This window comes from Paraburkholderia sp. BR10141, assembly GCF_056155635.1.
Map to the genome: position 1 here is coordinate 170328 of NZ_JBMIQH010000006.1, position 112467 is coordinate 282794.

General features: G+C 63.0%; 109 protein-coding genes and 5 tRNA genes (2 of these 114 running past the window's edge). 79 read left to right on the plus strand and 35 right to left on the minus strand.

Annotated elements, in window-relative coordinates:
- From ACOJB8_RS11050 to earP, 4 genes are all read right to left on the minus strand, one after another.
- Positions 1-54: the 5' end (the start) of a sigma-54-dependent transcriptional regulator gene (locus tag ACOJB8_RS11050; RefSeq protein WP_069262561.1), read on the minus strand. Its footprint begins 1332 nt before the window's first position; only the first 54 of its 1386 coding nucleotides appear in the window; the start codon lies at positions 52-54; the stop codon falls past the left edge of the window.
- 335 nt (positions 55-389) lie between these two features.
- Positions 390-599 (minus strand): CsbD family protein, encoded by a 210-nt coding sequence (locus ACOJB8_RS11055; RefSeq protein ID WP_028206671.1) that lies wholly within the window; start codon positions 597-599, stop codon positions 390-392.
- A gap of 305 nt (positions 600-904) precedes the next feature.
- Positions 905-1462: an elongation factor P gene (gene efp / locus ACOJB8_RS11060; RefSeq protein WP_069262560.1), complete on the minus strand. Its 558-nt coding sequence runs from the start codon at positions 1460-1462 to the stop codon at positions 905-907.
- A gap of 171 nt (positions 1463-1633) precedes the next feature.
- Positions 1634-2818 (minus strand): elongation factor P maturation arginine rhamnosyltransferase EarP, encoded by a 1185-nt coding sequence (earP, locus tag ACOJB8_RS11065; protein ID WP_475012520.1) that lies wholly within the window; start codon positions 2816-2818, stop codon positions 1634-1636.
- A 200-nt stretch (positions 2819-3018) separates the two neighbouring features.
- On the opposite strand from earP, the gene uvrC reads away from it, so the two are divergent.
- The 7 genes from uvrC to ACOJB8_RS11100 all read left to right on the plus strand — a co-directional run bounded on the left by uvrC (position 3019) and on the right by ACOJB8_RS11100 (position 9192).
- A complete protein-coding gene (uvrC, locus tag ACOJB8_RS11070) occupies positions 3019-5250 on the plus strand; it encodes an excinuclease ABC subunit UvrC (RefSeq protein WP_475012521.1) in 2232 nt (743 codons plus the stop codon).
- 122 nt (positions 5251-5372) lie between these two features.
- Entirely contained in the window at positions 5373-5963 is a 591-nt protein-coding gene (gene pgsA, locus ACOJB8_RS11075) for a CDP-diacylglycerol--glycerol-3-phosphate 3-phosphatidyltransferase (protein WP_042261239.1), read from the plus strand.
- 187 nt (positions 5964-6150) lie between these two features.
- Positions 6151-6226 (plus strand) — tRNA-Gly (locus ACOJB8_RS11080).
- Positions 6227-6305: 79 nt separating this feature from the next.
- Positions 6306-6381, plus strand: a tRNA-Gly gene (locus tag ACOJB8_RS11085).
- A 126-nt stretch (positions 6382-6507) separates the two neighbouring features.
- A tRNA-Cys gene (locus ACOJB8_RS11090) sits at positions 6508-6581 on the plus strand.
- 176 nt (positions 6582-6757) lie between these two features.
- Positions 6758-7948 carry a site-specific integrase gene (locus tag ACOJB8_RS11095; protein WP_475012523.1) on the plus strand — a complete coding sequence of 397 codons (1191 nt, stop codon included), beginning with the start codon at positions 6758-6760 and terminating at the stop codon, positions 7946-7948.
- Between the two features lie 50 nt (positions 7949-7998).
- On the plus strand, positions 7999-9192 hold the full coding sequence (locus ACOJB8_RS11100) for a tetratricopeptide repeat protein (RefSeq protein WP_475012525.1): 1194 nt from the start codon (positions 7999-8001) through the stop codon (positions 9190-9192).
- A 389-nt stretch (positions 9193-9581) separates the two neighbouring features.
- Here the strand turns inward: ACOJB8_RS11100 and ACOJB8_RS11105 are convergent, their stop codons facing one another.
- Together ACOJB8_RS11105 and ACOJB8_RS11110 are read right to left on the minus strand one after the other, a co-directional pair.
- Positions 9582-9899 (minus strand): helix-turn-helix domain-containing protein, encoded by a 318-nt coding sequence (locus tag ACOJB8_RS11105; RefSeq protein ID WP_475012526.1) that lies wholly within the window; start codon positions 9897-9899, stop codon positions 9582-9584.
- On the minus strand, positions 9896-10255 hold the full coding sequence (locus ACOJB8_RS11110; protein ID WP_475012528.1) for a hypothetical protein: 360 nt from the start codon (positions 10253-10255) through the stop codon (positions 9896-9898). Before ACOJB8_RS11110 ends, ACOJB8_RS11105 begins: the two co-directional genes overlap by 4 nt.
- Between ACOJB8_RS11110 and ACOJB8_RS11115 the strand changes: the two genes are divergently transcribed.
- Positions 10254-10658 carry a hypothetical protein gene (locus tag ACOJB8_RS11115; RefSeq protein ID WP_475012529.1) on the plus strand — a complete coding sequence of 135 codons (405 nt, stop codon included), beginning with the start codon at positions 10254-10256 and terminating at the stop codon, positions 10656-10658. The genes ACOJB8_RS11110 and ACOJB8_RS11115 overlap by 2 nt on opposite strands.
- Positions 10659-10690: 32 nt before the next feature.
- Here the strand turns inward: ACOJB8_RS11115 and ACOJB8_RS11120 are convergent, their stop codons facing one another.
- From ACOJB8_RS11120 to ACOJB8_RS11160, 9 genes are all read right to left on the minus strand, one after another.
- Complete coding sequence (locus tag ACOJB8_RS11120; RefSeq protein WP_475012531.1) at positions 10691-11806, minus strand: hypothetical protein; 1116 nt, start codon at positions 11804-11806, stop codon at positions 10691-10693.
- 2 nt (positions 11807-11808) lie between these two features.
- Positions 11809-12225 (minus strand): hypothetical protein, encoded by a 417-nt coding sequence (locus ACOJB8_RS11125; RefSeq protein WP_475012532.1) that lies wholly within the window; start codon positions 12223-12225, stop codon positions 11809-11811.
- Positions 12222-13523 carry a pyridoxal phosphate biosynthetic protein PdxJ gene (locus ACOJB8_RS11130; RefSeq protein ID WP_475012533.1) on the minus strand — a complete coding sequence of 434 codons (1302 nt, stop codon included), beginning with the start codon at positions 13521-13523 and terminating at the stop codon, positions 12222-12224. Before ACOJB8_RS11130 ends, ACOJB8_RS11125 begins: the two co-directional genes overlap by 4 nt.
- Positions 13520-13771 carry a hypothetical protein gene (locus ACOJB8_RS11135; RefSeq protein ID WP_475012535.1) on the minus strand — a complete coding sequence of 84 codons (252 nt, stop codon included), beginning with the start codon at positions 13769-13771 and terminating at the stop codon, positions 13520-13522. The genes ACOJB8_RS11130 and ACOJB8_RS11135 overlap by 4 nt, the downstream gene beginning before the upstream one ends.
- Positions 13768-14091: a beta-hexosaminidase gene (locus tag ACOJB8_RS11140; RefSeq protein WP_475012536.1), complete on the minus strand. Its 324-nt coding sequence runs from the start codon at positions 14089-14091 to the stop codon at positions 13768-13770. Before ACOJB8_RS11140 ends, ACOJB8_RS11135 begins: the two co-directional genes overlap by 4 nt.
- A 247-nt stretch (positions 14092-14338) precedes the next feature.
- A complete protein-coding gene (locus ACOJB8_RS11145; protein ID WP_475012539.1) occupies positions 14339-14746 on the minus strand; it encodes a hypothetical protein in 408 nt (135 codons plus the stop codon).
- Between the two features lie 9 nt (positions 14747-14755).
- The gene (locus ACOJB8_RS11150) at positions 14756-14980 is read right to left on the minus strand and encodes a hypothetical protein (RefSeq protein ID WP_475012541.1); all 225 of its coding nucleotides are present in this window, start codon (positions 14978-14980) and stop codon (positions 14756-14758) included.
- 131 nt (positions 14981-15111) lie between these two features.
- Positions 15112-15360, minus strand: coding sequence for a hypothetical protein (locus tag ACOJB8_RS11155; protein ID WP_475012542.1), 249 nt, complete (start codon positions 15358-15360; stop codon positions 15112-15114).
- A gap of 187 nt (positions 15361-15547) precedes the next feature.
- Positions 15548-16165 carry a helix-turn-helix domain-containing protein gene (locus ACOJB8_RS11160; RefSeq protein ID WP_475012544.1) on the minus strand — a complete coding sequence of 206 codons (618 nt, stop codon included), beginning with the start codon at positions 16163-16165 and terminating at the stop codon, positions 15548-15550.
- Positions 16166-16180: 15 nt separating this feature from the next.
- Between ACOJB8_RS11160 and ACOJB8_RS11165 the strand changes: the two genes are divergently transcribed.
- From ACOJB8_RS11165 to ACOJB8_RS11315, 31 genes are all read left to right on the plus strand, one after another.
- On the plus strand, positions 16181-16411 hold the full coding sequence (locus ACOJB8_RS11165; protein ID WP_475012546.1) for a hypothetical protein: 231 nt from the start codon (positions 16181-16183) through the stop codon (positions 16409-16411).
- An 87-nt stretch (positions 16412-16498) separates the two neighbouring features.
- Positions 16499-17044 carry a phage regulatory CII family protein gene (locus tag ACOJB8_RS11170; protein WP_475012548.1) on the plus strand — a complete coding sequence of 182 codons (546 nt, stop codon included), beginning with the start codon at positions 16499-16501 and terminating at the stop codon, positions 17042-17044.
- Positions 17045-17070: 26 nt separating this feature from the next.
- A complete protein-coding gene (locus ACOJB8_RS11175) occupies positions 17071-17427 on the plus strand; it encodes a hypothetical protein (protein WP_475012549.1) in 357 nt (118 codons plus the stop codon).
- Between the two features lie 324 nt (positions 17428-17751).
- Positions 17752-20490, plus strand: coding sequence for a VapE domain-containing protein (locus ACOJB8_RS11180; protein WP_475012550.1), 2739 nt, complete (start codon positions 17752-17754; stop codon positions 20488-20490).
- A 249-nt stretch (positions 20491-20739) separates the two neighbouring features.
- Positions 20740-21528, plus strand: a complete 789-nt coding sequence (locus ACOJB8_RS11185; protein WP_475012552.1) for a DnaJ-like cysteine-rich domain-containing protein — start codon at positions 20740-20742, stop codon at positions 21526-21528.
- Positions 21529-21784: 256 nt separating this feature from the next.
- Entirely contained in the window at positions 21785-22432 is a 648-nt protein-coding gene (locus ACOJB8_RS11190) for a hypothetical protein (protein ID WP_475012554.1), read from the plus strand.
- A gap of 185 nt (positions 22433-22617) precedes the next feature.
- The gene (locus ACOJB8_RS11195; RefSeq protein ID WP_475012555.1) at positions 22618-23307 is read left to right on the plus strand and encodes a hypothetical protein; all 690 of its coding nucleotides are present in this window, start codon (positions 22618-22620) and stop codon (positions 23305-23307) included.
- Between the two features lie 557 nt (positions 23308-23864).
- Complete coding sequence (locus tag ACOJB8_RS11200) at positions 23865-24458, plus strand: hypothetical protein (protein ID WP_475012557.1); 594 nt, start codon at positions 23865-23867, stop codon at positions 24456-24458.
- A complete protein-coding gene (locus tag ACOJB8_RS11205; protein ID WP_475012559.1) occupies positions 24406-26454 on the plus strand; it encodes a phage terminase large subunit family protein in 2049 nt (682 codons plus the stop codon). The genes ACOJB8_RS11200 and ACOJB8_RS11205 overlap by 53 nt, the downstream gene beginning before the upstream one ends.
- A gap of 2 nt (positions 26455-26456) precedes the next feature.
- Entirely contained in the window at positions 26457-26660 is a 204-nt protein-coding gene (locus tag ACOJB8_RS11210) for a phage head-tail joining protein (RefSeq protein ID WP_475012560.1), read from the plus strand.
- A 74-nt stretch (positions 26661-26734) separates the two neighbouring features.
- Positions 26735-28069, plus strand: coding sequence for a phage portal protein (locus ACOJB8_RS11215; RefSeq protein ID WP_475012562.1), 1335 nt, complete (start codon positions 26735-26737; stop codon positions 28067-28069).
- Between the two features lie 13 nt (positions 28070-28082).
- On the plus strand, positions 28083-28346 hold the full coding sequence (locus tag ACOJB8_RS11220) for a hypothetical protein (protein WP_475012564.1): 264 nt from the start codon (positions 28083-28085) through the stop codon (positions 28344-28346).
- A gap of 154 nt (positions 28347-28500) precedes the next feature.
- Positions 28501-30528 (plus strand): prohead protease/major capsid protein fusion protein, encoded by a 2028-nt coding sequence (locus ACOJB8_RS11225; RefSeq protein WP_475012565.1) that lies wholly within the window; start codon positions 28501-28503, stop codon positions 30526-30528.
- Between the two features lie 74 nt (positions 30529-30602).
- Positions 30603-30932 (plus strand): capsid cement protein, encoded by a 330-nt coding sequence (locus ACOJB8_RS11230; protein WP_368690932.1) that lies wholly within the window; start codon positions 30603-30605, stop codon positions 30930-30932.
- Between the two features lies 1 nt (position 30933).
- Entirely contained in the window at positions 30934-31230 is a 297-nt protein-coding gene (locus tag ACOJB8_RS11235; protein WP_475012568.1) for a head-tail joining protein, read from the plus strand.
- Positions 31227-31646 (plus strand): hypothetical protein, encoded by a 420-nt coding sequence (locus tag ACOJB8_RS11240; RefSeq protein ID WP_475012570.1) that lies wholly within the window; start codon positions 31227-31229, stop codon positions 31644-31646. Before ACOJB8_RS11235 ends, ACOJB8_RS11240 begins: the two co-directional genes overlap by 4 nt.
- Before the next feature lie 33 nt (positions 31647-31679).
- Positions 31680-32612, plus strand: a complete 933-nt coding sequence (locus tag ACOJB8_RS11245; protein ID WP_475012571.1) for a phage tail tube protein — start codon at positions 31680-31682, stop codon at positions 32610-32612.
- 59 nt (positions 32613-32671) lie between these two features.
- Positions 32672-33010, plus strand: a complete 339-nt coding sequence (locus tag ACOJB8_RS11250) for a hypothetical protein (protein WP_475012668.1) — start codon at positions 32672-32674, stop codon at positions 33008-33010.
- A 47-nt stretch (positions 33011-33057) separates the two neighbouring features.
- The gene (locus tag ACOJB8_RS11255; protein ID WP_475012660.1) at positions 33058-33387 is read left to right on the plus strand and encodes a DUF1799 domain-containing protein; all 330 of its coding nucleotides are present in this window, start codon (positions 33058-33060) and stop codon (positions 33385-33387) included.
- 6 nt (positions 33388-33393) lie between these two features.
- Complete coding sequence (locus tag ACOJB8_RS11260) at positions 33394-36255, plus strand: phage tail length tape measure family protein (RefSeq protein ID WP_475012573.1); 2862 nt, start codon at positions 33394-33396, stop codon at positions 36253-36255.
- Positions 36255-36749: a hypothetical protein gene (locus tag ACOJB8_RS11265; RefSeq protein WP_475012575.1), complete on the plus strand. Its 495-nt coding sequence runs from the start codon at positions 36255-36257 to the stop codon at positions 36747-36749. Before ACOJB8_RS11260 ends, ACOJB8_RS11265 begins: the two co-directional genes overlap by 1 nt.
- Complete coding sequence (locus ACOJB8_RS11270) at positions 36750-37289, plus strand: DUF1833 family protein (protein ID WP_475012576.1); 540 nt, start codon at positions 36750-36752, stop codon at positions 37287-37289. It abuts the gene before it with no gap.
- The gene (locus tag ACOJB8_RS11275; protein WP_475012578.1) at positions 37286-37699 is read left to right on the plus strand and encodes an NlpC/P60 family protein; all 414 of its coding nucleotides are present in this window, start codon (positions 37286-37288) and stop codon (positions 37697-37699) included. Before ACOJB8_RS11270 ends, ACOJB8_RS11275 begins: the two co-directional genes overlap by 4 nt.
- Before the next feature lie 49 nt (positions 37700-37748).
- On the plus strand, positions 37749-40808 hold the full coding sequence (locus tag ACOJB8_RS11280; protein ID WP_475012580.1) for a host specificity factor TipJ family phage tail protein: 3060 nt from the start codon (positions 37749-37751) through the stop codon (positions 40806-40808).
- 77 nt (positions 40809-40885) lie between these two features.
- Complete coding sequence (locus tag ACOJB8_RS11285) at positions 40886-43321, plus strand: hypothetical protein (RefSeq protein ID WP_475012582.1); 2436 nt, start codon at positions 40886-40888, stop codon at positions 43319-43321.
- A gap of 9 nt (positions 43322-43330) precedes the next feature.
- Positions 43331-44104, plus strand: coding sequence for a hypothetical protein (locus ACOJB8_RS11290; RefSeq protein ID WP_475012584.1), 774 nt, complete (start codon positions 43331-43333; stop codon positions 44102-44104).
- A gap of 14 nt (positions 44105-44118) precedes the next feature.
- On the plus strand, positions 44119-44412 hold the full coding sequence (locus ACOJB8_RS11295; protein WP_475012586.1) for a hypothetical protein: 294 nt from the start codon (positions 44119-44121) through the stop codon (positions 44410-44412).
- Positions 44413-44475: 63 nt separating this feature from the next.
- Entirely contained in the window at positions 44476-44760 is a 285-nt protein-coding gene (locus tag ACOJB8_RS11300) for a phage holin family protein (protein ID WP_368690919.1), read from the plus strand.
- Complete coding sequence (locus ACOJB8_RS11305; protein ID WP_475012588.1) at positions 44757-45002, plus strand: DUF7940 domain-containing protein; 246 nt, start codon at positions 44757-44759, stop codon at positions 45000-45002. Before ACOJB8_RS11300 ends, ACOJB8_RS11305 begins: the two co-directional genes overlap by 4 nt.
- Positions 44995-45492, plus strand: coding sequence for a lysozyme (locus ACOJB8_RS11310; RefSeq protein WP_475012590.1), 498 nt, complete (start codon positions 44995-44997; stop codon positions 45490-45492). The genes ACOJB8_RS11305 and ACOJB8_RS11310 overlap by 8 nt, the downstream gene beginning before the upstream one ends.
- On the plus strand, positions 45492-46064 hold the full coding sequence (locus tag ACOJB8_RS11315; protein WP_475012591.1) for a lysis system i-spanin subunit Rz: 573 nt from the start codon (positions 45492-45494) through the stop codon (positions 46062-46064). The genes ACOJB8_RS11310 and ACOJB8_RS11315 overlap by 1 nt, the downstream gene beginning before the upstream one ends.
- A 279-nt stretch (positions 46065-46343) precedes the next feature.
- Here ACOJB8_RS11315 and ACOJB8_RS11320 read toward each other — a convergent pair whose 3' ends face one another.
- Both ACOJB8_RS11320 and ACOJB8_RS11325 read right to left on the minus strand, forming a co-directional pair.
- On the minus strand, positions 46344-46733 hold the full coding sequence (locus tag ACOJB8_RS11320) for a hypothetical protein (protein ID WP_475012593.1): 390 nt from the start codon (positions 46731-46733) through the stop codon (positions 46344-46346).
- Between the two features lie 233 nt (positions 46734-46966).
- Complete coding sequence (locus ACOJB8_RS11325) at positions 46967-47482, minus strand: hypothetical protein (protein ID WP_475012595.1); 516 nt, start codon at positions 47480-47482, stop codon at positions 46967-46969.
- 603 nt (positions 47483-48085) lie between these two features.
- Here ACOJB8_RS11325 and ACOJB8_RS11330 point away from each other — a divergent pair.
- Positions 48086-48877 carry a DNA adenine methylase gene (locus ACOJB8_RS11330; protein WP_475012597.1) on the plus strand — a complete coding sequence of 264 codons (792 nt, stop codon included), beginning with the start codon at positions 48086-48088 and terminating at the stop codon, positions 48875-48877.
- A 73-nt stretch (positions 48878-48950) separates the two neighbouring features.
- Here the strand turns inward: ACOJB8_RS11330 and ACOJB8_RS11335 are convergent, their stop codons facing one another.
- Positions 48951-49862: an AbiTii domain-containing protein gene (locus ACOJB8_RS11335; RefSeq protein WP_475012599.1), complete on the minus strand. Its 912-nt coding sequence runs from the start codon at positions 49860-49862 to the stop codon at positions 48951-48953.
- A gap of 310 nt (positions 49863-50172) precedes the next feature.
- On the opposite strand from ACOJB8_RS11335, the gene ACOJB8_RS11340 reads away from it, so the two are divergent.
- Positions 50173-50445: a DUF2164 domain-containing protein gene (locus ACOJB8_RS11340; RefSeq protein ID WP_475012601.1), complete on the plus strand. Its 273-nt coding sequence runs from the start codon at positions 50173-50175 to the stop codon at positions 50443-50445.
- Between the two features lie 86 nt (positions 50446-50531).
- A complete protein-coding gene (locus tag ACOJB8_RS11345; protein ID WP_069262556.1) occupies positions 50532-51020 on the plus strand; it encodes a GNAT family N-acetyltransferase in 489 nt (162 codons plus the stop codon).
- A gap of 39 nt (positions 51021-51059) precedes the next feature.
- Here the strand turns inward: ACOJB8_RS11345 and ACOJB8_RS11350 are convergent, their stop codons facing one another.
- The 3 genes from ACOJB8_RS11350 to ACOJB8_RS11360 all read right to left on the minus strand — a co-directional run bounded on the left by ACOJB8_RS11350 (position 51060) and on the right by ACOJB8_RS11360 (position 53158).
- The gene (locus ACOJB8_RS11350) at positions 51060-51944 is read right to left on the minus strand and encodes a cytochrome c oxidase assembly protein (RefSeq protein WP_475012662.1); all 885 of its coding nucleotides are present in this window, start codon (positions 51942-51944) and stop codon (positions 51060-51062) included.
- Positions 51945-52033: 89 nt separating this feature from the next.
- A complete protein-coding gene (locus tag ACOJB8_RS11355; RefSeq protein ID WP_368604857.1) occupies positions 52034-52498 on the minus strand; it encodes a copper chaperone PCu(A)C in 465 nt (154 codons plus the stop codon).
- A 66-nt stretch (positions 52499-52564) separates the two neighbouring features.
- Positions 52565-53158 carry an SCO family protein gene (locus ACOJB8_RS11360; protein WP_475012664.1) on the minus strand — a complete coding sequence of 198 codons (594 nt, stop codon included), beginning with the start codon at positions 53156-53158 and terminating at the stop codon, positions 52565-52567.
- A gap of 360 nt (positions 53159-53518) precedes the next feature.
- On the opposite strand from ACOJB8_RS11360, the gene otsB reads away from it, so the two are divergent.
- Together otsB and otsA are read left to right on the plus strand one after the other, a co-directional pair.
- Positions 53519-54271 (plus strand): trehalose-phosphatase, encoded by a 753-nt coding sequence (otsB, locus tag ACOJB8_RS11365; RefSeq protein ID WP_342945458.1) that lies wholly within the window; start codon positions 53519-53521, stop codon positions 54269-54271.
- 112 nt (positions 54272-54383) lie between these two features.
- The gene (gene otsA, locus ACOJB8_RS11370; protein ID WP_368727299.1) at positions 54384-55814 is read left to right on the plus strand and encodes an alpha,alpha-trehalose-phosphate synthase (UDP-forming); all 1431 of its coding nucleotides are present in this window, start codon (positions 54384-54386) and stop codon (positions 55812-55814) included.
- Positions 55815-55941: 127 nt separating this feature from the next.
- On the opposite strand, the gene ACOJB8_RS11375 is transcribed toward otsA, so the two are convergent.
- Entirely contained in the window at positions 55942-57777 is a 1836-nt protein-coding gene (locus ACOJB8_RS11375; protein WP_342945460.1) for an ABC transporter ATP-binding protein, read from the minus strand.
- Between the two features lie 779 nt (positions 57778-58556).
- Between ACOJB8_RS11375 and ACOJB8_RS11380 the strand changes: the two genes are divergently transcribed.
- The 3 genes from ACOJB8_RS11380 to ACOJB8_RS11390 all read left to right on the plus strand — a co-directional run bounded on the left by ACOJB8_RS11380 (position 58557) and on the right by ACOJB8_RS11390 (position 61493).
- On the plus strand, positions 58557-59621 hold the full coding sequence (locus tag ACOJB8_RS11380) for a glycosyltransferase family 4 protein (RefSeq protein WP_069262552.1): 1065 nt from the start codon (positions 58557-58559) through the stop codon (positions 59619-59621).
- 335 nt (positions 59622-59956) lie between these two features.
- A complete protein-coding gene (locus tag ACOJB8_RS11385; RefSeq protein WP_342945461.1) occupies positions 59957-60937 on the plus strand; it encodes a hypothetical protein in 981 nt (326 codons plus the stop codon).
- 91 nt (positions 60938-61028) lie between these two features.
- Positions 61029-61493 (plus strand): DUF2214 family protein, encoded by a 465-nt coding sequence (locus tag ACOJB8_RS11390; RefSeq protein ID WP_069262550.1) that lies wholly within the window; start codon positions 61029-61031, stop codon positions 61491-61493.
- Positions 61494-61625: 132 nt separating this feature from the next.
- Here ACOJB8_RS11390 and ACOJB8_RS11395 read toward each other — a convergent pair.
- The 4 genes from ACOJB8_RS11395 to ACOJB8_RS11410 all read right to left on the minus strand — a co-directional run bounded on the left by ACOJB8_RS11395 (position 61626) and on the right by ACOJB8_RS11410 (position 63893).
- Positions 61626-61700 (minus strand) — tRNA-Val (locus tag ACOJB8_RS11395).
- 48 nt (positions 61701-61748) lie between these two features.
- On the minus strand, positions 61749-62495 hold the full coding sequence (gene dnaQ, locus ACOJB8_RS11400; RefSeq protein ID WP_342945462.1) for a DNA polymerase III subunit epsilon: 747 nt from the start codon (positions 62493-62495) through the stop codon (positions 61749-61751).
- Positions 62496-62553: 58 nt separating this feature from the next.
- Positions 62554-63003 carry a ribonuclease HI gene (rnhA, locus tag ACOJB8_RS11405; protein ID WP_069262548.1) on the minus strand — a complete coding sequence of 150 codons (450 nt, stop codon included), beginning with the start codon at positions 63001-63003 and terminating at the stop codon, positions 62554-62556.
- Positions 63000-63893, minus strand: coding sequence for a class I SAM-dependent methyltransferase (locus ACOJB8_RS11410; protein WP_069262547.1), 894 nt, complete (start codon positions 63891-63893; stop codon positions 63000-63002). Before ACOJB8_RS11410 ends, rnhA begins: the two co-directional genes overlap by 4 nt.
- Before the next feature lie 20 nt (positions 63894-63913).
- Between ACOJB8_RS11410 and gloB the strand changes: the two genes are divergently transcribed.
- The 6 genes from gloB to ACOJB8_RS11440 all read left to right on the plus strand — a co-directional run bounded on the left by gloB (position 63914) and on the right by ACOJB8_RS11440 (position 72919).
- Complete coding sequence (gene gloB, locus ACOJB8_RS11415; RefSeq protein ID WP_069262546.1) at positions 63914-64750, plus strand: hydroxyacylglutathione hydrolase; 837 nt, start codon at positions 63914-63916, stop codon at positions 64748-64750.
- 154 nt (positions 64751-64904) lie between these two features.
- Positions 64905-66548, plus strand: coding sequence for a transglycosylase SLT domain-containing protein (locus tag ACOJB8_RS11420; RefSeq protein WP_069262545.1), 1644 nt, complete (start codon positions 64905-64907; stop codon positions 66546-66548).
- A 589-nt stretch (positions 66549-67137) separates the two neighbouring features.
- On the plus strand, positions 67138-68277 hold the full coding sequence (gene carA / locus ACOJB8_RS11425) for a glutamine-hydrolyzing carbamoyl-phosphate synthase small subunit (RefSeq protein WP_069262544.1): 1140 nt from the start codon (positions 67138-67140) through the stop codon (positions 68275-68277).
- A gap of 144 nt (positions 68278-68421) precedes the next feature.
- A complete protein-coding gene (gene carB / locus ACOJB8_RS11430) occupies positions 68422-71676 on the plus strand; it encodes a carbamoyl-phosphate synthase large subunit (protein ID WP_406952720.1) in 3255 nt (1084 codons plus the stop codon).
- A gap of 217 nt (positions 71677-71893) precedes the next feature.
- The gene (gene greA, locus ACOJB8_RS11435) at positions 71894-72370 is read left to right on the plus strand and encodes a transcription elongation factor GreA (RefSeq protein WP_042261359.1); all 477 of its coding nucleotides are present in this window, start codon (positions 71894-71896) and stop codon (positions 72368-72370) included.
- A gap of 87 nt (positions 72371-72457) precedes the next feature.
- A complete protein-coding gene (locus ACOJB8_RS11440) occupies positions 72458-72919 on the plus strand; it encodes a DUF4149 domain-containing protein (protein WP_368682280.1) in 462 nt (153 codons plus the stop codon).
- A gap of 56 nt (positions 72920-72975) precedes the next feature.
- Here ACOJB8_RS11440 and ACOJB8_RS11445 read toward each other — a convergent pair whose 3' ends face one another.
- A complete protein-coding gene (locus ACOJB8_RS11445) occupies positions 72976-73521 on the minus strand; it encodes a YhbY family RNA-binding protein (protein WP_069262542.1) in 546 nt (181 codons plus the stop codon).
- Positions 73522-73795: 274 nt separating this feature from the next.
- Between ACOJB8_RS11445 and ACOJB8_RS11450 the strand changes: the two genes are divergently transcribed.
- The 11 genes from ACOJB8_RS11450 (at position 73796) to phoR (ending at position 86349) form a co-directional block, all read left to right on the plus strand.
- On the plus strand, positions 73796-74458 hold the full coding sequence (locus tag ACOJB8_RS11450; protein ID WP_475012665.1) for an RlmE family RNA methyltransferase: 663 nt from the start codon (positions 73796-73798) through the stop codon (positions 74456-74458).
- Between the two features lie 198 nt (positions 74459-74656).
- Positions 74657-76543, plus strand: coding sequence for an ATP-dependent zinc metalloprotease FtsH (gene ftsH / locus ACOJB8_RS11455; RefSeq protein ID WP_069262540.1), 1887 nt, complete (start codon positions 74657-74659; stop codon positions 76541-76543).
- Positions 76544-76662: 119 nt separating this feature from the next.
- Positions 76663-77568 (plus strand): dihydropteroate synthase, encoded by a 906-nt coding sequence (gene folP, locus ACOJB8_RS11460; RefSeq protein WP_141710609.1) that lies wholly within the window; start codon positions 76663-76665, stop codon positions 77566-77568.
- A gap of 99 nt (positions 77569-77667) precedes the next feature.
- A complete protein-coding gene (gene glmM / locus ACOJB8_RS11465) occupies positions 77668-79020 on the plus strand; it encodes a phosphoglucosamine mutase (RefSeq protein WP_069262539.1) in 1353 nt (450 codons plus the stop codon).
- A gap of 421 nt (positions 79021-79441) precedes the next feature.
- Positions 79442-80473: a phosphate ABC transporter substrate-binding protein PstS gene (pstS, locus tag ACOJB8_RS11470; protein WP_475012610.1), complete on the plus strand. Its 1032-nt coding sequence runs from the start codon at positions 79442-79444 to the stop codon at positions 80471-80473.
- A gap of 211 nt (positions 80474-80684) precedes the next feature.
- The gene (pstC, locus tag ACOJB8_RS11475) at positions 80685-81671 is read left to right on the plus strand and encodes a phosphate ABC transporter permease PstC (protein ID WP_069262537.1); all 987 of its coding nucleotides are present in this window, start codon (positions 80685-80687) and stop codon (positions 81669-81671) included.
- An 8-nt stretch (positions 81672-81679) separates the two neighbouring features.
- On the plus strand, positions 81680-82564 hold the full coding sequence (gene pstA, locus ACOJB8_RS11480; RefSeq protein ID WP_406952761.1) for a phosphate ABC transporter permease PstA: 885 nt from the start codon (positions 81680-81682) through the stop codon (positions 82562-82564).
- A 24-nt stretch (positions 82565-82588) separates the two neighbouring features.
- Positions 82589-83443, plus strand: a complete 855-nt coding sequence (gene pstB, locus ACOJB8_RS11485; protein WP_406952760.1) for a phosphate ABC transporter ATP-binding protein PstB — start codon at positions 82589-82591, stop codon at positions 83441-83443.
- 19 nt (positions 83444-83462) lie between these two features.
- On the plus strand, positions 83463-84167 hold the full coding sequence (phoU, locus tag ACOJB8_RS11490; RefSeq protein ID WP_069262534.1) for a phosphate signaling complex protein PhoU: 705 nt from the start codon (positions 83463-83465) through the stop codon (positions 84165-84167).
- A gap of 34 nt (positions 84168-84201) precedes the next feature.
- Positions 84202-84903 (plus strand): phosphate regulon transcriptional regulator PhoB, encoded by a 702-nt coding sequence (phoB, locus tag ACOJB8_RS11495; RefSeq protein WP_042261377.1) that lies wholly within the window; start codon positions 84202-84204, stop codon positions 84901-84903.
- Between the two features lie 132 nt (positions 84904-85035).
- Positions 85036-86349 carry a phosphate regulon sensor histidine kinase PhoR gene (phoR, locus tag ACOJB8_RS11500; RefSeq protein WP_069262533.1) on the plus strand — a complete coding sequence of 438 codons (1314 nt, stop codon included), beginning with the start codon at positions 85036-85038 and terminating at the stop codon, positions 86347-86349.
- Between the two features lie 79 nt (positions 86350-86428).
- Here phoR and ppk1 read toward each other — a convergent pair whose 3' ends face one another.
- Positions 86429-88492, minus strand: a complete 2064-nt coding sequence (gene ppk1, locus ACOJB8_RS11505) for a polyphosphate kinase 1 (protein WP_069262532.1) — start codon at positions 88490-88492, stop codon at positions 86429-86431.
- 214 nt (positions 88493-88706) lie between these two features.
- Between ppk1 and ppx the strand changes: the two genes are divergently transcribed.
- Positions 88707-90308, plus strand: a complete 1602-nt coding sequence (gene ppx, locus ACOJB8_RS11510) for an exopolyphosphatase (protein ID WP_368604865.1) — start codon at positions 88707-88709, stop codon at positions 90306-90308.
- Between the two features lie 109 nt (positions 90309-90417).
- On the opposite strand, the gene ACOJB8_RS11515 is transcribed toward ppx, so the two are convergent.
- Positions 90418-91236 (minus strand): GNAT family N-acetyltransferase, encoded by an 819-nt coding sequence (locus ACOJB8_RS11515; protein ID WP_069262530.1) that lies wholly within the window; start codon positions 91234-91236, stop codon positions 90418-90420.
- Positions 91237-91476: 240 nt separating this feature from the next.
- A complete protein-coding gene (gene sixA, locus ACOJB8_RS11520; protein WP_342945467.1) occupies positions 91477-91941 on the minus strand; it encodes a phosphohistidine phosphatase SixA in 465 nt (154 codons plus the stop codon).
- Positions 91942-92104: 163 nt separating this feature from the next.
- On the opposite strand from sixA, the gene ACOJB8_RS11525 reads away from it, so the two are divergent.
- The 5 genes from ACOJB8_RS11525 (at position 92105) to ACOJB8_RS11545 (ending at position 100130) form a co-directional block, all read left to right on the plus strand.
- Positions 92105-92181 (plus strand) — tRNA-Pro (locus tag ACOJB8_RS11525).
- A 172-nt stretch (positions 92182-92353) separates the two neighbouring features.
- The gene (locus tag ACOJB8_RS11530) at positions 92354-93976 is read left to right on the plus strand and encodes an NAD(P)/FAD-dependent oxidoreductase (protein ID WP_342945468.1); all 1623 of its coding nucleotides are present in this window, start codon (positions 92354-92356) and stop codon (positions 93974-93976) included.
- Between the two features lie 272 nt (positions 93977-94248).
- Positions 94249-95106 carry a translesion DNA synthesis-associated protein ImuA gene (imuA, locus tag ACOJB8_RS11535; protein WP_083245112.1) on the plus strand — a complete coding sequence of 286 codons (858 nt, stop codon included), beginning with the start codon at positions 94249-94251 and terminating at the stop codon, positions 95104-95106.
- Positions 95015-96613 (plus strand): Y-family DNA polymerase, encoded by a 1599-nt coding sequence (locus ACOJB8_RS11540; RefSeq protein WP_342945469.1) that lies wholly within the window; start codon positions 95015-95017, stop codon positions 96611-96613. The genes imuA and ACOJB8_RS11540 overlap by 92 nt, the downstream gene beginning before the upstream one ends.
- Positions 96614-96647: 34 nt before the next feature.
- Positions 96648-100130, plus strand: coding sequence for an error-prone DNA polymerase (locus tag ACOJB8_RS11545; RefSeq protein WP_475012614.1), 3483 nt, complete (start codon positions 96648-96650; stop codon positions 100128-100130).
- Positions 100131-100134: 4 nt separating this feature from the next.
- On the opposite strand, the gene ACOJB8_RS11550 is transcribed toward ACOJB8_RS11545, so the two are convergent.
- A complete protein-coding gene (locus tag ACOJB8_RS11550; protein WP_342945471.1) occupies positions 100135-101061 on the minus strand; it encodes a dTDP-4-dehydrorhamnose reductase family protein in 927 nt (308 codons plus the stop codon).
- Positions 101062-101072: 11 nt separating this feature from the next.
- Positions 101073-101276, minus strand: a complete 204-nt coding sequence (locus ACOJB8_RS11555; protein ID WP_069262524.1) for a heavy-metal-associated domain-containing protein — start codon at positions 101274-101276, stop codon at positions 101073-101075.
- 161 nt (positions 101277-101437) lie between these two features.
- Between ACOJB8_RS11555 and cueR the strand changes: the two genes are divergently transcribed.
- The 3 genes from cueR (at position 101438) to ACOJB8_RS11570 (ending at position 102883) form a co-directional block, all read left to right on the plus strand.
- Positions 101438-101863, plus strand: a complete 426-nt coding sequence (cueR, locus tag ACOJB8_RS11560; RefSeq protein ID WP_069262523.1) for a Cu(I)-responsive transcriptional regulator — start codon at positions 101438-101440, stop codon at positions 101861-101863.
- A 297-nt stretch (positions 101864-102160) separates the two neighbouring features.
- On the plus strand, positions 102161-102310 hold the full coding sequence (locus ACOJB8_RS11565; protein WP_083245111.1) for a DUF3563 family protein: 150 nt from the start codon (positions 102161-102163) through the stop codon (positions 102308-102310).
- 183 nt (positions 102311-102493) lie between these two features.
- Entirely contained in the window at positions 102494-102883 is a 390-nt protein-coding gene (locus tag ACOJB8_RS11570; protein ID WP_342945472.1) for a hypothetical protein, read from the plus strand.
- Between the two features lie 29 nt (positions 102884-102912).
- Here ACOJB8_RS11570 and ACOJB8_RS11575 read toward each other — a convergent pair whose 3' ends face one another.
- Together ACOJB8_RS11575 and ACOJB8_RS11580 are read right to left on the minus strand one after the other, a co-directional pair.
- Positions 102913-103758 carry a 23S rRNA (adenine(2030)-N(6))-methyltransferase RlmJ gene (locus ACOJB8_RS11575; RefSeq protein ID WP_069262521.1) on the minus strand — a complete coding sequence of 282 codons (846 nt, stop codon included), beginning with the start codon at positions 103756-103758 and terminating at the stop codon, positions 102913-102915.
- A gap of 195 nt (positions 103759-103953) precedes the next feature.
- Positions 103954-104925, minus strand: a complete 972-nt coding sequence (locus tag ACOJB8_RS11580) for a potassium channel beta subunit family protein (protein ID WP_342945473.1) — start codon at positions 104923-104925, stop codon at positions 103954-103956.
- Positions 104926-105187: 262 nt separating this feature from the next.
- Between ACOJB8_RS11580 and ACOJB8_RS11585 the strand changes: the two genes are divergently transcribed.
- Positions 105188-105991, plus strand: coding sequence for a 3-hydroxybutyrate dehydrogenase (locus ACOJB8_RS11585; RefSeq protein ID WP_069262520.1), 804 nt, complete (start codon positions 105188-105190; stop codon positions 105989-105991).
- Between the two features lie 29 nt (positions 105992-106020).
- A complete protein-coding gene (locus ACOJB8_RS11590; RefSeq protein WP_342945474.1) occupies positions 106021-107301 on the plus strand; it encodes a patatin-like phospholipase family protein in 1281 nt (426 codons plus the stop codon).
- A gap of 123 nt (positions 107302-107424) precedes the next feature.
- Here ACOJB8_RS11590 and ACOJB8_RS11595 read toward each other — a convergent pair whose 3' ends face one another.
- Positions 107425-108624, minus strand: coding sequence for an amino acid aminotransferase (locus ACOJB8_RS11595; RefSeq protein ID WP_069262518.1), 1200 nt, complete (start codon positions 108622-108624; stop codon positions 107425-107427).
- A 323-nt stretch (positions 108625-108947) separates the two neighbouring features.
- Here ACOJB8_RS11595 and uvrB point away from each other — a divergent pair, with 323 nt between their 5' ends.
- From uvrB to ACOJB8_RS11615, 4 genes are all read left to right on the plus strand, one after another.
- Complete coding sequence (uvrB, locus tag ACOJB8_RS11600) at positions 108948-111029, plus strand: excinuclease ABC subunit UvrB (RefSeq protein WP_069262517.1); 2082 nt, start codon at positions 108948-108950, stop codon at positions 111027-111029.
- Between the two features lie 318 nt (positions 111030-111347).
- The gene (locus tag ACOJB8_RS11605; RefSeq protein WP_069262516.1) at positions 111348-111896 is read left to right on the plus strand and encodes an iron transporter; all 549 of its coding nucleotides are present in this window, start codon (positions 111348-111350) and stop codon (positions 111894-111896) included.
- Between the two features lie 91 nt (positions 111897-111987).
- Entirely contained in the window at positions 111988-112332 is a 345-nt protein-coding gene (locus tag ACOJB8_RS11610) for a cupredoxin domain-containing protein (RefSeq protein ID WP_141710608.1), read from the plus strand.
- A 66-nt stretch (positions 112333-112398) separates the two neighbouring features.
- Positions 112399-112467, plus strand: the 5' end (the start) of a protein-coding gene (locus ACOJB8_RS11615) for an FTR1 family protein (protein WP_368682084.1). The gene runs 777 nt beyond the window's last position; the window shows 69 of its 846 coding nt (coding positions 1-69); it begins with the start codon at positions 112399-112401; the stop codon falls past the right edge of the window.

The following is a 112467-nucleotide window of genomic DNA, read 5'->3' on the forward strand; positions in this document are numbered from 1 at the left end:
AGACAGACCTGACAGGCTATTGGGATCGTCTTCGACAATCAGGGCGTGTGGCATGGCGGTAGCGGCTTACGGATGAGCGCAGTCGCGCCGGTGCTGCGCGCGCGGGTAGCGCGTGCGCCCCGGCAGGCAGCCGCGCGGCGCGCGGGAGCGCGGCACGATGCGAAAGATTTCACCGAGATCACGGAGATGTCTCGTAGCAGGGTGTTCAGTTCCGGTCCTCCCAGTTGTGCTGCGCCAGAACGGGGGCGCGACGGCGTTGCCGGGCAGTGAACTGCCGGCGGGGCCGAGCAGCAGCGCAAGCCGAAGCGCCAGGCGCTTTGGCATGCGTGCAACCCCCTGTTTGCCTGCAAGTGGGCGACGTCCGTACCGGCCATGCCGTGGACGGTGCGTCAGTCGCGTGGCCGGTGCGCGTCGAACCAGCGGCGCACTTCCAGTTCCGCCTCGTCACGCGTCTTGCCGTAACGTTCCTGGATAAGCCCGGCGAGCCGATCCGCACGGCCTTCGGCTTTGGCGAGTTCGTCGTCCGTCAGCTCGCCCCATGCCGCTTTGGCCTTGCCGATCAACTGCTTCCACTTGCCTTCGGCAATGTCGTTGTTCATTGTGTTTCTCCTGATAAGGGGAAAGAGCGTGGTACGCATGCTCTCCCACCCCACAGCAGAAATCGTGCCGCGGGAGTCACTTTGACCGGTGCGCGCTGCCCTTGCTCGCCGCTTGCCTGCTAAAGGCGGCAAGCACGTAATCCATTGCGCATAACCGGTAAGGTTTTCCGTAGCACTCTCAAACATACACGTTCGGCAAAAAAAGAAAAAGCGCCCCGGGGGGCGCTTTCATAGCGGTGTCCGCCTTTTGCCGCTGGGGCAGCGGGCGGGCGCCTTTTCGGCCTGAGGCTGTCGTCAGCCCGCCGTTAGGCGCGGCTGCGGTACTCGTTCGTACGCGTGTCGATTTCGATCTTGTCGCCGATGTTGCAGAAGAGCGGCACTTGCAGCTCGAAACCGGTGTTCAGCTTGGCGGTCTTCAGGACCTTGCCCGACGACGTGTCGCCCTTGACGGCCGGTTCGGTGTAGATGATCTCGCGCACCAGCACGGTCGGCAGTTCGACCGAGATGGCCTTCTCGTTGTAGAACACGACTTCGCAAGCCATGCCGTCTTCGAGGTAGTTCAGGGCGTCGCCCATCATTTCGCCTTCGACTTCGAACTGGTTGTAGTCGGCGTCCATGAACACGTACATCGGGTCGGCGAAGTACGAGTACGTCACTTCCTTGCGATCCAGCACGACGACGTCGAACTTGTCGTCCGCCTTGTACACGGTTTCCATGCCCGCGCCGGTCAGCAGGTTCTTGAACTTCATCTTGACGACGGCGGCGTTGCGGCCCGACTTGTTGTATTCGGCCTTCTGCACGACCATCGCGTCGTTACCGATCATCACGACGTTGCCGACGCGGAGTTCCTGTGCGGTCTTCATAGTAAAAAACTGTCCTGTCCAGATTAAGTAGCTTCGAGTGTGCTCGACGGCAAACGTCGCAAGCGGATTCGGTTGCTGCAGCAGGTGCAGTTGCTGCGACCCTCTTTCATGCGTGCACGATGGGGGCCGCGGAACTCGAAGCGCTTGAGACGGCTGCCGTCGGATAACCGCTTATTTTAACTGACTTTTTGCGAACTCGGCGAGATTTCCGGCGAGATCGCCAACCTGCCCGAGTTCGGCCGCCCAGGCGTTGGCGCGCGCCGCGTAGGCGGGCAGATGCTGCGCAAAATCGGTCCAGTCCGGCGTGCCGCGGCCATTCCACGCATGCCAGAAGCGTTCGAGCGCGGCGCGCGGTGCCTTCGGCAGCGTGCGGCCGTAGTGCGCGAGCGCGGCGTCGAGCTTCGGCAGATGGGCGTCGTCGGCTTGCGGGTAGATGTGCCACACGAACGGTCGCGCGGCCCATTGGGCGCGCACGAACGAGTCCTCGCCGCGCACGAAGTTGAGGTCGCTCGCCCAGAGCAGGGGGTCGTAACCGCGCTGCTCGGTGAACGCCAGCGCGTGCGCGCGAAGCGCGCCGCGCGTGGCCTGCGAACCTGCACCGAACGCCGGCTCTCCGAAAAAGCGCGCGAGCGCGCCAGAGATGCGGCCCTCCGGCACGAGCAGGACCACCGGCTTCGCGCCGTCGCGCCATTGCTCGAGCAGCGCGTCGACGGCGGGATTCTCATAGGCGAAGAGCGAGATCACGGTGGCTTCCGGCCCGGGCGGTGGGCCGCCCGTGGCGCGCTGCCACCATGCGGCGCGCTCGTCCGGTGAGCGCTCGAAGTCCGCGCGCGCCGCATCGAGCGTGCGCTCCTTGAGCACGCCCCCCGTGCCGGGTCCGAGGCCGGGAAAGAAGAAGTGCTTGGCGAGCGCGTAACGCGGGTGCGGCGACGGCCGCAGATGAAAGTCGGCGACCCAGTCCTCGCCGCTCAGATATTCGAGGTTGAGCCAGACGGGCTTGCGCGCACGCTCGGCCATCGCCGCGACGTAGACGCCCGGCAGCTCGCACGCGAACGCCTCGATCACGACATCGGCGATCTGCAGCGTGTCGCCCGCATGCTCCGGCGCGTGCCAGTGCTCGACGAGCACGCCTTCGACCGATTGCGTGGCGCGGCTCGGGTCGAGCGCGGGGCAGAGCTTGCGAAACGCGTGCAAGTCGTCGACGAAGAGGCGCACCTGCCAGCCGTGCTCGTGCGCGAGCTGGCGTGCGAGCCGCCAGCACACGCCGATGTCGCCGAAATTGTCGATGACGGCGCAAAAGAGGTCGCAGGCAATGGCGCTAGCGCTGACGGTGGTGGGTGTGGGGGCTTCTGTCATGGGTAGCGGGCGACGCTGAGAATCGGGACCGCCATGCAGCAAGCGGGTGCAGAACGCCCGGCCGGCAAGTTCGGCGCAGGTTCCGTGCGGCATGGAATGATCTAAAATTGCGATTCTAGGACACAGCCATGAATGCGTCGCGACGGCGGCGCTGGGCCAGGTCTCATCTCTCTCGACGCACCGCCCGTCCCCGAAACTGGATGACCGACACCGACGTTTTCGACCCGAAAAAGGCGCTCGCGCAGTTGCCGCATCTGCCGGGCGTGTATCGCTACTACGACGCGCAAGGCGCGGTCCTCTACGTCGGCAAGGCGCGCGACCTGAAAAAGCGCGTGTCGAGCTACTTCACCAAGACGCAGCTTTCGCCGCGCATCGCGATGATGATCACGCGTATCGCGCGCATCGAAACCACGGTCACGCGTTCCGAGGCCGAGGCGCTGCTGCTCGAGAACAACCTCATCAAGGCGCTCACACCGCGCTACAACATCCTTTTTCGCGACGACAAGTCGTATCCGTTTCTCAAGATCACCGGGCACAAGTTCCCGCGCATGGCGTACTACCGCGGCGCGGTGGATCGCAACAACCAGTACTTCGGGCCGTTTCCGAGTGCGTCGGCGGTGCGCGAGAGCATCCAGATCCTGCAGCGCGTATTCCAGTTGCGCACCTGCGAGGACTCGGTGTTCAACAACCGCACGCGGCCCTGCCTGCTGCATCAGATCGGTCGCTGCACGGCGCCTTGCGTGGGCGCCATCAGCGAAGAGGATTACGCGCGCGACGTGAACAACGCATCGCGTTTTTTGCTGGGCCGTCAGAACGAGGTGATGAAGGAACTCGAGACGAAGATGCACGCGTTCGCCTCGGAGCTTAAGTTCGAGCAGGCGGCCTCCGTGCGCAACCAGATGAGTTCGCTTTCGACGGTGCTGCATCAACAGGCCATCGAAACGGGCAGCGAGAGCGACGTCGACATTCTTGCCGTGGTGGCGCTGGGCGGGCGCGTTTGCGTGAATCTCGCGATGGTGCGCGGCGGCCGGCATCTGGGCGACAAGGCTTATTTCCCCGCGCACGTGGAGCGTGCGCTGACCGACGAGGAGGGCGGCGTCGCCGAGGAAATCGACAGCGAGACCGTGGTCGCGGCAAGCGCGCTGAAGTCGCTGCCCACGCTCGCGCGCAAGACGGTGGAGGACTACGTCGAGGAAGCGCAGGCGGACGACGCACAAGACGATGCGGCGCTCGAAGCGGACCCGCTCGCCATCGCGGCCGATCTCGCCGACGATGACGACGATGACGACGCGGCAAGCGATGCCGAAACCGCCACGCCCGCGCTCGAGCCGCAGGCGGATGCGCGCAGAAAGCGCGAGATCGGCATCGAATCCGAAGTGCTCGACGCCTTCATCGCGCAGCATTACTTCGGCAACCGTGTGCCGCCCGTGCTGGTGGTGAGCCATCCGCCCGCGAACCGCGAACTCGTGGACGTGCTGAGCGAGCAGGCCGGGCACAAGGTCACGGTGCTGCGTCAGCCGCAAGGTCAGAAGCGCGCATGGCTTGCCATGGCCGAACAGAATGCGCGGCTCGCGCTCGCGCGTCTGCTCTCCGAGCAGGGCTCGCAGCAGGCCCGCACGCGCACGCTCGCGCAACTGCTCGGGCTCGAGCTGGACGACCTCGCGCACCTGCGCATCGAGTGCTTCGACATCAGCCACACGATGGGCGAGGCGACCCAGGCCTCATGCGTGGTGTATCACCATCACAAGATGCAGTCGGCCGAATACCGGCGCTACAACATCACCGGCATCACGCCCGGCGACGACTACGCCGCCATGCGCCAGGTGCTCACGCGGCGCTACGAAAAGATGGTCGCGCAAGCGGCGCGCGCCGAAGCCGACGAGGCGCCTGGGCTGTCCGTGCCTGCGCCCGATCCGGCCGACCCGGATGCCGCGTCGCAAGCCATGGAGGCCAGCGAGTCAGTCGAAGCCCCGCCGCCCGGCGGCACGCTGCCCAATATCGTGCTGATCGACGGCGGCAAGGGGCAGGTCGAGATTGCGCGCCAGGTGTTCACCGAACTGGGTCTCGATCCGGCGATGCTGGTGGGCGTGGCGAAGGGCGAGGGCCGCAAGGTCGGCCTCGAAACGCTCGTGTTCGCCGACGGCCGTGCGCCGCTCGAACTCGGCAAGGAGAGCGCCGCACTCATGCTCGTCGCGCAGATCCGCGACGAAGCGCACCGCTTCGCCATCACGGGCATGCGCGCGAAGCGCGGCAAAACGCGCCAGACTTCGCGTCTCGAAGAACTGGAGGGCGTGGGGGCGAAGCGTCGCCAGCGCCTGCTCGCGCGCTTTGGCGGCCTGCGCGGCGTGATGGCGGCGAGCGTGGAGGATCTGGCGAGCGTGGAGGGCATCTCGCGCTCGCTCGCCGAGCAGATCTACCAGCAGCTTCACTGATGCGGCGGCGTCGCTGGCCGGGTCCGGCCCGGCCATTCCTTACGGTTGCTTGTGGCACGTGCGGCGACGCGGCACAATTGCATCTCCCATCATTGCATCTCCCCGACAGATAGCGCCAGCCGATGCCGTTCAATATCCCGATTCTCCTGACCTGGCTGCGGATCCTGGCGATTCCGCTCGTGGTTGGCGTGTTCTATCTGCCGCAGACGATGCTTTCCCCGATGCAGCAGAACGTGCTGGCGATGCTGCTCTTCGTGCTGGCGGCGCTCACCGACTGGTTCGACGGTTTTCTCGCGCGCAAGTGGAATCAGACCTCGTCGTTCGGCGCATTCCTCGATCCCGTCGCGGACAAGCTCATGGTGACCGCGGCTCTGCTCGTGCTCGTGCATCTGCAGCGTCTCGACGCCGTGATCGCGCTCGTGATCGTCGGGCGCGAAATCGCCATCTCGGCGCTGCGTGAGTGGATGGCGCAAATCGGCGCGTCGAAGAGCGTGGCCGTGAATTCGCTCGGCAAGTTCAAGACCGCGTGCCAGATGGTCGCGATTCCCATGCTGCTGTTCTACGCGCCGCTCACGCTCGGTGGCGTAACGCTGTTCGACTCGCGCGTGTGGGGTGCGTGGCTCATCTACGTGGCAGCGTTCCTCACGATCTGGTCGATGCTTTACTACATGAAGCTCGCGTGGCCCCAGATCCGCGAACGGGGGAGCTTGTGACCCCTGTGCTGTGAATCCCTTATGTCTTTTCCAAAAAGATCATGCGAAGGGGTTGACACGATTCTGCGGGTTATACATAATCTCACTTCTCCGCTGCACGACGCAGTAGCAAGTAAGAAGATGCGGTGGAGATAGCAGAAGATAGGCCGATGTTAGTTGAAAATTCGGCGAAATCTGAAGCCAATATGCGGGAGTAGCTCAGTTGGTAGAGCGCAACCTTGCCAAGGTTGAGGTCGCGAGTTCGAGACTCGTCTCCCGCTCCAGAATTTCAGGTGCGGCGTTTTTGCAGTAACGAAAAACGAAGTGCCGAAGCAGTAAAAGTCGCAGTAAAGCAGGATATTTGCGGGAGTAGCTCAGTTGGTAGAGCGCAACCTTGCCAAGGTTGAGGTCGCGAGTTCGAGACTCGTCTCCCGCTCCAAATGCCAAGGGGAAGCAGCGCTTCCCTTTTTGTTTGGCAGGTTTTGGTCAGCGTATCAAGCCATCAAACAAATCTGTCCGGTCGTTGCGAGCGTAAGCAGTTTCGCACCCCGGTCAGTCCGCTTCTGGCGCGATAGCAAAGCGGTTATGCAGCGGCCTGCAAAGCCGTGTAGGCCGGTTCGACTCCGGCTCGCGCCTCCAAGTAGTACAAAGAAAAGCCCTGATTTTTCAGGGCTTTTCTTTTTCCCTCACCATTTCCATCGATGGAAATGCGTCCTGTAAAGTGGTAAAAAGCCCTCTGTAACCACTCTGAAAACACGCTCAACCACGCGTCGAACGGCTCATTGGCCGTCGAGGCGAGTTGCGGATACGGGGCTATGTCGACAAAAAGAAAGCGTCCGTCCGGGACGTGGGAATACATCATTCGGCGCAAGGGCGTCCTGCCAAAGCCACTTTCTCTGACCTTCCAGACCGAAGAAGAAGGCGATCAATACGTCGCCCGCCTTGAGCAACTTCTCGACGCGGGGATCTTGCCCGAAGATCTCGTTGCGCAAAAAGACCAGATCGTGACAGTGGAGGACGCGATACGTGCTTACATGCGCAAGGTGTCTTTGCCTGCGTCTGATCTCGATCTTCTCAACACGATGATCGGTAGATGGAAGGGCGAGCCTCTAACAAAGGTCAACTTCCAGTGGGCAGATGCTTGGGTGACAAGCATGAAGCGAGCGGACAATCTCGCGCCGTCGACGATACGACACAGGGTAGGTGCGTTGGCGAGGTGCTTCGACTGGGTCGTGAAGACTGGGACGCCTGCGCTAGCGGTCAATCCACTGCGGCTGCTCCCTAAACGATATGCAGCCTATACGGAGGAAGACGGTGTCGCAGTGATCTCGCAGGATCTCGCGCCGAAGGAGGATGTGTACCGTGACCGTAGACCTAGCCAGTCTGAAGAGCGAGAGATCCGCCGAATCATAGACGGCGGAAAGCCGAATGGTCGCGAGCGGAGCTTTGAACTTCAATACCAGCCCGCCCTTGCTTTTCTTTTTGAGCTTGCGATTGAATCGGCTATGCGACTGCGAGAGATGTTCACGCTCGAGACGGGGCAATTTGACATCGCCAAACGGACGGCGTTTTTGGATCGCACGAAGAATGGCAGCAAGAGAGCAGTGCCTCTCACGAGCGTAGCGTTGGCCGCGTACGAGCGTTACGTTGATGCCGTGAGCGACCAGTCGGACGATATGCGGGGATTCAGTTTCGAAACCGGCTACCTCTTTCCGTGGGTGCCGGAAGCTTTGCAGAACTCCGCAGGCGGAGCCCAATTACCGCTGCGCAAAGTACTTAACAAGGTGACGTCACGGATGTCCGGCCAGTTTGGGCGCATCTTCGATGCAGCAGGTTGTCCCGATTTGACGTTTCACGATTTGCGTCATGAGGCGACGTCGCGACTCTACGAGCGCACGACGTTAAGTGACATCCAGATAGCCAAAATCACAGGTCATACAGACCCCAAGGTTTTGATGCGCTATGCGAATCTGCGGGGTAGCGATTTAGCGGATCGCCTCTGGTAATATCTGCCGTGTTTCGAGACGCAGTACGAATAAAAAGAAAGCGAGAGATCATGAATACGCCATCAAATCCGCCGCCGGCCGGCGGCACGCAGCCCAACACAACGGCAGGTACGCAAACCCCTGTTAGTGGTCAAAATAGCCCAGGCGCGGCAACATCTTCGCCCGCTGCGGCCGCGAGTTCGCCGTCCACCCCGCCGGCTGCCTCAAGCGCAGTTCAGTCTGCGCCGCCTATGCGTAAGCCAGGGAAGTTGTCCAACGCATTCACCACGGTTTTGCCGCTCTGGATCATCGTAATTACTGTTTGCTTGATTGCTCTTCCGCATAGCATGACAGCGAATTGGTTTGGGCTGGAGAAGGCTCCGAACGCGAACCTTCCGGTGGCGGCGCCTGCGGTACCTGGCACCAGCGGCGCAGCGGCCACGCTCGATGCTAGGTCCGTCTCTGACATCGCTAAGTTCGCGATCGATTCGTCAAAGGATCGCGCTGATGCGATGAAGGAGACGTATGACAAGCTGTTCTCTCTGTTTGCTGCGCTTGGTGCACTGCTTGCCTTCCTCGGATTCAAGGGCTTGGATACTTTCATGGTAGCCAAGCAACGCTCTGAGGAGATCGTGCAGACGGCGAACGCCGCAGTTGAGCGGGCGAACGCAGCCTATGAGCGTGCCGAGCGAGCGACGAAGGATCACGAAGAATTCATCAGGGTCCGCTATGCCGCGGACAACAGTGCCGAAATCAACACCGCGCATGGCATCGTGATGCGGGAGATTGCCGAGTTGTACGCGGTGCTTTTCTTGCTACATGACCCCGCTGCGGATATCTCGAAGAATGCGAAGTATCGAGACTATCTTGACCTTGGGCGTCTTTACTTGGACAAGGTCACAGATAAGCCCGAAAACCTGAATGTGAAGGTGGTTTGTCGCGCATTCATCACGCGGGGCAATATCTTGCGCCGGCAGGGGGACTATCAGGGCGCACTCAAGATGGTCCAGATCGTACTTGACAGATACGACGAGAAGGATTTAGCAGCGCTGTTCAATGCCGGCTGTTATTGCTCCCTACTCGCCAAGGCCGAGGAAGATTTAGGGAACAAAAAGCGCTGCCGGGAGCATCGACAAGCCGCACTTGGCTATCTCAAGCGCGCTGTTGAACTTGACCCCAATTTGAAGGAAGACGCAGAGAATGACGAGGACTTCCAATGGCTGAGGACGAGCGACCCCACGCGTTTCAATGAACTAGTGAAATGATCCAAACAAAAAGCCCGCGAATCGCGGGCTTTTTGCTAAGAAACGGCGGAAAACGTGCAGAAATGTCGGCTTATGCCCGGGGACGGATATCTTGGCGGACAGCTTGATTCTTCATAGTTGGCTCCTTGCCTTGCGTGATTAAGAAAAATATGTCAAGAATTCAATAGCTTCGACAGTTTCATCGCACGTTCGTTTCGTGCAAACGGACGATTGTAGCGCGGCAATCGACCCCCGTAAACCGAAAGCATTTTGATCGCCGCACGACCAATGTAGCAACGACAAATTAGCTTTGCAACCCTTGGTTGAACAAGGTTTCTAAAAAAGTCAAGCCTCCAGAACTTCCTCGACTTTATAGCATCTCGTGTGCCTAGGCTTTCTTGTGGCCTATGTCAAGCAGGTATCGCGTCCGGTAGGCTAGGGAGCGCACGCGCCCGGCGTCCAGGGCGCCGTTGGTCCGGTGTCGGAACCTGTCGCGCAATTGCGCGGGCGACCTTCGCGTCTGTTTCTGGTTCGGGAAAACCCTGGAGTCGCGCAGCCGTTTGCTCCTGGATCCGCTTGCGGAGATACGTGACCACGTCGTCCTCGAGGAACACCCACGCTCGCCCGATTTTTGCGCCCCTCAGCTCGCCACTACCGGCGAGCGTCAAGACCTTATTGCGATCCACTTTCAGGAAGTCCGCGCACTCGAGAAGATCGAACGTTCTCATGATGTGATTTCCTGTTGAAGTTCTGTGGCGGCCCTCTGAAAAGCGGCAAGAATCTCCGCGCCCCGAAACCTGTACTTCTGCCGATCCGGGGCAGTGCCGGCTATGCACCAGAATTCATCCATGCGGCCGCGCGAACTCCGCATGAGGAAGTACTCCAGCTCGCCCGCACGCTCGGCCTCTGCCAATGCGGCATCAATGGTTCTCTGAGCAGTGCGTAACGTATTCATGATGCGTCGCTTCGGCAGCGGTCCCGTAGTCTTGAGCAGTGCAACTGCATCGACGCGCAAAGTTGCTTTGGCTCGAACTCGCCGCGTGACACCATTTGTCGTCATCCTCGCGTAGCGGCTCTCACTCATGGTTGCCGCCTATGGGAACGTGGTTACCTCCGTCGGTCAGCAGGTGGACGTTGGCAAACCAAGAATCTTGGACTCGGCGGTGTTTGGTCCACAGCTCGGTGTCAAACGCCTTAAAGGTCGCGCTGACCACGCCGATATAAGGATGATGGAGAACGAATACAGCCCGTTTCCGAACGAGGAAACTAAGTGGGCCATGGCCCGCAACATCGAAGATACGGTCCGCGCAGTGCGGCGTGCGCAAGGAAAGAAGAACCCGGAAGATTTTCCTTGGGGCTCGCCAGAGGAGGAGGCCACGACGGCCGAATTTTTCGACGACGTCATGCGCGCGATTGATCGCATTGGCGAGGTGTATGGGCGCAAGTCCGGCGACGATGAGCCGCACGGCGTCGGCGCTGCAGGGTAGACGGCCGCGCACATAGTCTCGGATCACGCACATCATTGATCCCCATCCTGCTGCGCCACCGCCGACGGGGCGCTTTCTGGCGCCGGTGTAGACTCGTTCTGCTCGACAGGTGCTGCTCCGACAACGGGGGTGTTTGCAGTATCCTGGGCGTGTTTATGCACGTCTGATAAGGACGGCAATCTGTCGGGCCCGGCTTGTTTCGCATCTGCGGCTACGAGGTCGCCATGCCTCTGCCGGAGCAGCGCCACGTCGTCTGCGCCGCAATGGCGAATGACTTGGCGCCACGTGTCGTCGAGCGCGCGGCGGTGCAAGTTGACGAGAGGCCGATTACGCACCTCGGCGTTCCAGCGCTCGGTGGCCCACTTCGCGAGACCGTGGCGGATGCGGTCGCAGTCTGCGCGAGCGTCGTCGCGCTCATTGATGAGGTCGCTCACAATTTCGGTGGGCGACTCATTCCACGCATAGTCGGGGCACATCGACGCGACGCGCTCCAGTAGCGCTTTGCCAATGTTCGCCATGTCGTGGATCGAATGCTGCTCGTCGGGCGTGAAATCCAGATCGTCGGCATTCACGGCTAGTTGCTGCGCTACCGCAGCAAGGGCGACGGGAGCGGCGTAGAGCTTTGTGCCGTACGGGATCTTGCTCAGGTCTGCGCGCGCAACCAGTTCGCGCTCTCCGAACGCCTCCGGGTCGCCATAAGCGGAAACCACTTCGGCAATCGGCGCTTGGTCCGCGTCGGAAAGGCTGGCCGGGCCTGAAAAGCCACGCTCTCGAGCGAGAAGCGCCAAGCCGAACGCCACGCCCGCTGCGAGCGGGTTGCCCTGCTCAATGGCTTGGTGGAGCGTTTCCGAACAGGTCACGAGAGCTTGTGCTGCATTGGGCGTGGCGACGGGGCCTGTGTAGAGCGCGTGGCGGCCAGGTTGCACGTCACCGTGCGCCTTCCACATACGGATTGCGAGGTTGCCGCGGACTTTGTCGCGGACTAGCTCAATATCCGGTACGGGTGTGTGCGTCGCGTCTACCGCAGCGAGAACCGCATTCAAGTACAAAGGCCAGAACCGATCGTCGATGGGTGAGAGTGTGCGATTGATACGAGCAACGGCGGCGCATGCCTGCGCGTGAATGGTTCGGAGTTGTTGGGGGTTCATGATCATCCTCGTGCGATATCGGGGCGCATTGCGCGCTCCAGTTGCATCAGTCCAGTCTCAATCGACAAACGCGCCTGTTCGGCCCATGTGCGCGCGTCCTGCGCTGCTTTGTGCCGGCTATAGCTGCCTACTTCATCGCGCATGAGGTCGAGTAACTCGATGTCGGCGCCAAGCGCGATTGCTTCGACCAGCGAGCGGATCTCGATGCCAAGGGCTTCGATACGCGAGAGGTGGTCACGTCGGGTTTTCGACGTGACTTCGTTCGTCTGGATTGCGGGCGAGAGCCCGCTGCCGTTGACGTTGCCGTCCAAAGGCTGCGCCGGCACGGCGCTAGCGAGCGCGAGCCTCGGGCGTTGTTCGGCGCCTTTCCGCTGACGCGGCAGCGGACGCGGGGTAGAAGAAGCCGCGAGCAGAGTCATTTGAGCCCCGCCGCGTTGCCGGACAGCTTTTCCGTCCAGTCAGGGTCCGGCGCGAGAAAGAGTTTGTCGAGCCACGCATGCACGGTTCGAAGCTCTTTCGCATTGCGGAAGTTCGGATGTTCGAGCGCCCGCGTCAGGTTCTGTACGGCTGCGCGGATGGCTTCGCCGCGCGTCGGATAAGTGGGACCGCCTGGGTGCATCTTGCAGGGGCTATGTGAGACCCCATTGCCTAGCGAAAGGGACGTCGAACAGATCCATTGTTCTTCGGACACTCTCGCCACATAAATCTGTGCGGGTGCTACGCCGAACCTGTTGCCCTTTGGCGCTGAGAGCGTTTCGTGTGAGTAGACGCCGTGCTCATTGGGCATATCGATTGGCCGTAACTTGCTTGCCTTGGCGGGCACTGAGTCGAGCAAATCGGTCAACGGTTGAAGCGCACGATGTACGCCATCGATCGTGCCAGGCGAGAGCTTGCCGAACATCGGATCGTGCAAGACGGATTGCAGCGCCTGCAAAAGTTGCTTTGCCTGCGGATCGCCGATCTTCTTCGGTGTGGACGCCGGGGCTGTATCGGGCTTCACCAGATGCTTCTTCGTCACCTTTGCTTTGCCTGCCGCCTTGGCCTCAGCTGCGCCTTTCTGTAGGCGCTCCAATGCCTTCGCGGCGCCGTTTCTACGGATCTCTTCGATCGCGAGCGTGCCAGCTACCGTGCCTTCGCGGACGAGCTTGTGCAGGGCCGCCGGCGCCGTCTCGAGGAGCGCCACGTCACGGATCGTCTGGTCGGTGATCTGCAGACGTTCGCTGATCGTCTTGTTGTCGATGCCGTGGACATCGCGCAACTCGGCAATCTTCTCGGCGAGCTCGAGCGGCGAAGTACGCTTGCTCTCATTACTCGTCAGGCCCCCGAAAATCAGGTTCACGCGGTTGACCGATTTCGCGTCGATGATCACGACGGGAATCAGACCGACATCGGCGCCGGCATCAATCGCAAAGCCGACTCCGTGGTAGCGGTGCTGACCCTTCCAGACGTAAACGCGGTCTTCGCCGTCGAGCTTGCGCACGTAACAGTGCAGGGGCTGGCTCTTGTCGTAGCCATCCGTCGCAATGAGCTTGCCGAGTCGCTCTGCCCAGGCGATGTCGAGCGGGCGAACGTTGTCGCGCGGATCGTAGTGGATTTGGTCGTACGGCAGCATCCATAGGTCGGCGGATTTGCCGCCGGCCGCTTTCACCGCAGCTTTCGTGTTACCGGTGACGATTGGCTCGTCTATCTGAAGCGGGCTGGTGCGTTTGTCGTTCATGCTGCACCTCCGCGCTTGCTCCCGAAAAAGCTCACCGAACGGTTACGCAAAAACACGCGTGCAAAGCACAGCGCACAGAATGCCGCGACGAGGATCACGGCAGTTTTTCCGGCGGTAATGCCCGCGATCAGCCAGAGGATGGCGTCGATCAAGCCGAAGAGCGCTCCGAGCGTCCGATTCGGCTGTGGCGTGGTGAACAGCCAGACCGTGGCGCAGGTGGCAATGGCGACGAGAAGTGCGAGTGTCATGCGACCTCCGCATGCGCTTGCGCGTGACGGTTCTTCACCTTGGCAATCGTTTCGTCGGCCATCGATGCGGCCTGCGAGCGGCGGTGACGTAATACAGCAGACGCGCAGTCGCCTTCGGATGGGTAGGAGATCTGACGTTGCACGACCGTCGCACCGTCGAGGATCAGATATTCCGTATAGATGCTGTCGGCGAGCGGGCGTCGCGCGACAACATACTGACCGACCACGATGGGCGTTGTGGGGCGCGGTGCCATCGGGTCGTACTTGACGATCGTGCGCAGTCCGATTGTGTCGCGGCGCGTGTCAGGATCGGGTTGCATAAAGGGTTTGATTCGCGGCATGTGGAGTTACTCCGAATCGCCAGCGGCACGGCGCTTGTTGTCGACGAGCTGGCCGCTCGGCGGTATCTCGCGCTGTTTTCTCAGTCCTGCGAGGACGGCGAGGCAAGTGCGCATGGCGGGGTTGGTAAGTGCGTCTGTGGCGGAGCCGGGAAAGCGGCGGAGGCGGTGTTCCCGCACGATCTCTGCATCCGTGACGGGGATTCGCTCGGCCATGTCCGGCTTACCTCTACACGGACACGTGACGACCGAACGGCCGGTACTTCAAAAAGTGTTGCAGGATGCCGCCCGGTGAGGGCGGTGGCGTGCGTGGTGCGGTGGCGATGTAGTGACTGGTCGTAGGTACAGCAGGCATGAGTGCTTGCAGCGCCAGATCTCCGCGGTGCACCGTTACGACGTAGTCGAACTGTGCTTGTACTGTGGCCGGCGCCGCGAGGTCGACGCTGATAACGACCGGATCAGCAATGTGCTCGACAAAAGAGACGTCGATATCGGCGGCAGTCGCCACTGCGATGCACACGAACGCACACTCATTGCCGGTCGAGCGCAAACGGTCTGCGATTGCGACGGCAACAGTCTCTGCGGAATGCGTGCGCTCGGTCGGCTGAACGAGGTTCTGAACAAGGATCTTTCGCATGTCGATCTCTCAGACCATCGACCGGACATGCGCCGCGTTAGCTGCGGCGGGGTCAATCGACGCGGGTTCAGGCGAAAACGCCTGGATGCCGATCACGATCAACGCCACGCAGAAGCAAAAGTGCCAATACGGGGACTGCTCAAAGTTGCTTTGCGGTGCGCTTTCCATGTCGGCTCGCATCTGCTGCTGGAGCCACGTGCGGCGCTCATCCGCATAAATGTCGACTGATTCCATCTGGATCTCCTGCGCGCAACTTGCGCGTGGATGCCAGAATAGCCACTAATGGAATTAATGTAAAGCCAGAAATGGTTATTCACAGGTACGGCGAGACGCCCAAAATGCGGGCGTGGCTACTGTGCGGTCAGCTAAGAGGAGCGTCTTGCGAGGGCTGCGGCAGTCAGCTGTGCCCCGATAGACAGCACGGCGTCGAGCCATGCGATGTCGTTGATGTAGGTGGCGGCAACGAAGCTGATGGTGCTAAGGATTGCGATTGTCGCGGCGCCGCGTTGGTGCGTGCCGTCGCGGAGATGCGACCTTCGGCGGGAATGTTTTGCGGCGTGCGCGTCGAGCGTATTGGCGAGGGAGCGCAATTCGTGGGCGAGGGCGGCGGCCATCTCCGGCTCAATTCCAGCCGCGACATGGCCGATGCTTCCATTGGTATCAATGAAGGCTGCGGCAACTGCTACGGCCGGAGAGTCGGCTTGCGTGAGGCGGGAAGTTACCCTGCTATTTACTAGATCGATGCGTTTTGCATACGCATCGGCAATGTCTGGGGTTGGGGGAGAATCCGGGGCTCGGAATCTATCGAGTCGATGTACGTTTGCGTACGCGCGCGGTGTGTTTGTTCTCGTGTTCACGTTCATGGCTAGTATTCAGCGTGTCATCATTAAGCTCACGCTGAATCGCCTGCACTAGGCGTTCTGTTAGCCCGCGGTTTGCTTCGCGTACTCCTTCGGTGTTCAGGGTCGTCGAGGGCGCTTCGTGCTGGTGCCGCGCCGCGAGGAACGCGACGAAATCGGAAACCTGCTTCTTTTCCTCTTCTGAGAGGTGGGTGTAGGTCTGCTGCCACTCCGGAGTGATTCCGCGTGCGTGGTCGACGTTCTCATCAAGAAGCGCAGCAACATCGACCTTGAAGGCCTCGGCTAAGGCTTCCACTTGGGAGAGCTGGGCATAGACTTCCCCCCGCAAGAGTCGACCGACAGTGCTCTGGGCGATGCCAGCGCGCTGTGCGACCTTAATCTGCGTATCCAATATTTCACTGTGGTCCATTAAGCGTCGAAGGTTCTTGGCCAGGATCGCTTTCGTATTTTGTCGGCTCATGGCAGCGAGCGTGCCACTAATGGATAGCCACTTGCGGGTATCTGCAAGGTCTCTTAGTTTGCAAAAATAACCATTTGTGGCTAATATGGCGCTGTTCATTTCAAGGGGCTCCGTATGGAAAACCACAGCGACACGCTGCTGGATCGGGTGTTGGCCCGGCTAAGCCGTGAGAAGGGCAATTTACGGGCCATCGCGAGCAAAGCTGGTGTGCCGTACTCAACGCTTACGAAGATCAGCGCGCGCAGCGTCACTGACCCTCGGTTCTCGACTGTTCAAGCGCTTCACGACTATTTCGAATCACATCCCGACGCTGCCGACTCCGGTGTTTCCGGACGTGTTCATTGATGTGCATTCGCGTAATGCGATTTCTCGCACCCAGCAGCCGAAGCGCGCGAGTTTGAATCGTAGGTCGCGAGGCGTCGTGCAAACAGCATGAAACAACAGGTCCACCAAGAGAACGAGGCAAGCATGACCTGCAGATACAGCAACACGGATTGGCTTGACGTTCTGTACACGTCGATTCGCGGTACGCCCGGCGGACTGCCCGAAGCGGCAGCGTTCCTGACGAATCGCCGGGGCCGCAACATCACCACAGAGAGCCTTCGTCTGCGTTTGCGCGGGCAGGGCGAGAATCGCCTCTCCATGGAGATGTTCGAACTGCTGCTCGAGTGGATGGAGGAGCGCCGTCAGCCTCAGTACCGCGACGCATTGATTGCGCTTAACGAGCGGTTCAATCTCAGCGTAGTGCCAAACGATATCGTGCAAGTGGGTAGCACGCCGCACGATATCGCCATGCAGACATTCGATCTCGCACAGCACGCCGGCATCGTCGCCGAGTGCGTGCGCGAGGCGCTCGAAGATCGCATCGTCACGCCAGCGGAAGCCGACAATATCATCGGTGCGGCGAGAGACAGCAAGCGCCTGCTGGACCGCATCATTGCGACCGTGCGTCGCGTCAGCGCCAAGCCTGCGCGCTAAACATGGCGTGCTGCAATCCGCAACGTGTGAAGGCCGAACTGCATTGCGACATCGGGCAGCAGCTGGTCTGCGCCGAGTCGCGTCTTAGGTGGCACGCGGAGTACAAGCCGGAGGCGGTGCCTCGCCTTCTCGTGCAGGCAATCTCTGGTTTCCCTGATCACCTTACCCATTTGCGCGTCGTCGCCCAGCGCGTTGATGCGCTCGAGCATTTTGTCGATTGCGTTGCACGTCAATGCGCGCAACTCCCGACCAAAACGGACCGCCGCGAATTTCGTGCTCGTCTCGAGCCGGAAATGAGCGTCGCTGAACTCGAGCATTTCGACCGCGTGCTCGGGGCCGAATGGCACCACCTGCGCGGGCGCACGCCGGAGAGCAACAAGTGACTTTGAACGGATACAGCACCGCCCTGCGACGCAGTTACTCCCTGAAAACGCGTTCGCCTCTCGGCACGCACAGCTATGCCGCCGGACGCGCCTGTTGGCGCAGTCATGCCTGCGCGAGTGCACGTAAGCGCCTCAGCGCACTCTGCGCGCGTGGTGCGGATCACCGCCTCGTTCCCGTTCGTGGTCGCTCGTAGACGTGCCACGCATCGCAAAGTGACTTTGGCGTACCCACCTCGCGGTGAATACGCGGTATCCCTGTGCTCCTTGTGTACTGCGCGACTTGTGCGCAGTGGGGGCGCTCAACCCAAAAGGGGCAATTGACCGATGGCGACACTCGACCAGATCCGTGCGCAATTGATAGCAGCGGATCATCCTGAGCTTCCTGCGGGCCATCCGCACATCCGGGAGGATGGAAGACCGGTGCGATACGGTCCTGGAAAGAAGTACTGGTACTCGATTCACGCAGTTGAGAAAGACGGTCAGATCATCGGCTATATCGGCGCGTTCGGATGTTGGGCGGGCAATGACAGTGGCGCGCAAAAATTCCAGTGGCAAGGCAAAGCTCTTGCGGCCGAAGATCTGGCAGCGGCCAAGGCCCGTCAGGAGAGTGTCGCTGTCGAGGAAGAGCGCAAGCGCCAACATACCGCCAAGCTCGCCGCAAACCGGGCGCGTGACCAGTGGCAGCGCGCGCAGGACGAGGGAGCGTCAGCGTATCTGGAGCGAAAGCAGATCACGCCCGAGGGCGCGCGCTTCGCAACTGACGGTGACGTGCTCGTGCCGATGTTTCGTTACGACGACGGTTACCGGCTCGTCGGCTTGCAGAAGATCACGCCTACGGGCGCGAAGCGCTTCAACAAGGGTATGGAAAAGAAGGGGGCGCTGTTCCTCCTAGGCGACCTGAGCGCGGAGAGCAAGGTCGTTCAGATCGCCGAAGGCTATGCGACGGCCCGGTCGATCCGTATGGCTACCGAAGGTGCTGTGCCGGTCGTGGTGTGCTTCGATGCCGGCGGCATCATGGACGCGGCGTGCTACCTGCGCGCGACGTATCCGGAAGTCCACGTCATGGTTTGCGCGGACGATGACTGGATGATCGAGCGGCGTCTGTACGATCACCTTGCCGACGAGTTTGGTTACAGAGATGCGTTCGAGATTGGCGGCGAGCCCATCCTCGTCCAGGCACGCAAGACGTGGTATCGAGTGCGGGCCGCGCGCGAGACTAGCGCACATGGCGTCGAATCGATCGTGCTGACGTTTGGCAATGACGTGATGCCTGAGCGCGCGCGTCGCTTCGAGAATGCTGGTCTGAAATACGCGTTCGAGGCTGTCGTGACCATCGGCAACGCGAGCGTAGTGTTTCCGCGTTTTACGGGCCGGGGCGAGCGCAAACTGACCGACTTCAATGATCTGCACGTTGAAGAGGGCTTGCACGTCGTCAAGTCACAGATTACGACTGCGCTGCTGATTGAGATGGCAGCCCCCGGTAGCGATGGCACTCGCAGCCCGCAGCTGGCCGTCGTCGCAGAGGCGGTTGATCCGCTCTATGAACAGGCCGTCGAGTTTGTGTCCAAGTCGCACGCTGCTTCAGCGTCGAAGGTTCAGCGCCATCTGAGAATCGGATACAACCGCGCTGCCCGACTGCTGGAAGCGATGGAGCGGGCGGGCGTCGTTTCGCCGGAGGGCGACAGCGGCAAGCGCTCTGTCTTGCGCCCGGCCGCGACGTCCGCTGGCGCCGGTAACAACGACGGCGGGGGCGACTGGCCCGGTGTCGAAACGGAAAACGGCGCGTACACGTGGGAGCAACGCCTGCGCCGCACGGATCGTTTCGCGCTGAAGCCCGACCTCGATAACGTGGTCGACATTCTCACGCACTCCGACCAGTGGCGTGGTGTGCTTGGCTATGAGGCGTTCTCGCAGAAGGTGCGCAAGCTTGAGCGCCCCCCATACGAGGGCGGCGAAGTCGGGGAGTGGATCGAGCACGACGACGTGCTGCTCACGGACTGGTTCGGGCGAACGTGGTCGATCACGCCACGCCGTGACGTGATCTGTGATGCCGTGGCTACCGTCGCGCGACGCAACACCTACCACGTCGTGCTCGACTACCTGCGCGGGCTTGTATGGGACCAGAAGCCGCGCGTGCGCACATGGCTCGTCGACTACCTCGGTGTCCAGGATACGCCGTACGCCCGCGCGGTCGGCTACAAGTGGTTGCTCGGCGCCGTTGGTCGGGTCATGGAGCCGGGCTGCAAGATGGACAACGTACTGATCCTTGAGGGGCCGCAGGATGCTGGCAAGTCGCGCTCAATCAAGATGCTGTTCGGTGAGGAATGGTCGATGGAGGCCAACATCAACCTCAACGACTCGGATGCGGTCGAGGTGCTAGGCGGCAAGTGGGCGATCGAACTGGCCGAACTCGATGCGCTCAACAAATCAGATTCGGCGGCAGCCAAGCGCTGGCTCACGACACAGGCCGATGTCTACCGGCCCAAGTATGCGCGCCGTGCCGTGCGCGTGCCTCGCCAGTTTGTGGTCGTCGGTACGGTGAATCTGGACGCTTACCTGAAGGACGAAACGGGCAACCGGCGTTACTGGCCGGTGCGCGTCATGCCGTGGATCGCGCTTGCTTCGCTGCGCTCCGACCGCGACCAGATCTGGGCTGAGGCGTTCTCGATGTATCAGGAATGGGCCGCGGAGAACGCGGAAGCGGGTGGCGAGTTGCCGACGCCCTGGCAGGTGCTCGGCGACGAAAAACCGATGTTCGAGATCGAGCAGGCTGCGCGCTACGAAGGCGATATGTACGAGTCGCTAATTGCTGAATTCGTTCAGGGTCGTGAGAGCGTGACTATGGAGGATATCGCACTCGACTGCATCAAGCTCGAAACATCGAAGGTCACGAAGGCTGAACAGCGTCGCATTGGCGCCGCAATGAAAGCTCTCGGATGGGAGCGCAAGCGGGAAACGAAGGGCGCACGACGCTGGTATTACGTGCCAGCCCCTGCGCCAGCTTCAACCGGTTCAACTGCTCGCATTCAATCGACTGGAAGTGATGACGATGCACCGCTCTGACTTCGCGCCAGCTGCATCGCGTCGCACGTGCGCCATGTCGCGCCGTTTGGCGCGCCACGGCTACCATTTTGGCGCGCCAAGTGCGAGCGGTTCGCGTCCCGCGTCCCACTCGGCGACGCGCTTTCCGTAGTCCCGTGTGTGCGAGCGCGACGTGCGCGACGTGAGGGTGCGCATGTCGCACGTCGCGCGGGCACTCACACATTTTCTTTTCATCGATATTGAAGTGGGACGAAGGACGGATAGGGGGTTATGGTGATTGTCGACCTGAAAGAGCAAGCCGGGATTGCGATGAATGCACGCGGTCAGCTATCGGAGCCGATTGCCGACCCCAAAGTTACTTTGGGTGCGCTCGCATTCGCAAACGAACTCGGTCGCCTGTTGTGGCGAATGAAATACGGGCAGGACGTTCGGCGCTCGGGCCTGCATCGCGCTACGTTGCTTCTCGCAAAGCGCTTGCGTGAACCCGGCCGGTTCGATCGTTCGAAATTTACCGGTGTGACGCGTGCGGCAGAAAAGGCCGCCGCAAAGACGGGCAAAAAGGTCGAGCGACAAATATCGGACATCATCGAGCGATTCGCACGGCAGGCGATCATCGAATGGGTTGCGGACCTTTGCGCCGCGTGTGATGGTCGCGGCGTAACCGGACGTGGTAAGGCGTTGGTGGTGGAGCGTATCGGTTGCCCGACGTGTGGTGGCCAAGGTCGGGTCTGTGTCGACGAATATTCCATCCCGTTTGCAGCGAGCCGTAACGGGCGCGGCCCGATGATCTTTCGCGAGTACGAGCGCTGTCCGCAATGCCACGGCGCCGGCAATATCGTGGTCGAGATTTCGGCGAAAGGCGCTGGTCGGCAGATCTGCGGTGTATGTGATGGGACCGGTCGTCAGCCGGAGGATCACGCAGCACGCGCACGTGCGCTAGGTGTTCCGATGGCGCAATACCGCTCGCATTGGGAGCCGTACTTTCACGCGGTGCATGCGTTGCTCGATGCACTTGACGGCGCGGCCAATGACACCGTGCGACGGAGAATGCAACGATGAAAACTCTTGCATTTCAAGAAAAACCCTGCTTACAATTCGCGCCATGCATCCTTTACCGTGGCACTGGATGCTGTGAGCCCCGCACACTCGTGGAGCAACCCTCTCCCGGCAGTCGTACAGTATCGCGCGAGCGGCGCGACGAATAACATGCCAACAGCCTGCCGGGAATTGTTCGGCGGGCGCTCGCCCGTACGAGACACGAATATCCGAAGCCCTGAGCGCGAAAGACTCGGGGCTTTTCTATTGGAGCATCGTGATGAGTGACGTACCCGAAGGGGAAGTTGACACCAACGGCGATGAAGATGCGCTGCTGGATTGGGTGGAAGCGCAAGCAGCGGAAAATATGCGGTTCCACGTTGAAAGCTTGGCCGTCATATCGAAGGAAGCGAACACAACGCTAACGGTGTTGCTCGCCGGGGTCGGGGCCGCGTCGGCCTACACGGTGAAGCTATTCGACACCCATGGTGCTGGTTGGCTGCTAGCCGCCACCGTCACATTCGGTGTCTGTCTCTTGCTATTGAGCGCCTGGCTAATTCTGGGCTGTTTGAAGATCGGTGAATTGCCGACGCCGACGAACGAGCCCGAGAATCTGTATCAGCCAGAATATTCGCTGTCTGCGATCCGCGCAGTGGAAATTGCGAATGCACAGACGCGCATACGTCAAGTGGTTCAGCGCAACAACACCACGGCGGACCGGCTTAACCGGATCCGCCTGTTGGCATTGTTGACCCCAGTTATCGCTTCGGTTGTGGCCGGGGTTGTGGCTGCGGTTGGCGCGGAGAATCACGTGTCGGAATGCTCGCCTGGTCGCGGCGTGCCGGCTGCGGCTGTGGGATTGTTGGCTTATCCTGACTCATCGGTTGGTCTCCGTACGGTCTTCGCCGTATCAGGCGAAGCTGGCTGATTGTAGCCTGGACGGCGCGCCGTCCGATAACTCCCAAGCCCTGAGAGCGCGAGCCTCGGGGCTTTTTGCGTTGGGGTGTTGCCATGGCAAGCTCGACATTCAGCGTACGCGTCGACACGAGCAAGTTTGATTCTGCTGTTGACGATCATGTCCGCAATCGCGTGCCGCGCATTATGGCGAAAGCCTTGAACGCTACGGCGCGCGAGGCGCAGGCCGCACTGAAAACTGCGATGCCGCAGTACTTCGACCGACCGACGCCGTGGACGTTGAACAGCACGCGTGTCGTTACTGCATCGCCGACAAAGCTGGTGGCAACGGTCGGCTTCAAGGACGAGGCGTTCAAAGGCACGCCAGCGACGAAATATCTGTTGCCGCAAGTGGAGGGCGGTGGCCGCAACGTGAAGCGCATGGAGTCGGCATTGCGTCGCATCGGCCTTTTGCGCAGCAATGAGTTTGCGGTTCCGGGTCGGGGCGCGACGCTCGATGCCTACGGAAACGTCGCCCGTTCGCAGATCGTCCAGGTGATGTCGTATTTGCAGGCGTTCGGCGAACAGGGCTACCGGGCGAACATGACACAGAAGCGCCGCGATGCATTGGGTCGTGGTCGCAAGGGCTCGCGTGGCTTCAGCTATTTCGCACTGGTGAATCGCGAGGGCAAGCTACCACCTGGCATCTACCTTCGCACGCACTACGGTGCGGACTCGCGCCTTGCGCATTTGCAATACGGTGGCGCGAAGCCGGTCTTTGTCTTCACGCGTGCGCCGCAGTACCGCCCGCGTTTCCCGTTCGAGCAGCTGGTGACAGACAGCGTGAATGCGACGATGTCAATCAATATCGCGGGCGCGTTCCAGCTTGCGTATGGGAGTCAGCGCTAGAGGCGATAGCCGATCAGGATAAGGCCGAGGATGCAAAGCGACGCACTCAGCAGTGCAGAGCTAACGATAACGACGGGCAGCGGGATCATGGTCTGTATGCATTTGAGTTATCCACGAATGGTATTCATTTGGAATCTTTCCGACTGTTAGGGATTGTCAATCTCGATGTAAGAAAGGCAGCGCATGCAAGGCGCCGTTCAGCTCGCACATCGGAATCGGCACTAAAAGCTGCTTCGCGGCGCAATCTGGGTTTTGCGCCATAAAAGTTAAAAGTCGATTTCATCGCGCGGGCTCTGGCGCACGGCTTTGGTGCGCGCCTGCCGCATTCCCGGCGAAGCCCCGCGATGTGTGCGGATTCGTAAGGGTAGGCCCCTATACCCAGCCCGCAATCGCACGGGTCCTTCCGGCGGCCCTGCACGTGGGGGTAATTCGAACCGCGTTGCTCGCACGGTCTCAGGTCTTTTTCAGGGTGGTCACATGGGTGGTCAGGTGGTCATTCGTGGTGGTCAAAGGGTGGTCAGATGGGCGAAATGAGTCAAAGGGGCTTTGCCCGCCACATGGGCGTGGCGCTCAATGCCGTGCAGAAAGCCCTGAAGTCTGGACGCATCGCATTGAACGCCAACGGCAAGATCGACGCCGTCGCGGCCGAATCCGCATGGCGCCGCAACACCGACGAGAGCCGCCGCTCGTTCGCCGACCTTTCGCGTGATACGAAGGCGCTGGAGGCCGATACACCGTTGCCTCCGGCTGACGGCGATGAAGCGTTTCCCGCTGCCGCGTCGACAAACGATCCGCATATGGCCGTGTATCGCGCGGCGCGGGCGGAGCGCGAGACTACGCGGGCGAAGCGCGAGTCCATGGAGCTGGAGCGTGATCTCGGAAACCTGCTCGACCTCGCTGACGCAAACCGCCTCGCTTTCACTGCGTTCCGCACGCTGCGCGATAGCGTCATGAATGTGCCCGTGCGTATAAAGGATCTGCTTGCAGCAGAGAGCGACCCTCATCGGATCGAGTCGATGCTCGAAGACGAACTGGCGCGGGCGCTGTCGTCGATCGACGTCAACAGGCTCATGCACGAAGAAGAAACGGACGAAGACGATGGGAGCGATCGACAGCTTTCTGAAGACGATCGGGGAGGCGATCCGGCCTGACAAACGTATCGGTATCGCTGAGTGGTCTGAGGATCACCGTATCCTGCCCGAGAGCAGCCCCGAGCCGGGGAAGTGGCGAAATTCACGCACGCCGTATCTCGTCGGGATCATGGATGCTCTGTCCGGTCAGGCGAGCACGGTCACGCGATACGACCACGACGATACGCGTCCATTCGATAACAGTTGGGTCACGGTTGTCGGACTGCAGAAAGGGCACCAGCTTGGTGGCTCGGCGCTCGGCGAGAACTTTATCGGGCGCAGCATCACGAGTGCGGCCGGCAACATCCTTGCCGTGTTCGCGACGAAGGACGATGCCGAGAAGTGGGAGCTGGACCGCTTCGAGCCGATGCGGTTATCGACGAAGGCGTTGCGCCGGCGCGTAAAGGACGCCAATCGTAAGGGCAGCGCCAATACGAAACTGCGCAAGCGGTTCCCGGGCGGGATCATGAATCTCGTCAGCGCGACGCGTGCGGGGCGCCTGAAGTCGACCACCGTGCGCTATGTGCTGCTCGAGGAAGTCGACGAGTACGAACTCAACGTCGACGGGCAGGGCAACCCGATCGACCTCGCGAAGAATCGTACAAGCAACTTTGGACGACGCGCGAAGATCTTCGCGAACAGCACGCCGACGATCAAGCGGCGCTCGCAGATCGAGAAGCTATACGAGGCTGGCGATCAGCGCCGCTACTTCGTGCCGTGTCCCGAATGCGGCGTAGCGCAGTATTTCGAGTGGGCGAATTTCAAGCGCGTCGAGTCGGAACCGAACACGATTCTTTGCTATTGCAAAGCGCCGGGTTGCGGCGTCGGCAGCCCGGAGCACGCGTGGAAATCGCAGTATCCGAACGCGTGCTGGATGCCCACGGCGAAGGGCGACGGACGTACGGCGAGTTTCCACCTGAGTGCGTTGTATGCGCCGCTGGGTTGGCGGCCGTGGTCGGAATTGATGTCCGATTACGAGGCGGGCGAAAACGACGTCGAGAAGCGCATCGCCTTTACGAACAACGCGCTTGCGGAATGCTGGGAGGACAAGAGCGCGGAGATGAAGTGGGAGACGATCAAGCGTCGAGCGGAGCCGTACCGGCTGCGCACGATTCCGCTGGGCGTGCTCCTGCTTACGGCTTCCGTCGACACGCAGGGTGATCGTCTCGAGGTTGAGATATCGGGATGGGGGCGTGGCATGCGGAACTGGACGATCGATCACATCGTGATACGGGGTGATCCAGCGACGCCTGAACCGTGGGCCGCGCTCGATCGCATCCTAGACACGCCGATCGAGAACAGCTTCGGCGTGCCGATGCGCATCGAGCTGTGTGCGGTCGACACCGGCGGTAACAGAACGCAGGACGCTTACGACTACTGTCGCACTCGTGCGCATCGCGGCGTGTTCGGCGTCAAGGGCGCTTCGACGAAACATCGTCCGATTGTCGGCAGGCCGTCCGATCAGGACGTGACGAAGAATGGCAAGACGATCAAAAACGGCGTCAAGGTGTGGCCAGTCGGCACGGACACTGCAAAGGATCGGATCTTCGGCACGCTTGCTGCCGATGAAGAGCGCGAGACCGTCGACCGGCGCATGCACTTTTCGGAGGATCTCGAAGACGAGTACTACGAGCAGCTATGCGCCGAGGCGTACAACCCTTCGAAAGATCGATGGGACAAACTGCGCAAGCGCAATGAAGCGCTTGACCTCAAGGTCTACAACTTCGCATGCGCGTATCACCCGAGACTGCGGCTCAACACGTATCAGGATGCGGACTGGACGGCGCTGGAGCTTGTCGTCCAGCCGCGCGTACGCGATCTCTTCTCGCAACCTGTAGACGCCCCTCAGGCGGCTTCTGTCGATGCCGCGCAGCCTCACCCCTCACCGGGCGGGAACGAGCCCGCTGCGGCGGCGGTGGACGTTGCTGAGGCAACCATCGAACAACCTACGGCGCAGCCGCAGAGGCCAGCGGCCGATGCATGGTTGCCGCGCCGGGACAACTGGCTAAGGCGATAGCTATGGCATTTACACAGCAGGACCTCAACGCCGTCGAGCGCGCAATCGCGAGCGGCACGCTCACGGTCGAATACAGCGGGAAAAAAGTAACTTTCCGGCAGGTGAGCGAGCTTCTCGCAGCGCGCGACACGATCAAGACCGATCTGGCCGCGCAGAATCCTACGGCGCGGCCACGATCGAGCATCGCGATCATGGAGCGCTTTTGATGAAACGGAATCTGCTCGACAGGCTGGTCGAGGCGATCTCGCCGGAGGCCGGCGCCCGCCGTATGCGAGCGCGCATGATGCTCGATCTGGCGCGTGGTTTCGACGGCGCGAAGCGGGGGCCGCGCGCGATTGGGTGGAAGGCAACAGGCACGAGCGCGAATGCTGAGCTGGGTCCTGCGCTCGCGACCTTGCGCAACCGTTCGCGGGACCTGATTCGTAACAATCCATACCTCTCGCACGCGCTCAACGTGAAGGTGGCGAACCTCGTCGGAACCGGCATCCGCGCGAAGTTCAAAGATAAGGCCCTGCAATCGTTGTGGAAGCAATGGGTGAGGGAATGCGATTCCGGAGGGCTGCTCGACTTCTACGGCATCCAGGCGCAGACCTATCGAGCAATGGATGAGTCGGGCGAGTGCTTCATCCGCTTTCGTTCCCGGCTACCTCAAGACGGACTGAGCGTGCCGTTGCAGTTGCAGGTACTGGAGTCTGACTTTCTCGACAGCACGAAGACCGGCCCTGTTCCCGGCGGCTTTGTGATCCTCGGCGTGCAGTTCAACATGATCGGCCAGCGTACGGGTTACTGGTTCTTCGACCAGCACCCCGGCGAGATCGCGACGGTGCCGCGCAACATGGTCAGCAGCTTCGTGCCGGCCGCCGACGTGATCCACCTGTTCGACGCCATCAAGCGACCCGGCTCTGTTCGGGGCCTGCCGGAGTTCGCCACGACGATCTGGAAAGCGCGCGATCTCGACGAGTATCAGGATGCGGAGCTGATCCGTAAGAAGATCGAGGCGTGCTTTGCGGCTTTCGTCACGACAAGCGACGACTCTTTCCAGGCGGGGCGTCCGGTATCGACTGGAGCGGTGAACGGTCCGCGCGTCGAATCGCTATCGCCGGGGCTCGTGGAGTATCTCAGGCAGGGCGAGACAGTCAGCTTTGCCGCGCCTGCTGCGAGCGACGGCTACAAGGATCACGTTTCGATCGAGTTGCAGGCACTTGCGGCGGGCACCAACACGACGTACGAGCAACTGACGGGCGACTATTCGCGCGTGAATTTCACTAGCGGGCGCATGGGCAAGATGGAATTCAAGCGGATCATGGAGCAGCGGCAGTGGCTTCTGGTGATTCCCATGCTTTGCGAGCGGGTGGCCGCCCGATTCGTAACGACGGCTTATCTGGCGGGTCACACGCCTAAGCCCGTAGCCGACGTGAGCTGGACGCCCGAGCGCATCGAGTTTATCGACCCGGTGCGTGAAGCCAACGGATTGATCTCGCTCATTGAAGCGCATCTCAAGAGTCGCAGGCAGGGCATTCGGGAGCTTGGTGAGGATCCGGACGAAGTCGATAGCGAGATCGAGGCGGATCCGTTCAAGAAGGACGCCACGAATTTTAAGACGACTGTGAACTAGGGGTGATTCGACGATGCTCACTGGAAACACACGCTATCGGCTCGGGTGGCGAAAGAAGATCGTCCTTCAGGCGGAGTACTGGTATTGGCCGCCATTGCCGGTGCCTGGACGGGGCTTCTTGCCCATTGGCGGCCGGCAGTATCTCCGCGCATGGCGAGACGCGACGTTCGCCGACGTGGTCGCGATTGAGCGGGGTGAGGTGCAGCGCGATCGGCCCGAAACATTGGACCGCCTGCCGCCGCCGCCGAAGCGTAATCCGGGCGACAAGCCTGTGTAATCCCTCAGCCTCAGCCGATGGCCTATCCGTGACAGCCTTGATAGGTCAGCAGCACAACACATAACACGCCCGCACCTGCGGGCGTTTTTTATTGGAGCAAACGATGCCCCAAACAGCAAATTCGCCGGGTGGCGCCCAGCCGCGAGGCTCATCGATGCCGATCCTCGGTCGCGAGATGCCGGTCTCTTCGGTGAACGCCGATGCGCGCACCGTCGACGTGACCTGGACGACCGGCGCGCAGGTGCTGCGCTACGACTGGATGCGCGACCGCAACTATCTCGAGGAGTTGAGCACGCAGCCCGGCGCCGTGCGTATGCAGCGCCTCGAATCGGGCAGCGCTCCGCTTCTCAACAACCACAGCCGCTGGGCCGGGCTCGATGGTGTGCTCGGCGTTGTTTCGTCGGCCTCGCTCAACAGCGCATCGGGAACCGGCCAAGCAACTTTGCGCTTTTCAAAGCGCGACATCGCCGAGCCGTATTTCCAGGACGTGCAGGACGGCATCCTGCGCAACGTCTCGGTCGGCTATCGGACCTATCGGGTCGAAATGATCCCTCCCGGCCAGGAGGGCAACGATCAGTGGATTTACCGCGCGACGGATTGGGAGCCTTACGAGGTCTCGCTCGTCGCGATCCCGGCTGACGCGGGCTCGACCACGCGCGGCGACGATCCTGACGGCCATCAACGTTTCTTTCCCTGCGAATTCGTCGAGCGAGGCGCAGGCAATCAACCCAACGGGGCGAACGCCTCTCAGCAAAACGAAGGAGCAACTATGCCGACGACCCAAAATGAAAACAGCCAAGCCCGCACCGCACCCAACGCGAATGCTTCGGTCACCTCGCCGGTACAGCCGGGAAATCCGCCGGCCGAAGGCGCCGAAGCCGCTCGTTCTCAAGCTCAGTCGGAGGAGCGCCAGCGCGTGCAGGAGATTCGCGTAGCAGTGCGCTCCAGCACGCTCGAGGATCCGCAGGTGCTGATCGATCGCTTCGTCGACAACGGCACCACGGTCGATGCGGTGCGCGCCGAGCTGCTGCGTATGCTCGCTGAGCGCTCGAATGCGGCGCAGACGCGCTCGCAATCGGGCGTGCAAACCGTGACCGACGAAACCGAAGTGCGGCAGGAGGCGATGTCCAATGCGCTCATGCACCGCATCGACCCGCGCCATTCCCTTACCGATGCAGGCCGTCAGTATCGCGGCATGACGCTCGGCGAGTTCTGCCGCGTTGGTCTTGAAGCAGCGGGTGTCGATACGCGTGGCCTCGATCGCCGTCAGATCGCCGGTATTGCGCTCGGCATGGGCGAGCGCGGCTACAACACGACCTCGGATCTTCCGGTCGTGTTTGGCAACGTGATCAACCGCACGCTTCGGGAAGCGTACACGGCAGCGCCGCGTTCGTTCTCGCAATGGGCACGTCAAGGCGTGCTGACCGACTTTCGCGCTGCGACGCGCGTGATGGTCGATGGTGCGCTGAAGCTCGAACAGGTCAACGAGGCTGGGGAGTACAAGTACGGCAAGCTGGTCGACGGCGGCGAGACGATCCAGCTTGGTACGTTCGGCAAGATCGTTTCGTTCACGCGCCAGATGATCATCAACGACGATCTCTCGGCGCTGGAGCGCGTGCCGTTGTATTTCGGGCGTGCGGCTGCGAACCTCGAACTCGACATGGTGTACGGCGCACTGCTCGGCAACACGCCGATGTCCGATGGCAAGGCACTGTTCCACGCAACGCACAACAATCTCGGGCAGGCGGCGGCTATCGGCATCGCGTCGCTGTCGGCAGGCCGAGCAGCGATGCGCGTGCAAAAGGCGCCGGGCGACGGCACGGCGCTTAACCTCGCGCCGAGCTACCTGCTGGTGCCAGCCGCACTCGAAACGGTCGCGGGCCAGTTCACGAGCAACCAGTACACGCCCAATCAGGCCACCGAGCAGAACCCGTTCTTCGCAACGCTCACGCCGATCGTCGAGGCGCGACTCGATGCCGTCAGCACGACCGGCTGGTATCTCGCTGCTGACCCGGCCGTGATTGACACCGTCGAGTACTGCTATCTCGACGGGGAGCAGGGCCTCTACACCGAACAATCGCTCGACTTCGACGTCGACGGGTTGAAGGTGAAGGCTCGTCTCGACTTCGCGGCCAAGGCAATCGATTTCCGCGGGCTCTACAAGAACCCCGGCGCCGCATAAGGCACGTTGCCGGGCGCATATGCGCGCCCGGTGTGATCACAGTTCAAGCAAACCATTTCCGACAGGAACCCCATATGAACAACTTCATTCAGCACGGCAAGACCCTGACGGCGACGCTCGCCGCTGCTGTCATTTCCGGCCAGCCCGTGACGCTTGGCAATTCGAAGCTGCCGGCGGTCGCGAGTGGCGCGTACGCAGCGAACACGTCTGGCGAATACGCGATCGTCGGTGTCTTCGAGCTGCCGGCGGATGCGGCAGCGGCCGGGGCCGTAGGCGATGCAGCCTACCTGACCGCCGCCGGCACGATTGCAACCGTCGCCGAGGGCAACACTGCTTATGGTGTGCTCGCGGCGCCTGTGGTCGCGAACAGCGCCACGGCGCGGGTGCGATTGCCCGGAGCCTGACGTGTTCGATCCCGGCATATTCTGGGACGCCTTTGCCGCTGTCGGGATGCTCAAGACGGCTTACGTCGACGGCATGCCCGGCAGCGTGCAGGTCGGATTCGTTGCGCCCGATCATCTCGAGCTGGGCAATCAGACAACGGCCGCTGAGTACCAGATTGAATATCAGGCTCACGACCTTCCCGATCTTGCTCGCGGCTCGTTGCTGTCGATCGATGATGTCCGGTATCGCGTACTGCGGCCCCCACGCCGACAGCACGATGGCTTCTTCATGGTGGCCGATCTGGGAGTTGCGAAATGACGACGCGACGCGAGTCGTATGTTGAATCGCTCATGCAGGCGCTATCGGGCGATGCGCAGTTGCAGGCGCTCGGTGTGCTGGTCGAGCGCTCAGTATTCGAGGCGGTGAGCAGCAGCGAGCCACGCGTGCTCGTGGTCCATCGTGGTCGCGACGTGCCGACGACAGACATCGGCGTTACCGCGCGCGAGTGCATTTTCAATCTGACCGCCGTGGTGCGCGACGCTGCACCTGATCGTGCCGCCGACGACATCTTCGAACTCGCGCATCCGATCGTCATGGCGTTCGATGCGCCGGGTTTGATGGGCATCGTGGAAGGGCCAACTGAAGAGCCTAGCGTCGCCGATGCGGAGGGCGGCATCGGCGTTGTGACAATCCAGTATCTGTTTCAGTACCAGACGCCGACCGAGGCCCTGTAGCGCTGGCGTCGTATACATTTAGAGGGAACCTCGATGGCGAAATCCACAAAGAAAACAGTCATTCTCGCGAAGCTGCAGGATGCTATCGGCACGCCAGCCGTGCCGACCGGCGCAGACGATGCGATGCTGGTGACGAATCCGAGCCATACGCCGCTTGCGGCGACGATGGTCAGCCGCGACCTTATCCGCCCGTTTTATGGCAACAATCAGCAACTGACGGCAGGCGTCCACACGGAACTGAGTTTCGATGTCGAGATCGCTGGCTCAGGTGCCGCTGGCACGGCGCCGGCATGGGGTCGACTGCTCGTGGCCTGCTATTTCGCCGAAACCATTACGGCTGGCTCAGACGTGAAATATGCGCCGGTGAGCCTCAAGCCGGACACGCCGCTGACGATCTACTATCACCTCGACGGTCTGCTGCACCAGTTGACGGACGCGTACGGTTCGGTCTCATTCGACATCACCTCGGCGGGGATTCCGAAGATGTCGTTCAAGTTCATGGGGACCTACAACCCCGTAACTGATTCGCCACTCCCGGCGGGTGTGGACTTCTCGAAGTTCCTCACTCCCAGGATCGCGAATACGGCGAATACCACGTGGTCGATGTTCGGATACAGCGGGCCGCTCCAGTCGCTGTCTCTGGATATCGCGAATTCACTCATCTGGTTCCAGATGATCGGCGACGAGGGCGCCGAGGTCGACGATCGGGCGCCGACCGGCAAGATCGTCATGGAGCTTTCCAAAGTCTCCGACAAAGACTGGTGGACTGCTGCGCGGGATGCGACGCTTGGGGCGCTGACGATCCAGCAGGGGCAGGCAGCGGGAAACATTGTTCTGCTCGAGGCGCCGCAAGCGCAAATCAGCAACCTCTCGTACTCCGATCAAAACAACAAGGCGCTGCTCAATGGGGATCTTGGAGTCAACCCGCTCAACGGCAACGATGAGCTGATCATCACCGTAAAGTAACTTTGCTTGTTCATCACGTACGGGCCGCCATAGCGCGGCCCGTTTTCATTGGGGTTTAAATGGCCTACGTACTCAGCAAATCGCCCACGCTTACTGCCAAGGTAGAAGTCACGGAGCCCGGCAATGCGCCGGATGGTGCGGTTGAAAATTTCACGTTTGTTGCCGTGTTTCGGCGGCTTGACAGCGACGAGCTTGACGCGCTGTTGAAGTCCAATAAGCCCATCCGAACGGTCTTGGCTGACCTGCTTGCCGGATGGTCCGATTTGCGCGACGCGACAGGCCAGGAATTGCCCTTTACCACGGAATACCGCGATTCGCTGCTGAAAATTCCGCATGCAGTTGTCGGACTCTGGGGGGCTTTCCTCGAGGCGCATTCGGGAGCCGCAAGAAAAAACTGATTGGGGCGGCGCGTAAGTGGGCTGGGGTCGCGCCTGACGACGGCGGGATAGACGATGGCGTCGCCTCCGCGTTAGCTGCCTTCGGTGCGCGTCAGGTTGATGTCGATTCTGCGCGCGAGTGTGCCAGGGAATCTGATTTCGAGGTCTATCCGGATAACTGGGAGACCGTTCAAGTTTTCCTCGCGCTCGGGACGCAGTGGCGCGCAATTGCTGTATCGACGATGGCGTCCGCACGCGTTCTGCAGACCGGTATCGACTACTGCGCGATTGATCCGGTATTTCGCCTGCTTGGCGTCGCCAGAAAGCGCCGCGCGGCTGTTTTCGAGAAGCTGCGCGTAATGGAGGAGGCCGCGCTCGACGTGATGCACTCGTCCTGAATATAGATGAACGCGCACGCGCTGCGCGTCATACGTGAGAGAGGCCATATGGCTGCATCAAGTGGTTCCCTGGGCCAACTGGTCGTTCAGATCACGATGGACCCGTCCGCCTATAACGCCGGGGCGCGCGATATCAAATCGACCGCTTCGAGCGTCGGCACGTCACTCAAGCAATCCGGCGAGACCGGTGCGGCCGGCATGGACAAGATTGGTATTCATACTGCCGCTGCGCGCCGGGAACTCCTTGTGATGGCGCACGAGACCTTGACCGGCAGCTTCAAGAATCTCATTGGCTCTTCGATGGTTCTCGCCGAAGAGATGGATGCAGTGGAGGTGGTCACCAGCGCAGCGGGCCTTTCCATCGTTGGCCTTATCGGAACGATTGCCGCGTTTGCAGTCGCTGCGGTAAAGGGACACGCGGAGACCGAAAAATTCAACAATTCGCTGATCCTCACCGGGAACTATGCGGGTGTCACGGCGAGCAGCTTTCAGGCGCTAACGCAGTCGATTGCGTCGAGCACGGGGTCGAGCGTCGGAACTGCCCGCGAGGGCCTTCAGGCGCTCGTATCCTCGGGACAGATCACGGGGCAGGCGCTTCAGATTCTCGGTGCCGACGTCGTGCGAATGCACGATCTGACCGGCAAGAGCCTCGATGATATTGCCGAGGACTACGCAAAAATGCCCGAGGGCGTTGCGAAGTGGGCCGAGCAGCACAACACGAGCATGCACTTCATCACGACCGCGCAGTACGAATACATTCGCGCGCTCGAGGATGCGGGGGACAAGCAGGGGGCCATTCTCGCGGTTGCAAAGGCGCTCGATGCACAAATCAGTGGACAGTCTTTGCAAAACCTCGGGTATCTCGAAAAGGCGTGGCGAGGTGTGGGGACCGCGATTAGTGGCGTCTGGGAGTGGATGAAATCGCTTGGCCGGGCCGAAACGGCGGCCGAGAAGATCGCAGCTGCCACTGCGGAGGTGCAGCGGCTGCAAAACGCGCTCAACTCGCCGACCGGCAAGATGAACAGCGATCTGCTTACGCCGCAACTGAATGCAGCGCGCGCGCAACTTGATGCACTGAACCGCGACGCGCTGAAAGAGCAGGACGCCGCCACAACGAAGTCGCAAAACGACATGGACCAGGCGGCCGGCATCAAGGCGTCGGACTTCCTGAAGAAACTGCAGGACGAAGAGCGCGGCATCCATCGGGTTGACGATGCGCTCTCGGAGTACCGAAAGAACGTCGCCGCCTATAACAAGGCAAACCCAATCAACCAGATCTCCGCTGCGCAGCAGGCGACCGACGAAGCGTATCTGCGCAAGCACTATGCCGATCAAGGCGGCGTATCGGCTGCGAACAAGGCTCGCAAGGACGAGCTGGCAGCGGCGTTGCAGACGACGAAAAACGGCCTCGATCTCATCAACGCGGCATACAAGGCGTCAGACGATCAACTGCAGGCGCTGCACAAAGCAACTTTGATTTCCGACCAGGCGTATTACGAGGCCGAGATCTCGCTTGCCGACGATACTGCGCAGCAACAGATTGCTGCCTATCAGCAGCAGAAGAAAACGCTTCAGGATGCCTACTGGAGGGCGCCGTCCGAGGAGCGTATCAAGATCACCCAGCAAATCGGCGAAGTCGACACGTCGATCGCCAAGGTGACACAGGAAAACGCAGCAAAGGTCGCCGTGCTGGTCACCCAGCAAACGGAGGCTCAGCGCCAATACAAGAAGTCGATCGAAGACGCGCACAACGCGCTCCTCGCGCAAGCTGGCGTATCGGAGACGAAGGCGCTCGCGGATTTCGACGAGAAGTATCGCGGCGCGAGTTTGCAGGCGGTAAGCACGGGCGATCTGTCGGGCGCTGCGTTTCTCGATCAGGATCGGCAACTCACGGCACTCTCGGCTCGATACAACGACATCGTCGCGCAGGCAAAGGCCGCGCAGACGAAGATCGACCTGGATCAGCAAACGGGCCTCGCTGGCTTGTTCGACGGATTCAGTCAGTTGCGTGACAACTCTGAGGAGACGGTTCAGTCGTTGCAGACCCTGTATGACCAGGTGAACCGGCTTTCGTGGTCGACAAACGACGAGGGCGTGTTGCGCAGCCTCGATCAGTTGCGCGACAAGATCCGGCAGTCAATGGTCGACAGCCAAGGCTATCTTCAGGACTTCACGGATGCTGGGAGGAGTGCATTCACTAGCATGTTCTCCGACATCGTCACGGGGACAAAAACGCCTGCGCAGGCGGTTGCGTCGATGGTGTCGAGCATGCTGGCTTCGTTTGCGCAGATTTTCGCGAACAAGGCGTATAGCAGCCTCGCAAACAGCATTCTTGGATTCCTTTCGCCGAGCACGCTCACGGGCAGCGCCGGATATAGCTTCACCATGCCGGCCAGCATATCGGGGTCTGGGGCTTTGTTTGGCGTGGGCGCAGGGCTTGGCTTTGCGACCGGTGGTTCCGTATGGGGAGCTGGCTCCGGGACGAGCGACAGCATCAACGCGCGCCTGTCCAACGGGGAGTTTGTGGTTAAGGAGAGCGTGGCATCGCGTCCGGGCATGCGTGGCTTTCTGACGGCCCTGAATGGAGGCGGTGCGATCAGCGGATCGAATCGCTTCGCTGATGGTGGTTCGGTCGAAGGGAATTCCGCCTCAGCGTCATCGCCGCAGGTAGAGGTGAATATTCACAACGCTCCGGCCGGCACGCAGACGACGCAGTCGAAAACCGCGAGCGGTGGACTGCGCCTCGACGTGCTGCTGCCCGCGATCGATCAGCACATTGCCGCCGGCATTCAGTCGGGTCGCGGCACAACCGCAAAGGCGATGCAACGGCAATACGGTTTGAACCGTACCGTGGGAGGGACCAGCTAATGGCAGATATTGCAGTATGGCCTGACACGTTGCCGCAACCGCGAGCGGATGGCTACGGAGTCCAGCCGAAGGCGGTTTATGCCGCCACAGATATGGATTCCGGGCGCAGTCGCACCAGGCGCCGTTTCACGCAAACCCCGAGCACCATCTCGGTGAAGTGGCGATTCACGTGGACGCAGTTCGCGGTTTTCGAGGCCTTTCTGAAGTACGAGATTAACCTCGGCGCCGCACCGTTTTCAGTCGGATTATTGAACGGCATGGGTGTCACTGCGGTGCAGGCCCAATTCTTCGAAGATCCGCCTTATCAGTCGTCAATCAGCGATTCGCGCGCGTGGTTTGACGTGACTGCCAATCTGAAGGTTAAGTCGATGCCGGTACTCGGCTACGACTATTACGTCGTGTTGCGCAAATACAGCGAGCAGGAAGTCTTCGGGGCTGGGGACCGTCTCCATCGGCTTATTCACTCGGACCTTACGGGTCCATTGAGGTGGTAAATGGCGACGCTCTCTCAAGCGCTCGCGGAGATTTACGCGAGCAATCCGCAGGACGACTATGTCCTTAATACGCTGGAAATTCGCCATCCAACATTCATCGACGATGCCGGCAATCCAGCGCCGATTCGCGTGGTGGCTGATCACGAGCCGATACGGGCGAAGCTCGAGGCGGACGCCCCTTTGAATGCTGGTGACTCTGTCCAGTTTGAAGCCATGGCGTTCAACTTCAAGCTGCCATCGATGGAAGAGGGACAAGCGCCGCAACTCGATGTAACGCTCGATGGGGTTAGTCGCGAAGTGGTGTCCCACCTTGAAAACGCGGTCGGGCAAACGGAGCAGATCGAAGTGACCTATCGGCGCTTTCGTGCCGCAGACCCGGCAGCAGGTCCCCAGGACGTGGAGCCGCTAACGCTGTATGCATCGAGCGCCAAAGCAACTTTGACGCAGGTGACGACGAGCGCAACGCTTACAGACATCCATAACAAGGCGTTTCCGTCGCGTATCTACACCACGACTGATTTTCCGGGGCTGAATCGATGACGTCCGATGAGGTCAACGCATACATCAATCGTCCATGGGTGGGCGGTGGACGCGGCCCCGACAGTTTCGATTGTTGGGGCCTCCTTGCATGGGTGCAGAGAGAGCACTTCGGTATTCATCTGCCCGAGCGTGTCACCGATCCTGCGGGGATGCGCGCGATCTACCACGATGAACTGGAGTCTGGCCGTTGGCGCATCGTTCCGCGCCCGGTGCACGGCTGTGGCGTACTTCTGCGGTCAGGGGATCGGCCGCATGTCGGTGTTTATTTGCAGATCGATGGCGGCGGGGTGCTTCACGCCATGGAAGGGGTGGGTGTGATCTACACCTCGCGACATCAACTCAAGGTAATGGGGTATCCGCGTGCTACTTGGTACGAGTTCCTACCGCGCGACAGTCATTCACACGCGTAACCCGCTTTGCTCCTCGCTTGCTCGACGGATCGTACACCTCGAGCGGCCAATGACGGTGCGGGATTGGCTCGCCGCAGCGTCCGTTGACGCTTCGTGGAGCACGGTCTGCGTGAATGGCGATTACTGGCTGCGCGGAGATTGGGACCGCGAAATTCCCCACGGAGCGCTTGTCCATGTCGAAGCCCGCGCCGGCCACGGTGGCGGCTCGAATCCGCTTTCAATCATCCTGCAAGTTGCCGTGCTTGCCGCTGCGGTGTTTGTACCTGGGGCAAGCTGGGGTTTAGCGTTGACAGGATGGCAGGCCGCGGCCGCAGGTATGGCAATTTCGATTGGAGGTTCGCTGCTCGTCAACGCGATCGTGCCGGCAGTAAGCGCGAGTTCAAGCGTGACTGGCACTACGACCAGTCCCACCTATTCGTTGCAGTCGAGCGGTAACAGCGCGCGGTTGCTCGATTCGATGCCGGCTGCCTATGGTCGCATGAAGCTGACGCCGGATCTCGCCTCGCAGCCCTACACGGAGTATTCCGACAACGATCAGTATCTGTATGAGTTGTTTTGCATCACACAGGGCGAACTCGCGATCGAGTCCATCCTGATCGGCGATACGCCCATCGCGAATTTCAGCGAGATTGACTATGAAATCGTTGGGCCGAATCAGGCTGTCACGCTCTTTCCTGACAATGTCGTCACGAGCGCCGAGGTCGCGGGTATCGAGTTGCAGGCTCTGAATGACAGTGGTGATTGGGTCGGGCCGTTTACGGCGAATCCGGCGGGCACGAAGGCTAATTTCATCGGAATCGACCTCTCGCTGCCGTCCGGGCTGTTCTACGCTAATGACAACGGTTCCCTCGGTTCTCTTGCGCTGACCTATGAGGTGCAGGCCCGGCAGATTGATGACGCCGGTAATGCAACGAGCGACTGGATCGGACTCGATGCGCGCGAGCTGAAGATGGCAACGTCTCAGCCGCAGCAGATGAGCTATCGCTATCCGGTGACGGCCGCTCGTTACGAGGTGCGGGCACGCCGCACGACAAACCTTAATACGGATAGTCGCGCACAGAATCGGGTGCAGTGGGCAGGCATGCGTGCATACCTTCCGAGCGAACGTTATTACGGCGATTGCACCTTGTTAGCCCTTCGTGCACGCGCGACCAATAACCTGAATTCATCGACGGCGCACCAGGTCTATGTTATCGGCACGCGAAAGCTGCCTGTGTGGAACGGGACTTCGTGGAGCGATCCGCAGCCGACCCGATCGATCGCATGGGCATTCGCGGATGCGTGTCGAAACACGACCTACGGTGGGGGGCTCGCGGACAAGCGCGTTGATCTGGAGACGCTGCTCGAACTCGATGCCATCTGGTCGGCGCGTGGCGACCAGTTCAATGGAGTGTTCGACACCAAAGGGACTTTCTGGGATGCGCTCACGACGATCGCGGCAGCCGGGCGTGCGGTGCCAATGTATTTCGCGAGTGTGGTCAGCATCGTGCGCGACGAGCTGAAGACTGCGCGAACGATCGTATTTACCCCTGACAACAGTATCCCAAGTTCGTTCTCTGTGAGCTATGCGTTCTATGCCGCGGATACACCGGACCACGTTGTGATCCAGTACCTGGACGAACAAACGTGGGGATGGCAGGAGGTGGCATGTATTCCGACAGGGTCTCCTGCGCTTGTTCCCAGCACGATCAAGATGGTCGGCGTTACCAGCCGAACTCAGGCGTGGAGAGAGGGGATCTACAAAGCGTATGCAAATCGCGATCAGCGCAAGCAGATCACGCTCTCGACCGAGTTGGAGGGCTTTATTCCGCGATTCGGCGATTTGGTCGGTATCTCTCATGACCTGCCGCAATGGGGGATTTCCGGCACGGTAGACGGGCAGGACGGCAGCATGGTGATGGTCGGCCAGCAACTCGAGTGGACCGAGGGGGCGCAGCACTATGTCTATTTCATGTGGCCGGATGGTTCGCCTACGGGTGCGCTAAGGGTTTCGAAGCCGGATAGCGGGGACGATATGAGCATGGCGCTCGTCGACGCGCTGCCGGCCGGTTTTGTTTTCAGCGACGGCTTCTCGTATGAGGCGACACGCTTTTGCTTCGGGCCGGGCATCGATCGAGCCATGCTCGATGCCCGAGTGATTTCGATCGTTCCGGGCGACAACGGGCAGGTCGATCTCACGTTCGTCAACGCAGCCGACAGCCCCCACCTCGCGGAAACGCAGCAGTCACCGCCGGGACCAGTCTCGCCGTCGTCCCTGCCCGGCATCATTCATGCGCCGATCGTCACGGAGATTGCCGTCGACTGGAAGATCGTGCCCGGCAATGTGACGATCACTGCCGCCCCTGCGGCTGGCGCCGCGCTGTACGAATTCCAGTCAAGCGCGAACGGCGGTGCCTCGTGGGCAAAGCTCGGCACCTCGACGGGCAATACGTTAAGCGTACCGATTGCGGTGGGTGACTGGATGTTTCGTGTGCGAGCGTACGGTGCGAGCGGCCTGGGAGGCCCGTACGCGACGTGGACAGGCTCGGTAACGGAATTTGTGTATCCGCCTGCAGCGCCTTCGCTCTCCCTGCGCGACCCCTTCACGGGCGACCAGTTGTCGATCGAAATCCAGCGTTTGCAGGACGTCGATTTTTACGACATCGATGTCATGGTCGGCGGCGCCGTGAAATACAGCGCTGAGATCACGGCGCAAAACTTCACCTGGACGCTTGAGCAGGCGCAGCAGTATGGCGCAGTCGCGGATACGTTCGATGTACGTGTCACAGCGGGCAACGTGGCGGGCATGGGTACGCCTGCAACGATCACCGTCAAGAGCACGCCGCCTGCTGTGCCGACAGTGACGGTTACGCCTGGCGTCGGAGGATTGGCGACGCTCTCCATGTCGAGTAATGGGGCAGTCAAGGCGACGGGCTTTGTCGTGCGGCAAGGTGGCGACACAGTGTTTGACGGGGCTGGCCCGACGTGCCAGGTGACTGCCGGCAATTCGTATGACGTGACGGCATACAACGCGTGGCATAGCGAGTCCGCGGCCCGTACGGTCGACGTCTCGGTAAGCGATGGCGAGTCGTCTGGGTCGGACAACTCCGGCCCCGGTGGCGGGACGTAACAAAGCAACTTTGCATGCGCGAGGCCGCCCGGATTATTTCCGGCGCGGCCTTTTTTCATGCCTGGAGAAAATCAGATATGGCACTTACACCAGTGCAGGAAATCGATCGGCTCGCCGTAGACTGTGAGCTGCTCCATGACATCGTTCACGGTCCCGCAACAGGGGCCGGCAGCACGGTGCAGACAGAGGGAGGTCAGGTTGTAACGGTCGCAAAGCTCCTGAATGACAAGAGCGACGAGATCGATGCGGCGGCAGGGGCTGTGCCGGTTGTGACTCAACTCGCCGCCAATGCGCAGGCGAGTGCAAACCAGGCTGCTACGCAAGCGGGCGTCAGCGCAGCGGCGAATCGCATTTATGCGTCGACGGCGGCAGGCATAGCGGCGACGACCGATCAGCAGTATTTCTACGTGCCGTCGACGAACGCGGCCGGCTCGTACGACGTATGGCAGAACCAGGCGGGCGCGGCTGTCAGTGCAGGCATTACGCTGCCAAGCCTTGTGGCAGTGCAGGGCCATACGCAGGCGATCACGACTCTCAACGCGCGTACGGCAACGCTGCGATTCGTCCCCCTGACGCAGTACTACGACGTCATCTGGGGTGCGTGCATCGACGGCGCGTATACGGTATGGCTCGATAGTGCGGGGACGTTTCACTCGACCCACACGCACGCGGAGTTCTCGCAGTTCGCCACCTTGCGCGAGTATGTGCCGAAGGTGATGCCGCTAACGCAGGGAAGCGCTCTTGATTACGGTGTTGCGATCGACGGCACGCTGAAAATCTGGGTGGACTCAAGTGGCGTATTCCATTCGACGCACACGCATACGGAGTTCGGCCAGTTCGCGATGTTGCGGGATCTTGCGCCGAAAGTAGTCCCGCTCGCGAAGGGGCAAGACTACGCGTACGGGGTCGTGGTCGACGGCGCGTATCTGACGTGGATCGATAGCGTCGGCGTATTTCACTCTACACACACGCATCCTGAGATAGCGCCCTTGCAGGCGGCGGTGTCGAAGATTCAGACTCAACTCGAGTCGGGAGCATTGGGAGGCAATTCCTCCGGCTATCTGGTCGAGCAGGTAGCGAAGGTGAACGGCGGCACGACAGAGCAGCAGATCATGGTGCTCGACGGGCAGTCGCAGTATCGGCAGCTGACGCTTGATGGATACAACTGGCGCGCACCGGTCGTTCACCACAATACGGCGGTGCGCTGCATCACCGACCATGAGTTCGTAGGGGGCAACGACGCGGTGACGATCCTGCCGACCGGTGAGATCGTGCCCGAGTCGGGCGTTGTAGCGCACACTGCGGTGTACGGTCAGTCGCTCGCGCTCGGCGCACGGGGCTTTGTGACTTACACGTGGGACGCGGTGAATCAGGTATTTACCGCCGCGACCGTGTTCTCGAATGTTCCCTCGCCGCACGGATGGTACTGCCTGGCGTTCGGCGACGGGACGGTCGGCAACCCGCGAACCGGCAACTATTTCACGAAGTTCGGCGTGCTACAGGAAGCCTGGAGCGGCGTTGTGGGCGAGACGGTTTGCTCGGGCTTTGCCAATGCGCGCAACAACAGGCTTCTCTCAAAGTGGGGCTTCCGTCAGCGCATCCTCGCGACGTCGACGGGCCTGGGGGCAACGCCGTATTCGGGGCTGAAGAAAGGCACAGCGCCTTACGCGAGTCTGATCGCCTCGGTAACAGGCGGCAAGGCCACCGCGGCTGGTAAGGGCTGGAAGTACTACGTGCCGACGCTCTACATCATTCATGGTGAGAGCGAGACCGGGAACATTGCGGATACGACGTACGAAGGCTATCTGCAGGAGTGGATCTCGGATTTCTCGGCCGACATCATGCCGATCACAGGGCAGCGTCAACCGCCGGTGATGATCCTTTCGCAGATGAACCGGCAGAAGGTAGCGAACGAAGGCGTGACGCTTGGCCAGCTGCTCGCGCACGACAACAGCGCCAACATCATGCTGATCGGCCCGAAGTACCAGCACCTGTATTACGACGACGCGCACATGCTCGCGGAGGGCTATGTCAAGCAGGGTGAGTACGCTGAGCGCACGTCGAGGCACTGGCTTGCGGGCCGCAAGTGGCAACCGCTCAAACCAGTGTCGATCGTGGGCGCCGGTAACACCGTGTCGATTCAGTTCAACAACACGCTCGTGAGCGGGGATACCGTCGCTGGTCCGGTCGGTGTGCTCGCATTCGATACGACCGTGGTCACGAACCCCGGCAACTACGGGTTCGAATATTCCGATGGAGCCGGCACCACTATCACGAACGTTGCGCTCGGCGGCGATGGCACGAGCGTCGTGCTCACCTTGTCAGCGAACTACGTGGTAGGTGCGACCGTGCAGTACGCAATGCAAAGTGCGCTCAACCTGAACACGATGCCGAGCGGGCAAAACACCGGGTCACGTGGATGCCTGCGCGATACGGATACGCGTGACCAATCGCAGTACGACAACACGAATCTCTACAACTGGTGCGTTGCCTTCCGTAAGGCGCTTTCATAAGGGAAAAACATGAACCGTCGTCAAATAATTCAGATCGGCAACGCATTGCCGCCGGGCGTTACGGCCGAGCAATTCGCGCTCGCGCAACTGGCTTCCATCGTGGCATGGCCTGTGGTCGCCAAGTGGGGGATAAGTGCGGCCGCGACCGGGTTTCAGGATCGCCTCGAGCGCGGTGCGGTGCGGATGGCAAATGGGCAGACGGCAGTGGCCGGCCGTTTCTTCGATACGTCGGATGGTACTGGCACAGGCTATTCCATCCAGGGTGTGCCGATGGCTCTCGTTCTGCCGACGTTCGATACGTCCGGTGACTTTACGGTTGGCGTTCGCTTCGCACCGGGTGCGCTCACGATCGCGAGCGGCACATGGGGTGGCTTTGCGCTTGGCAGCTACACGTCGGCAAACAACGCTTGGCGCCTAGAGAACGATGATTCGGGGCGTTTCCGCATGGGAGCACCGGGTGGCTTGCAGACGAACTATGCGGACTATGCGGGTCCTGTGGTAACGGCCAGTCAGATGATGTACGCGGTGCTGCGATTCTTCCGTGCATCCGGGAAGCTCAACATGCGTATCAACGGCGTATACGAACAGAATTTGCAGAACAATGCATTGGTCGCTGCGACGTTTGCCACCGAGCTTGCGTTCGGGCTTTACTGGGATTTCTCGACGTCGACGACGAAGTACCGACCGACCCAGCTGGTGAAGGCAGTAGCAGCCAATGCCGCGCTGACGGGAGACGACCTGACTGCGCTCGAGAATTACCTCAAGTCGGCAACTGTTGAGTAAGGGAGGAATCCGAAATGAAAGTACGAGTCGACATCCTGTCGCTTTGCACGGGTGACGTTACCGCGAGTTCACTGCGGGCATCCCTGCTGGACGCGAATGGAGTTGCCGTTGCGGTCGCAGATGCCACGGCCCCGTCCGCTGAGTTCGATGGCGTCGCCGGTGGTGCGTACACCGCGCAGGTTGTGCGCCGCTCTGATGCCGGCGACAACGTTGGCGAGGCGTTGAGCTACGGATTCGCGATAAGCGCCGATTCCATGAGCCAGACATTCTACGGCGCTGGCATCAACGTCACGGTCATCCCGACGTAGCGAGGCGCCATCACATAACAAAGGCCGCCCCCGGGCGGCTTTTTATTTGTCCTGGAGGACTGGATGCAAGAGCCTGACAAGACTCTTTTGGAGTTGATCTTTGTGGGCGCATTGATAGGGGTCGCAAAGTTGCTTGTGAGCAGTGAGCAATTGACCTTTCGAGTGGTCGCGGGGCGGGCATTGCTGGGTTCCGCCACTTCGATGGTTGCTGGTGTCGCACTGCTTCAGATTCCGGATCTGCCGCCACTCGCGCTACTCGGCATCGGTAGCGCGCTTGGGATCGTCGGGTCGCAGTACATCGAAATTCTGCTCCGTCGCAAGACGAAAGCGATTCTTGGAAAGGAGTGACGATTTTGAGGCTGAAATTGATTGAGGACTGGCGCCAGAGTCACAGGCTCGCGTCGGTGCGTACGTCGGCGGCCCTGTCTATTGTCTTTGGTGCTGGACCTGCGTTGTTCGATGCATGGAGGCAGGTGCCGGATGAACTGAAGGCTGCGCTTCCGCATGGCTGGGCGAGATGGGTAGCGGTTGCCGGCTTCCTTTTGGTACTCGGTTCGCGAGTAACGCGGGTGGAGAAGGTTGATGGCTAACGTGCAGAAGAAAACGCTGGTGGGGATTGTGGGGGCTGCTACGGCAGCCCTTTTGCTTTCCACGGTGCCGAAACTAGAGGGCGAGGTGCTGCGCGGCTATCTCGATCCTGTAGGCATTCCGACGAAGTGCATGGGGGATACGCATGACGTTGTCGTCCGCAAGGTCTACAGCGAGGCCGAGTGCCGCCAGTCGCTAGAGACGCAACTCATCGTGCACGCCGAGCCGGTGCTGAAGTGTACGCCCGGCCTGAAGGGGCGAACGTATCAACTCGGGGCAGCGGTGAGCTTTGCCTACAACGTCGGTACAGGGGCCTACTGTGGTAGCACGACGGCGCGGCGTTTCAATGCAGGCGACTATCGCGGCGCGTGCAGGGCGATGAACGAGTCTGACTCGGGAAAGGCGCAGTGGGTGACATCGGGCGGTCGGGTCCTTCCCGGCCTGGTAAAACGCCGCGCGCTGGAGCGCGCGATCTGTGAGCGAGGCTTGTGATGTGGAAGATGCTTCTGCCGTATGCGCTCGTGGCTTTGCTGGCCGGAGGGGCCGGTTTCAGCTGTGAGCATTTGATCGCGCGCGGTGAACTCGCGGAAGTACATGCCGCGCACTCGAAAGACAACGAGCAGCATGCCAACGATCTGTTGGCCATTTCGAAGGCGGCGCTCGATGCCGAAAATCGTGCGCTGGACGCGCACGCCCAGGCGGCCAGTGATGTGGCCGCGATCGATGTTCAATTGACAACGGAGCGACTGGCCCATGAAGCCGACAATGAAAAGAATCGTGCTGCTATTGCTGACGGCACTCGCCGGCTGCGCATCGCAGTGTCCAACTTCACTGCAGCCGGTACCGACGAAGCCAGTTCTGGCGCCAGCGCCAGCGCCAGCGGCGTGGGCCATGGTGCCAGTGGCTACGCCGAGCTATCACCAGCGTGGGGAGCAGCTCTTTTCGGGGTCTTCGACGATGCAGACAACGATGCCCGGGCAAAAGCCGACTACCTCCAGCAATACGTCTGTGCGCTCCAGCAGCACGGACTGATTGAGGGGGAATGCACGCGATCGGGGGACTAGGATCTCGGTCGAAAAAGACCTGCCGGGCGGCTGTGCGCCCGGCAGCTGTCACGAAGCGCGTTTGCGCTGGGACAGAACAATGCCATCCGGAGCAAACCTGGTACGATCCTGCTCCACTACCATCTCTTGCCATGCGTTGCGGTAGCGACCGCTATGTTACCGGCTCAGCTTGCGGATATGTCTGGCTTGGCCAGTTGGGATTCGATTCTGGCGAATTGTCGTGCAGCGATTGCGTTCCGATGACGGGGTTACCGGAATGAAGTGCGTGTACGACAGGCCCTATCCGGCTAGCTCCTCTTTTAGCATATCGTTCAATCTTTCGAGGCCGGCAATGTTGTTCGCGAGGATGTGAATCTCGTGTTCTACCGACTGGCGCCAGCTCTGATTCGTCTCGGCTTCGAGTTGCTTCTCCAGCGAGGTAATCCGTTCGCGAAATTTTTGGATCTCATCGTCGGTACTGGCAATGACTGCGCGATTGCGCGACTTTTGCTCTTCGGTCAGTGGGGCCTTGCCTTTCTGCCATTCCTTCCATTGCTTTACTTTCTCTTCCAGCGCTCGCCGATAGTGACCCTGCTCCGGATCGTTTGGATCAAGTTCGTCAATGCGTCGCTGAGCGAAATCGATCGAATTCTGCAGGTGCTTGCTTCTCGCTTTGTCGTGGTCGTCCATGTTCGTTTCCAAAGCTTATTGGGAGGCGTCCATTGATTGGGGTCGCCGAAAAAAAGCCGCACCGTCTTGTAGGCGGTGCGGCAAAAAAACCGGTGGGCGCTCTCCGAGGGCTCGTGCCCACCAGCTGAGAGAATTGCGAAGCATACTTGCCGGTTCGTGACAGCCGGTTGACTGCACAGGGGAGTTCAATGTCTCGTCCGAATCAGATTGGTTGCTAAGTCGGGCGACGGGCGTCACTCCTTGCTGGCGTTCGGTGCGGCCTGGAGGTTTTTCGCCGCCGCAATCGTTGGCCCCAGTGCAGGTGCGGAGGTGGTGGCGGTCGGCTGTTGCGCGCTGTCCGTTTTCGCGGGCGGTTCGATGATGGTTGTTAGTCCCATGCTGACCGTAATCAGCGCTGGATAGTCGTAGGCTGCGCCAGTGCTCATGTCGACGCCTGCGCCGATCAAACCGCCAAAGAGGATGTTTCCGAACGCCATGCCCTTGGTGCTTGACTTCACGGTCGCGATACCGGGGTCAACGCCATCCTTCTCGCATTTGATGGAGAGCTCACCGTACGCGCGGTGGACGGTGACCGTACCTGGTGTATTGACGAACCACGTTCCCTTATCGTTTTCGAGCTTGCAAGCAGCGCCGGCGATTTCGTCGCTACCCTTAAACGTTTGTATCGAAACGACCTGGTTCGTGCCGTTGACGATTGAGGCGCAGCCGGTCAACGCGGCAGTGCAACCTAATAGCCCAAGTAGTTTCATGTCCTAACAATCTCCCCTGAATTTGCGGCCGTTATATTAAGTAACAATCGGGGGGGATGGTAGCAATTCGCCCTACGCTAGTGAAGCTTGAAATGCGGGCTACGTGTCCGATGTCGGTTTCGTGGAATCTTTTGTCGCGTTCGCACTAAAGAGCATTCTGGAGGCATAGGTACCCGTAAGTATCGATGCCTTGATGAATGTGCAGCTAGTGAGGCGCGGAGCGGGCATAAAAAATACCGCACCGTCTCCGCAGACGGTGCGGCAGCTAAATCGTGGGCCGAGGGCCACCACGCCCACGAGGACCGAGTCGCAGGCTAGCACGCCGTCAAAAAGATTGACCTTCGACAACCGATGCGGACAAGTCTTTGTCCAGTTCAGATTAGCTCTTGTCTGGTCAGGCTAGGGCAGGCGCTTCCATGCCTATAACGCCTGATTCGACAGTTCGGAGAAACCAAGCAGTTTTTGAAGACAGGGCGACCGGGGGAATGTTGCAGCATTCGTCCCGGTCACCTTTCCACTGACGTACCAGTGAATCAGCCGAGGCCCTGAAACCCTCCGGAGGGTGGGCCGAATTCTAACAAATATCCAACAAAGGCAATCACTATGGCTCAACCCATCATCCCGTGGATCGGCGGTAAGCGCCGCCTTGCCGATCACCTTATCCCCAGGTTTCCCGCGCACGAATGCTATGTCGAAGTGTTCGCAGGCGGTGCGGCGCTGTACTTCATGCGGCCACCCGCACGCGTTGAGGTGATAAATGATGTGAATGGGGATCTGGTGAATCTCTACCGCGTCGTGCAGCATCACCTCGAGGAGTTTGTTCGGCAGTTCAAGTGGGCGCTCTCAAGCCGGCAGGTGTTCGAGTGGCTCAAGCAAACGGCTCCCGAAACACTCACAGACATCCAGCGGGCCGCGCGCTTCTACTACCTTCAGCAAAATTGCTTTGGCGGTAAGGTCGAAGGGCAGACGTTCGGAACCGCGACAACTGCTCCGCCGGGACTCAACCTCCTGCGCCTCGAGGAGAGCCTCTCGATGGCTCACCTCCGGCTTGCCAGCACGTACATCGAAAATCTGGACTGGAAAGCATGCATCGAGCGTTACGACAGGCCGCACACGCTTTTCTATCTAGATCCACCGTACTGGCAGACCGAGGGATATGGGGTCCCGTTTCCTTTTGGCGAATACGAGGCTATGGCCGCACGACTGCGGGCGTTGAAGGGGAAGGCAATTGTGAGTTTGAACGATCACCCCGACATCCGACGCGCGTTCGACGGCTTTCATATCGAAACTGTCGATATTTGCTACACGGTTGGAGGTGGAGGGCGCGAGGCTGCGCGAAAGGAGGTGATCATCTTCAGCTGGGATGACGCTGCGCAGCCGGCGGGGCTCTTTTAGTCATGAGACGCTCGCGTGCGCGATTGCTGTCGCGCACGCGGTTATGCGAAATGAATGGGTTGGTTCCATCGGTTTAACTGGATCCGAGCCCATAGTAATTCGAAATAGCGCCGGAAAGGAGGTTGCCCGCTGCGCCAATGCCTATTTGCCAACTTCCGCTTGCGGCTTTTTGCATCATGGACCCAATCCACTGCGCGACCTTCGGGCCAATCGATTTTGTGTGCGTCGGCACATCTCCATCGTCAGTGATAGCCCGACTAAGTGACGCTAGGTCGTCTTGTTGCACTCCCGCCTCGCGTAGCGCTTTGGCTAACTGATCAATATTCCCTTGATTGATCGTGTTGGAAATTGTCGCGGTATTCTGGTTGCCTACAAAAATCGTGGTATTGGAACCAAAAACAGCTGATTTGAAAATGTCGTTTGTGTTTACGTTAGCGGCTGCCTTCTTCAATTCCACCTCCGGGACGTCACCGATCTTATCCTGCAAAGTTAGTACGAATTCAAGCAGACGCGTGCGAATCTCGATGAGAACGCCCGCGATCTGCGTTGACCCGATAAGGCTCCTAGCGCTGGTTACGTGTCCTCCTTCATAGGGCTGACCCAGCAATCCATAGAATTCAGGCGGGACGGCGGAGGCAACGGTCCCTTCCGCCGCCGCTGCGAAGACCTCGAGTTCCTTGACTGAATGTCCGAGATGTGCCTTGCAGAATCTCTCGCGGACGTGCTCGGGAAGATGGAATGTCGGTAGAGTCACGTTGCTCATCCGCCGGGCGATGTTTTCGACCGTCCCGGTGAGTTGAGCGCCGACGATACGATAATCGGGCACCGCACCTTGATCTGGATAGCCATTGAGCTCACTGTTGAGCCAGCCATCTAGGTCTTTGTGCCCGATACGGTGCATCAGCACTTTCGTCTTGAGCAGAGCGCTTGCCAGCGATCCCTTGTCGTCGCTGAGTGTAGTTACTATCTCGTCGAAGAGCCGCATTCTGTTGCCCCGGTTGTAGGTGACAGATCATACTGCTTTCCGATAGAACAGATTCATGCTGCGATTGATGGCGGTCGAGGAGTGTGGGTAATTTTCGTGGTCAATATACATATCATATTGATTTGTAAAGAATTATCACGGCCTGCAAAGCCGTGTAGGCCGGTTCGACTCCGGCTCGCGCCTCCAGATGCAAAACAAAAGCCACCTTCGGGTGGCTTTTGTTTTTTGCGGCCGCCTTGCTGCGTTTTTCGCGACACGCCAACGCGCCTGGCGCAAAATAACCGCAACCTTTCCTCCGCGGTTTGCCGACATGTCCATCGAACTCCCCGAAGACGCGCGCACCGATGCGATCGCCTCCATCCAGCGCTATTTCGACGCGAACATGGAAGAGCCGATCGGCAACGTCGCAGCGGGCGCGCTGCTGGGCTTCTTTCTCGAAGAGATCGCGCCGGCGGTCTACAACAAGGCCATTGCCGACGCGCAGGAGAGCATGCAGGCGCGCATCGTCGATCTCGACATCGATCTGCACGAGGAGCCATTCCAGTACTGGCGCAAATACGAGCAACCGCGCCGGCGAAAGTGAGCGCTGCGCGAGTCGCGGGTTTGTGGCGCTCGCGGCGCGCGGCATAATCGTGGTCATTCACGACGCCTTGATGGAAATCACCGACCATGACCGTGCAGTCCACCGCCTTGCCGCTGCCCCAATTCGACTGGCAATGGAAAGCCTTTGATGTGCTCGACGCGCGCGAAGTCTACGCCATGCTCAAACTGCGCTCGGACGCGTTCGTCGTCGAGCAGAACTGCGTGTATGGCGATATCGACGGTCTCGACTTCGGCGCATGGCATCTGTTCGCATGGAGCGAGCAGGGCGGCGCGCGAGAGCTTGCGGGCTATTTGCGCGTGCTGCTGCCTGACGCGCAGGACCCCGACGTGCGCATCGGCCGCGTGGTGACGTCGCAAAACCACCGCGGCATCAAGCTCGGCAACGCGCTGCTCGAACGCGCCATCGCGCAGATCGAGCGTCAATGGCCGGAGGTCGCGATGCGTCTGCATGCCCAGGCGCATCTGCAGAAGTTCTACGGTGCGTTTGGCTTCTCGCCCGTTGGCGAGATTCACGACGAGGACGGCATTGCGCACGTATGGATGCGCTCGGCCTGATTCGACGTTGATTGCATCTTGCGCCGGCACTCGAGTGCTTTACGTGCGCAGGGTGCGCTCTTCCTCGTGACGCTGGCCGTCCGCCGGACGCATGCCGGGGCGCCGGTCCCGCTGCAAGCGTCCGCGCGCGGATAGCCGCATCCAGTGGCGCAGCGCGACCAGCGCGCCGACCACGCTCATCATCGACCCCGGAATCCACAGCAGCAGCCCGCCGATCTGCTGGTCGCGAATGGGCGAGAGCCAGGTGAACGCGCGGCCGCAGATCGAATAGACCGGGTAAAGCTCGTGCGGCGTGAAAAAGATGAACGCGCCGAGCACGATCTGCGGCGGAATCGCCGCGATCAGGACGAGCACACGCTTGCCCGGCGAGAGGCGCGCGGGCGGTGCGGGGCGCGAGTCGAGCACGAGCCACCAGAACAACAGCCCGTCGAGCACCATGCTCCAGTTCATGACGCGGTAGAGACGCCAGTCGAGCATCGCGATGAGGTGGATCGGCGAAAAGAGCCAGAAATAGATGAGCCCGACGAAGAGTCCGACCGCAACGACGGGATGCATGACGATGTCGAGCGCCACGCGCACGGGTCGAGCGGCGAGCGCGGGACGCACGAAGCGCTGCCGCCACCTGAACGGAATGCCCGCGCGCAGCGCCGCGCCCGGGTAGGCGAGCGCGATGAAGAACGGCCCCAGATGGTGCAGCACCAGGTGCTGCGCGCGATGCATGAAGAACTCGTGCTCGAAGTAGTAGTCGAGGCGCGTATGCAGCACGGCGTAGAGCGCGCCAAGCCCGAACCAGAACGAGAGCTGGCGTGCGAGCGACACCCGCGCGTGCCGCTTGCCGCGCACGAACAACACCGCCGCGAGCATCGTGCAGATCATCACGGTCGGCGAGGGCTCCCAGGGCTGGAGCCAGTAGAGCAGGGTCATCGCGAGCATGGCGGCGGCTTCATCGCGGGTTCAACATGCTTGCGCGCGCAACCAGTCTTGAATGCGCGCGCGGTGGTGTTACTGCGGCCTTACTGCCCCGAGGGCGGCTTGACCGCGAACGGCGTGTCGAGCGTTTCGCCGTCCGAGAACTGCAGCTTCACGTTCACGGTGTCGCCCGGCGCGACCTTGTGCTTCGCTTTCTCCAGCATCAGGTGGTAGCCACCCGGCGCGATGGCGAGCGTGCCGTGCGCAGGCACCGTCGCCTTGTGCACCATGACCATCTTCTGCGTCGAGCCATTCGAGACTGTCTGATGCAGCATGACCATGCCGTAAGCGTCGCTCGAGACACCCACGAGGTCGACCGGCTGGTCGCCATCGTTCTTGAGCGTCACGTAGCCCGCGGCCGGCAGGTCGTTGGGCAGCCAGCGCACCCATGCGTCCTGCGCGCTCAGCGTGGTGGCGGCGTGTGCGCCGGGCGCGAAGGCGGCGAGCGCACCGAAGGTGCTCAGCGCGCAGCCGAGCGAGACGGTGAGTGACTTGAGGTTCTTCGTCATAACGTTTCCTGTTGCGATTGCTGTTGCGTCAAAACCCGATGTTTGGACCGGCGAGGCCGCATGCGTTCACGCCGTGTCGTTGATGACGCGGCGCAGGTCATGCGCGATCGCGTCCGCAGAGTCGTGGTCGGTGGCGAGCAGGCGCGCATGACCTTGCGCGTCGAACACATAGACGGCCGAGCTGTGCGTGACTTCGTAGTCGCCGTCGGGGTCGCGCTTTTCCATCTGATAGGCCACGCGGTAGCGCCGCGCGAGCGACTCGATCTGGGCATCGGTGCCGGTCAGGCCGCGCGCATGCCGGGCGTCGAACGCGCCGACGTAGGCGTGAAGTGTCTGCGGCGTATCGCGCGCCGGATCGACGCTGATGAAGAGTATCCGCACTTTGTCCGCATCGGGGCCGAGCTTCGCTATAACCTGCATCAGGCGCGCCATGGTTTCCGGACAGACGTCCGGGCAATGCGTGTAGCCGAAATAGACGAGCGTCGTGTCTCCGCGAAAACTGGTGCCGGTCACGGGTTGGCCGTTGTCGGCCGTGAGCGCGAAGTCCAGGTCGGGCAGATGACCGCTCACGTTCGTGAGCTGCCACGCCTCGCCCGGGTGCGAACACGCGGCGAGCAGTACCGCGCCGGCCACCACCGCCGCGTGCCGCAGGCTACGCATGCCGCCGCGAAGGTGGCCGCGAAGGTGGGTGCGGAACGTGCGCAGCGTGGGCTCGAAGGTGGCAAACAAAGGCAATCTCGTCGACTCGATTGGATCACGTTGGCCGCGCTCGCTCAGACCATGGGGCTCGGCTTGTCGCTGCGACTGTAGCAAAATTGGGTCCGCGCGGTCGCGAGTGGCCCGGTCGTGCCGATCGCTCGCGTCGATATGCCGCATCTTCGAGTCCGGGAATGCCTGCACAGGCGGTCAGCCCTCACTTTCTCGATAATCGATCCAAGGCGCGGTAAGATTCGCACACTTTCCCTGGGCGCAGCCCGGGGCCATACCCGGCCAGCGAGGCCGATGGGTGAAAAGAACGCAATGCAAGCACTTCCGGCAGTCCTGCCGCCTGATCAGACGGCATTTTTCTTCGATTTCGACGGCACGCTCGTCGAGCTCGCGCCCACGCCCGATGGCGTGCTCGTCCGACCGGAGATGCTCGCGCTGCTGCGCGAGTTGCGCCGCGCGACGCACGGCGCGGTGGCGATCGTCTCCGGTCGCGGCATCGAGAGCATCGACGGTTTCCTCGGCATGCCCGATCTGCCCGTGGCCGGCCTGCACGGCGCCGAGCGGCGCGACGCCAACGGCGACACGCAGCGTGTCGGCTTCAACGACCAGCGTCTGCTGCACATGGAGCAGGTGCTCGCGGAGGTCGTGCGCACGCATGCGGGTATGCTGCTCGAGATCAAGGGCGCGTCGCTCGCGCTGCACTACCGCAACGCGCCGGAGCGAGAAGCCGAAGCGCGCGCCGCGACCGAGCGCCTCGCCGCCGACTACGCCGACGCCTACGTGCTGCAGCCCGGCAAAATGGTCTACGAAATCAAGCCGAAGGACGTCGACAAGGGCCGCGCGCTGCGCGCGTTCCTCGACGAGCCGCCGTTCGCGGGCCGTAGCCCGGTGTTCGCCGGCGACGACTTGACCGACGAAAAGGGCTTCGCCGTCGTCAACGCGCTCGGCGGGCTGTCAATCAAGGTCGGCGGCGGCGACACCATCGCGCAAACGCGCGTGGACTCGGTCGAAGCGCTGATCGGCTGGCTCGCATCGCTCGTCGCCGCCATGCCAGGCGCCCGATGACCGCACGCATGCCTCACTTCATTGCCCACGTAGACTGCCTGACCTGGCCGAGCCGAAGCCCCGCCTCGCGCGCGCCACGCCTTCCCGATTTCCTGCACGGACCCCGCCCCTCATGAGCCGATTGATCATCGTGTCGAACCGCGTCGCGCCGATTTCCGAAGGCGGTCCGGCCGCGGGCGGCCTCGCGGTGGGCGTATACGACGCACTCAAGGAAACCGGCGGCATGTGGTTCGGCTGGAGCGGGGACGTGCTCACCTCCGGCCAGCCGCAGATCGCCCTCGAAGAGCGCGGTCCCGTGACCTTCGCCACCATCGGCCTGCTGCGGCGCGACTACGACCAGTACTACCGCGGTTTCTCGAACGCCACGCTCTGGCCCGCCTTCCACTACCGCGCCGATCTCGTCCAGTACGACCGCCACGACTACGAGGGCTATAGCCGCGTGAACGCGTGGCTCGCGCAGCAGCTCGTGCCGCTGCTGCGCGAAGACGACGTGATCTGGGTCCACGACTATCACCTCATCCCGTTCGCCCAGGCATTGCGCGCGGCGGGCGTGAAGAACCGCATCGGCTTCTTCCTGCACATTCCGTTTCCGGCCTCGCAGGTGTTGCTGGCGGTGCCGCCGCATCGCGAGCTGGTTGAGGCGCTGTGCGCGTTCGACCTGCTCGGCTTCCAGACCAAGCCCGATCTGCGCGCCTTCTGCGACTACATCGTGAACGAGGCGGGAGGCACGACGGCGATGCAGCCGGACGGCCTCACGCGCATCGAGGCGTTCGGGCAGACGCTCTGCGCGGGCGATTACCCGATCGGGGTCTATCCCGACGAGATCGCGGAACTCGCCAAGGCCGGCGAGCGCGGCAAGCCGGTGCGTACCCTCAAGTCCACGCTGCACGGGCGCAAGGTCATCATGAGCGTGGACCGGCTCGACTACTCGAAGGGGCTCGTGGAGCGCTTCCGTGCTTTCGAACGCCTGCTCGACCACACGCCGGCGCAGCGCAACAAGGTCTCGTTCGTGCAGATCGCGCCGCCCACGCGTGCCGACCTGCATGCCTATCAGGACATCCGGCTGCGCCTCGAGGCGGAGTCGGGGCGTATCAACGGCCGTTACGCGGAACTCGACTGGACGCCGATCTGGTACATCCACCGCCAGTACGAACGGGCGGTGCTGGCCGCGCTGTTCCGGGCGTCGAACGTCGGCTACGTCACGCCGCTGCGCGACGGCATGAACCTCGTCGCCAAGGAATACGTGTCGGCGCAGGACCCCGAGGACCCGGGCGTGCTCGTGCTCTCGCGCTTTGCCGGCGCGGCGCAGGAGCTTTCCGGCGCGCTGATCGTCAATCCGCTCGATATCGACGGCATGGCCGATGCGCTGGGCGCCGCGCTCTCCATGCCGCTTGCCGAGCGCCTCGCGCGCTATCAGGACATGATGGCCCAGTTGCGCGAGAACAATGTCTCGGTCTGGCGCGACCGCTTCATGCGCGATCTCGGCCGGGTCTGCGTGCGGCAAGGGGTGAGCTTGCCGCCGCTCGAGCGCGCGCAGGGCTGAGCACCCGCGCCTCGCTCCCATTCGAGAGCGAAAAAAAGCCGCTTCAGTCGATGCACTGAAGCGGCTTTTTTGCGTCCGGGAGTCTGGGGCAAGACCAGCGGGCGATGCGCCCGCATGCGGGGTGGCGTCAGGCCACGTGCTTTTCGTCGGCCTTCTTGCTGCCCAGATGGAGCGTGGCCTGCTTGCCGTACTGCTTGGCGAGGAGGTCGCGGTAGAGGCCCGGACGGTTGCGCAGTTCTTCCGGACTGCCGTCGTCGATCACCTTGCCCGCACTCATCACGATGATGCGGTCGAAGTTGTTGAGCGTGGAGAGGCGGTGCGCGATCGCGATCACCGTGCGGCCCACCATCAGCCGGTCGAGCGCCTGCTGGATGGCCTCTTCGGACGCGCTGTCGAGCGCCGAGGTGGCCTCGTCGAGCAGCAGGATCGGCGAATTCTTGAGAATGGCGCGCGCGATCGCGATGCGCTGGCGCTGGCCGCCCGACAGTTTCACGCCGCGGTCGCCCACGATCGTGTCGTAACCCTCGGGCATCGCCTCGATGAATTCGGCGCAGCGCGCCTCGCGGGCCGCGGCGAGCACTTCCTCGCGGCTCGCCTCGGGGCGGCCGTAGGCGATGTTTTCGTAGATCGAGCGGTGCAGCAGCGAGATGTCCTGCGGCACGAGCGCGATGGCGTGGCGCAGGGTGTCCTGCGTAACGTGCGCAATGTCCTGGCCGTCGATCTTGATGGCGCCGCCCTGGGTGTCGTAGAAGTGCTGCAGCAGCGCGAGCACCGTCGTCTTGCCTGCGCCCGATTTGCCGATCAGCCCCACGCGCTGGCCGGCCTCGATGCGCAGGTCGAAATGGTCGAGGATCGGTTTGCGGTGCGGATACGCGAAGGTCACGCCCTCGAATTCGACGCGGCCGCCCTGGGCCACGAGCTCCTTGGCGTCGTCCCGGTCGGGCATGCCGTGCGGCTCCAGCAGCGTCTGCACGGCCTCGGCGAGGCGTGCCACGTGCTGGGTCACGTCCACGAGCGCCACGGCCAGATCGCGCGTGCCGTGCAGGATCGTGAAGCCGAGCGAGCTGACCAGCACGATGTCGCCCGACGTCGCCTTGCCCTGATCCCACAGCCACAGCGCCCAGCCGAGCAGGCCGGCGGACAGCATGGCCGTGATCACGGCGTGCAGCAGACGCAGCTTTTCGAGATAGAGCAGGCTCGAGCGTCGCGCGTCGAGTTCGGCCTTGACCGTCGAGCCGAAGCGCTTTTGCTCGCGGAACGTCATACCGAAGGCGCGCACGAGCGCCATGTTGCCGATCACGTCGACGAGCTCGCCATCCACCGCGGCCGCTTTCGAGGCGAAGGTGTGGTGGCGCGACGAGCCGCGCCCAGCCAGCTTGAAGAGGATCACCGAAAGGATCGCAGAGCAGAGCAGGAGGCCCGCCGCCATCAGCGGGTTCACGACGATGATCATGACGATCGCGCCGGCCACGGCGATGCAGGGCGGCAGCACGTTCCAGGCGGTGGTGTTCTCGGCCGTGTAGACGGCGTTCGACGTCGCCGTGATGCGGCTGGCGAGCGTGCCGGGCTGTTTTTCGGCGTAGTAAGTGGGCGAGTGCCCGCTCAGATACTGAAAGAGATCGCGCCGCAGGTCGCCCGTCACGGCGACGAAGGTGTGCGCTGCGAACCAGCCGCCGACCCGCCAGAGCAGGTTGTCGGCGGCGATCAGGCCGACGAGGATGGCGAACGCGGTCCACAGCGGGCCCGGATGGTGGCGTCCCGCTCCGAGCACGTCGATCAGATGCTTGATGGCGTACTGCGACGCAAGCGCGCAGCCGACGGCCGCGAACACGCTCGCGAGCACGACAGTATGGGCGAACGGATGGCGCTTGATGTAGCGGAAAAGGAACGCGAGCGGGCGCCGCGCATAGCTCGCGAGCTTGGCGTTGTGGGCGTTACGCTGAGCGGGAGTCAGATGTTCCAATTGATCGGGTGGTCGGTCTGACGGAATTTCGTCCGTGCAAGTTCAAGGAAGATAGCGGGCGCTCCGGCGATGAACGGCTTCCGGCGCGCGGCAACGAAGGCGGACTTACCGCATTGTAAACACCCCATGGGCCTGGCGCACCGCCTGTGCCCGGCGGACGCGCATCATATCGCGACACGATAGCGCGGGATACAGATTGGGGACACGTTGTTGCAGTGGAGGTTCAACAGGAATCGTGGATCGTTTTAGAGATAGGTGTTTTAGAGATAGAATTACCGATTGCATTCGGAAAAGCGGTGTGCTTGCTCGCAACACGCTGTCGGCCGGCTGCGAACCCGGAAACGAGCAGGATCGATTCATGCGCACAAGAGCCGCGACAATCGCGCGCAGTTGCTTCCCGCAGCGCAGCACCCAATCTAGAACTCTCTTGGAAAACAATGGGTTGCGGAGTGTTTCCGGTGTGTAACAACGTAAAGACTTTGAAATGATCCAGCCGGTATTTACCCTGGACCGGGATAATGCCGACTCGGACAGCGTAGGGAATTTGACAGCTTCTGTGTCAACGGCCGCGAACCCTGCGCGTTTACCGCCTGAACCGCCGCGTGTGCGCTCTCTTGCCGCTTCACAACTGCGTCGGGTCTGTGTCCGGATTTCCGGCGCGGTTAGCGGTATGGAACGCCTGTAAGGCGCGTGGCGACAAGGAAGCCGCAGCCTGCATAGGTCGATTGTCAAACTTGCAGTCTATTGCCCGATTTATTACGAGGAAGGAGTTCACCACTATGCGAATCGCTCAAATCGCTCCGTTGCACGAGGCGGTTCCTCCCAAGCTGTACGGCGGCACGGAACGGGTGGTCTCCTACCTGACCGAAGCGCTGGTCGAACAGGGCCACGATGTCACGCTGTTCGCCAGCGGCGATTCGATCACCTCGGCAAAGCTCGAAGCGTTCTGGCCGCAGGCACTGCGCCTCGACCCCACGATTCGCGACGTGATGGCTCCGCACATGCTGCTGCTCGAAGAAGTTCGCCGCCGCGCGGACGAGTTCGACGTGCTGCACTTCCACATCGACTACTACCCGTTCTCGCTGTTCCAGCGCCAGCCGGTGCCGTTCGTCACGACCATGCACGGCCGTCTGGACCTGCCGGAACTGCAGCCGGTGTTCAATGCGTTCAACGACGTGCCGGTGGTGTCGATCTCGGACAACCAGCGTATTCCGCTGCAGCAGGCCAACTGGCAGCAGACCGTGTACCACGGCCTGCCGGAAGACGTGCTCACGCCGATTCCTAACGTCGAGCCTGGCTACCTCGCATTCCTCGGCCGCGTTTCGCCGGAGAAGGGTCTTGACCGGGCGATCCGCATCGCCGGCCAGGCGGGCATGAAGCTCAAGGTCGCCGCCAAGATCGACAAGGCCGACCGCGCCTACTACGAAGAAGTCATCAAGCCGCTGATGGCGTTGCCGCATGTCGAGTACATCGGCGAAATCGGCGAGCACGAAAAGCGCGAGTTCCTCGGCAATGCGCATGCCCTGGTGTTCCCGATCGACTGGCCGGAGCCCTTCGGTCTCGTCATGATCGAAGCCATGGCCTGCGGTACGCCGGTCATCGCGTTCAAGCGCGGCTCGGTGCCGGAAGTCATCGAGAACGGCGTGTCGGGCTTCGTCGTCGAGGACGAAATCAGCGCAGTCGCGGCGGTCAAGCGCCTGTCGACGCTGCCGCGCGAGAAGGTGCGCGCCGCGTTCGAGGCACGCTTCTCGTCGAAGGTGATGGCACGCAATTACGTGGCCGTGTACGAAGAACTGCTGCGCCAGAAGCATCGCACCGTGCTGCGCGAAGTCAACGCCGGCTAAGCTACGTACCGAAACTGGACGCGCTGCGGCGCGCCCGGTTTTCCCGCTGTTCCCCAACGCCCCGGTGCAATGCGCCGGGGCGTTGTCACATTCGCGGCGGCGGCGGGTGAGGCGCACGCTTAATGTCCCTATAATGGCCGTGCCGTAAAATCCGCGGCGCCCACGAAAGCGTGCTTTGCATGGGACCGGAGTGACGTGCCAAAGCGCGAACTCTGGTCGACAGCGTTGCATGGGACCGGAGTAAGACGCTAAAGCGTCAACTCTGGTCGACAGCTATGCATGGGACCAGAGTAAGACGCTAAAGCGTCAACTCTGGTCGACAGAGGAGAATACCCTTGGCCAGAACCCGACCGACGCCCACGGCCACCGTACCCGGTGCCGGGACGCTTTTCGCGCTACGCGCGATCGGGCTCGTGATCCTCGCGCGCTGGTTGCACTCCATGGCGCAAATGAACTTCGTCGCCGCGCTCGAAGGCATGGCGTCGTCGCCGGCGGCAAGCCTGAATCTCGTCTTCCTGTTTTTGCTGATCGTGCTGCCGGGCGCCAAGGCGCGCGTCGAGCGGCCGTTTCACCCGCTGCCCCAGTGGCTGCGTCAGGCGCTGCGATTTTTCGGCGTGCTCGGCCTCTTGTTCGCAATCGGCTCGATCGGCGTGTTCGTCTGGACCGCCGGCTGGCGTCGCACCTTCCACGCCGTGGCCGACACCAACGGCTGGCTGGTTGCCGCCCCCGCGCTCTATGCCGCCGTGGTCTGGATCTGCCGGCCGCGCGCGCTCTGGCGCAGCAACTTCGCCGCGCGGCGCTTCGCGATCGGGCGCTTCGCCGTTTCGATCGATGCTGCGACGCGCACGACGGTCGTCTGGCGGGAGAGCCGTAAGGTAGGCCAGTACGATGCCCGCGAGTTGTCGGTGCGCTGGCTCTGCGGTGCGGCGCAGGGCGGGGCCGTTGCGTCCGGGCCCGCGCTCTTGCCCGCGCCGCCGCAGACCGGCGATCCTGCGCCCGCGGGTGGCGTCGCCGAACCGGTTGCTGTTTCGGATGCTGCGCATGCCGCGGATATCACGGATACCACTGCAACGTTGGGAGCCGGCCAGTCTGCGGCCACGCCTGAGCCGGGCGCGCCCGCTGCGCAGCGGCCGGCATCGGCATCCTCTGCTGCAGCGCCTGCGGGCAAGCCCGCGCGCCGCGCGAAGATCGAGTTGCTCTGGGATTCGCCCGCTGCGGCGGGCCATAACCGTCAGACTGTGTTTCGCGTGGGGCTCGCCTCCGAAGGCGACCGCACCGCTGCACGTGCCCTCGACACCGCGCTCAAGCAGGTCTGACGGCCCGTGGCCCGGCCGCGTTGCGCGACGTCCGCGTTCTCGCCGCTTTACCATTGCTTGCCGTTCCTGTCGTCCACCGGAAGGAGTTGCAATGCTGATACGCTGGTTGCTCGCCGCCGTTCATTTGCTCGCCTTCGGCTTTGCGCTCGCTTCGATCCTGCGGCGCACGCGCGGCCTGCGCCGCTGCACGTCGACCGAAGACCTGCCGATGATCTTCAGCGCCGACAACGGCTGGGGCGGCTCGGCGGTCGTCCTGATCGTGACTGGCGCAATGCGTGCGTTCGGCGGTTTCGAGAAGGGCGCTGAGTACTACATCCACGAGCCGCTCTTTCTCGTAAAGATGGCCGCGCTCGTGCTGATCCTTCTGCTCGAAATCGCACCCATGATGGCGCTGCTGCGCTGGAGGCTCGCCGTGCGGCGCGGCGACGTGCCGGATCTCACCGGCGCGGCGAAATACGCGCTTATCGGCAGATGGCAGACGCTCATGCTTGTCGTGATGGTATTCGCGGCCACGGGCATGGCGCGCGGCATCGGTCTAGATCCTTCGATTGTTTGATTCGGATTGCTGACAGTGAAACGCGCCGACCGGATGTTTCGCGCAATGCCGAAGCCCAAAGCAAAAGGCCTCGTTGCTTTCGCAACGAGGCCTTTATTCTTCGGTGCTTGTCGTTACCAACACCAGGAATTCTGGTGGGTAGTACTGGGATCGAACCAGTGACCCCTGCCGTGTGAAGGCAGTGCTCTACCGCTGAGCTAACCACCCGAAGAGATTGAGATTATGCAGGGTGTTTTCGATCTTGTAAAGCCCTTTTTAAGCATTTTGCGCATCGGCCGCATTGGCTTCGGCGGGAGCCGGCTCGGTGCGCCAAACCGACGTCCCCTTGATCGCCTTGTCGAGACCGTCGAGCACGGCGTTGTGTTCGGCGATTTCTTCGTCGCTCGCCATGATCACCGGCAGATCGATCGACTCGAGCTGGATGCGCGGCGCGGCGGCCGCACCGGGCGCGGCGTGCTCGCCCAGCATGTCGATGACGAGGCTTTCCTGGCCGCGCGTCATCGCGAGGTACACCTCGGCGAGCAGTTCCGAGTCGAGCAGCGCGCCGTGCAGCGTGCGGTGCGCGTTGCTGATGCCGAAGCGGTCGCACAGGGCGTCGAGCGAGTTGCGCTTGCCCGGGAAGATCTGCTTGGCCTGCACGAGCGTGTCGATCACCTCGCCACAGTGCTCCTTGAATCCCGGCTTGCCGAGTAGCGCGAGTTCGGCGTCGAGAAAGCCGATGTCGAACGGCGCGTTGTGGATGATGATGTCCGCGCCGCGAATGAAGTCGAGGATCTCGTCCGCGACTTCGGCGAACTTCGGCTTGTCGGAGAGGAACTCGGTCGTGAGGCCGTGCACGGCGAGTGCGCCCGGGTCGCTGTCACGCTCCGGGTTCACGTAGAAGTGCAGGTTGTTGCCGGTGAGCCGGCGGTTCACCAGCTCGACGCAGCCGATTTCGATGATGCGGTCGCCCGTGCGGGCGTTCAGGCCGGTGGTTTCGGTATCGAGAATGATCTGGCGCATGTCTTGTAAGGCGTGAAAGCGTGAGGCCGCCGCGAAGCGGTCCTGGAAAGCAGCGGTCTCAGAGTTCCGCGAGGGTGGCGACGCCGCGGTTCGCGAGCGCGTCGGCGCGCTCGTTCTCCGGGTGGCCGGCGTGACCCTTCACCCAGCGCCACTCGATCTCGTGCTGGGCGACGAGCGAGTCCAGACGCTTCCAGAGGTCGTCGTTCTTGACCGGCGTTTTAGCGGCCGTCATCCAGTTCTTCTTCTTCCAGCCGTGAATCCACTCGCTGATGCCTTTTTGCACGTACTGCGAGTCGGTATGCACGATCACCTTGCACGGGCGCTTGAGCGCGTCGAGTGCGGCGATCACCGCCATCAGCTCCATGCGGTTGTTGGTCGTGCCGGCCTCGCCGCCGAACAGTTCCTTTTCCTGCGCGCCGAAGCGCAGCAGCGCGCCCCAGCCGCCGGGGCCGGGGTTGCCCTTGCAGGCGCCGTCCGTGAAGATTTCGACGAAGTCGGGTGTGCTCATGAGTCCTTGTTGCGTGTTGGGGAGGGGGTGGTCGCCGCGGGCTTCAGGCTCGCGGCCAGCACCGGCTTCTTGACCTTCAATGGGCCGACGAGGCGCATGCCGCGCACGCGCTTGATCGCCGTCACCATATAGATAGCGCCGAAAATCGGCCACCAGCGGTCGCCGGCGGCTTCCATGAAGCCGTAGCGGCCGAGCCACTGGTCCGTCGCGAGCGGCGGACGATAGCAGCCGAAGCGCCCGCGTTCAAGCTCGAAGCCCAGCAGCTTGATCCAGTCTTTCAGACGCGTGAACGCGATCAGGTCCTGGCGCGCGGGCAGGAACGGATGGCCGGTCAGCTTGCCGACCGACTGGCGCGCACCCCACAGTGAAAGCGAGTTGAACCCGACGATCAGCAGCTGCCCTTCGGGCATCAGCACACGTTCGGCTTCGCGCAGCAGACGGTGCGGGTCGCTCGTGAATTCGAGCGTGTGCGGCATCACGATGAGGTCGACGCTCTGCGCCTCGAACGGCAGATCGAGAAAGTCGCACCAGACAGTGCTGCGGCCCGCGGGCGCGTGAAGCAACGAACCGCCGCCCGCAGCCGGCGTGCGGTCCGCTGTTGCGCCGCCTGCCTCGGGCGGAGTTTGCCCGCCGTTCGGGTGGGAATGGGCCGACGCGCCGGGTACGGAGTAGGGTGCGCTTGCAGCACTGGCGGCATCGAGCACGAGGCCGCGGCACGACATGCGGTTCTCGCGCAGGGCGTCGAGCTGCGGCAGGCCGAGCTGCAGCGCATGGTAGCCGAATATGTTCGACACCACGCGGTCGAGCTGCTCCTGCTCCCAGCCGAGCACATACCTGCCAGCGGGCGAGGCGGTCCAGGCGGGCCAGTCTATAATCAATCGGTCAGACATGTCGAAGAATACGTCGCCCCATGAAGAATCCGCTTGAGTACGCGCGTTCGAGCGATGCGTGCGCCTACGAGTACGTACCGGTTCCGGCTTTTGAAGACAATTACATCTGGGTCGTTTCGGACGGCCGGAATGCCGTTGCCGTCGATCCGGGCGACGCCGCTCCGGTTCGCGCGTACCTCGCGAAGCGCGGCTGGCGGCTCGTCGCTATTTTACTCACCCATCACCACAACGACCATGTCGGCGGTGTGGCCGACCTGCTCGCCGACGCACGCGTGCCCGTCTACGGCCCGGCCGGCGAGGCGCTCGGCTCGCTCGATGGATTCGTCACGCGCGTGAAGGGTGGCGACGCCGTCCATCTGGATGCACCCGCGCTCGACCTGACGGTGATCGATGTGCCTGGCCATACGCGTGGCCATATTGCGTATTTCCAGGCGGCCGATGCCACCGGCACACCTCACGTGTTCTGCGGCGACACGCTCTTTGCCTGCGGCTGCGGCCGCCTCTTCGAGGGTACGCCCGCGCAGATGCTCGACTCGCTCGACGCACTCGCGGCGCTGCCCGGCAATACCCATGTGCATTGCGCACACGAGTACACGTTGTCGAACATTCGCTTCGCGCTCGCCTGCGATCCCGAAAACGGCGATCTGCGCGACTGGAGCCGCGAGGCGGCGGCGCTGCGCGAGCGCGGCGTGCCGACTCTGCCTACGACAATCGCGCACGAGCGCGCCGTCAATCCTTTCCTGCGCGCGGGCGATGCGGCGGTGCAAGCCGCGCTCTCAGAGGCGCTGCACGAATCGGTGCCGGACCGGCTGGCGGCTTTCGCAATGATGCGTGAATGGAAGAATCGGTTCCGCTGACCCAGCCGGGCCAGGGGGCATGCTCAACCCAATCGTATGGAATCACGCCCAAGCTGCGGATTTCATGGCTTTTTTTCCATTAATTCCGATTGACGGAAACCGGCACGTTCCGTACTATCGGCTGCAAATTCCAGCCATGCGGATGTAGATTTTCATGCGATTCATAATCAGTGCGCTGCTGGTCCTCATGCTCGCCGCCTGTGCGAGCGGGGGACCGTCTGCGAGTTCTCAAGCACCAGCCAACGCCCAGGCCAACGCCGACCTCATTCGTAAGACCTCCGCTGCGAAAGAAACCATTAACGTCGATCAAGGCTCCGTCGATCAGTTGACGAGCCCCGACGCCGACCTCTGGGGACGCATTCGCCGCGGCTTCCAGATGCCCGACCTGCAGAGCGACCTCGTCGACATGAACGCCAACTGGTACGCCCAGCGGCCCGACTACGTCGCGCGCATGACCGAGCGTTCGCAGAAGTACCTCTATCACATCGTCGAAGAGCTCGAGGCGCGTCACATGCCTACCGAGCTCGCGCTGCTGCCGTTCATCGAGTCCGCCTATAACCCGCAGGCGCTGTCGGTCGCGAAGGCCGCCGGCATGTGGCAGTTCGTGCCGGGCACGGGGCGCACCTACAACCTCAAGCAGAACATGTGGCAGGACGAGCGCCGCGACGTGCTGGCCTCCACCAGCGCCGCGCTCGACTATCTCTCGCGCCTGCACGACATGTTCGGCGACTGGTATCTCGCGCTGGCCGCCTACAACTGGGGCGAGGGCAACGTGCAGCGCGCCATCGCGCGCAACGAGGCGGCGGGCCTGCCGACCGACTATCAAAGCTTGCGCATGCCCAGCGAAACACGTAACTACGTGCCGAAGCTTCAGGCGGTCAAGAACATCGTGATGAACCCGCAGCAGTACGGGCTCACGCTGCCATCCATTCCGAACCACCCGTATTTCGTCACGGTCACGACCTCGCACGACATCGACGTGGACGTCGCCGCCAAGCTCGCGAACATGACGACCGACGAGTTCCGCTCGCTCAATCCGTCGTTCAAGAAGCCCGTGATTCTCGGCGCGACCGACCCGCAGATCCTGCTGCCGTTCGACAACGCGAGCGCGTTCGAGCGCAACCTGAAGGCCTATTCCGGTCAGCTTTCGTCGTGGACCGTCTACACGACCGACTCGCGCACCACGCCTGCGGCGATTGCGCAGAAGATCGGCGTGGACGCCGATACGCTGATGTCGGTGAACAAGATTCCGGCGGGCATGCGCCTGAAGGCGGGCTCGACGCTCGTGGTGCCGCGCACCGACGACGGCGACGACGAGGACATCAGCGCCGACGTGGCGGAAAGCGCGGTGCTGGCCATGGAGCCGGACGTACCCGACACGCGCAAGATGCTGATCCGCGTACGCCGCAAGCAGTCGATGGAAGCCGTGGCGAGCCGCTATGGCGTGTCGCTCGGCCAGTTGAAGGCGTGGAACAAGACCCGCCGCGACTACGTCGCGCCCGGCCAGGTGCTGGTTTTGCACGTACCGGTCAACAAGGCGATGCCGAGCGAGCCGGGACCGGAGCGTCTGGCAACGAACGTTTCTGGTGGTGGAGTGCAGCGAATTGGCACCCGCGTTGCAGACACCGGGTCGAAGTCGCGATACGATAAGAAGCACGGTCGCGCGCGCACCGAGGTCGTCAAGGTTTCTGAACCTGTCAAGGCCAGGACGGTCAGCGCTGCGCCCAGCAAGGCGTCGAAGGGTACGGCGAGCCGCCCGAAGGCCGACACCCACACGCAGAAACACCATACAAAATAGCGGCTGGCGAAGGGTGCTCAAACATGCGTTGCGGGGGCAGCGCATGGTATTTCGCTCCGATCACTTTTCCGTTTTTGTTGTGTTTGACGCCGTCACCCCGCCAGGTGGCGGCGTTTTCATTGGCGGGTCCCAAACATAAAGGGCGTGATTCGGTGCGGCGCCGTGCGGGCAACGCTTGCCGCTGCGCCCCCGCCCGCTATAGTGGAAAGGGCCATGCACCGGGCCGCGAGCACGCTCCCCGTCGCCAGCGTCATCCTGAAATTTGAAGGAAAGGTGACTTTCGCGCTATAATTTCAAGGTTTGAGCTTATCAACCCGCACCCTAGCGCCTACCTCCTCCCATCCGTTCATCCGCCGCCCGCGCTTCATCGTCAACTGGCCGGCTGCCGCCCGATCCTGCGTCACAAACGCGCGCTCGTGGCCCGGCGCCACAACGGTCGACCGCACGAAGAGTCGCGCAAGCGAGCGAGCCGCGCGCGCATCCTGATCCTCACGGAAAGGGGTGCCGACGCCGCAGCCGCTCCCACAGGTCGCAAGATCGCAACGTCGGATAACAGGTCGGCACAGGGTGCTCCCCCAAGGAGTCTCCCGTGTTGCCGTCATTCTCTCCCGCTCTGCTCGCGCTCGCCGACGGCACGGTCTTTCGTGGTTACTCGATCGGCGCGCCGGGTCATACGATCGGTGAAGTCGTGTTTAACACGGCCATCACCGGTTATCAGGAAATCCTGACTGACCCGAGCTACGCTCGCCAGATCGTCACCCTCACGTATCCGCATATCGGCAACGTCGGCGTCAACGCCGAAGACGTCGAAGCCACGAAAGTCCATGCCGCCGGTCTGATCATCCGCGACCTGCCTGTGCTCGCCTCGAACTTCCGCATGGAGCGCACGCTCGGCCAGTATCTGAAGGACGAAGGCGTAGTCGCCATCGCCGGCATCGATACGCGCAAGCTCACGCGTATCCTGCGCGACAAGGGCGCGCAGAACGGCGCGATCCTCGCAGGCTCCGACGACGAAGCGAAGGCCATCGAACTCGCGCGCTCGTTCCCGGGCCTCGCGGGCATGGACCTCGCGAAGGTCGTCTCGACCGACGAGCCGTACAAGTGGAACACCACCGAATGGCGTCTGGGTGAAGGCTACCGCACGCAATCGGCGCCGAAGTACAAGGTCGTGGCGTTCGATTACGGCGTGAAGCAGAACATCCTGCGCATGCTGGCCGAGCGCGGCTGCGACGTCACGGTGCTGCCGGCGCAAGCGACGGCTGAAGATGCCTTCGCACTGAACCCGGACGGCGTGTTCCTTTCGAACGGCCCCGGCGACCCGGAACCCTGCGACTACGCGATCAAGGCGACGCAAGCCTTCATCGAGCGCGGCATCCCGACCTTCGGCATCTGCCTCGGCCACCAGATCATGGGCCTCGCCGTGGGCGCGAAGACCATGAAGATGAAAACGGGCCACCACGGCGCGAACCATCCGGTGAAGGATCTGGCCGACGGTCGTGTCGTCATCACGTCGCAGAACCACGGCTTCGCGGTGGATGCCGCCACGCTGCCGGCCAACACGCGCGTCACGCACGTTTCGCTGTTCGACGGCACGCTGCAAGGCTTCGAGCTGACCGACAAGCCCGCGTTCTGCTTCCAGGGCCACCCGGAAGCGTCGCCGGGCCCGCAGGACATCGGCTATCTGTTCGACCGCTTCACGGCGCTGATGGACAAGGCCAAGGCGGCGTAAGCGCCGCATCGAGCGCAAAAGCAGAGCAGGGTGCGCAGCGAGCCGGTTCGAAGAACGACGGCCCACGCGCGCACCCGGGCGGCAAGCTGAGTCACCCGCGAGCCGCCAGACGTAAAAGACACAGGAATATTTAGCGAGAGCGTTATGCCCAAGCGGACAGACATCAAGAGCATTCTCATCATCGGCGCGGGTCCGATCATCATCGGCCAGGCGTGCGAGTTCGACTATTCGGGCGCGCAGGCATGCAAGGCGCTGCGTGAAGAAGGCTACAAGGTCATCCTCGTCAACAGCAATCCGGCGACGATCATGACCGACCCGAACACGGCCGACGTCACGTACATCGAGCCGATCACGTGGGAAGTGGTGGAGCGCATCATCGAGAAGGAGCGCCCGGACGCGATCCTGCCGACGATGGGCGGCCAGACCGCGCTGAACTGCGCGCTCGACCTGCATCACCACGGCGTGCTTGCGAAGTACAACGTCGAGCTGATCGGCGCGTCGCCGGAAGCCATCGACAAGGCCGAAGACCGCCAGAAGTTCAAGGACGCGATGACGAAGATCGGCCTTGGTTCGGCGAAGTCGGGCGTCGCGCACTCGATGGAAGAGGCGATCAAGGTGCAAGGCGAAATCGCCGAAGCCACCGGCTCGGGCGGCTACCCCGTCGTGATCCGTCCGTCGTTCACGCTGGGCGGTTCCGGCGGCGGCATTGCCTACAACCGCGAAGAGTTCGAAGAGATCTGCAAGCGCGGCCTCGACCTCTCGCCCACGCGCGAACTGCTGATCGAAGAATCGCTGCTCGGCTGGAAGGAATACGAGATGGAAGTGGTCCGCGACAAGGCGGACAACTGCATCATCGTCTGCTCGATCGAAAACCTCGACCCGATGGGCATCCACACCGGCGACTCGATCACGGTCGCGCCGGCGCAAACGCTCACCGACAAGGAATACCAGATCCTGCGCGACGCCTCGCTGGCGGTGCTGCGCGAGATCGGCGTGGATACGGGCGGCTCGAACGTCCAGTTCTCGATCGACCCGCGCACGGGCCGCATGATCGTGATCGAAATGAACCCGCGCGTGTCGCGTTCGTCGGCGCTGGCTTCGAAGGCCACGGGCTTCCCGATCGCCAAGGTCGCGGCCAAGCTGGCCGTGGGCTATACGCTCGACGAGCTCAAGAACGAAATCACGGGCGGTCAGACGCCGGCTTCGTTCGAGCCGACCATCGACTACGTCGTCACGAAGATTCCGCGTTTCGCGTTCGAGAAGTTCCGCGAAGCCGACCCGCGCCTCACCACGCAGATGAAGTCGGTGGGCGAAGTCATGGCGATCGGCCGCACGTTCCAGGAGTCGTTCCAGAAGGCGCTGCGCGGCCTCGAAGTCGGCGTCGACGGTCTGGACGAAAAGACCACGAGCCGCGACGAGATCATCCGCGAGATCGGCGAAGCCGGTCCGGACCGCATCTGGTACGTGGGCGACGCGTTCCGCGTGGGCATGACGCGCGAAGAGATCTTCGAAGAGACCGCGATCGACCCATGGTTCCTCGCGCAGATCGAAGAGATCGTCAAGAAGGAAGAGGCATGCAAGGGCCGCACGCTCGAAAGTCTCTCGAAGGACGAGCTGCGTTACCTCAAGCAAAGCGGTTTCTCGGATCGCCGTCTCGCGAAGCTGCTGGGCAGCAACGCCACGGACGTGCGCAAGCGTCGTATCGAGCTGAACGTGCGCCCGGTCTACAAGCGCGTTGACACCTGCGCGGCCGAGTTCGCCACGAAGACCGCCTACATGTACTCGACCTATGAGGAAGAGTGCGAGGCCAACCCGACCGCCAACAAGAAGATCATGGTGCTGGGCGGCGGCCCGAACCGGATCGGCCAAGGTATCGAGTTCGACTACTGCTGCGTGCACGCCGCGCTCGCGATGCGCGAAGACGGCTACGAAACGATCATGGTCAACTGCAACCCCGAGACCGTCTCGACCGACTACGACACGTCCGACCGTCTGTACTTCGAACCGCTCACGCTCGAAGACGTGCTCGAAGTCGTGGACCTGGAAAAGCCGGTTGGCGTGATCGTGCAGTACGGCGGCCAGACGCCGCTGAAGCTCGCGCTCGACCTCGAGGCGAACGGCGTGCCCATCGTCGGCACGTCGCCGGACATGATCGACGCCGCGGAGGACCGCGAGCGCTTCCAGAAGCTGCTGCAGGACCTGAACCTGCGCCAGCCGCCGAACCGCACGGCACGCGCCGAAGACGAAGCGCTCAAGCTCGCCGACGAAATCGGCTACCCGCTCGTCGTGCGTCCGTCGTACGTGCTGGGCGGCCGCGCCATGGAAATCGTCCACGAGCCGCGCGACCTCGAGCGCTACATGCGCGAGGCCGTGAAGGTGTCGAACGACTCGCCGGTGCTGCTCGACCGCTTCTTGAACGACGCGATCGAATGCGATGTGGATTGCATCTCCGATGGCACGGACGTGTTCATCGGCGGCGTCATGGAACACATCGAACAGGCAGGCGTGCACTCGGGCGACTCGGCCTGCTCGCTGCCGCCGTACTCGCTGTCGCAGGAAACGGTCGCCGAACTGAAGCGTCAAACTGCCGCGATGGCCAAGGCGCTGAACGTGGTCGGCCTGATGAACGTGCAGTTCGCAATCCAGCAAGTGCCGCAGGATGACGGTTCGAAGAAGGACATCATCTACGTGCTGGAAGTGAACCCGCGCGCTTCGCGTACCGTGCCGTACGTCTCGAAGGCGACCAGCCTGCCGCTAGCGAAGATCGCGGCGCGCGCGATGGTCGGCCAGAAGCTGGCGGAGCAGGGCGTGACGAAGGAAGTCGTGCCGCCGTACTTCAGCGTGAAGGAAGCGGTGTTCCCGTTCATCAAGTTCCCGACCGTCGACCCGGTGCTCGGACCGGAAATGCGTTCCACGGGCGAAGTGATGGGCGTGGGCAAGACCTTCGGTGAAGCGCTCTTCAAGTCGCAGCTCGCAGCGGGCTCGCGCCTGCCGGAGTCGGGCACCGTCTTCATCACCGTGATGGACGCCGACAAGCCCAAGGCTGTCGAAGTCGCGCGCATGCTGCACGAACTCGGCTACCCGATCGTCGCCACGCGCGGCACCGCTGCCGCGATCGAGGCGGCCGGTGTACCGGTGAAAGTCGTGAACAAGGTGAAGGACGGCCGTCCGCACATCGTCGACATGATCAAGAATGGCGAGATTTCGCTCGTGTTCACGACGGTCGACGAAACCCGCTCCGCGATCGCCGATTCGCGTTCGATCCGCATGAGCGCGCAGGCCAACAAGGTCACGTACTACACGACGATGTCGGGCGCCCGTGCGGCCGTCGAGGGTCTGCGCTACCTGAAGAACCTGGAAGTCTATGATTTACAAGGCCTCCATGCTCGCCTAAACTAAGGCTTCCATTGTCTGTCTAACGTTCGACGAGGCAGGCTACAAAAGCTGAATGTGCCGCGGTTAAGCGGCGTCCCAACAGGGTTTCAGGCTGCGCCAGACCGCGCAGCCGCCCTCGCGGGATGCACTTAACCGCGGAATTTTTTTATGGCCGCAACGTGCGCGACAAGCGTGCGTGGCGCGGTCTCCTTTAGGCCCTTTTGGGCCGTACGAGTTGTTTATGAGCACGATTCCCTTGACCAAGCGCGGTGCAGACCAACTCCGCGGAGAGTTGCAGCGCCTCAAGTCCGTCGAGCGTCCGGCGGTCATCAATTCGATCGCGGAAGCGCGCGCGCAGGGCGATCTGTCGGAAAACGCGGAATACGACGCCGCAAAGGAAAAGCAGGGCTTCATCGAAGGCCGCATCGCCGAGATCGAGTCGAAACTGGCGGCCGCGCAGATCATCGACCCGGCCACGCTCGAAGCAGACGGCCGCGTGGTGTTCGGCTCGACCGTGGATCTCGAAGACCTCGATTCGGGCAAGACGGTGACCTACCAGATCGTCGGCGACGATGAAGCCGATCTTGAGCACGGCCTGATCTCGGTCAGCTCGCCCATCGCCCGTGCGCTGATCGGCAAGTCCGAAGGCGACGTCGCCGAAGTGCAGGCCCCCGGCGGCGTGCGCGAATACGAGGTCATCGAGGTCCGCTACGTCTGAGGGCGCGTCGACGTGAGTACTGCAAGCCACGTGGGTTCCGCCACTCCCGTTTCGCTCGTTGCGCACCGCCTCTTCGGGCTGCTCGCCATGCTGTGGGTCGGCAGTCAGCTGACCATCGGCTATGCGGTCGCCCCCGTCCTGTTCGCGTCGCTCGACAGGCCGGTGGCGGGCGAACTCGCCGCGCAGCTGTTTCGCCTCGAAGGGCTGATCGGCGTGGTGTGCGGGCTGCTGCTGCTCGGGCTCTCGAGCGTGCTCGTGCGCCGCGGCGCGTTGGGCTATCGCCGGCTGCGCTGGATTCTGGCCGCCATGCTGCTGTGCGTGCTGATCGGCTATTTCGCGCTGCAGCCGTTCATGAACGCGTTGCGCGTTCAGGCGATGAGCGCGGGCATGGACGTGGCCAGTTCGCCGTATGCGAGCCGCTTCGGCTTGCTGCACGGCGTGTCGAGCCTGTTCTATCTCGTGCAGAGCCTGCTGGGTGCGTGGCTCGTTTGGCTGCTGCCTTCGGCACGCGGCACGCTGGGGCAGCGCATGGAAAGCGCGCCGCGCTGAAAGTGGCCTGAAGCCGGTTCAGGCGTAAAAAAAGCGCGGCTCGAAGGCCGCGCTTTTTACTTCGAACCCTGGTGGGCCCGCTTGGAGCTGGTTTGGCGTTTCTTGGCGCGCTTGATGTTGCCGCCTTGCGTGACGCGCTCGTTGCCCTTGACCGTCACCTTTTGCGCCTTCGGCTTGCGCATGGGGTTCTCGCTGGCCTTGACGACCTTGACGGTGCGCGGCGCGGCGCCGCGCTTGCCCGCTTCACGAGCGCTCGGTACGTCGGCGGCCGGGCGCGACACGGTGCCGCGGGCGCCGGCGCGCGCGGTCGTGGCCTTCGCCTTGGCTTCTTCGGGCTTGTAGATGACGAGCAGCTTGCCGATGTGCTGGATCGGGGCGGCGCTCAGGCGGTCGCAGATCTCTTCGTAGATCGCGAGGCGCTCTTCGCGCTCGTCGCCGAACACGCGCACCTTGATGAGCTGGTGCGCAAAAAGGTGAACCTTGATTTCCTTGAGGACGGCGTCGGTCAGTCCCTCGGCGCCGATGAGCACGACCGGTTTGAGCGCGTGAGCCTGGGAGCGCAGCTCGGAGCGCTGTTCGGCGGAAAGAGTGAGGGCGGGCATGGGATGTGGCAGACTCGACTAAAATGACGGCGCCGCGCGGGTCGACAGGCGTGAATTGACAACCTGGGCAGACGTGGATTGCGGTCCGCGAAAAGCGGGCCGCCAGCGGGCAAAGCGCGTCGGAACTACGGAAAACCGTGGGGAACGGCAGGGCGCGGGCAAAAAACGCCGGCGGAGCAACAAACATCCGGCCAGGCGGGCCGCGACGGCCGCACGAATAAAACGCGTATTATCCGCTAAAAGCGCGGAATCACGCAGCAAGAGTTCATCTTTAATGGCAAAAAATCGCTTCAACCAGTCGTGGCTGCACGGCCATATCAACGATCCGTACGTGAAAATGGCACAGCGGGAGGGCTATCGTGCCCGCGCTGCCTACAAGCTGAAGGAAATCGACGAGCAGGACAAGCTGATCCGCCCCGGCATGGTGATCGTGGACCTGGGCGCGGCGCCCGGCAGCTGGAGCCAGTACGCTCGCAACAAGCTCGCGCAAGGCACGAAGCGCGACGACCAGCGGCAGGGTGGGATCGACGGCACGATCATTGCGCTCGATCTTCTTCCGATGGAACCCGTCTCCGACGTGCAGTTCCTGCAGGGCGACTTTCGCGACGACGAGGTGCTCGCGCAACTGGAAGAATTGGTGGGCGGCCGCCCGGTCGACCTTGTAATTTCGGACATGGCGCCCAATCTCTCGGGGGTCGCGTCGGCAGACGCGGCACGCATCGAGCACGTGTGCGACCTCGCGCTCGAGTTTTCGCAGAATCATCTGAAACCCGATGGAGCCCTTTTAGTCAAATGCTTCCACGGCAGCGGTTACAGTCAGATCGTCGAGAAGTTCAAGCAGCAGTTCAAGGTCGTGGCGGCACGCAAACCGAAGGCTTCGCGTGATAAATCGTCCGAAACGTTTATTTTGGGTAAACATCTGAAGCGTCCCTGTTAAACGGGGCATGATTGCCGTGCAAATGGCGCATTCTGGTCGCAAAATGACCCCGAGAGGCGGTCAGGACAAGGCGCTCGGGCTATTCCTGCGGTAGCGAAACGTTATGGCAGGGGTCCGTGTACTGGATTAGAATGCTTTGGTGGTGTCGCAGTCGCAAGGCAAATGTAGGCGCCCATCTATGAGTGAAGGAGTGGTGCTTTGAACAACAACATGTTTTCGAAGGCAGCAGTGTGGCTGGTAATCGCACTGGTGCTGTTTACGGTGTTCAAGCAGTTCGACAAGCCCCGTGTCCAGGAAGGCGTTTCCTATTCGCAGTTCATGGACGACGCGAAGAACGGCAAGGTCAAGAGCGTCGTGGTGCAGGGGCGGAACCTCACGGTCACTCCGGCTGATGGCCAGAAATACCAGATCGTCTCCCCAGGCGACATCTGGATGGTCGGCGACCTGATGAAATATGGCGTGCAGGTGAGCGGCAAGGCTGACGAAGAGCCGAACGCGCTCGTTTCCGCGCTGTACTACCTCGGGCCGACCATACTCATCATCGTGTTCTGGTTCTACATGATGAGACAGATGCAGGGGGGCGGCAAAGGCGGGGCGTTCTCCTTTGGTAAATCGCGCGCCCGCCTGATCGACGAGAACAACAATGCGGTCAACTTCTCCGACGTCGCGGGCTGCGACGAAGCGAAGGAAGAAGTGTCCGAACTCGTCGACTTCCTGCGCGATCCGCAAAAATTCCAGAAGCTGGGTGGACGCATTCCGCGCGGGGTGCTGCTCGTTGGCCCTCCGGGCACGGGTAAGACGCTGCTGGCGCGCGCCATTGCCGGCGAAGCGAAGGTGCCGTTCTTCAGCATCTCGGGTTCGGACTTCGTCGAAATGTTCGTCGGCGTGGGCGCGGCCCGCGTGCGCGACATGTTCGAGCAGGCCAAGAAGCATGCACCGTGTATCGTGTTCATCGACGAAATCGACGCGGTCGGCCGCCATCGTGGCGCCGGCATGGGCGGCGGCAACGACGAGCGTGAGCAGACGCTGAACCAGATGCTGGTCGAGATGGACGGCTTCGAGGCGAACTCGGGCGTCATCGTGATCGCGGCAACCAACCGTTCGGACGTGCTGGACAAGGCGCTGCTGCGTCCGGGCCGTTTCGACCGCCAGGTCTATGTTGGCCTGCCGGACATCCGCGGCCGCGAACAGATCATGAAGGTGCACCTGCGCAAGGTGCCGATCGCCAACGACGTGGATGCAGCGGTCATTGCACGCGGCACGCCGGGCTTCTCGGGCGCCGACCTCGCGAACCTCGTGAACGAAGCCGCGCTGTTCGCGGCGCGCCGCGGCAAGCGCATTGTCGAAATGCAGGACTTCGAAGACGCGAAGGACAAGATCTTCATGGGTCCGGAGCGCAAGTCGGCGGTGATCCGCGAAGAAGCGAAGCGCGCCACGGCGTACCACGAGTCGGGTCACGCGGTGATCGCGAAGCTGCTGCCGAAGGCGGACCCGGTGCACAAGGTCACGATCATCCCGCGCGGTCGCGCGCTGGGCGTGACGTGGCAGTTGCCCGAGCACGACAACGAAACGTACTCGAAGGACTATCTGCTGGATCGTCTGGCCATTCTGTTCGGTGGCCGTGTGGCGGAAGAGCTGTTCATGAACCTGATCAGCACGGGCGCCTCGGACGACTTCAACAAGGCCACGCAAACCGCACGCGCCATGGTCACGCGCTTCGGCATGACCGACGCGCTCGGAACGATGGTCTACGCCGACGACGACAACGACGGTGGCCCGTTCGGCAAGGGCTTCACGCGTGCGATCTCGGAAGCGACGCAGCAGAAAGTCGATGCGGAAATCCGCCGCGTGCTCGACGAGCAGTACAACCTCGCGAAGCGCTTGCTCGACGAGAACCGCGACAAGGTCGAAGCCATGACCGCGGCCCTCATGGAGTGGGAAACGATCGACGCCGACCAGATCAACGACATCATGGCCGGCCGTCCGCCGCGCTCGCCGAAGAGCACACCGTCGCCGGGCGACGCGTCGTCGGGCGGCAGCACGGGCACTGAGGTCAAGCCCGGTAGCGCCACCGCACCGGCGTGATCCTTATCGAGTAAAGTTGCGGGCCGGTGTGATGTTCACATCGGCCCGTTTTGCATTTCTGGCGTGCCGCTGTGCCGCCGCATCTCGTTACACATCTGACGTTTTCTGACGTGCCCAACATCTCCTCGCAAGGTAGTCTGCCACCTGAACCGCTCGCGTGCGGTCGTTTCACGCTGACGTTCGAGCGTCCGCTCGTCATGGGCATCCTCAACACCACACCCGACTCGTTTTCCGACGGCGGTCGCTATATCGCTTTCGGCGACGCCTTGCGCCGCGCCGAGCAGATGATGCTAGACGGCGCCGATATCATCGACATCGGCGGCGAATCGACGCGCCCGGGTGCGCCGCCTGTGCCGCTCGACGAGGAACTCGAACGCGTGATTCCGCTGGTGGAAAAGCTCAAGGGTGCGAACGTGCCGCTGTCGATCGACACGTACAAGCCCGAGGTCATGCGCGCGGCGCTCGCGGCAGGCGCAGACATGATCAACGACATCTGGGGTTTCCGGATGCCCGGCGCGATCGAGGCCGTGCGCGAGAGCAACTGCGGGCTGTGCGTGATGCACATGCTCGGCGAGCCGCAGACGATGCAGCTGGGCGAGCCCGACTACGTGAATGTTGTGCGCGAGGTGCGCGAGTTTCTTGCCCAGCGTTGCGCCGAACTCGAAGCGGCAGGCGTGGCGAAGGCGCGCATCAGCGTGGACCCGGGCTTCGGCTTCGGCAAGTCGGTGGTCGAGCACAACTACGCGCTGCTCGCGCACCTGCCCGAGACGGCGCCAGAGGTTGCGGCAGGCCTCGCACCGTATCCGATCCTGGCCGGCATGTCGCGCAAGTCGATGCTCGGCGCGCTCGTGAACCGGCCCGCGCCCGAACGCGTGGCGGCGAGCGTGGGGGCGGCCGTGTGCGCGGCAGAGCGCGGTGCGGCGATCATTCGCGTGCACGACGTGGCGCCCACCGTGGACGCGCTCAAAGTCTGGGCGGCGATGCGCGACGCGATGTCCGCCGCTACGTCGGCTACACAAGGCTGAGCGTTTGCCCGGCGCAACGCTGACCGGCGCGAAGTGCGCCGGAGCGGCTCCGGGCGCCACAATACAGGACAAAGCAGCACCAAACCGAGGGGTAGAAAGATGGGACGTCGTTATTTCGGAACTGATGGAGTGCGTGGCAAGGTCGGCGAGGCGCCGATCACGCCCGATTTCGTGCTTCGGCTAGGCTATGCCGCGGGCAAGGTGCTCGCGGGGTCGGCAGCGGCATCCGGGCCGCGCCCGTCCGTGCTGATCGGCAAGGACACGCGTATTTCGGGCTATATGCTCGAAGCCTCCCTGGAAGCGGGGCTCTCGGCTGCGGGCATCGACGTGATGCTGGCCGGGCCAATGACGACGCCAGGCATCGCCTATCTCACGCGTGCGCTGCGGCTGGCCGCGGGCGTCGTGATCAGCGCGTCGCACAATCCCTACTACGACAACGGCATCAAGTTCTTCTCCGCCGACGGCAACAAGCTCCCCGACGACGTGGAGACGCTGATCGAGGAGCAGCTCGAGCAGCCGCTCGCCTGCGCGCCGTCCGAACAGCTTGGCCGCGCACGCCGCCTGCACGACGCGGGCGGGCGCTACATCGAGTTCTGCAAGAGCACGTTCCCGCAGGCGTTCAACCTGCGCGGCCTGAAGCTCGTGATCGATTGCGCCAACGGTGCGGCTTATGACATCGCGCCGCACGTGTTCCACGAGCTGGGCGCGGACGTGATTCCGATCGGTGTGTCGCCGAACGGGTTCAACATCAACGACGGCGTGGGCGCGACCGCGCCCGACGCGCTCGTGCGCGCCGTGCGTGCGAATCATGCGGACCTCGGCATCGCGCTCGACGGCGACGCCGACCGTCTCCAGATCGTCGATGCCCAGGGCCGCCTCTACAACGGTGACGAGCTGCTCTATGTGCTCGTGAAGGACCGCATCGCGACCGACGGCAAAGTGGAAGGCGCAGTTGGCACGCTCATGACCAATCTCGCGGTCGAGCAGGCGCTCGAGGGCCTCGGCGTGCAGCTGGTGCGCGCGAACGTGGGCGACCGCTACGTGCTGGAGCAACTTCGCGAGCGCGGCTGGCAGCTCGGCGCGGAAGGCTCGGGCCACATTCTTTCGCTCGACCGCCACACCACCGGCGACGGCATCGTCTCGGCGCTGCTCGTGCTCGCGGCGATGAAGCGCAGCGGCAAGACGATCGCGCAGCTGCTCGACGGCGTGAAGCTGTTTCCGCAGAAGCTCATCAACGTGCGCATCGCGCAGGGCGCCGACTGGAAGGGCAACGCCGAGATCCAGCAATCGATCGCTTCCGCCGAGGCGGAATTAAAGGGCAAGGGCCGTGTGTTGATTCGCGCCTCAGGGACGGAGCCGGTCCTGCGTGTGATGGTCGAAGCCCGCGAGGAGCGCGACACGATGCATTACGCCGAGGCGATCGCCAGCGTGGTGAAGCGTTCGATCGCGTGATCGCCGACGATTCAGTCGCGCAAGTCGCGCGACTGAATCACGATTGCGCCCAACCGATGAGCACGACGTTGCAATCCGCCGTCGTGCTCATTTTTTTGCGATTTATTCGGCGTCACAAGGGAAGCAGGCAAACGTTTAAAACAATCGCATAACGGTTTGCAAACCATTTTTGAGGAAATCCTCGAATTTTTTCATGCGACCCTCAGCATCCGCCAAACTCCCGCCTGGCGGGCTTTTCAGCTATCCAGGCACGTGCAGGCCATGTCGCAACCGCGCCTGCAAAGTCGCCCAAAACGCATATCCACGCGCCTTTCAGCCAGTAATCGAACTGTCACGTTCGCTTCATGAATCGTCACAGTACTGTCACAGAGACCCCCTAAGCTTCGCGGTGTCGTTCATCCGCTCACACACTGGAGGTCTCATGAAATTGATGCAAACCGCGCTCGCTGGCGTTGCTGGCGCGCTCTTCGCGATCGCAGCGCAGGCTGCTGACATCACCGGCGCGGGCAGCACCTTCGCAGCACCGATCTATACGAAATGGGCGGATGCCTATCAAAAGGCGGGCGGCGGCAAGGTGAACTACCAAGGTATTGGTTCGTCGGGCGGCATCAAGCAGATTCAGGCCAAGACCGTTGACTTCGCGGGCTCGGACGCTCCGCTGAAGGACGAGGATCTGGCCAAGGAAGGCCTGTTCCAGTTCCCGACGGTGGTCGGCGGCGTCGTGCCGGCGATCAACGTGCCGGGCGTAAAGCCGGGCGAGATCACCCTGTCGGGCCCGGTGCTCGGCGACATCTACCTCGGCAAGATCAAGAAGTGGAACGATCCGGCCATCGTCGCCCTGAACCCGAAGGTCAAGCTGTCTGACCTCGACATCGCCGTGGTCCGCCGCGCCGATGGTTCGGGCACCAGCTTCATCTGGACGAACTACCTGTCGAAGGTCAACCCCGACTGGAAGAGCAAGGTCGGCGAAGGCACGACCGTGAACTGGCCGACGGGTACGGGCGGCAAGGGCAACGACGGCGTCGCAGCCTTCGTGCAGCGTCTGCCGGGCGCGATCGGCTACGTCGAGTGGGCGTACGCCAAGCAAAATCACATGGTCTACACTGCCATGAAGAACGAGGCGGGCACTGTGGTTCAGCCGGACACCGAAACGTTCAAGGCAGCGGCCGCTGGCGCGGACTGGAAGAAGTCGTTCTACCAGATCCTCACGAACGAGCCGGGCAAGGACGCATGGCCGGTCGTCGGCGCGACCTTCGTGCTGCTGCACACGGCACAGGACAAGCCGGACCAGGGCAAGGAAACGCTCAAGTTCTTCGACTGGGCCTTCAAGAACGGTACGCCGGCTGCTGACAGCCTCGACTACATCTCGCTGCCGCAGTCGGTCGTGAGCGAAATCAAGTCGCAGTGGAAGGAGAAGGTCAAGGACGCGAGCGGCAAGCCGGTCGCCGAGTAAGCAGGGCGTCAGGCAAGTGTAAAAAAAGGCCGCCGCGTGACGCGCGCGGCCTGTTCGCTTGTGGCTTGCCTGAATCCGCGCTGTCCAAGATGTGCCGTCCGCCTTCCGGCTGAGTCGTCAGTATTGACGGCCGGAAGTCGGGCGATCTGCAGTCCCACGGCTGCATCAACGTCGTGAGCCCGCGCTCGCGGCAACTGGAACCCAGGTCACCATGTCCGACGTCCCGCTCGTGTCGAACCCGCCCGGCAACGCCGCGCAGCAAAAAGCGCCCAGCCCGGCAGGGGACATCATTTTTGGCGGCCTCGCACGCCTCGCTGCCATCGTCACGTTGTTGCTGCTCGGCGGCATCATCGTGTCACTGATCGTCGCCTCGTTGCCGACGATCCAGAAATTCGGTTTCGCATTCCTCTGGACTGCCGACTGGGATCCACCCAGCGAGCAGTTCGGCGCGCTCGTGCCCATCTACGGCACGATCGCCACCTCGATCATCGCGCTCATCATCGCCGTGCCTGTGAGCTTCGGCATTGCGCTGTTCCTCACGGAGCTTTCGCCGGCGTGGCTGCGCCGTCCGCTCGGCATCGCCATCGAACTGCTCGCCGCGATCCCGTCGATCGTCTACGGTATGTGGGGTCTGCTCGTCTTTGCGCCGATCTTCGCGCAGTGGTTCGAAAAGCCGCTCGGCTCGCTGCTCGGCGGCATGCCGATCGTCGGCGCGCTGTTCCAGGGCGCGCCCATCGGCATCGGCATTCTGTGCGCCGGAGTGATTCTCGCGATCATGATCATTCCGTATATCGCTTCGGTCATGCGCGACGTGTTCGAAGTCACGCCCGTACTGCTCAAGGAGTCGGCTTACGGCATTGGCTGCACGACATGGGAAGTGATGTGGAAGATCGTGCTGCCGTTCACCAAGACCGGCGTGATCGGCGGCGTGATGCTGGGTCTCGGCCGAGCGCTCGGCGAGACGATGGCCGTCACGTTCGTGATCGGCAATACGAACCTGCTCGACAACGTGTCGCTCTTTTCGCCGGGCAACAGCATCACCTCGGCGCTCGCCAACGAGTTCGCGGAAGCGAGCCCGGGCCTGCACACCGCCGCGCTGATGGAACTCGGCCTGATCCTTTTCGTGATCACCTTCATCGTGCTGTCGATCTCGAAGCTCATGTTGCTGCGCCTTGAAAAAGCGGAGGGTGCGCGATGAGCGAACCGATGATGAAAATTCCGGGCGCGATTTACGGCCCCGAACTGGAGCGCATGCGCGACAAGCTGCAGCGTCGCCGCCGCGTGACCAATGCGATCGCGCTCACGTGCTCGCTCGCTGCGATGGTGTTCGGCCTGATCTGGCTCGTGTGGATTCTCTACACGACGCTCTCGCTTGGGATCGGCGGCCTTTCGGTGGAACTGTTCACGCAGTCCACGCCGCCGCCGAACACCGACGGCGGCGGTCTCGCCAACGCCATCGTCGGCAGCTTGATGCTCGTTGCGATCGCAACGTTCGTCGGCACGCCGATCGGGATTCTCGCGGGCATCTATCTCGCGGAATATGGCCAGAAGGGCTGGCTCGCGGGCGTCACGCGCTTCATCAACGACATTCTGCTGTCGGCGCCTTCGATCGTCGTGGGCCTGTTCGTGTACGCGCTCGTCGTGGCGAAGATGGGGCACTTCAGCGGCTGGGCCGGCGCGATTGCGCTGGCGCTCCTGCAGGTTCCGATCGTGATTCGCACGACCGAGAACATGCTCAAGCTCGTGCCGAACAACCTGCGTGAAGCGGCATTCGCGCTCGGCACGCCGAAGTGGAAGATGGTGATGTCGATCACGCTGAAGGCTTCGATCGCCGGTATCGTGACGGGCGTGCTGCTGGCGGTTGCGCGTATCGCCGGCGAAACCGCGCCGCTGCTCTTCACCGCGCTGTCGAACCAGTTCTTCACCGCGAACATGAATCAACCGATCGCGAACCTGCCGGTCACGATCTTCAAGTTTGCGATGAGCCCGTTTGCGCAGTGGCAGTCGCTTGCGTGGGCCGGCGTTTTCCTGATCACGCTCGGCGTGCTGGGTCTGAATATCCTCGCGCGCACGATCTTTTCGAACAAGTAAGCAAGGGCGGAGTTCCCGATGAACATGGCTGAGAGTCACCTCAACACCGCTGCGCACGGCAATGCGCCCTCCGCTGGGTTTGAACCTGCGGATCCCGCCCAGAACGCACGCCTGCCGGCGCTGGGCAAGCCGAAGATCGAAGTGAAGGACCTGAACTTCTTCTACGGCAAGTACCACGCGCTGAAGAACATCAACCTGCAGATTCCCGAAGGCAAGGTGACGGCGTTCATCGGCCCGTCGGGCTGCGGCAAGTCCACGCTCCTGCGCACCTTCAACAAGATGTTCGCGCTCTATCCGGAGCAGCGCGCCGAGGGCGAAATCGTCATGGACGGCGAGAACCTGCTGACGACCAGGCGCGACATCTCGCTCTTGCGTGCGCGCATCGGCATGGTGTTCCAGAAGCCGACCCCGTTCCCGATGTCGATTTACGACAACATCGCGTTCGGCGTGAAGATGTTCGAGAAGCTCTCGCGCCCGGAAATGGATGACCGCGTCGAATGGGCGCTCACCAAGGCCGCGCTCTGGAACGAAGTGAAGGACAAGCTCGGCCAGAGCGGCTACGGCCTCTCGGGCGGCCAGCAGCAGCGCCTATGCATCGCGCGCGGCATTGCGATCCGCCCCGAAGTGCTGCTGCTCGATGAGCCGTGCTCGGCGCTCGACCCCATTTCCACCGGCCGCATCGAAGAGCTGATCGCGGAACTCAAGAGCGATTACACGGTGGTGATCGTCACCCATAACATGCAGCAGGCCGCGCGTTGCTCGGACTACACTGCTTACATGTACCTTGGTGAGCTGATCGAATTCGGTGACACCGAAAAGATCTTCATCAAGCCGGTCCGCAAGGAAACGGAAGACTACATCACCGGCCGCTTCGGCTAATCGGAGCAGGGAGCAAATCATGTCCGACAAACACTTGTCCAGCCAGTTCGACGCCGATTTGAACCTCATTTCGTCGAAGGTGCTCGAAATGGGCGGCCTCGTCGAATCGCAGATCATCACGGCAATGCAGGCATTGAACGAGTTCGACGGCGCCGCCGCCGAGCGCGTGATCGCCGCCGAAGACCGCCTCAACACGATGGAAGTCGAGATCGACGAGGAGTGCAGCAACATCATCGCGCGCCGCCAGCCGGCCGCGCGCGACCTGCGCCTCGTGCTCGCCATTTCGAAGACCATCACGAACCTCGAGCGCGCCGGCGACGAAGCCGAGAAGATCGCCAAGCGCACCAAACGCCTGATGGAAGACGGCGCTTCGCGCGCGGTCAACATCGCCGAGATCAAGGTCTCGGGCGAAATGGCCGTGTCGATCCTGCGCCGCGCGCTCGACGCGTTCGCGCGTCTCGACACCGTGGCCGCCGCGCAGATCGTGCGCGACGACAAGGCGATCGACGAGGAATTCCGCGCGTTCGTGCGCAAACTCGTGAGCTACATGATGGAAGATCCGCGCACGATTTCGGTGGGCCTCGACTATCTGTTCATCGCCAAGGCGATCGAGCGGATCGGCGACCACGCGAAGAACATCGCGGAATTCATCATCTACATCGTGAAGGGCACCGACGTGCGCCACAAGTCGCGCGACGCGCTCGAACGCGAAGCGCTCAGCTAATTCACTCCATAGGTAACAAGGTCAAGAGGTGCCGATGCCTAGCAGCATTCTCGTCATCGAAGATGAGCCCGCCATTTCCGAGCTGATTTCGGTGAACCTGCAGCACGCAGGCCACTGCCCGATCCGCGCCTACAACGCGGAGCAGGCGCAAAACCTGATCAGCGACGTGCTGCCCGATCTCATCCTGCTGGACTGGATGTTGCCGGGCAAGTCGGGTGTGAACTTCGCGCGCGACTTGCGCAACAACGAACGCACGAAGCATATTCCGATCATCATGCTGACCGCGCGCGGCGACGAGCAGGACAAGGTGCTCGGCCTCGAAATCGGCGCTGACGATTACGTGACGAAGCCGTTTTCGCCCAAGGAGCTGATGGCGCGCATCAAGGCGGTGCTGCGCCGCCGTGCGCCGCAGCTCACGGAAGACGTGGTGGCGATCAACGGTCTGAAGCTCGATCCGGCCACGCACCGCGTGGCGGCCGCCGCCGAAGGCTCGGAAATCAAGCTCGATCTCGGCCCGACCGAATTCCGCCTGCTGCACTTCTTCATGACGCATCCGGAGCGCGTGCATAGCCGTACGCAACTGCTCGACCAGGTATGGGGCGATCACGTGTTCGTGGAAGAGCGCACGGTGGACGTGCATATCAAGCGTCTGCGCGCCGCGCTCAAGCCGGCAGGGTGCGATGCTATGATCGAAACGGTGCGCGGCAGCGGCTACCGTCTCGCCAAGAGCGCCTGAGCTGGACCCATGGCCGCGCCGCAGGGTGACTCACCGGGCGGCGCGACCGTTTCACTGCCGCCGGTATTCGCGCGGTAGTCACTCGATGTCGCGTGCCCGCATCCGACCGTATTTATCTTCGATCGCAGGAACATGAACATCATCTGGGCGCGCTCCCTCGTATCGATCGTGTTGCTCGCGCTCATGTGCGCGGGCGTTGGCGCGATTTTCGGCGTCAAGATCGCGCTGAGCATCGCCGTGCTGGCGCTGCTCGCGCAAATGCTCTTCAGCACGTTTCACAAGCAGCGTCTGTGGCGCCTGCTCGACGCGCCGGTCTACGGCGAAGTACCGAGCGCTCCCGGCATCTGGGGCGAAATCTACTACCGTCTGCATAAGCTCGCGAAGCGCTGGCACGCTCAGGTGCGCCAGGTGGAGCAGCAGCATTCGCGCTTCATCCAGGCGATCCAGGCGTCGCCCAACGGCGTCGCCATGCTCGACGACCACGACCAGATCGAGTGGTGCAACGCGATCTCGGAAGTTCACTTCGGCCTCGATGCGAGGCGCGACCTGCGCCAGCACATCACGCATCTCGTGCGTCAGCCCGACTTCGTACGCTACCTCAATTCGCACGATTACAAGGACATGCTGATCATGCGAGGCATGGGCGCGAAGCGTCAGAACGTGATCTCGGTGCAGGTGTTTCCGTACGGCGAGAACCGCAAGCTCATCCTGTCGCAGGACATCACCGAACTCGAGCGCACCGACGCCATGCGGCGCGACTTCGTGGCCAACGTCTCGCACGAGCTGAAAACGCCGATCACGGTGCTCTCGGGCTTCCTCGAGACGATGCGCGAGCTGCCGCTTGGCGAAGCCGAGCGCAATCGCTACCTGGAGCTGATGGAGCAACAGGCCTCGCGCATGCGCCATATCGTCACCGACCTGCTCGTGCTCGCCAAGCTCGAAGGCGAGGGGCGCCAGCCCGGCGACCACATGGTCGATATGCGCGCGGTGCTCGGGCACGTGCGCGAGGACGCCGAAAGCCTTTCGGGCGGGCGTCACCGCATCACGGCCGATTTCGACGACGGACTGAGCGTCACCGGTTCCGAAACCGAGATCATGAGCGCGCTCGGCAATCTGGCGACCAACGCGGTGCGCTACACGCCGGACGGCGGGACGGTGCATCTGTCGTGGCGCGCAGAACACGGCAGCGCGGTCTTCGCGGTCACCGACAGCGGCCTCGGCATTCCGGCCGCCGATATTCCGCGCCTGACCGAGCGCTTCTATCGTGTGGACCGCAGCCGCTCGCGCGATACGGGCGGCACGGGACTGGGTCTCGCGATCGTCAAGCACGTGCTGCAGCGTCACGACGCGGCGCTCGAAGTGAAGAGCGAGGAAGGGCGGGGCAGCACGTTCACGGTGCGCTTCCCGGCCGCGCGCACGACGAGACGGCAGCCGGCGCCGGCGTAACGAAGCGCCGCCGCAATTGAAAAAGCCGCTTCATTCGAAGCGGCTTTTTTGCGTTCAGCGTTATTGCTCCGTCAAGGCATCACGGACAGAACTTCGCCAGCAAGCTCAACTGCGCATTGCGCACGGCCTTGCCCGCGCGGCGGCGGCGATAGTGGCCGTCGCTTTGCATGAGCCACGCCGATTGATTGTCGCCGAGGAAGGTGGAAAGCCCTTCGGCGATCACGCGGCGCTTGAGTCTGCGGTCGTGAATCGGGAACGCCACTTCGACGCGGCGGAACAGGTTGCGATCCATCCAGTCCGCGCTCGACAGGTAGACGTCTTCCTTACCACCCGCATAGAAGTAGTAGATGCGGTGGTGCTCGAGGAAACGCCCGACGATCGAGCGCACGGTGATGTTCTCGGAGAGCCCCGGCACGCCGGGCTGCAACGAGCACACGCCACGGATGATCAGATCGATCTTCACGCCGGCCTGCGATGCTTCGTACAACTCGTCGATCACGGTCGGCTCGAGCAGCGCGTTCATCTTCGCGACGATGCGCGCCTTCTTGCCCGCGCGCGCGGCATCGGCTTCGTTGCGGATCGCCTCGATCATCTTCGGATGCAGCGTGAACGGCGACTGCCACAGATCGTGCAGCTGCAGCTCGCCGCCGATGCCGGTGAGCTGCTGGAAGACGTGGTGCACGTCCTCGCACATCTTCGGCTCCGAGGTCATGAGGCCGAAGTCGGTATAGAGGCGTGCCGTGCGCGGGTGGTAGTTGCCCGTGCCCAGGTGCACGTAGCGGCGCAGCACCATGCGCCCGTTCACGGGCACGCGGCGCACGATCAGCATCATCTTGGCGTGGCACTTGTGGCCCACCACGCCGTACACCACGTGCGCGCCCACGGCTTCGAGCTGCGCCGCCCAGTTGATGTTGGTCTCTTCGTCGAAGCGCGCGAGCAGCTCCACCACCACCGTCACTTCCTTGCCGTTGCGCGCGGCCTGCATGAGCGCGTCCATGAGCGGCGAGTCGGTGCCGGTGCGGTAGATCGTCTGCTTGATCGCGACGACGTTCGGGTCGTTCGCGGCCTGCAGCAGTAGTTCGAGCACGGGCTGGAAGCTCTCGTACGGATGATGCAGGAGCACGTCGCCCTGATCGATCACATCGAACATGTTGCTGTTCGCGGCAATGCGGCGCGGAATCGCGGGCACGTGCGGCACGAACTTGAGGTCGGGGCGATCGACCATCTCGGGCAGCTGCATGAGCCGTACGAGATTCACGGGGCCATCGACGAAATAGCAGTCCTTTTCGTCGAGGCCGCTTTCGTCGAGCAGGCGCTTCACGAGATGCGGGGGCGTTTCCGCCGACACTTCGAGACGCACCGCATTGCCGAGGTGCCGCGCGGGCAGTTCGCCCTGCAGCGCCACGCGCAGGTTGGTGATTTCGTCTTCGTCGACGAAGAGTTCACTGTTGCGCGTGATGCGGAACTGGTTGCAGCTGCGCACGACGAGGCTCGGGAACAGCTCGCCCACGAAGCGCTGCAAGAGCGAGCCGAGCAGCACGAAGCCGTGCTGGAAGCCGGAAAGCTCCTGCGGCATGCGCACGAGGCGCGGCAGCGCGCGCGGCGCCTGCACGATGCCCATGACGGCCTGGCGCCCGAAAGCGTCCTTGCCTTCGAGCTCGACCACGAAGTTCAGGCTCTTGTTGAGCACGCGCGGGAACGGGTGCGCGGGATCGAGCCCGATGGGCGTGAGAACGGGCAGCAGTTCGTCGAAGAAGTATTTGCGCGCCCATGCGGTTTGCGCTTCGTTCCAGGCGTCGGTGCCGTGGAAGTAGATGCCTTCCTGTTCGAGCGCGGGCAGCACGGTGTCGTGCAGCATGCGGTACTGGCGATGCACGAGACGCTGCGCGCGCTCGACCACGAGGTCGTACACGTGCTGCAGCGACATGCCGTCGGGCGAGAGCACGCCCGGGTTGTCGCGCATCTGCTCCTGAAGCCCGGCCATACGGACTTCGAAGAATTCGTCGAGGTTGCTGCTGGTGATACAGATGAAGCGCAAGCGCTCCAGCAAAGGAACAGCGGGATCGGACGCCTGTGCGAGCACGCGCTCATTGAATCCCAGAATGCCCAGTTCGCGATTGAGTAGGGGATAGCGGATGGACATCGGCAATGAAAACGGAATGTCAGGAATGGATTCGAACGGACGCTCGGAAATTCTCACAGTAATATGACTTTATTGTGACTTTCGAAGTGTCATAAATTTTACGCCGCATTTTCGCGAAATCGACAAGTCGCGTTGCGAACATGCACGCTGGGTAAAAGTACCCATGGTCATGACCAATGCGAGGAGCGACATGGTGAAGTCGGCTACGCTTAAAATGACGCATTTGGACAGCGCGGCGGCGGCGCAGCAAGCCCGCATGGCTGCGCGTTCGTCTCTGTATGCACGCATGGAGCCTGCCCCTTCGATGGTCACCAATCCCCAACTGCTTGCCGCCGTCGATCTCGGTTCGAACAGCTTTCGTCTGATCGTCGGCCGCGTCGAGGAAACCGATGCCGGCAGCCAGATCTACCCGGTGGACGCGCTGCGCGAACCGGTGCGCCTCGCGGCCGGCCTCTCGAGGGACAAACTGCTCGACCGCGCCTCGCAGGTGCGCGGCTGGGACGCGCTCAAGCGCTTCGGCGAGCGCCTGCGCGACTTTCATCCCGACCAGGTGCGCGCGGTGGCGACCAATACGCTGCGTGTCGCCAAGAACGCGCGCGAGTTTCTCACCGAGGCGGAAGCCGCGCTCGGGTTCCCGATCGAAGTGATCGCGGGGCGCGAAGAAGCGCGCCTCATCTATGCGGGCGCCGCGCACTCGGTGCCGGCGAGCGCGGGCAAGCGCTTCGTGGTGGACATCGGCGGCGGCTCGACCGAGTTCATCATCGGCGCGCACTACACGCCGATCCGCATGGAAAGCCTCTATATCGGCTGCGTGAGCCATAGCCGCCAGTTCTTCCCGTCGGGCAACGTCGACGAGTACACCATGCGCCAGGCCGAACTCGCGGCCACGCGTGAAATCCAGATCATTTCCTCCGACTACCGCAAGACCGGCTGGGACCAGGCGATCGGCTCGTCGGGTACGGCGCGCGCGCTCGCGGAACTCGTCGAGGCGAACGGCTTCAATGATCCCGGCATCACGCACGGCATTTCGCGCGGTGGCCTCGAACGCCTGAAGCGCGCGCTCATCAAGGCCGAGAACGTCAACCGGCTCAAGCTCGTCGCGCTCAAGCCCGACCGCATCCCGGTGCTGGCGGGCGGTCTCTCGATCATGATCGCGGTGTTCGAGGAGCTCGGTATCGACTATGTCGACACCACGGACGGCGCGTTGCGCCTGGGCGTGCTCTACGACCTGCTGGGCCGCTCGCAGCACGAGGACATGCGTACGGTCACGGTGGAGGGCTTCATGCGCCGCTACGGCGTGGATCGCGCGCAGGCGGGGCGCATTGGCGAGCTGGCCGTGAAGTTCTACGATCAGTTCGAGGAGCCCGACGACGAGCGCCGCGAAGAGAACCGCATGTTCCTCACGTGGGCGGCGTCGCTGCACGAAATCGGGCTTTCCATCTCGCACAGCGCGTACCACAAGCATTCGGCCTACATCGCCAGCAACGCGGACATGCCCGGCTTCTCGCGCACCGACCAGGCGCGCCTCGCCGCGCTGGTGCTCGGCCACGTGGGCAAGCTCGGCAAGCTCTCGCAAACGCGCGATGTGGAATGGACGCTGCTGTTCTGTCTGCGTCTCGCCGCGCTGCTGACGCGCCGCCGCGCCGATGTCGGTCTGCCGCACATCAAGGTGGAGGAGGAGGGCAGCGGCTACGAAGTGCTGCTGCCCAATGCCTGGGTCCAGAATAATCCGCTCACCGATTACAACCTCGTTCAGGAAGCGGCGGAATGGGGCAAGATCGGCATTCCGTATCGCGTGGTCTATACGGAGGAGTGAGCGTAGCGCGCTGCGCCTCGTCTGACTGCGCCGATAAAAAAGCCCGGCTCGTTCGTGAGCCGGGCTTTTTTTGTTGACTCATCCTGCCCACTGGGGAGCGGATGAGGTTTTAACGCGTGACAGCTTCGCCGAGGAAGTGGCGCGCGTAACGCTCGTTGATTTCCGAGAGGCGGAAGAGCGTAAGGAAGTCGGCGGTGTTGAAGTCGGGGTCCCAGGCGGGCGCGCCACAGATCTTCGCGCCGAGGCGCAGATAGCCCTTGATGAGCGGCGGCGGCACGGCCGGCGTGCCGGTGCGCAGTTCCTCGACGGGCAGCGGCGTGTGCGGGAACGCGCGGTATTCGGGCGCGGTCAGCGCGTTCGCGCCGAGCGCGCAGTACAGGTTCGCCGCGTAGTGGCCACCGTCAGCCATGGCCACGCTCGCGCAGCCGAGCATCGTCTCGTAGCCGTTGTGCTGCATATAGCCGCCGAGACCGCCCCACAGCGACATGATGACGGAGCCGCTGCGGTAGTCGGGATGCACGCACGAGCGGCCCACCTCGACCATTTTCGGACGCAGATGCGCGAGGCGCGAGACGTCGAATTCGCTTTCGGCATAGAGGCGGCCGATGCGCGCGGCCTGGTGCGGCGGCAGCACGCGATAGGTGCCGACGACCTTGAGCGTGTCGAGGTCGCGCACGAGCAGGTGGTCGCAGTAGGCGTCGAAGGCGTCGACGTCGAGGCCGGCGGGGCCGGTCAGGCGTGCGCCCATCTCTTCGGCGAAAACGCGGTAGCGCAGGCGCTGGGCTTCGCGCAGCTCCTCGTCGGTGCGAGCCCAGGCCACCTGCAGCCGATGCTGCGCGGTGACCGTTTCTTCGGCACGCGGCAAGCGTCGGTTCGACTCGAACAGCGTCGAGGCGAACGGCAGGGTGGGCGTCGGCAGATCTCGCATAGGGCGTCCTGGTCGGAAGTAAGAGAACTTTTCCGGCAATGTAGTAATACGCGGTTACGTTTCCATGAAAACGCAATGACGATTCGATGACGTGGCGTCAGGCAGACGGACGAGGTGGCTCGAAAGGCGGAGGGCGGCGGGCGCGTTTGAAGGGCGTTTGAACCGCGTTTGAACCGCGCTTGAACCGCTGTAGGGGCCGCGTGCAGGCGGCCCGGTGGGCAGACGCAGGCGGGGTCGGGGCTAGACGAGATCGGGCGTGATGGCCGCGTGGAGGACCGCCTGGTCACCGCCGTCGCGCTCACGGCTCGCAAGCCAGAGCACGCCGGCCTTCTTGACGGCCCAACTGCGCGAATCGGCGCCGCCCGAGAGCAGCCGCGCCGCGACCTCGCCGAGCGTGGGCTGATGGCCCACCACGACGACCGTGGACGCGAGGCCCTTGGGCCAGCCGACGGAGGTCAGCACCTCCTCGACGCTCGCATCGGGGGCGAGTTCGCGCACGACGCGATATTGGTCGGTGAGCGCCTCGGCGGTCTGGATGGTGCGTGCGGCGGGGCTGGCGAGGATCACGGCGTCGTCGGGCAGGCGCGCGCGCAGCCAGCGCGCGACGTTCTGCGCCTGCTTGCGCCCGCGTGTGGTGAGCTGGCGGGAGAGGTCGCTGGCGGCGATGTCTTCGGCTTCGGCGTGGCGCCAGAGGATGAGGTGCATGGCGTCTCCTTTTTTGGCGGTATGGGGTGCACGTGCGGCGTGTCCTGTCATGGTGCACGCCAGGCCGGTATGCGGCAAGCGCGTGATGTGGATCGCTTTTCGTCGCTATGGCTCACTCAGATTTGACGGCGTGGCATCAGTGCCGATACAATCGCTGATTCGTCGGAGCGTAGCGCAGCCTGGTAGCGCATCTGATTTGGGATCAGAGGGTCGTAGGTTCGAATCCTATCGCTCCGACCAGCAATACCGAGGGGTTACACGCCATTGGCCTGTAGCCCCTTTTTCTTTTTCTCCCATGTTGGGTCATACGCGCTCGCGTCTCGTCGTACGGCTTGCGTTCCCTTTGAAAAGCCACCGAGCCTATAAAATACCGATCGGCCACCACTCCCGTGGCGATCGCACCCTGGCAGCCATGTTACGTTTATCCGAAGTCAAACTCCCCCTCGACCACGCCGAAAGCGAACTTGAAGCCGCGATTCGGGGACGTCTCGCGGAACTCGGCGTGGGGGCGGATGCGCTCGTGCGTTACACCGTATTCCGCCGTGCGCACGACGCACGCAAGCGCTCGGATATCAAGCTGACCTATATCGTCGACGTCGAAGTCAAGGACGAAGCGGCCGCGCTCAAGCGGATCGCCGGCAAGCCGCATTGCGGGGTGACGCCGGACATGACCTACCGCTTTGTCGCCAAGGCGCCCGAGCACTCGACGCATCCGCGTCCGGTGGTGATCGGCATGGGGCCATGCGGCCTGTTCGCGGGACTGATCCTCGCGCAGATGGGCTTTCGTCCCATCATCCTCGAACGCGGCAAGGCCGTGCGCGAGCGCACCAAGGACACCTTCGGGCTGTGGCGCAAGTCCGTGCTCAACCCCGAATCCAACGTGCAGTTCGGCGAAGGCGGGGCCGGGACGTTTTCCGACGGCAAGCTGTACAGCCAGATTAAGGATCCGCACCACTACGGCCGCAAGGTGCTCGAGGAGTTCGTCAAGGCGGGCGCGCCGGAAGACATCCTGTATCTGAGCCGGCCGCACATCGGCACGTTCCGTCTCGTCAGCATGGTGGAAAAAATGCGCGCCACCATCCACGAGCTGGGCGGTGAAGTGCGCTTCGAAACCCGCGTCGAAGACATCGAGATCGAACAGGGCAAGGTGCGCGCGCTCAAGCTTTCGAACGGCGAGACGCTGCCGTGCGACCACGTCGTGCTGGCCGTCGGCCACAGCGCCCGCGACACGTTCCAGATGCTGCACGATCGCGGCGTGTTCATGGAAGCCAAGCCGTTTTCGCTGGGCTTTCGGATCGAGCATCCGCAGGGGCTGATCGATCGCAGCCGTTTCGGCAAGTTTGCGGGCCACAAGCAACTCGGCGCGGCCGACTACAAGGTGGTGCATCACGCCAACAATGGACGGGCGGTCTATAGCTTCTGCATGTGCCCGGGCGGCACGGTGGTCGCGGCGACCTCCGAACCCGGCCGCGTGGTCACCAATGGCATGAGCCAGTATTCGCGGGCCGAGCGCAACGCGAATGCGGGCATCGTCGTCGGCATCACGCCGGAGGACTATCCGGGCGGTCCGCTCGCGGGCATCGCCTTCCAGCGCAAGTGGGAAGAGCGGGCGTTCGAACTCGGCGGCGGCAATTACCAGGCGCCGGGCCAACTGGTCGGCGACTTTATCGCCGGTCGTCCGTCGACGTCGCTGGGCTCCGTGGTGCCGTCTTACAAGCCGGGTGTGCACCCGACCGATCTCAGCACCGCGCTGCCCGACTACGTGATCGAAGCCATCCGCGAAGCCCTGCCTCAGATCGACAGGAAGATCGCAGGCTTCGCGATGCACGACGCCGTGCTCACCGGCGTGGAGACGCGCACGTCGTCGCCGCTGCGCATTCGTCGCAAAGACAATTACCAGAGCATGAACGTCGAAGGTCTGTATCCGGCGGGCGAAGGCGCCGGGTATGCCGGTGGTATCTACTCGGCGGCCATCGACGGCATCGAAGTGGCGCAAGCCGTGGCGCTCGATATGACGTCGGCGCAGGCGTCTTGATAGCAACAAGCTCTGCCGCCCTTATTGCACACCGCCCACATCGGGCTGGCGGCGTGTATTAAGCGGCGTTTGCCCCGGACGTCAGCGCGACGTCCGGCGGCGGTCCGGTCGCCCCTCGGCGATCGCAAAGTGACCCGCCCCCAATTTCCGCCTCCTCCAATCTCTCAAAATACTGTATAAATATACAGGTGGAGGCGAGTCGACCTCCTTCTTGCCGATGCCCCATTTCTTGCCGGGCAGGGCGAAGCGTTCCCATCAATCAGGCCACGAACATGGCAGCAGCAGCCCAGACCACTGCGCAGACCACCGCGCAACTCGCCGCGCACTTGCCCCCCCGGCTGCAAAGCCGCGTGTGGCAAGGCGATCAGCTCGCGCGCGCCAGCGAGCGCACGGTGCCGAGCGGCCACGCGACGCTCGACGCCCAGCTCCCCGGCGCCGGCTGGCCCTCGGGCAGCCTGACCGAGCTGCTCGTCGAACAGGGCGGCGTGGGCGAGATGCGACTTGTCGCGCCGGCGCTGCGCGCGCTCACCGCGCAGGCGGGCCGGCACGTGCTGCTCGTCGCGCCGCCGTGGCGCCCATACGCCTGCGCGCTCAAGGCGTGGGGGCTCGCGCTCGATCGCGTGATCTGGGTGCGCGCGGCCGAAGACGAAGCCGCCTGGGTGGCCGAACAGGCGCTCAAGCAGGAAGGCATGGGCGCCGTGCTGCTCTGGCAGGCGAAGGCGCGCGCCGACGCCGTGCGCCGTCTACAGGTCGCCGCCCAGGATTCGCAGGCGCTCGCATTTCTCGTGCGGCCGCTCGCCGCGCGCAACCAGTCGTCGCCGGCGCCGCTGCGCATGACCTGCTCGCCGGTGCCGCCGCCCGACGACGCGAGCCTGAACCGCCGGCAATGGATGCAGTTCGCCGCGCTCTCCGTCGATATTTTCAAGCGCCGCGGGCCGCCGCCCGCCCAGCCACTCGTCATTACATTGCCGCTGCAGGATGCGGTGCTGCCCCAGCCGGACGCAGCTTCCGTCGTCATGCCGTGGCCCGGGGTCAATCATGCTGTGGATCGCCGTCACCTTGCCGTTGTTGCCGCTGGAGGCCGTCAGACCTCTGATGCCGCCGGCGCCGTCAACGCCGCTCCTGCCTGAAAGCGTCGATGCCCATGTCACCAGCGCGCCGCGCTGCTACGCGCTCGCCGACCACACGCGCATCCTGATCGCCGATCTCGACGCGCTGCGCGCAGGCGTCGAGCCCGGCAACACGCGCTCGCATGCGCTCGCGCTCGCGCCGGGGCTCGTGCTGCTCGAAGCCGATCCGGCGCGCGAGACCCGCGCGTTCGAGGCGCTCGCGCTCGCGTTGCTCGCCTATACGCCCAAGGTGTCGTTCGCGCAGTCGCACACGCTGCTGCTCGAAGTCGGCTCGAGCTTGCGTCTGTTCGGCGGCGTGCGTGCGCTGCTCGCCAGGGTCGCGGCGACAGTGGCCGGCTGCGGGCACACCGCGCGCATGGCGTGCGCGCCCACGGCGTGGGGGGCATGGACGCTCGCGCAGGCGCGCGTCACGCGTTCGTCGCGCCGCTGGCATGTGCTCAAGGAAACAACGCTCGCGCGCGTGCTCGACTCACTGCCGGTCACGCTTGCGCCGTTCGCCGCGCAGCACGACCACGCGCTCACGCAGATCGGCTGCGCGACGCTCGGCGATTTGCGGCGGTTGCCGCGCGACGGCATCGTGCGTCGTTTCGGCGACGGCGTGCTCGGCTGGCTCGCGCAGGCGCGCGGCGAGGCGCCCGATCCGCGCGTCTGGTTTGCCGCGCCGCCGTCGTTTCACGCGTCGCTCGAATTGCAGGCGCGCGTGGAGAGTGCCGAGGCGCTGCTCTTTGCCGCGCGCCGGCTCGTGATGCAGCTGGCCGGCTGGCTGGCAGCGCAGCACGCGGCCTTGAGCGGCTTCGAACTGCGCCTGGAGCACGAACTGGCTTCGCGTCACGCGCCGCGCACCTCGACGCTCACGATCGCCTGGGCATCGCCTTCGCGCGACGCCGAGCATCTGCTGTGGCTGCTTCGCGAGCGCCTGAATCAGACTGAGCTTGCCGCGCCCGTGATCGGTCTTGCGCTCGTCGCCTCGCAGGTGAGCGAATACGCGGCGCCCACCGACACGCTCTTTCCGATGGCCGAGGCTGCCGAGGCATCGCTCGGGCAGCTCTTCGAGCGCATCGGCGCGCGGCTTGGCGAGCAGAACGTGCTGCAGCTTTTCGTCGAGGACGATCACCGGCCCGAGTTGGCGATGTCGGCGCGGCCTTACCGCGAGAGCGGCGCGAAGCGTACGCGCAGGCCGCGCAAGGCAGGCAAGCCGCAGCAGGAAGCCGGCGCGAGCGCGCCCGTGCAAAGCGCCTTCGACCTGCCCGAGGTGCCGCTGCCGACCCAGCCGCGTCCGGCGTGGTTGCTCGAAAAGCCGCTCAAGCTCGCGACGCGCGGCGATCGGCCCGTTTATCGCCGGCCGCTGAAGACGCTCACGCGCACCGAGCGCATCGAGTCCGGCTGGTGGGACGGCGAGGGCGTCGGGCGCGACTACTACGTCGCCGCCGACGACCAGGGTCGCATGTTCTGGCTGTATCGCGAGCGCATTGGCGGCCAGTGGTATCTGCAAGGGCTGTTCGGCTAGCGCTTATTCGTCGTTCTTTCGGGTTTCAGGAATCATGTCGATCAGCGGGACGGGCGCGTCGTCGCCTCCACAGTTGCCGCCGCAGTTGGCCGCGCAGCTGCCTGACTACGCCGAGCTGCACTGCCTGACCAATTTCACCTTCCTGCACGGCGCGTCGCGACCGGGCGAGATGGTCGAGCAGGCGATCCGCCACGGCTACCGCGCGCTCGCGATCACCGACGAATGCTCGTTCGCGGGCGTCGTGCGCGCCTGGAGTGCGCTCAACGAATACGACGAGGCGCGCAAAAAGGCGTATGACGAAGCCGTGCGCGAGGCCCGCGAACGCGGCGGCCATGCCGCCGCCGCGGCGCTGGGCCCGTTCGAGCCGTCGCTGCACCTGCTGATCGGCAGCGAGCTGAATCTCGTCGACGAACATGGCGCCCCGTTCTGCACGATCGTTGCGCTCGCAACGACACGCGAAGGCTACGGCAACCTCTGCGAGCTGATCACGCTGGCTCGCTCGCGGGCGGCAAAGGGCAGCTATCGCGTGCATCCCGCCGATTTCACCGAGCCCGAGCCCGGTTTCGAGCATCTGCAGCACTTGCGCGAGTGCGTGTTGCTGCTCGTGCCGCAACGCGCGGCCACGCTCGCGCAAACGCTGCGCGCCGCGCACTGGCTCGCGGGCTTCGCGGCCGAGCGCGCCTGGCTCGCGCTCGAACTCTGGCAGACCGGCGGCGACGACACGCAGATCGAAGTGCTACGCCATGTCTCGCAGGAGAGCGGCCTGCCGCTCGTCGCGGCGGGCGGTGTGCTGATGCACGCCCGTTCGCGCAAGCCGTTGCAGGATACGCTGAGCGCGATCCGTATCGGCAAGCCGCTCGCTTCGTGCGGGCGCGCGCTGGAAGCGAATGCGGAGCGGCATCTGCGCTCGCGCGTGCGGCTTGGCGCGATTTATCCGCGCGAGGCGCTCGACGCGACGCTCGACGTCGCGCGCCGTTGCACGTTTTCGCTCGGCGAGCTGGCCTACGAATATCCCGAGGAACTGGTGCCGCCCGGCGAGACGCCCCAGTCGTGGCTGCGCAAGCTCGTGATGAAGGGCGCACTGGAGCGCTGGCCCGACGGCCTGAACGACAAGCGCCGGGATCAGATCGAGCAGGAACTCGGGCTCATCGACGAGTTGAAGTACGAGAAGTACTTCCTCACGGTGCACGACATCGTCCGCTTCGCGCGCGATCAGAAGATCCTGTGCCAGGGGCGAGGCTCGGCGGCGAACTCGGTGGTTTGCTACTGCCTGAAGATCACGGAGATCGACCCCGTGCGCATGAACATGCTCGTGGCGCGTTTTCTCTCCCGCGCGCGCAACGAGCCGCCCGATATCGACGTCGACTTCGAGCATCAGCGCCGAGAAGAGGTCATTCAGTACATCTACCGCAAGTACGGCACGCGCCGCGCCGCGCTGGCCGCGACGCTCATCACCTATCGCTCGCGCAGCGCGTTGCGCGATGTCGGCAAGGCGCTCGGCCTCGACAATGCGCTCGTCGAAAAGCTCTCGGGCGCGCATCAGTGGTGGGACGGCCCCGATTCGATCGCGCGCCATCTGGAGGAAGCGGGCTTTTCGCCCGACTCGCACGTGACGCAGCAGCTCATCCGCCTCACGCGCGAGCTGCGCGGTTTTCCGCGCCATCTTTCGCAGCACGTGGGCGGTTTCGTGATCGCGCGCGACAAGCTCTCGCGCCTCGTGCCGATCGAAAACGCGGCGATGAAGGACCGCTACGTGATCGAGTGGGACAAGGACGATATCGACGCGCTGCGGCTGTTGAAAGTGGACGTGCTCGCGCTCGGCATGCTCTCGGCGATCCGGCGCTCGCTCGAATTCGTGGCGCTCAGGCGCGGGTTGCCCGAGATGCGCGTGCAGGACATTCCGGTCGAGGACCCGGCGGTGTACCGCATGTGCGCCAGGGCCGATACGGTCGGCGTGTTCCAGATCGAGTCGCGCGCGCAGCAGAGCATGTTGCCGCGTTTGCGGCCGCGCACGTACTACGACCTCGTGATCCAGGTGGCGATCGTGCGACCGGGGCCGATTCAGGGCGACATGGTGCATCCGTACCTCAAGCGCCGGCACGGCGACGAGCCAGTGGAATATGCGAAGGAAGAATTGCGCCCGGTGCTCGAACGTACGCTCGGCGTGCCGATCTTCCAGGAGCAGGTGATGCATCTCGCGATGGTCGCCGCGGACTACACCGGCGAGGAAGCCGACAAGCTGCGCCGCGCGATGGCCGCATGGCGGCGCGATGGAGATCTGCGGCCGTATCAGGCCGATCTCACGAAGCGCATGCTCAAGAAGGGCTACTCGCCGGAATTCGCCGAGCGCATCTGCAAGCAGATCGAGGGTTTCGGCGACTACGGCTTTCCGGAAAGCCATGCGGCGAGTTTCGCGCTGCTCGTCTACACGAGTTCGTGGCTCAAGCGTTACGAGCCCGCCGCATTTCTGGCAGGACTGCTGAATAGTCAGCCGCTCGGTTTCTATTCGCCTTCCCAGCTCGTGCAGGATGCGAAGCGTCATGGCGTGCAGGTGCGCGCGCCCGATATCGCGTTGAGCGACTGGGCGTCGGTGCTGGTGCGGCGCGACGCACCCGGCGAGCGGCTCGATGGCGAGGCGGTTCGCGCACGCAACGCCGAGGTGCTGCGTTATCGCGCGCTGCTGGGTGCGGCCGTGCTGACGCGCAGGGGCACGCTCAAGCGCGGCGGCCGGCGGCACAGGTTCATGGACGGACTCAAGCGCGTCGTGCACTTGCGCATTGCGCTTGCGCCGCAGCGCTATGGACGCGGCGGGCCGGCCGTGCGCCTCGGCTTCAGTCTCATCAAGGGCTTTTCCGAAGATGCCGCGCGGCGTGTGATTGAGGCGCGCGAGCGCGCGCCGTTCGCCGACGTCGACGATCTCGCGCGCCGCGCGGCGCTCACGCGACGCGAGCTGGAGGCGCTGGCGGCGTCGAACGCGCTCGAGAGCATCGCGGGCCACCGGCGCGAGGCATGGTGGGCCGTGACCGCGCAGCACGCGGTGCCTGCGCTTTTGCGCGACGCGCCCGTTGCCGAGGCGCCGCTCGCGCTGCCGCGCGCTTCTGAAGGTGCGGAAATCGTCGCCGATTACGCGAGCCTGCGTCTCACGCTCAATCGCCATCCGCTCGAACTGCTGCGCCACGGCCTCGCGAAGCAGCGTTTTCGCACGGCGGAGCAGCTGGCGCATTGCCGGCACGGCATGCTCGCGCGCGTGTGCGGGATCGTGACGGTGCGCCAGCGGCCGGGCACGGCAAACGGCACGATCTTCGTATCGCTCGAGGACGAGACCGGCAGCGTCAACGTGATCGTGCACGCGTCGCTCGTCGAGTTGCAGCGCAAGGAACTGCTAGGGTCTTCGCTGCTGGCGGTGGCGGGCGTGGTGCAGCGCGAGGGCGAGGTCGTGCACCTCGTGGCGCACCGGCTGGAGGACCACAGCCGGCTGCTCGGGCGGCTCGCCACAGAGAGCCGCAATTTTCACTGAATTTTCACTGGCGAGCGGCCGGCACGCCGTCTCTCATGAAAGCGTCGAGCACGGCGCGAATCGCCACGTCGAACGGCGTGCGGCGGCCCATCCCCAGCGTTTCGAGGCGGCTCGAATCGAGATGACAGTCGCGCGGGCGCGGCGTGGCGTCGGTGGGCGTGGGCTGTGCGAGCAGACGCGCCTCTACGCCAAGCGCCTGCGCGATCCGTTGGGCGATGTCGTACTTCGTCATCGGCTCGTCGCCGGACCACTGCGCGACCCCGCGCACCGCGTTGCCGTCTGCGCAGCGCAGCAACAGTTCGCGGATCACGAACGCCACGTCGGGCGTGAGAGTGGGGTAGCGCGTGGCCCACGCGTCCATCGGCGCCGCCTGCGCCCCGGTCTCTCCCGAAGCGACGATGGCCGGCACGAGGCTCGTGACCGCGGATTCGTGCCAGCCGACGATCGGCCCGTACAGCAACGGCAGGCGCAGCACGAGTGCGTTGTCGCTGGTTTCGAGCAAGGCCCGTTCGCCTTCGAGCTTGCTGTGGCCGTAGGCGTTGAGCGGATTCGGCGTGTCGTCGACGCGGTAGGGCGGCTCGGTGCCGTCGAAGACGTAGTCGGTGGAGATCGAGAGCACCCACGCGCCGCGCTGCCGCGCCGCCGCGGCGACGCTGCGCACCGCATCGACATTGAGCGCGCGCGCCGCTGCCGGATCGTGCTCGCACACATCGGGGCGGCGCTCGGCAGCGGCCAGCACGATCGCGTCGGGCGCCTCGCGCTCGACGAACGCGTTCACGGCCTGCGTATCGCGCACATCGAGCACAGTCTGTTGCGGGCCGCCGTGACGGAACGCGGTCGGCACGACTTGCCAGGCGGTATCGGCGGCGAGTTCGCGCACCACGGCGCGCCCAAGCAGGCCAGACGCGCCGATCACGGCAACCTTGAACATGGCCCGGACCGTCAGCTGGCCGTACCGACGACGGTGTAGCCGGCTTCGTCGATCGCCGTTTTCAGGACTTCGGCGCTCTGGCTCGATTCGACCTTCACGCGGCCGGCGGCCAGATCGATCTCGACCCGGGCTTGCGCGTCGTGTTCGTGGATCGCGCGCGTGACGGCGCCTACGCAGTGCTGGCAGCTCATGCCTTCGACGTTGAACTGAATCATCGTGTGTTCCTTTTTCAGAGATTGAGGCTTGTCCTACTCGATATGAGGCCGCTGGCGGATTATGCCAGCGGGGACTGGATGCCGCGCTGGACCTTCCCATCGTGGGAAGGTGTACGATCAGTGCATTGATCAAACGATCGACCAGACAGCGGGAGAACGGCGTGAACATCGGTGAAGCGGCGCGTGAATCGGGCGTTACGGCAAAAATGATCCGGTACTACGAAAGTGTCGGGCTGCTCGCGCCCAAAGGGCGTACGGAGTCCGGCTACCGCGTCTATGGCGCGGAGGAAGTGCATTCGCTGCGCTTCATCCGCCAGGCGCGCCGGCTCGGCTTTCTGGTAGAGGACATCCGACGCCTGCTGGCGCTCTGGCACGACCGCTCCCGCGCGAGCTCCGAGGTCAAATCGATCGCGCTCGAACATGTCGCGGAACTCGACCAGCGCATCGCCGAACTCTCCCAGATGCGCGACACGCTCGCCCACCTGGCCTCGCACTGCCAGGGCAACGACCGGCCCGACTGCCCGATCATCGAACGGCTTGCCGACGCCGCGACTACAGAGTGCCACGAGCCCGGCCACGTGCACTGAGCGCAGGTGCAACCGCGGCGGGCAAATTGACGCAACCACATGGGCTGTTTGCACCGTATTGGTGCGATGTAACGTGGTTGCCGTCAAGTCTCCGTGAATTCGCTGGAAAATGTGTCGATAGAACATGATGTTGCCGATTCGCACTTAGGGGTCATTCCAGAATGGAATGCACAGTATTCGGGCAATTCACTGGCAAAGTTCGGTGCAACCGTTACAATACGGGTTATCCCTGATGAGGGTTATCCCTGATGCGAATTCACCGGGGATCGCCGAACCGAATCCTTGGAGCACACCGTCATGTTTGCATTCCTTCTTGAAAAGCTGAGCAACTGGTTTGAAACTGCCGAACGTCGTCGCCGCGAAGCGTATCTCGCCTCGTCGGCCGATATCGTCCAGCTCGAGCAGCGCCTTCGTTCGATCGAAACGAACGGCTACAACTCGCTGTAAGCCAGCTTTGACCGGGCTTCAGTCCGGTTGAAGCAGCACGATCTCAAGCCCCGCATTGGCGGGGCTTTGTCATTTCTGCACCGCCGATGGAACCGAGTCTGAGCCTTCCCACCGGGGTAAGGTAAAGTCTTTTTGCGACAAGCCGTCATAGCAATGGTGTCGCTTTCTCTCCGGGGGCCGTTCATGGTGCTAGACCGCATTTCCCACCGCATGCCTGTGTTGCCGCGCCGCGCGTTGCGTCGTTTTTCTGTTGCGCGTGCGGGCCTGATCGTCGTCGTCGTGGCGTGCGCCAGCGCCGGCGCGCATGCCGGGCAGCCGCTCATTCTGGATACACAAAGAGGGATCAGCGACGGCCAACCGGGGCTGGTGCTGCAAAACGCGCCGCTCTCGCACGAGCCGATGGTTCAGGCGACGCAACCGGCGGGTCTCGCGCCGGATTCTTCGCAGCCGTATGTCGTCGCGCCGTACGTGGAAGTGCAGCAGGGCGGCGGGAGGCCGACACCGCCGCGGCCGCCGCGCCCCCCTCATCGCCCAAACCCGCCGCTTCCCCAGCCGCTACCGTCCGGGCAGTGACGCCGTTCAGGCGGGTTTGAGTCCGGGGCTTAGTCGCCGCGCGACTCGATCCTGAATTGCGCGCCGGCGTCCTGGCCGAGATTTTTCACGAGCCACGGGAGCGCCTCTTTCATCGCCGCTTCGAGCGTGTACGGCGGGTTCAGGATGAACATGCCGCTGCCGTAGAGGCCGAAGCCGTCTTCGGGCGGGTTGCTCACCGAAAGCGTGAGGTGCAGCCAGTTCTTGTTCTGCAGGCGCTTGAGTTGCTCCGGGAAGCGCTGCGATTCGGGACGGGTGACCTGCGGATACCAGACCGCATAGGTGCCGTTCGCGAAGCGTTTGAGACTTTCCTCGACGCACGTCAGCGTGCGCGCATAGTCGCGCTTGTCCTCGAAAGACGGGTCGATCAGCACGAGCGCCCGGCGCGGCGGCGGGGGCAGGAGCGCCTTGATGCCGTCGAAGCCGTCGCCCGCATAGATCATCACGCGGCGGCCCGCGTCGTGGAAGCGGTGGCGCAGCACGTCGATTTCCGTGCTGTGCAATTCGAACAGCCGCATGCGGTCCTGCTCGCGCATGAGGCGCCATGCGAGATAGGGCGAGCCGGGATAGAAGCGCAACTCACCGTCGGGGTTCAGCGCCGCCACTTCGTCGACGTAGTCCGAGAGCGCCGCAGGCAGGTCGTTGCGGCCCCACAGCTTGCCGACGCCCGTGTCGAACTCGGCGTTCTTCGTCGCGTAGCCTTCGCGCAATGCATAGGCGCCGGCGCCCGCGTGAGTGTCGATGTACCAGTACGCCTTGTCCTTCTTGCCGAGGTAATGCAGCAGTTGCACGACAACGGCGTGTTTCAGGACATCGGCATGATTGCCGGCGTGGAAGGCGTGACGGTAGCTCAGCATGATGGACGGGACACGAGGTCCGGTGAATACGGGGAAGACGGCAGCGGCGGCGCGATGACTGCGCCGCCCGCGAGGCCGCGTATTGTACGCCACCGCAAGACGCGACCCGCGGTACGCCGTCCGTCCGGCTATGCCTGCGCGCGAATCCGCCCCGCGGTGTCGGGTGCGCCGCGCCTCGCGGGTACGCGCTCCACGTCAGTCGTAAGCGTCGCCGACGATCGCCTCGATCTGCGCCTTGACGTCCGGCGTGATCTTTTCCGCCACGTCGCGCGCCTTCATGTTTTCGCCGATCTGCTCGATGCGCGAGGCCCCGGTGATGACCGTGCTCACGTGCGGATTCTTCAGGATCCACGCGAGCGCCAGTTGCCCCACCGAGCAGTCGAGTTGTTTCGCGAACTCGGCGAGCTTGCCGACGATCTCGTTCTTGTCGGGGTCGGTGACGTTCTTGCGCAGCCAGTCGTAGCCCTGCAGTTCCGCGCGGCTGCCCGTCGGCACGCCGCCGCGGTACTTGCCGGTGAGCAGACCCGAGGCGAGCGGGCTCCAGGTGGTGAGGCCGAGGCCGATGTCTTCGTAGAGCCGGCGGTATTCGTCTTCCACGCGCGTGCGGTGAAACAGGTTGTATTGCGGCTGCTCCATGACCGGCTTGTGCAGGTGATGGCGCTCCGCGATCTCCCACGCGGCGCGGATTTCGTCGGCGCTCCATTCCGAGGTGCCCCAGTAGAGCGCCTTGCCGCGCGTGATCATGTCGCTCATTGCCCAGACGGTTTCCTCGACCGGCGTGTTCGGGTCGGGGCGGTGGCAGAACACGAGATCGACGTAGTCGAGCTGCAGCCGCTCGAGCGAGCCGTCGATGGCGTTCATGAGGTACTTGCGGTTGAGCGTGTGGTACTGGTTGGGCGCTTCGTTCAAGCCCCAGTAGAACTTGGTCGAGACCACATAGCTCACGCGCGGCCACGCGAGTTCCTTGAGCGCCTGGCCCATGAGCGCTTCCGACTTGCCGCCGGCGTAGGCCTCGGCGTTGTCGAAGAAGTTGATGCCGGCGTCGCGCGCCGCCGCGAGCGATTCGCGCGCGAGCCTGGCGTCGACCTGGTTGCCGTAGGTGACCCACGAGCCGATGGACAGTTCGCTTACCTGCAGGCCTGAGCGGCCCAGTCGCCGATAGTTCATGAACGCCTCCTTGTGAGCCGATAAAGCTAGCACGACTTGGCCGTTGCTGCTGAACGGCTTGCGCCGTGCGCGCCGCGCCTTGCAGTGCGGCGAAAATCTCTTTTGCCTGTCCTGCTCGATGCTTCGACGAGGCGCCTTCATGCACAATAGCCTCGTTGGCCGCGACGCAACATCCGACCGGATGGCATAAGCCATTCGTCAGGTTTGACGGCGCGCGCTCCGAGGTTTCATCCTGTCCCGTTCACTCACCTGGAGGTGCCCGATGTCGTCTCTCTCTCTGAACACGAAACTCGATGGCAAGGTCGCCGTCGTTACCGGCGCGGCCAGCGGCATTGGCAAGCAGATCGCGCTCACGCTCTCGCAGGCGGGCGCCGCGGTCGCCATCGCCGACCTGAACCAGAGCGGCGCGGATGCCGTGGCCGAAGAGATCAAGGGCGCAGGCGGCAAGGCCATCGGCGTCGCCATGGACGTCACGAGTGAAGAGGCCGTGAATCAGGGCATCGACCGCGTCGCGGCCGAACTCGGCCCGGTCGACATCCTTATCTCGAACGCCGGCATCCAGATCGTGAACCCGATCGAAAACTACGCGTTCTCCGACTGGAAGAAGATGCAGGCCATCCACGTGGACGGCGCGTTCCTCACCACCAAGGCGGTGCTCAAGCACATGTACAAGGACGACCGCGGCGGCGTCGTGATCTACATGGGTTCGGTGCACTCGCACGAAGCGTCGCCGCTCAAGTCGGCCTATGTCGCGGCCAAGCACGCGCTGCTCGGCCTCGCGCGCGTGCTCGCCAAGGAAGGCGGCAAGCACAACGTGCGCTCGCATGTGGTGTGTCCGGGCTTCGTGCGCACGCCGCTCGTGGAAAAGCAGATTCCGGAGCAGGCGAAGGAACTCGGCATCTCGGAGGAAGAAGTGGTCAAGCGCGTGATGCTCGGCGGCACGGTGGACGGCATCTTCACGACCGTCGAAGACGTCGCGCAAACCGTGCTGTTCCTCTCGGCGTTCCCGAGCGCTGCGTTTACCGGCCAGTCTTTCGTGGTGAGCCACGGCTGGTTCATGCAATAACGCAGGCATCGGGCCGAGGAGGCGCGGCAATGGCGCAACGCAAGAAGGGGCAGGTCCAGTCGAGCGCAGTCGACGACGAGGTCGGCGCGCATACCGGCGCGCGTGTCGGGAACGCACCGCAGGGGAACGCACCGCAGCCGCATGTTTCGAACTGCGGCGCGCAAGCGAAAGAATGGGAAACCATCGCGCTCACGCTGCAGGGGGGCGGTGCGCTCGGCGCGTATCAGGCCGGCGTGTACGAAGGGCTCGTCGAGGCCGGCATCGCGCCGAACTGGATCGCGGGTATCTCGATCGGCGCGCTCAATACCGCCGTCATCGCGGGCAATGCGCCCGAACATCGCGTGGCGCGGCTGCGCGAGTTCTGGGAGACGATCTGCCAGCCCGCCTTCAGCTTCCCGCTGCCGCCCTTCGTCGAGCATGCGCTCTTCAATGCAAACGCCGCCGTGCGCAAGACCTTCACGGCGATGCAGGCGGCAGGCGCGATCGTGGAGGGGCAGAAGGGCTTTTTCGTGCCGCGCTTCCCGCCGCCGCTGCCCAACGGATCGGGTTCGCCCGAAACGGCCAGCTACTACGACACGAAGCCGCTCAAGGCCACGCTGGAACGCTTGTGCGATTTCGAGCGCATCAACTCGGGCGAAACGCGCGTGTCAGTGGGCGCGGTCAACGTGGGCAGCGGCAACTTCGTCTACTTCGACAACAAGACCACGACCTTGCGTCCCGAGCATTTCATCGCCTCGGGCGCGCTGCCGCCGGGCTTCGCGGCGGTGGAGATCGACGGCGAGTACTACTGGGACGGCGGCCTGATGTCGAACACGCCGCTCTATGAGGTGATCCAGACCACACCGCGGCGCGACACGCTCGCGTTCCAGGTCGATCTCTGGAGCGCGCGCGGGCCGGTGCCCGACAACCTCATCGACGTGCAGGGGCGCGTGAAGGACATTCAGTATTCGAGCCGCACGCGTCTCGTGACCGATATCCTGCAGCGCTCGCAGCGTTACCGGCATGTGTTGCGCGAGGTTCTCGACCGCGTCGCGCCCGAGCATCGCAATGACCCGTGGGTCGCGCTGGCGGACGAGCTTTCGTGCTCGAAGAAGTACAACGTGATCCACCTCATCTACCGGCAGAAGGAATACGAGGGGCACTTCAAGGACTACCAGTTCGGCCTCTCGACCATGCATGAGCACTGGGCTAGCGGCTTGCAGGACATCCGCGCCTCGCTCGCGCAGCCGGACTGGCTCGACAAGCCGGACAACGACTCGGGCTTCGTCACGCACGATATCCATCGCGATTCGCGAGGCCACGGCAGCTGATACTTGCCGGCGGGTTTTCCGCAGTCTTCACCAAAGAAAAAGGCGTCCGTTCGAAAGAACGGACGCCTTTTTTATCGCGCCGGCAAGCCGCTGCGCAGCGGCCTGTCTTGCTGGCGAACGCGCTTACTTCAGCACTTGTGCGACTGCGCTCGCCACGACGTCGAGATTGCGCGTGTTCAGCGCGGCCACGCAGATGCGGCCCGTGCTCACGGCATAGATGCCGAACTCTTCGCGCAGGCGGTCGACTTGGGCAGCGGTCAGGCCCGAGTACGAGAACATGCCGCGCTGCACGTTGATGAAGTTGAAGTCGCGGTCCACGCCGGCGGCCGTGAGTCGCTCGACGAGGCCCGTGCGCATCGCGCGGATGCGGTTGCGCATTTCGCCGAGTTCCGCTTCCCACATGGCGCGCAGGTCGGCCGAGCCGAGCACGGCTGCGACCACCGAGCCGCCGTGCGTCGGCGGGTTCGAGTAGTTCGTGCGGATCACGCGCTTGAGTTGCGAGAGCACGCGCGCCGACTCTTCCTTGCTGGTCGTGAGGATCGACAGCGCGCCCACGCGCTCGCCGTACAGCGAGAACGACTTCGAGAACGACGACGAGACGAACACGTTGAGTTCCGAAGCGGCAAAGAGGCGCACGACTTCGCCGTCTTCCGCGATGCCGTCGCCGAAGCCTTGATAGGCGATGTCGAGGAACGGCACGAGGCCTCGGGCCTTCACGACCTCGATGACCTGCTTCCATTGGTCGATCGTGAGGTCCACGCCGGTCGGGTTGTGGCAGCACGCGTGCAGCACGACGACGGTGCCGGCGGCGTAGCCGTTCAGCGCGCTCAGCATGCCTTCGAAGTTCACGCCGTTGGTCAGCGCGTCGTAGTACGGATACGCGACGACTTCAAAACCCGCGCTTTCGAAGAGGGCGCGGTGGTTTTCCCAGCTCGGGTCGCTGATCGCGACCTTGGCGCTCGGGTTCACGCGCTTGAGGAAGTCCGCGCCGATCTTGAGTGCGCCCGTGCCGCCCAGCGCCTGCGCCGTGACGACGCGGCCCGCGGCGATCAGCGGCGAGTCGTCGCCGAGCAGCAGCTTTTGTACCGCGGCGTCGTAGGCGCCGAGGCCTTCGATCGGCAGATAGCCGCGCGGCAGACCGGCTTCCACGCGGGCCTTTTCTGCTTCGCGCACCGCGCGCAGCAGCGGAATCTTGCCTTCCTCGTTGGTGTACACGCCCACGCCGAGATTCACCTTGGTCGCGCGCGCATCGGCGTTATAGGCTTCGTTCAGACCCAGGATCGGGTCGCGGGGGGCGAGTTCGACAGCGGAAAAGAGGGACATGATCGTTCGGCTAGAGTGAAGGAAGATCGGTTGGGCCGCATGCTGCACCGGCCACGGAACTCGCTATTGTAACGAATCCTCAAGCAGGATTTCCGCGGACTTGCCATTCTCCGCGCCGTTTTGAGGGCTATTTCCGGCACGATTGGGCGATTTCTGGCGCACGCTCGCTGACGTTCACCGTCGCTGCGACGCGCGGCCCTTGCAGCGCCGCCGTTACGCCCCATCTATGGCTCCAGCCCACCTCGTCTCGCCCCAGGCTCGCCCCTCGGCAAGAGGCGGCGAGACGCTAGAATAGTTGTTTGCTCCGCGCACAGGATGCCCCCATGTCCGACCACACCGTCGCCGACGCGCCCGCGCTCGACGAGTCGAAATTCGTCCACTACGAAGGCTCGCCGTTCCAGCTCTACCAGCCGTACCCGCCGGCCGGCGACCAGCCTACGGCCATCGAAACGCTCGTGGAAGGCGTGGAAGACGGCCTCTCGTTCCAGACGCTGCTCGGCGTGACGGGCTCGGGCAAGACCTACACGATGGCGAACACCATCGCGCGCCTCGGCCGCCCGGCCATCGTGTTCGCGCCGAACAAGACGCTCGCCGCGCAGCTCTACGCCGAATTCCGCGAGTTCTTTCCGCGCAACGCCGTCGAGTACTTCGTCTCGTACTACGACTACTACCAGCCGGAAGCCTATGTGCCGCAGCGCGATCTCTTCATCGAGAAGGATTCGTCGATCAACGAGCACATCGAGCAGATGCGGCTTTCGGCCACCAAGAGCCTGATGGAGCGGCGCGACGTGGTGATCGTCGCGACGGTTTCGGCGATCTACGGTATCGGCAATCCGTCCGAATACCACCAGATGATTCTCACGCTGCGCCACGGCGACAAGCTCGGCCAGCGCGACGTCATCGCACGCCTGATCGCCATGCAATACACGCGCAACGAGCAGGACTTCCAGCGCGGCACCTTCCGCGTGCGCGGCGATACCATCGACATCTTCCCGGCGGAGCACGCCGAAATGGCCGTGCGCGTGGAACTGTTCGACGACGAAGTGGAAACGCTGCAGCTCTTCGATCCGCTCACGGGCCGCGTGCGCCAGAAGATTCCGCGCTTTACGGTGTACCCGTCGTCGCACTACGTCACGCCGCGCGAGACCGTGCTGCGCGCCGTCGAAACCATCAAGTCGGAATTGCGCGAGCGCCTCGAGTTCTTCCACACGGAAGGCAAGCTCGTGGAGGCGCAGCGCCTCGAGCAGCGCACGCGCTTCGATCTGGAAATGCTTCAGGAGCTGGGCTTCTGCAAGGGCATCGAGAACTACTCGCGGCACTTTTCGGGCGCGCTGCCCGGCGAGCCGCCGCCCACGCTCGTCGATTACCTGCCGACCGACGCCATGATGTTTCTCGACGAGTCGCACGTGCTGATCGGCCAGTTCAACGGTATGTACAACGGCGACCGCGCGCGCAAGGAGAATCTCGTCGATTACGGTTTCCGGCTGCCTTCGGCGCTCGATAACCGGCCGCTCAAGTTCAACGAGTTCGAGCGCAAGATGCGCCAGGTGGTATTCGTCTCGGCCACGCCGGCCGACTACGAGAAGAAGGTGACGGGGCAGATCGCCGAGCAGGTCGTGCGGCCCACGGGCCTCGTCGACCCGGTGATCGAAGTGCGGCCCGCATCGACGCAGGTCGACGATGTGCTCGGCGAGATCAACGAGCGCGTGGCCGCGGGCGAGCGCGTGCTGGTGACCACGCTCACCAAGCGCATGGCCGAGCAGCTCACGGAGTTCCTCGCCGACCACGGCGTAAAGGTGCGCTATCTGCACAGCGACATCGACACGGTCGAGCGCGTGGAGATCATCCGCGACCTGCGTCTGGGCACGTTCGACGTGCTCGTAGGCATCAACCTGCTGCGCGAGGGCCTCGACATTCCCGAGGTCTCGCTCGTGGCGATTCTCGACGCCGACAAGGAAGGCTTCCTGCGCGCCGAGCGCTCGCTCATCCAGACGATCGGCCGGGCCGCGCGTAACGTGAACGGCAAGGCGATCCTCTACGGCGACCGCATCACGGATTCGATGCGCCGTGCCATCGACGAAACCGAGCGCCGCCGCGCCAAGCAGATGCACTTCAATGAAGAGCACGGCATCGTGCCGCGCGGCGTCGTGAAGCGCATCAAGGACATCATCGACGGCGTCTACAACGTCGATGAAGCCCGCGCCGAACTGCGCGAGGAGCAGGAGCGCGCGAAGTTCGAGGACATGTCCGAGAAGCAGATCGCGAAGGAAATCAAGAAGCTCGAAAAGCAGATGATGGACTACGCGAAGAACCTCGAATTCGAGAAGGCCGCACAGACGCGCGACCAACTCGCCGTGCTGCGCCGGCGCGTGTTCGGGGCGAACGTGGGCGATCATCCGATCTGATGGGCGTCGAGCGGGCTATCCCCTCGGGCGGGCAGGGCGGCATGGGCGCCACCCTGCGCCTGTCTCGCCCCCAGTGTTCCTTCGATTGCCTTTCGTGTATTCCCGGCCCGGGAACCCCGCTGTAAGGCGCCCTAAGCCTGTGTTAACCAGGCGCTGCTAAAACCCTGTTCCACTGAGGCTTTTCCTGGCGCCGAATTTGTCCCTCATCTGCATCGGTGTTAAACTTCGCCATTATTGAGAATTGTTCGCATTAACTTTCTTATGTGCATGCGGCAGGCTCAGTGGGAAGTCACCCTCATATAAAAACCAGGAGTTTCGATGCGGATTCACACTCTCGTGCGCGGCACTGCCGTCATTGCGGCCGCCACGGCGGCATTTGCCGCCAACGCAGCTGAATACCCGATCGGCAAGCAGGCCATCCAGGGCGGCATGGAAATCGGCGCGGTCTATCTGCAGCCGATCACGATGGAGCCCGAAGGCATGATGCGCAAGGCATCGGATTCCGATATTCACCTCGAATCGGATATCCACGCGGTCAAGAACAACCCGACCGGTTTCGCCGAAGGCGACTGGATGCCGTATCTGCAGGTTCACTACGAACTGACGAAGCCGGGGTCGAGCTATGCGCAAAAGGGCGACCTGATGCCGATGGTCGCGAACGACGGCCCGCACTATGGCGACAACGTGAAGCTGGCCGGTCCCGGCAAGTACCACCTCAAGCTGATCGTGGACGCGCCGATGCAGACGGGCCACATGGCGTTCGGCCGTCACGTCGACAAGGAAACGGGCGTGGGCCCGTGGTTCAAGCCCATCACGCTGGAATACGATTTCCCGTTCGCGGGCATCGGCAAGAAGGGCGGCTACTAAGCCGTCGCGAAGCAGCTCGGGCGGCGGCGCGCATCGCGTGCAGCGCCGCCGCATGAATGGCAGCAAGGAGCAGGTAAAACCAATGACTGGAATGCGGAAGTTTGCGGCGCTCGCACTCAGCGCGTCGTTTGCGGTGTCGCTGGCGGGCGTGGCCACGACGGCGCACGCCGAAGATCTGCCCACGTTCAAGCTCGAAATGGCCGACGGCAAGCTCAACCCCGCGCGCATCGAAGTGCCGGCGGGCAAGCGCATCAAGATCGAGGTGCGCAATACGGGCAAGGGCGCAGCGGAGTTCGAGAGCGTTCAGCTGCGCAAGGAAAAAGTCCTGGCGCCGGGCGCGGACTCCTTCGTCGTGATCGCGCCGCTCGATCCGGGCGAGTACAAGTTTTTCGACGATTTCCATCAGCAGGCGCAGGGCGTGATCGTCGCCAAATGAGCGTCGCCAAATGGGCATTGAGAAGTCAGGCCGCCGGCGCGTATCGCCGGTAGCGGGAGGTGTTGAATGGGTCAGGTGATGTTCATCGTATGGCGGGAGAGCGTCGAGGCGCTGCTCGTCGTCGGGATTCTTTAT

What these genes read in the sequence shown, in the direction of transcription:
- ACOJB8_RS11610 (WP_141710608.1), top strand. Translation starts at nt 111,988, where the DNA reads ATGCGGAAGTTTGCGGCGCTCGCACTCAGCGCGTCGTTTGCGGTGTCG.
- ACOJB8_RS11590 (WP_342945474.1), top strand. Translation starts at nt 106,021, where the DNA reads ATGGCGCAACGCAAGAAGGGGCAGGTCCAGTCGAGCGCAGTCGACGAC.
- ACOJB8_RS11315 (WP_475012591.1), top strand. Translation starts at nt 45,492, where the DNA reads ATGTGGAAGATGCTTCTGCCGTATGCGCTCGTGGCTTTGCTGGCCGGA.
- ACOJB8_RS11440 (WP_368682280.1), top strand. Translation starts at nt 72,458, where the DNA reads ATGCTGTGGGTCGGCAGTCAGCTGACCATCGGCTATGCGGTCGCCCCC.
- ACOJB8_RS11135 (WP_475012535.1), bottom strand. Translation starts at nt 13,771, where the DNA reads ATGACACTCGCACTTCTCGTCGCCATTGCCACCTGCGCCACGGTCTGG.
- ACOJB8_RS11340 (WP_475012601.1), top strand. Translation starts at nt 50,173, where the DNA reads ATGTCCATCGAACTCCCCGAAGACGCGCGCACCGATGCGATCGCCTCC.
- pgsA (WP_042261239.1), top strand. Translation starts at nt 5,373, where the DNA reads ATGCCGTTCAATATCCCGATTCTCCTGACCTGGCTGCGGATCCTGGCG.
- glmM (WP_069262539.1), top strand. Translation starts at nt 77,668, where the DNA reads ATGGGACGTCGTTATTTCGGAACTGATGGAGTGCGTGGCAAGGTCGGC.
- sixA (WP_342945467.1), bottom strand. Translation starts at nt 91,941, where the DNA reads ATGCACCTCATCCTCTGGCGCCACGCCGAAGCCGAAGACATCGCCGCC.
- ACOJB8_RS11355 (WP_368604857.1), bottom strand. Translation starts at nt 52,498, where the DNA reads ATGACGAAGAACCTCAAGTCACTCACCGTCTCGCTCGGCTGCGCGCTG.
- ACOJB8_RS11410 (WP_069262547.1), bottom strand. Translation starts at nt 63,893, where the DNA reads ATGTCTGACCGATTGATTATAGACTGGCCCGCCTGGACCGCCTCGCCC.
- ACOJB8_RS11190 (WP_475012554.1), top strand. Translation starts at nt 21,785, where the DNA reads ATGAGTGACGTACCCGAAGGGGAAGTTGACACCAACGGCGATGAAGAT.
- ACOJB8_RS11180 (WP_475012550.1), top strand. Translation starts at nt 17,752, where the DNA reads ATGGCGACACTCGACCAGATCCGTGCGCAATTGATAGCAGCGGATCAT.
- ACOJB8_RS11200 (WP_475012557.1), top strand. Translation starts at nt 23,865, where the DNA reads ATGGGCGTGGCGCTCAATGCCGTGCAGAAAGCCCTGAAGTCTGGACGC.
- ACOJB8_RS11105 (WP_475012526.1), bottom strand. Translation starts at nt 9,899, where the DNA reads ATGAGAACGTTCGATCTTCTCGAGTGCGCGGACTTCCTGAAAGTGGAT.
- phoU (WP_069262534.1), top strand. Translation starts at nt 83,463, where the DNA reads ATGTCCGACAAACACTTGTCCAGCCAGTTCGACGCCGATTTGAACCTC.
- ACOJB8_RS11420 (WP_069262545.1), top strand. Translation starts at nt 64,905, where the DNA reads ATGCGATTCATAATCAGTGCGCTGCTGGTCCTCATGCTCGCCGCCTGT.
- imuA (WP_083245112.1), top strand. Translation starts at nt 94,249, where the DNA reads ATGGCAGCAGCAGCCCAGACCACTGCGCAGACCACCGCGCAACTCGCC.
- ACOJB8_RS11320 (WP_475012593.1), bottom strand. Translation starts at nt 46,733, where the DNA reads ATGGACGACCACGACAAAGCGAGAAGCAAGCACCTGCAGAATTCGATC.
- uvrC (WP_475012521.1), top strand. Translation starts at nt 3,019, where the DNA reads ATGACCGACACCGACGTTTTCGACCCGAAAAAGGCGCTCGCGCAGTTG.
- ACOJB8_RS11115 (WP_475012529.1), top strand. Translation starts at nt 10,254, where the DNA reads ATGGTTGCCGCCTATGGGAACGTGGTTACCTCCGTCGGTCAGCAGGTG.
- ACOJB8_RS11145 (WP_475012539.1), bottom strand. Translation starts at nt 14,746, where the DNA reads ATGCGAAAGATCCTTGTTCAGAACCTCGTTCAGCCGACCGAGCGCACG.
- ACOJB8_RS11155 (WP_475012542.1), bottom strand. Translation starts at nt 15,360, where the DNA reads ATGGCCGCCGCCCTCGCCCACGAATTGCGCTCCCTCGCCAATACGCTC.
- pstS (WP_475012610.1), top strand. Translation starts at nt 79,442, where the DNA reads ATGAAATTGATGCAAACCGCGCTCGCTGGCGTTGCTGGCGCGCTCTTC.
- ACOJB8_RS11055 (WP_028206671.1), bottom strand. Translation starts at nt 599, where the DNA reads ATGAACAACGACATTGCCGAAGGCAAGTGGAAGCAGTTGATCGGCAAG.
- ACOJB8_RS11300 (WP_368690919.1), top strand. Translation starts at nt 44,476, where the DNA reads ATGCAAGAGCCTGACAAGACTCTTTTGGAGTTGATCTTTGTGGGCGCA.
- ACOJB8_RS11595 (WP_069262518.1), bottom strand. Translation starts at nt 108,624, where the DNA reads ATGTCCCTCTTTTCCGCTGTCGAACTCGCCCCCCGCGACCCGATCCTG.
- ACOJB8_RS11285 (WP_475012582.1), top strand. Translation starts at nt 40,886, where the DNA reads ATGGCACTTACACCAGTGCAGGAAATCGATCGGCTCGCCGTAGACTGT.
- phoR (WP_069262533.1), top strand. Translation starts at nt 85,036, where the DNA reads ATGAACATCATCTGGGCGCGCTCCCTCGTATCGATCGTGTTGCTCGCG.
- dnaQ (WP_342945462.1), bottom strand. Translation starts at nt 62,495, where the DNA reads ATGCGCCAGATCATTCTCGATACCGAAACCACCGGCCTGAACGCCCGC.
- ACOJB8_RS11290 (WP_475012584.1), top strand. Translation starts at nt 43,331, where the DNA reads ATGAACCGTCGTCAAATAATTCAGATCGGCAACGCATTGCCGCCGGGC.
- ACOJB8_RS11550 (WP_342945471.1), bottom strand. Translation starts at nt 101,061, where the DNA reads ATGTTCAAGGTTGCCGTGATCGGCGCGTCTGGCCTGCTTGGGCGCGCC.
- ACOJB8_RS11575 (WP_069262521.1), bottom strand. Translation starts at nt 103,758, where the DNA reads ATGCTGAGCTACCGTCACGCCTTCCACGCCGGCAATCATGCCGATGTC.
- ACOJB8_RS11220 (WP_475012564.1), top strand. Translation starts at nt 28,083, where the DNA reads ATGCTCACTGGAAACACACGCTATCGGCTCGGGTGGCGAAAGAAGATC.
- gloB (WP_069262546.1), top strand. Translation starts at nt 63,914, where the DNA reads ATGAAGAATCCGCTTGAGTACGCGCGTTCGAGCGATGCGTGCGCCTAC.
- ACOJB8_RS11140 (WP_475012536.1), bottom strand. Translation starts at nt 14,091, where the DNA reads ATGCAACCCGATCCTGACACGCGCCGCGACACAATCGGACTGCGCACG.
- ACOJB8_RS11125 (WP_475012532.1), bottom strand. Translation starts at nt 12,225, where the DNA reads ATGACTCTGCTCGCGGCTTCTTCTACCCCGCGTCCGCTGCCGCGTCAG.
- ACOJB8_RS11360 (WP_475012664.1), bottom strand. Translation starts at nt 53,158, where the DNA reads ATGCGTAGCCTGCGGCACGCGGCGGTGGTGGCCGGCGCGGTACTGCTC.
- ACOJB8_RS11330 (WP_475012597.1), top strand. Translation starts at nt 48,086, where the DNA reads ATGGCTCAACCCATCATCCCGTGGATCGGCGGTAAGCGCCGCCTTGCC.
- ACOJB8_RS11160 (WP_475012544.1), bottom strand. Translation starts at nt 16,165, where the DNA reads ATGAACAGCGCCATATTAGCCACAAATGGTTATTTTTGCAAACTAAGA.
- ACOJB8_RS11120 (WP_475012531.1), bottom strand. Translation starts at nt 11,806, where the DNA reads ATGAACCCCCAACAACTCCGAACCATTCACGCGCAGGCATGCGCCGCC.
- ACOJB8_RS11260 (WP_475012573.1), top strand. Translation starts at nt 33,394, where the DNA reads ATGAACGCGCACGCGCTGCGCGTCATACGTGAGAGAGGCCATATGGCT.
- ACOJB8_RS11515 (WP_069262530.1), bottom strand. Translation starts at nt 91,236, where the DNA reads ATGCGAGATCTGCCGACGCCCACCCTGCCGTTCGCCTCGACGCTGTTC.
- ACOJB8_RS11570 (WP_342945472.1), top strand. Translation starts at nt 102,494, where the DNA reads ATGGTGCTAGACCGCATTTCCCACCGCATGCCTGTGTTGCCGCGCCGC.
- pstC (WP_069262537.1), top strand. Translation starts at nt 80,685, where the DNA reads ATGTCCGACGTCCCGCTCGTGTCGAACCCGCCCGGCAACGCCGCGCAG.
- pstA (WP_406952761.1), top strand. Translation starts at nt 81,680, where the DNA reads ATGATGAAAATTCCGGGCGCGATTTACGGCCCCGAACTGGAGCGCATG.
- ACOJB8_RS11350 (WP_475012662.1), bottom strand. Translation starts at nt 51,944, where the DNA reads ATGACCCTGCTCTACTGGCTCCAGCCCTGGGAGCCCTCGCCGACCGTG.
- ACOJB8_RS11310 (WP_475012590.1), top strand. Translation starts at nt 44,995, where the DNA reads ATGGCTAACGTGCAGAAGAAAACGCTGGTGGGGATTGTGGGGGCTGCT.
- ACOJB8_RS11265 (WP_475012575.1), top strand. Translation starts at nt 36,255, where the DNA reads ATGGCAGATATTGCAGTATGGCCTGACACGTTGCCGCAACCGCGAGCG.
- ACOJB8_RS11445 (WP_069262542.1), bottom strand. Translation starts at nt 73,521, where the DNA reads ATGCCCGCCCTCACTCTTTCCGCCGAACAGCGCTCCGAGCTGCGCTCC.
- carB (WP_406952720.1), top strand. Translation starts at nt 68,422, where the DNA reads ATGCCCAAGCGGACAGACATCAAGAGCATTCTCATCATCGGCGCGGGT.
- ACOJB8_RS11390 (WP_069262550.1), top strand. Translation starts at nt 61,029, where the DNA reads ATGCTGATACGCTGGTTGCTCGCCGCCGTTCATTTGCTCGCCTTCGGC.
- ACOJB8_RS11335 (WP_475012599.1), bottom strand. Translation starts at nt 49,862, where the DNA reads ATGCGGCTCTTCGACGAGATAGTAACTACACTCAGCGACGACAAGGGA.
- otsB (WP_342945458.1), top strand. Translation starts at nt 53,519, where the DNA reads ATGCAAGCACTTCCGGCAGTCCTGCCGCCTGATCAGACGGCATTTTTC.
- ACOJB8_RS11250 (WP_475012668.1), top strand. Translation starts at nt 32,672, where the DNA reads ATGGCCTACGTACTCAGCAAATCGCCCACGCTTACTGCCAAGGTAGAA.
- ACOJB8_RS11165 (WP_475012546.1), top strand. Translation starts at nt 16,181, where the DNA reads ATGGAAAACCACAGCGACACGCTGCTGGATCGGGTGTTGGCCCGGCTA.
- ACOJB8_RS11345 (WP_069262556.1), top strand. Translation starts at nt 50,532, where the DNA reads ATGACCGTGCAGTCCACCGCCTTGCCGCTGCCCCAATTCGACTGGCAA.
- ACOJB8_RS11555 (WP_069262524.1), bottom strand. Translation starts at nt 101,276, where the DNA reads ATGATTCAGTTCAACGTCGAAGGCATGAGCTGCCAGCACTGCGTAGGC.
- ACOJB8_RS11130 (WP_475012533.1), bottom strand. Translation starts at nt 13,523, where the DNA reads ATGAACGACAAACGCACCAGCCCGCTTCAGATAGACGAGCCAATCGTC.
- pstB (WP_406952760.1), top strand. Translation starts at nt 82,589, where the DNA reads ATGGCTGAGAGTCACCTCAACACCGCTGCGCACGGCAATGCGCCCTCC.
- ACOJB8_RS11380 (WP_069262552.1), top strand. Translation starts at nt 58,557, where the DNA reads ATGCGAATCGCTCAAATCGCTCCGTTGCACGAGGCGGTTCCTCCCAAG.
- ACOJB8_RS11270 (WP_475012576.1), top strand. Translation starts at nt 36,750, where the DNA reads ATGGCGACGCTCTCTCAAGCGCTCGCGGAGATTTACGCGAGCAATCCG.
- ACOJB8_RS11585 (WP_069262520.1), top strand. Translation starts at nt 105,188, where the DNA reads ATGTCGTCTCTCTCTCTGAACACGAAACTCGATGGCAAGGTCGCCGTC.
- ppk1 (WP_069262532.1), bottom strand. Translation starts at nt 88,492, where the DNA reads ATGTCCATCCGCTATCCCCTACTCAATCGCGAACTGGGCATTCTGGGA.
- ACOJB8_RS11230 (WP_368690932.1), top strand. Translation starts at nt 30,603, where the DNA reads ATGAACAACTTCATTCAGCACGGCAAGACCCTGACGGCGACGCTCGCC.
- ACOJB8_RS11245 (WP_475012571.1), top strand. Translation starts at nt 31,680, where the DNA reads ATGGCGAAATCCACAAAGAAAACAGTCATTCTCGCGAAGCTGCAGGAT.
- ACOJB8_RS11540 (WP_342945469.1), top strand. Translation starts at nt 95,015, where the DNA reads ATGCTGTGGATCGCCGTCACCTTGCCGTTGTTGCCGCTGGAGGCCGTC.
- ACOJB8_RS11530 (WP_342945468.1), top strand. Translation starts at nt 92,354, where the DNA reads ATGTTACGTTTATCCGAAGTCAAACTCCCCCTCGACCACGCCGAAAGC.
- ACOJB8_RS11150 (WP_475012541.1), bottom strand. Translation starts at nt 14,980, where the DNA reads ATGGAATCAGTCGACATTTATGCGGATGAGCGCCGCACGTGGCTCCAG.
- ACOJB8_RS11225 (WP_475012565.1), top strand. Translation starts at nt 28,501, where the DNA reads ATGCCGATCCTCGGTCGCGAGATGCCGGTCTCTTCGGTGAACGCCGAT.
- ACOJB8_RS11100 (WP_475012525.1), top strand. Translation starts at nt 7,999, where the DNA reads ATGAATACGCCATCAAATCCGCCGCCGGCCGGCGGCACGCAGCCCAAC.
- ACOJB8_RS11185 (WP_475012552.1), top strand. Translation starts at nt 20,740, where the DNA reads ATGGTGATTGTCGACCTGAAAGAGCAAGCCGGGATTGCGATGAATGCA.
- phoB (WP_042261377.1), top strand. Translation starts at nt 84,202, where the DNA reads ATGCCTAGCAGCATTCTCGTCATCGAAGATGAGCCCGCCATTTCCGAG.
- ACOJB8_RS11450 (WP_475012665.1), top strand. Translation starts at nt 73,796, where the DNA reads ATGGCAAAAAATCGCTTCAACCAGTCGTGGCTGCACGGCCATATCAAC.
- ACOJB8_RS11295 (WP_475012586.1), top strand. Translation starts at nt 44,119, where the DNA reads ATGAAAGTACGAGTCGACATCCTGTCGCTTTGCACGGGTGACGTTACC.
- rnhA (WP_069262548.1), bottom strand. Translation starts at nt 63,003, where the DNA reads ATGAGCACACCCGACTTCGTCGAAATCTTCACGGACGGCGCCTGCAAG.
- ACOJB8_RS11215 (WP_475012562.1), top strand. Translation starts at nt 26,735, where the DNA reads ATGATGCTCGATCTGGCGCGTGGTTTCGACGGCGCGAAGCGGGGGCCG.
- ACOJB8_RS11545 (WP_475012614.1), top strand. Translation starts at nt 96,648, where the DNA reads ATGTCGATCAGCGGGACGGGCGCGTCGTCGCCTCCACAGTTGCCGCCG.
- ACOJB8_RS11565 (WP_083245111.1), top strand. Translation starts at nt 102,161, where the DNA reads ATGTTTGCATTCCTTCTTGAAAAGCTGAGCAACTGGTTTGAAACTGCC.
- ACOJB8_RS11110 (WP_475012528.1), bottom strand. Translation starts at nt 10,255, where the DNA reads ATGAGTGAGAGCCGCTACGCGAGGATGACGACAAATGGTGTCACGCGG.
- ACOJB8_RS11240 (WP_475012570.1), top strand. Translation starts at nt 31,227, where the DNA reads ATGACGACGCGACGCGAGTCGTATGTTGAATCGCTCATGCAGGCGCTA.
- ACOJB8_RS11605 (WP_069262516.1), top strand. Translation starts at nt 111,348, where the DNA reads ATGCGGATTCACACTCTCGTGCGCGGCACTGCCGTCATTGCGGCCGCC.
- earP (WP_475012520.1), bottom strand. Translation starts at nt 2,818, where the DNA reads ATGACAGAAGCCCCCACACCCACCACCGTCAGCGCTAGCGCCATTGCC.
- ACOJB8_RS11325 (WP_475012595.1), bottom strand. Translation starts at nt 47,482, where the DNA reads ATGAAACTACTTGGGCTATTAGGTTGCACTGCCGCGTTGACCGGCTGC.
- otsA (WP_368727299.1), top strand. Translation starts at nt 54,384, where the DNA reads ATGAGCCGATTGATCATCGTGTCGAACCGCGTCGCGCCGATTTCCGAA.
- uvrB (WP_069262517.1), top strand. Translation starts at nt 108,948, where the DNA reads ATGTCCGACCACACCGTCGCCGACGCGCCCGCGCTCGACGAGTCGAAA.
- ACOJB8_RS11280 (WP_475012580.1), top strand. Translation starts at nt 37,749, where the DNA reads ATGACGGTGCGGGATTGGCTCGCCGCAGCGTCCGTTGACGCTTCGTGG.
- ACOJB8_RS11275 (WP_475012578.1), top strand. Translation starts at nt 37,286, where the DNA reads ATGACGTCCGATGAGGTCAACGCATACATCAATCGTCCATGGGTGGGC.
- ppx (WP_368604865.1), top strand. Translation starts at nt 88,707, where the DNA reads ATGACGCATTTGGACAGCGCGGCGGCGGCGCAGCAAGCCCGCATGGCT.
- ACOJB8_RS11580 (WP_342945473.1), bottom strand. Translation starts at nt 104,925, where the DNA reads ATGAACTATCGGCGACTGGGCCGCTCAGGCCTGCAGGTAAGCGAACTG.
- efp (WP_069262560.1), bottom strand. Translation starts at nt 1,462, where the DNA reads ATGAAGACCGCACAGGAACTCCGCGTCGGCAACGTCGTGATGATCGGT.
- ACOJB8_RS11205 (WP_475012559.1), top strand. Translation starts at nt 24,406, where the DNA reads ATGGGAGCGATCGACAGCTTTCTGAAGACGATCGGGGAGGCGATCCGG.
- greA (WP_042261359.1), top strand. Translation starts at nt 71,894, where the DNA reads ATGAGCACGATTCCCTTGACCAAGCGCGGTGCAGACCAACTCCGCGGA.
- ACOJB8_RS11170 (WP_475012548.1), top strand. Translation starts at nt 16,499, where the DNA reads ATGAAACAACAGGTCCACCAAGAGAACGAGGCAAGCATGACCTGCAGA.
- ACOJB8_RS11095 (WP_475012523.1), top strand. Translation starts at nt 6,758, where the DNA reads ATGTCGACAAAAAGAAAGCGTCCGTCCGGGACGTGGGAATACATCATT.
- ACOJB8_RS11210 (WP_475012560.1), top strand. Translation starts at nt 26,457, where the DNA reads ATGGCATTTACACAGCAGGACCTCAACGCCGTCGAGCGCGCAATCGCG.